General features: G+C 45.3%; 103 protein-coding genes, 3 tRNA genes and 1 other annotated feature (1 of these 107 running past the window's edge). Of the genes, 48 read left to right on the top strand and 58 right to left on the bottom strand.

What is annotated here, in order from left to right:
• Both E7L17_RS00530 and E7L17_RS00525 read right to left on the bottom strand, forming a co-directional pair.
• A protein-coding gene (locus E7L17_RS00530) for an ABC-F family ATP-binding cassette domain-containing protein (RefSeq protein WP_316321317.1) crosses the window boundary here: on the bottom strand, window positions 1-268 show its beginning. The gene continues 1,511 nt to the left of window position 1, outside the view; 268 of the gene's 1,779 nt are visible here — the first part of the coding sequence; it begins with the start codon at window positions 266-268; its stop codon lies off the left edge, out of view.
• 196 nt (window positions 269-464) lie between these two features.
• Window positions 465-905, bottom strand: coding sequence for a hypothetical protein (locus E7L17_RS00525; protein ID WP_316321316.1), 441 nt, complete (start codon window positions 903-905; stop codon window positions 465-467).
• Between the two features lie 293 nt (window positions 906-1,198).
• On the opposite strand from E7L17_RS00525, the gene E7L17_RS00520 reads away from it, so the two are divergent.
• Window positions 1,199-1,825 carry a superoxide dismutase gene (locus E7L17_RS00520; RefSeq protein WP_316321315.1) on the top strand — a complete coding sequence of 209 codons (627 nt, stop codon included), beginning with the start codon at window positions 1,199-1,201 and terminating at the stop codon, window positions 1,823-1,825.
• Window positions 1,826-2,004: 179 nt separating this feature from the next.
• Complete coding sequence (locus E7L17_RS00515; RefSeq protein ID WP_316321314.1) at window positions 2,005-2,472, top strand: DUF4429 domain-containing protein; 468 nt, start codon at window positions 2,005-2,007, stop codon at window positions 2,470-2,472.
• A 71-nt stretch (window positions 2,473-2,543) separates the two neighbouring features.
• On the opposite strand, the gene E7L17_RS00510 is transcribed toward E7L17_RS00515, so the two are convergent.
• Window positions 2,544-2,699, bottom strand: coding sequence for a hypothetical protein (locus E7L17_RS00510; protein WP_316321313.1), 156 nt, complete (start codon window positions 2,697-2,699; stop codon window positions 2,544-2,546).
• 46 nt (window positions 2,700-2,745) lie between these two features.
• Window positions 2,746-3,606, bottom strand: coding sequence for a radical SAM/SPASM domain-containing protein (locus tag E7L17_RS00505; RefSeq protein ID WP_316321312.1), 861 nt, complete (start codon window positions 3,604-3,606; stop codon window positions 2,746-2,748).
• Between the two features lie 492 nt (window positions 3,607-4,098).
• Between E7L17_RS00505 and E7L17_RS00500 the strand changes: the two genes are divergently transcribed.
• Window positions 4,099-5,724, top strand: a complete 1,626-nt coding sequence (locus E7L17_RS00500) for a SulP family inorganic anion transporter (protein WP_316321311.1) — start codon at window positions 4,099-4,101, stop codon at window positions 5,722-5,724.
• A gap of 129 nt (window positions 5,725-5,853) precedes the next feature.
• Here E7L17_RS00500 and E7L17_RS00495 read toward each other — a convergent pair whose 3' ends face one another.
• On the bottom strand, window positions 5,854-6,459 hold the full coding sequence (locus E7L17_RS00495; protein ID WP_316321592.1) for an EFR1 family ferrodoxin: 606 nt from the start codon (window positions 6,457-6,459) through the stop codon (window positions 5,854-5,856).
• Between the two features lie 310 nt (window positions 6,460-6,769).
• Between E7L17_RS00495 and E7L17_RS00490 the strand changes: the two genes are divergently transcribed.
• The 3 genes from E7L17_RS00490 (at window position 6,770) to E7L17_RS00480 (ending at window position 9,123) form a co-directional block, all read left to right on the top strand.
• On the top strand, window positions 6,770-7,102 hold the full coding sequence (locus tag E7L17_RS00490) for a PadR family transcriptional regulator (protein ID WP_316321591.1): 333 nt from the start codon (window positions 6,770-6,772) through the stop codon (window positions 7,100-7,102).
• Window positions 7,099-7,728, top strand: coding sequence for a DUF2812 domain-containing protein (locus tag E7L17_RS00485; protein WP_316321310.1), 630 nt, complete (start codon window positions 7,099-7,101; stop codon window positions 7,726-7,728). Before E7L17_RS00490 ends, E7L17_RS00485 begins: the two co-directional genes overlap by 4 nt.
• A 363-nt stretch (window positions 7,729-8,091) precedes the next feature.
• A complete protein-coding gene (locus E7L17_RS00480) occupies window positions 8,092-9,123 on the top strand; it encodes a helix-turn-helix domain-containing protein (RefSeq protein ID WP_316321309.1) in 1,032 nt (343 codons plus the stop codon).
• A gap of 184 nt (window positions 9,124-9,307) precedes the next feature.
• On the opposite strand, the gene E7L17_RS00475 is transcribed toward E7L17_RS00480, so the two are convergent.
• Window positions 9,308-9,394, bottom strand: a tRNA-Leu gene (locus tag E7L17_RS00475).
• 109 nt (window positions 9,395-9,503) lie between these two features.
• A complete protein-coding gene (pyk, locus tag E7L17_RS00470) occupies window positions 9,504-11,270 on the bottom strand; it encodes a pyruvate kinase (RefSeq protein WP_316321308.1) in 1,767 nt (588 codons plus the stop codon).
• A 249-nt stretch (window positions 11,271-11,519) separates the two neighbouring features.
• On the opposite strand from pyk, the gene E7L17_RS00465 reads away from it, so the two are divergent.
• The 9 genes from E7L17_RS00465 (at window position 11,520) to E7L17_RS00425 (ending at window position 20,061) form a co-directional block, all read left to right on the top strand.
• Window positions 11,520-12,323, top strand: coding sequence for a M15 family metallopeptidase (locus E7L17_RS00465; RefSeq protein WP_316321307.1), 804 nt, complete (start codon window positions 11,520-11,522; stop codon window positions 12,321-12,323).
• A 170-nt stretch (window positions 12,324-12,493) separates the two neighbouring features.
• Window positions 12,494-12,700, top strand: a complete 207-nt coding sequence (gene rpmE / locus E7L17_RS00460) for a 50S ribosomal protein L31 (protein WP_085832247.1) — start codon at window positions 12,494-12,496, stop codon at window positions 12,698-12,700.
• Between the two features lie 102 nt (window positions 12,701-12,802).
• The gene (locus tag E7L17_RS00455) at window positions 12,803-13,435 is read left to right on the top strand and encodes a YigZ family protein (protein WP_316321306.1); all 633 of its coding nucleotides are present in this window, start codon (window positions 12,803-12,805) and stop codon (window positions 13,433-13,435) included.
• A 45-nt stretch (window positions 13,436-13,480) separates the two neighbouring features.
• Window positions 13,481-14,476: a deoxyguanosinetriphosphate triphosphohydrolase gene (locus E7L17_RS00450; RefSeq protein WP_316321590.1), complete on the top strand. Its 996-nt coding sequence runs from the start codon at window positions 13,481-13,483 to the stop codon at window positions 14,474-14,476.
• A 25-nt stretch (window positions 14,477-14,501) separates the two neighbouring features.
• Window positions 14,502-16,259 carry a DNA primase gene (dnaG, locus tag E7L17_RS00445; RefSeq protein ID WP_316321305.1) on the top strand — a complete coding sequence of 586 codons (1,758 nt, stop codon included), beginning with the start codon at window positions 14,502-14,504 and terminating at the stop codon, window positions 16,257-16,259.
• Between the two features lie 19 nt (window positions 16,260-16,278).
• On the top strand, window positions 16,279-17,361 hold the full coding sequence (gene rpoD / locus E7L17_RS00440; protein ID WP_316321589.1) for an RNA polymerase sigma factor RpoD: 1,083 nt from the start codon (window positions 16,279-16,281) through the stop codon (window positions 17,359-17,361).
• A 22-nt stretch (window positions 17,362-17,383) separates the two neighbouring features.
• Window positions 17,384-17,842, top strand: coding sequence for an Rrf2 family transcriptional regulator (locus E7L17_RS00435; protein WP_316321304.1), 459 nt, complete (start codon window positions 17,384-17,386; stop codon window positions 17,840-17,842).
• A gap of 391 nt (window positions 17,843-18,233) precedes the next feature.
• A complete protein-coding gene (locus E7L17_RS00430) occupies window positions 18,234-19,034 on the top strand; it encodes an electron transfer flavoprotein subunit beta/FixA family protein (protein ID WP_316321303.1) in 801 nt (266 codons plus the stop codon).
• A 13-nt stretch (window positions 19,035-19,047) separates the two neighbouring features.
• A complete protein-coding gene (locus E7L17_RS00425; protein ID WP_316321302.1) occupies window positions 19,048-20,061 on the top strand; it encodes an electron transfer flavoprotein subunit alpha/FixB family protein in 1,014 nt (337 codons plus the stop codon).
• Between the two features lie 8 nt (window positions 20,062-20,069).
• Here E7L17_RS00425 and E7L17_RS00420 read toward each other — a convergent pair whose 3' ends face one another.
• From E7L17_RS00420 to E7L17_RS00400, 5 genes are all read right to left on the bottom strand, one after another.
• Window positions 20,070-20,504, bottom strand: coding sequence for a hypothetical protein (locus E7L17_RS00420; protein WP_316321301.1), 435 nt, complete (start codon window positions 20,502-20,504; stop codon window positions 20,070-20,072).
• Window positions 20,505-20,653: 149 nt separating this feature from the next.
• Window positions 20,654-22,039, bottom strand: coding sequence for a [FeFe] hydrogenase H-cluster radical SAM maturase HydG (hydG, locus tag E7L17_RS00415; RefSeq protein ID WP_316321588.1), 1,386 nt, complete (start codon window positions 22,037-22,039; stop codon window positions 20,654-20,656).
• Window positions 22,023-23,069: a [FeFe] hydrogenase H-cluster radical SAM maturase HydE gene (hydE, locus tag E7L17_RS00410; RefSeq protein WP_316321300.1), complete on the bottom strand. Its 1,047-nt coding sequence runs from the start codon at window positions 23,067-23,069 to the stop codon at window positions 22,023-22,025. Before hydE ends, hydG begins: the two co-directional genes overlap by 17 nt.
• Entirely contained in the window at window positions 23,062-24,264 is a 1,203-nt protein-coding gene (gene hydF / locus E7L17_RS00405; protein ID WP_316321299.1) for a [FeFe] hydrogenase H-cluster maturation GTPase HydF, read from the bottom strand. The genes hydE and hydF overlap by 8 nt, the downstream gene beginning before the upstream one ends.
• The gene (locus E7L17_RS00400) at window positions 24,265-24,519 is read right to left on the bottom strand and encodes a TM1266 family iron-only hydrogenase system putative regulator (protein ID WP_085832236.1); all 255 of its coding nucleotides are present in this window, start codon (window positions 24,517-24,519) and stop codon (window positions 24,265-24,267) included.
• Between the two features lie 420 nt (window positions 24,520-24,939).
• On the opposite strand from E7L17_RS00400, the gene E7L17_RS00395 reads away from it, so the two are divergent.
• From E7L17_RS00395 to E7L17_RS00385, 3 genes are all read left to right on the top strand, one after another.
• The gene (locus E7L17_RS00395; protein ID WP_316321298.1) at window positions 24,940-25,836 is read left to right on the top strand and encodes a diaminopimelate dehydrogenase; all 897 of its coding nucleotides are present in this window, start codon (window positions 24,940-24,942) and stop codon (window positions 25,834-25,836) included.
• A gap of 125 nt (window positions 25,837-25,961) precedes the next feature.
• Complete coding sequence (locus E7L17_RS00390) at window positions 25,962-27,089, top strand: glycosyltransferase (RefSeq protein ID WP_316321297.1); 1,128 nt, start codon at window positions 25,962-25,964, stop codon at window positions 27,087-27,089.
• An 85-nt stretch (window positions 27,090-27,174) separates the two neighbouring features.
• Window positions 27,175-27,669 carry an HD domain-containing protein gene (locus E7L17_RS00385; RefSeq protein WP_316321296.1) on the top strand — a complete coding sequence of 165 codons (495 nt, stop codon included), beginning with the start codon at window positions 27,175-27,177 and terminating at the stop codon, window positions 27,667-27,669.
• A 62-nt stretch (window positions 27,670-27,731) separates the two neighbouring features.
• Here E7L17_RS00385 and E7L17_RS00380 read toward each other — a convergent pair whose 3' ends face one another.
• On the bottom strand, window positions 27,732-27,920 hold the full coding sequence (locus E7L17_RS00380) for a ferredoxin (protein WP_085832232.1): 189 nt from the start codon (window positions 27,918-27,920) through the stop codon (window positions 27,732-27,734).
• A 241-nt stretch (window positions 27,921-28,161) separates the two neighbouring features.
• On the opposite strand from E7L17_RS00380, the gene corA reads away from it, so the two are divergent.
• The gene (gene corA / locus E7L17_RS00375) at window positions 28,162-29,181 is read left to right on the top strand and encodes a magnesium/cobalt transporter CorA (RefSeq protein WP_316321295.1); all 1,020 of its coding nucleotides are present in this window, start codon (window positions 28,162-28,164) and stop codon (window positions 29,179-29,181) included.
• Window positions 29,182-29,482: 301 nt separating this feature from the next.
• On the opposite strand, the gene E7L17_RS00370 is transcribed toward corA, so the two are convergent.
• From E7L17_RS00370 to E7L17_RS00350, 5 genes are all read right to left on the bottom strand, one after another.
• On the bottom strand, window positions 29,483-31,396 hold the full coding sequence (locus tag E7L17_RS00370; protein ID WP_316321294.1) for a hypothetical protein: 1,914 nt from the start codon (window positions 31,394-31,396) through the stop codon (window positions 29,483-29,485).
• A 329-nt stretch (window positions 31,397-31,725) separates the two neighbouring features.
• Window positions 31,726-31,815: transfer RNA gene (locus tag E7L17_RS00365), tRNA-Ser, on the bottom strand.
• A gap of 38 nt (window positions 31,816-31,853) precedes the next feature.
• Window positions 31,854-31,942, bottom strand: a tRNA-Ser gene (locus E7L17_RS00360).
• Between the two features lie 110 nt (window positions 31,943-32,052).
• Window positions 32,053-32,622 carry a SprT family zinc-dependent metalloprotease gene (locus E7L17_RS00355; protein ID WP_316321293.1) on the bottom strand — a complete coding sequence of 190 codons (570 nt, stop codon included), beginning with the start codon at window positions 32,620-32,622 and terminating at the stop codon, window positions 32,053-32,055.
• Complete coding sequence (locus tag E7L17_RS00350) at window positions 32,595-34,004, bottom strand: MATE family efflux transporter (RefSeq protein WP_316321292.1); 1,410 nt, start codon at window positions 34,002-34,004, stop codon at window positions 32,595-32,597. Before E7L17_RS00350 ends, E7L17_RS00355 begins: the two co-directional genes overlap by 28 nt.
• 465 nt (window positions 34,005-34,469) lie before the next feature.
• Here E7L17_RS00350 and E7L17_RS00345 point away from each other — a divergent pair, with 465 nt between their 5' ends.
• The 3 genes from E7L17_RS00345 to E7L17_RS00335 all read left to right on the top strand — a co-directional run bounded on the left by E7L17_RS00345 (window position 34,470) and on the right by E7L17_RS00335 (window position 36,238).
• On the top strand, window positions 34,470-34,679 hold the full coding sequence (locus tag E7L17_RS00345) for a YwbE family protein (protein WP_316321291.1): 210 nt from the start codon (window positions 34,470-34,472) through the stop codon (window positions 34,677-34,679).
• Window positions 34,679-35,038: an arsenate reductase family protein gene (locus E7L17_RS00340; protein ID WP_316321290.1), complete on the top strand. Its 360-nt coding sequence runs from the start codon at window positions 34,679-34,681 to the stop codon at window positions 35,036-35,038. Before E7L17_RS00345 ends, E7L17_RS00340 begins: the two co-directional genes overlap by 1 nt.
• Before the next feature lie 363 nt (window positions 35,039-35,401).
• The gene (locus E7L17_RS00335; RefSeq protein ID WP_316321289.1) at window positions 35,402-36,238 is read left to right on the top strand and encodes a pirin family protein; all 837 of its coding nucleotides are present in this window, start codon (window positions 35,402-35,404) and stop codon (window positions 36,236-36,238) included.
• Window positions 36,239-36,329: 91 nt separating this feature from the next.
• On the opposite strand, the gene E7L17_RS00330 is transcribed toward E7L17_RS00335, so the two are convergent.
• From E7L17_RS00330 to E7L17_RS00285, 10 genes are all read right to left on the bottom strand, one after another.
• On the bottom strand, window positions 36,330-37,082 hold the full coding sequence (locus E7L17_RS00330; RefSeq protein WP_316321288.1) for a MerR family transcriptional regulator: 753 nt from the start codon (window positions 37,080-37,082) through the stop codon (window positions 36,330-36,332).
• Window positions 37,083-37,247: 165 nt separating this feature from the next.
• The gene (locus E7L17_RS00325; protein ID WP_316321287.1) at window positions 37,248-37,940 is read right to left on the bottom strand and encodes a hypothetical protein; all 693 of its coding nucleotides are present in this window, start codon (window positions 37,938-37,940) and stop codon (window positions 37,248-37,250) included.
• A 163-nt stretch (window positions 37,941-38,103) separates the two neighbouring features.
• A complete protein-coding gene (locus E7L17_RS00320) occupies window positions 38,104-38,952 on the bottom strand; it encodes a MetQ/NlpA family ABC transporter substrate-binding protein (protein WP_316321286.1) in 849 nt (282 codons plus the stop codon).
• A gap of 33 nt (window positions 38,953-38,985) precedes the next feature.
• On the bottom strand, window positions 38,986-39,648 hold the full coding sequence (locus E7L17_RS00315; RefSeq protein ID WP_316321285.1) for a methionine ABC transporter permease: 663 nt from the start codon (window positions 39,646-39,648) through the stop codon (window positions 38,986-38,988).
• Window positions 39,638-40,666, bottom strand: coding sequence for a methionine ABC transporter ATP-binding protein (locus E7L17_RS00310; protein WP_316321284.1), 1,029 nt, complete (start codon window positions 40,664-40,666; stop codon window positions 39,638-39,640). Before E7L17_RS00310 ends, E7L17_RS00315 begins: the two co-directional genes overlap by 11 nt.
• Window positions 40,667-40,742: 76 nt before the next feature.
• Entirely contained in the window at window positions 40,743-40,979 is a 237-nt protein-coding gene (locus tag E7L17_RS00305; protein ID WP_316321283.1) for a hypothetical protein, read from the bottom strand.
• Between the two features lie 45 nt (window positions 40,980-41,024).
• Window positions 41,025-42,452: a sodium:alanine symporter family protein gene (locus tag E7L17_RS00300; RefSeq protein ID WP_316321282.1), complete on the bottom strand. Its 1,428-nt coding sequence runs from the start codon at window positions 42,450-42,452 to the stop codon at window positions 41,025-41,027.
• An 84-nt stretch (window positions 42,453-42,536) separates the two neighbouring features.
• Window positions 42,537-44,435 (bottom strand): NAD(+) synthase, encoded by a 1,899-nt coding sequence (locus E7L17_RS00295; protein ID WP_316321281.1) that lies wholly within the window; start codon window positions 44,433-44,435, stop codon window positions 42,537-42,539.
• Between the two features lie 120 nt (window positions 44,436-44,555).
• Window positions 44,556-45,548, bottom strand: coding sequence for a glycosyltransferase (locus E7L17_RS00290; protein WP_316321280.1), 993 nt, complete (start codon window positions 45,546-45,548; stop codon window positions 44,556-44,558).
• 99 nt (window positions 45,549-45,647) lie between these two features.
• Window positions 45,648-47,363: a VanW family protein gene (locus tag E7L17_RS00285; protein WP_316321279.1), complete on the bottom strand. Its 1,716-nt coding sequence runs from the start codon at window positions 47,361-47,363 to the stop codon at window positions 45,648-45,650.
• A gap of 408 nt (window positions 47,364-47,771) precedes the next feature.
• On the opposite strand from E7L17_RS00285, the gene E7L17_RS00280 reads away from it, so the two are divergent.
• Window positions 47,772-48,929 (top strand): MGDG synthase family glycosyltransferase, encoded by a 1,158-nt coding sequence (locus E7L17_RS00280; protein WP_316321278.1) that lies wholly within the window; start codon window positions 47,772-47,774, stop codon window positions 48,927-48,929.
• Window positions 48,930-49,107: 178 nt separating this feature from the next.
• Here the strand turns inward: E7L17_RS00280 and E7L17_RS00275 are convergent, their stop codons facing one another.
• The 6 genes from E7L17_RS00275 to E7L17_RS00250 all read right to left on the bottom strand — a co-directional run bounded on the left by E7L17_RS00275 (window position 49,108) and on the right by E7L17_RS00250 (window position 56,178).
• On the bottom strand, window positions 49,108-49,776 hold the full coding sequence (locus E7L17_RS00275) for a potassium channel family protein (protein ID WP_316321277.1): 669 nt from the start codon (window positions 49,774-49,776) through the stop codon (window positions 49,108-49,110).
• 13 nt (window positions 49,777-49,789) lie between these two features.
• Window positions 49,790-50,443, bottom strand: coding sequence for a potassium channel family protein (locus E7L17_RS00270; RefSeq protein ID WP_316321276.1), 654 nt, complete (start codon window positions 50,441-50,443; stop codon window positions 49,790-49,792).
• Entirely contained in the window at window positions 50,440-53,334 is a 2,895-nt protein-coding gene (locus tag E7L17_RS00265) for a cation-transporting P-type ATPase (RefSeq protein WP_316321275.1), read from the bottom strand. Before E7L17_RS00265 ends, E7L17_RS00270 begins: the two co-directional genes overlap by 4 nt.
• Window positions 53,331-53,729 (bottom strand): hypothetical protein, encoded by a 399-nt coding sequence (locus E7L17_RS00260; RefSeq protein ID WP_316321274.1) that lies wholly within the window; start codon window positions 53,727-53,729, stop codon window positions 53,331-53,333. Before E7L17_RS00260 ends, E7L17_RS00265 begins: the two co-directional genes overlap by 4 nt.
• A 237-nt stretch (window positions 53,730-53,966) precedes the next feature.
• Window positions 53,967-54,665 (bottom strand): response regulator transcription factor, encoded by a 699-nt coding sequence (locus tag E7L17_RS00255; protein ID WP_316321273.1) that lies wholly within the window; start codon window positions 54,663-54,665, stop codon window positions 53,967-53,969.
• A complete protein-coding gene (locus E7L17_RS00250) occupies window positions 54,658-56,178 on the bottom strand; it encodes an ATP-binding protein (protein ID WP_316321272.1) in 1,521 nt (506 codons plus the stop codon). The genes E7L17_RS00255 and E7L17_RS00250 overlap by 8 nt, the downstream gene beginning before the upstream one ends.
• 402 nt (window positions 56,179-56,580) lie before the next feature.
• Between E7L17_RS00250 and E7L17_RS00245 the strand changes: the two genes are divergently transcribed.
• The 6 genes from E7L17_RS00245 (at window position 56,581) to E7L17_RS00220 (ending at window position 65,762) form a co-directional block, all read left to right on the top strand.
• A complete protein-coding gene (locus E7L17_RS00245; RefSeq protein ID WP_316321271.1) occupies window positions 56,581-61,854 on the top strand; it encodes a SpaA isopeptide-forming pilin-related protein in 5,274 nt (1,757 codons plus the stop codon).
• The gene (locus E7L17_RS00240; protein WP_316321270.1) at window positions 61,841-62,644 is read left to right on the top strand and encodes a class B sortase; all 804 of its coding nucleotides are present in this window, start codon (window positions 61,841-61,843) and stop codon (window positions 62,642-62,644) included. The genes E7L17_RS00245 and E7L17_RS00240 overlap by 14 nt, the downstream gene beginning before the upstream one ends.
• Before the next feature lie 125 nt (window positions 62,645-62,769).
• Entirely contained in the window at window positions 62,770-63,150 is a 381-nt protein-coding gene (locus E7L17_RS00235) for a desulfoferrodoxin family protein (protein ID WP_316321269.1), read from the top strand.
• Between the two features lie 238 nt (window positions 63,151-63,388).
• The gene (locus tag E7L17_RS00230) at window positions 63,389-64,195 is read left to right on the top strand and encodes an MBL fold metallo-hydrolase (protein ID WP_316321268.1); all 807 of its coding nucleotides are present in this window, start codon (window positions 63,389-63,391) and stop codon (window positions 64,193-64,195) included.
• An 89-nt stretch (window positions 64,196-64,284) separates the two neighbouring features.
• Window positions 64,285-64,347: a sequence feature (sodium ion sensor (DUF1646 type); this cis-regulatory element may regulate processes involved in with the transportation of sodium ions), on the top strand.
• 120 nt (window positions 64,348-64,467) lie between these two features.
• Window positions 64,468-64,617, top strand: a complete 150-nt coding sequence (locus E7L17_RS00225) for an OadG family protein (protein ID WP_316321267.1) — start codon at window positions 64,468-64,470, stop codon at window positions 64,615-64,617.
• Between the two features lie 11 nt (window positions 64,618-64,628).
• Window positions 64,629-65,762 carry a sodium ion-translocating decarboxylase subunit beta gene (locus E7L17_RS00220; protein WP_316321266.1) on the top strand — a complete coding sequence of 378 codons (1,134 nt, stop codon included), beginning with the start codon at window positions 64,629-64,631 and terminating at the stop codon, window positions 65,760-65,762.
• Between the two features lie 512 nt (window positions 65,763-66,274).
• Here E7L17_RS00220 and E7L17_RS00215 read toward each other — a convergent pair.
• Entirely contained in the window at window positions 66,275-66,787 is a 513-nt protein-coding gene (locus E7L17_RS00215) for a peptidylprolyl isomerase (RefSeq protein WP_316321265.1), read from the bottom strand.
• A 217-nt stretch (window positions 66,788-67,004) separates the two neighbouring features.
• Between E7L17_RS00215 and E7L17_RS00210 the strand changes: the two genes are divergently transcribed.
• The 4 genes from E7L17_RS00210 to E7L17_RS00195 all read left to right on the top strand — a co-directional run bounded on the left by E7L17_RS00210 (window position 67,005) and on the right by E7L17_RS00195 (window position 72,353).
• A complete protein-coding gene (locus E7L17_RS00210) occupies window positions 67,005-67,760 on the top strand; it encodes an exodeoxyribonuclease III (RefSeq protein ID WP_316321264.1) in 756 nt (251 codons plus the stop codon).
• Window positions 67,761-67,848: 88 nt separating this feature from the next.
• A complete protein-coding gene (locus tag E7L17_RS00205; protein ID WP_316321263.1) occupies window positions 67,849-69,783 on the top strand; it encodes a fructose-1,6-bisphosphatase in 1,935 nt (644 codons plus the stop codon).
• Between the two features lie 227 nt (window positions 69,784-70,010).
• Window positions 70,011-71,621, top strand: a complete 1,611-nt coding sequence (locus E7L17_RS00200; protein WP_316321262.1) for an MBL fold metallo-hydrolase — start codon at window positions 70,011-70,013, stop codon at window positions 71,619-71,621.
• Between the two features lie 150 nt (window positions 71,622-71,771).
• The gene (locus E7L17_RS00195) at window positions 71,772-72,353 is read left to right on the top strand and encodes a LysE family transporter (RefSeq protein WP_316321261.1); all 582 of its coding nucleotides are present in this window, start codon (window positions 71,772-71,774) and stop codon (window positions 72,351-72,353) included.
• A 75-nt stretch (window positions 72,354-72,428) separates the two neighbouring features.
• On the opposite strand, the gene mscL is transcribed toward E7L17_RS00195, so the two are convergent.
• The 3 genes from mscL to E7L17_RS00180 all read right to left on the bottom strand — a co-directional run bounded on the left by mscL (window position 72,429) and on the right by E7L17_RS00180 (window position 77,245).
• Window positions 72,429-72,872 carry a large-conductance mechanosensitive channel protein MscL gene (mscL, locus tag E7L17_RS00190; RefSeq protein ID WP_316321260.1) on the bottom strand — a complete coding sequence of 148 codons (444 nt, stop codon included), beginning with the start codon at window positions 72,870-72,872 and terminating at the stop codon, window positions 72,429-72,431.
• 162 nt (window positions 72,873-73,034) lie between these two features.
• Window positions 73,035-74,339: a 2-hydroxyacyl-CoA dehydratase gene (locus E7L17_RS00185; RefSeq protein ID WP_316321259.1), complete on the bottom strand. Its 1,305-nt coding sequence runs from the start codon at window positions 74,337-74,339 to the stop codon at window positions 73,035-73,037.
• A gap of 11 nt (window positions 74,340-74,350) precedes the next feature.
• The gene (locus E7L17_RS00180) at window positions 74,351-77,245 is read right to left on the bottom strand and encodes an acyl-CoA dehydratase activase-related protein (protein WP_316321258.1); all 2,895 of its coding nucleotides are present in this window, start codon (window positions 77,243-77,245) and stop codon (window positions 74,351-74,353) included.
• A gap of 747 nt (window positions 77,246-77,992) precedes the next feature.
• Between E7L17_RS00180 and E7L17_RS00175 the strand changes: the two genes are divergently transcribed.
• The 3 genes from E7L17_RS00175 (at window position 77,993) to E7L17_RS00165 (ending at window position 80,871) form a co-directional block, all read left to right on the top strand.
• Complete coding sequence (locus E7L17_RS00175; protein ID WP_316321257.1) at window positions 77,993-79,108, top strand: ABC transporter substrate-binding protein; 1,116 nt, start codon at window positions 77,993-77,995, stop codon at window positions 79,106-79,108.
• A 64-nt stretch (window positions 79,109-79,172) separates the two neighbouring features.
• Window positions 79,173-80,093 (top strand): ABC transporter permease subunit, encoded by a 921-nt coding sequence (locus E7L17_RS00170; RefSeq protein ID WP_316321256.1) that lies wholly within the window; start codon window positions 79,173-79,175, stop codon window positions 80,091-80,093.
• Window positions 80,094-80,097: 4 nt separating this feature from the next.
• Entirely contained in the window at window positions 80,098-80,871 is a 774-nt protein-coding gene (locus E7L17_RS00165) for an ABC transporter ATP-binding protein (RefSeq protein ID WP_410470639.1), read from the top strand.
• Window positions 80,872-80,979: 108 nt separating this feature from the next.
• On the opposite strand, the gene E7L17_RS00160 is transcribed toward E7L17_RS00165, so the two are convergent.
• Window positions 80,980-81,348, bottom strand: a complete 369-nt coding sequence (locus tag E7L17_RS00160) for a helix-turn-helix transcriptional regulator (protein WP_316321254.1) — start codon at window positions 81,346-81,348, stop codon at window positions 80,980-80,982.
• A 308-nt stretch (window positions 81,349-81,656) separates the two neighbouring features.
• Between E7L17_RS00160 and E7L17_RS00155 the strand changes: the two genes are divergently transcribed.
• From E7L17_RS00155 to E7L17_RS00135, 5 genes are all read left to right on the top strand, one after another.
• Window positions 81,657-82,493: a GGDEF domain-containing protein gene (locus tag E7L17_RS00155; protein WP_316321253.1), complete on the top strand. Its 837-nt coding sequence runs from the start codon at window positions 81,657-81,659 to the stop codon at window positions 82,491-82,493.
• Window positions 82,494-82,703: 210 nt separating this feature from the next.
• Window positions 82,704-83,630, top strand: a complete 927-nt coding sequence (locus tag E7L17_RS00150; RefSeq protein ID WP_316321252.1) for an acyl-CoA dehydratase activase-related protein — start codon at window positions 82,704-82,706, stop codon at window positions 83,628-83,630.
• Window positions 83,608-84,702 (top strand): hypothetical protein, encoded by a 1,095-nt coding sequence (locus E7L17_RS00145; protein WP_316321251.1) that lies wholly within the window; start codon window positions 83,608-83,610, stop codon window positions 84,700-84,702. Before E7L17_RS00150 ends, E7L17_RS00145 begins: the two co-directional genes overlap by 23 nt.
• Entirely contained in the window at window positions 84,674-85,651 is a 978-nt protein-coding gene (locus E7L17_RS00140) for an acyl-CoA dehydratase activase (protein WP_316321250.1), read from the top strand. Before E7L17_RS00145 ends, E7L17_RS00140 begins: the two co-directional genes overlap by 29 nt.
• Window positions 85,652-85,920: 269 nt before the next feature.
• On the top strand, window positions 85,921-86,658 hold the full coding sequence (locus tag E7L17_RS00135) for a FadR/GntR family transcriptional regulator (protein WP_316321249.1): 738 nt from the start codon (window positions 85,921-85,923) through the stop codon (window positions 86,656-86,658).
• Window positions 86,659-86,870: 212 nt separating this feature from the next.
• Here the strand turns inward: E7L17_RS00135 and E7L17_RS00130 are convergent, their stop codons facing one another.
• The 9 genes from E7L17_RS00130 to E7L17_RS00090 form a co-directional block, all read right to left on the bottom strand.
• Window positions 86,871-87,872 (bottom strand): electron transfer flavoprotein subunit alpha/FixB family protein, encoded by a 1,002-nt coding sequence (locus E7L17_RS00130; protein ID WP_316321248.1) that lies wholly within the window; start codon window positions 87,870-87,872, stop codon window positions 86,871-86,873.
• A 14-nt stretch (window positions 87,873-87,886) separates the two neighbouring features.
• A complete protein-coding gene (locus tag E7L17_RS00125) occupies window positions 87,887-88,687 on the bottom strand; it encodes an electron transfer flavoprotein subunit beta/FixA family protein (protein ID WP_316321247.1) in 801 nt (266 codons plus the stop codon).
• A 216-nt stretch (window positions 88,688-88,903) separates the two neighbouring features.
• Window positions 88,904-90,043 (bottom strand): acyl-CoA dehydrogenase family protein, encoded by a 1,140-nt coding sequence (locus tag E7L17_RS00120; RefSeq protein ID WP_316321246.1) that lies wholly within the window; start codon window positions 90,041-90,043, stop codon window positions 88,904-88,906.
• Between the two features lie 99 nt (window positions 90,044-90,142).
• Window positions 90,143-91,564, bottom strand: coding sequence for an FAD-binding oxidoreductase (locus tag E7L17_RS00115; protein ID WP_316321245.1), 1,422 nt, complete (start codon window positions 91,562-91,564; stop codon window positions 90,143-90,145).
• A gap of 145 nt (window positions 91,565-91,709) precedes the next feature.
• Window positions 91,710-93,266 carry an L-lactate permease gene (locus tag E7L17_RS00110; protein ID WP_316321244.1) on the bottom strand — a complete coding sequence of 519 codons (1,557 nt, stop codon included), beginning with the start codon at window positions 93,264-93,266 and terminating at the stop codon, window positions 91,710-91,712.
• A gap of 645 nt (window positions 93,267-93,911) precedes the next feature.
• Window positions 93,912-94,535: a DUF47 domain-containing protein gene (locus tag E7L17_RS00105; RefSeq protein ID WP_316321243.1), complete on the bottom strand. Its 624-nt coding sequence runs from the start codon at window positions 94,533-94,535 to the stop codon at window positions 93,912-93,914.
• 45 nt (window positions 94,536-94,580) lie between these two features.
• Window positions 94,581-95,633, bottom strand: a complete 1,053-nt coding sequence (locus E7L17_RS00100) for an inorganic phosphate transporter (RefSeq protein ID WP_316321242.1) — start codon at window positions 95,631-95,633, stop codon at window positions 94,581-94,583.
• A gap of 528 nt (window positions 95,634-96,161) precedes the next feature.
• On the bottom strand, window positions 96,162-96,425 hold the full coding sequence (locus tag E7L17_RS00095; protein WP_316321241.1) for a helix-turn-helix domain-containing protein: 264 nt from the start codon (window positions 96,423-96,425) through the stop codon (window positions 96,162-96,164).
• A 15-nt stretch (window positions 96,426-96,440) separates the two neighbouring features.
• On the bottom strand, window positions 96,441-97,088 hold the full coding sequence (locus E7L17_RS00090) for a GOLPH3/VPS74 family protein (protein ID WP_316321240.1): 648 nt from the start codon (window positions 97,086-97,088) through the stop codon (window positions 96,441-96,443).
• A gap of 212 nt (window positions 97,089-97,300) precedes the next feature.
• Here E7L17_RS00090 and E7L17_RS00085 point away from each other — a divergent pair, with 212 nt between their 5' ends.
• Window positions 97,301-98,200, top strand: a complete 900-nt coding sequence (locus E7L17_RS00085) for a sigma-E processing peptidase SpoIIGA (protein WP_316321239.1) — start codon at window positions 97,301-97,303, stop codon at window positions 98,198-98,200.
• The gene (sigE, locus tag E7L17_RS00080) at window positions 98,197-98,925 is read left to right on the top strand and encodes an RNA polymerase sporulation sigma factor SigE (protein ID WP_316321238.1); all 729 of its coding nucleotides are present in this window, start codon (window positions 98,197-98,199) and stop codon (window positions 98,923-98,925) included. The genes E7L17_RS00085 and sigE overlap by 4 nt, the downstream gene beginning before the upstream one ends.
• 127 nt (window positions 98,926-99,052) lie before the next feature.
• Here sigE and E7L17_RS00075 read toward each other — a convergent pair whose 3' ends face one another.
• The 6 genes from E7L17_RS00075 to E7L17_RS00050 all read right to left on the bottom strand — a co-directional run bounded on the left by E7L17_RS00075 (window position 99,053) and on the right by E7L17_RS00050 (window position 105,355).
• A complete protein-coding gene (locus tag E7L17_RS00075; RefSeq protein ID WP_316321237.1) occupies window positions 99,053-99,556 on the bottom strand; it encodes a DNA-deoxyinosine glycosylase in 504 nt (167 codons plus the stop codon).
• The gene (locus E7L17_RS00070) at window positions 99,540-100,883 is read right to left on the bottom strand and encodes a CCA tRNA nucleotidyltransferase (RefSeq protein ID WP_316321236.1); all 1,344 of its coding nucleotides are present in this window, start codon (window positions 100,881-100,883) and stop codon (window positions 99,540-99,542) included. Before E7L17_RS00070 ends, E7L17_RS00075 begins: the two co-directional genes overlap by 17 nt.
• 149 nt (window positions 100,884-101,032) lie before the next feature.
• Window positions 101,033-101,242, bottom strand: a complete 210-nt coding sequence (locus E7L17_RS00065) for a hypothetical protein (protein WP_316321235.1) — start codon at window positions 101,240-101,242, stop codon at window positions 101,033-101,035.
• Window positions 101,243-101,262: 20 nt separating this feature from the next.
• Window positions 101,263-102,591: an endospore germination permease gene (locus tag E7L17_RS00060; protein WP_316321234.1), complete on the bottom strand. Its 1,329-nt coding sequence runs from the start codon at window positions 102,589-102,591 to the stop codon at window positions 101,263-101,265.
• A complete protein-coding gene (locus tag E7L17_RS00055) occupies window positions 102,588-103,757 on the bottom strand; it encodes a Ger(x)C family spore germination protein (protein ID WP_316321233.1) in 1,170 nt (389 codons plus the stop codon). Before E7L17_RS00055 ends, E7L17_RS00060 begins: the two co-directional genes overlap by 4 nt.
• Window positions 103,754-105,355, bottom strand: a complete 1,602-nt coding sequence (locus E7L17_RS00050) for a spore germination protein (RefSeq protein WP_316321232.1) — start codon at window positions 105,353-105,355, stop codon at window positions 103,754-103,756. Before E7L17_RS00050 ends, E7L17_RS00055 begins: the two co-directional genes overlap by 4 nt.
• A 251-nt stretch (window positions 105,356-105,606) precedes the next feature.
• Between E7L17_RS00050 and nrdD the strand changes: the two genes are divergently transcribed.
• Entirely contained in the window at window positions 105,607-105,891 is a 285-nt protein-coding gene (gene nrdD / locus E7L17_RS00045; RefSeq protein ID WP_316321231.1) for an anaerobic ribonucleoside-triphosphate reductase, read from the top strand.
• 276 nt (window positions 105,892-106,167) lie between these two features.
• On the opposite strand, the gene E7L17_RS00040 is transcribed toward nrdD, so the two are convergent.
• The gene (locus E7L17_RS00040) at window positions 106,168-106,710 is read right to left on the bottom strand and encodes a type II toxin-antitoxin system PemK/MazF family toxin (RefSeq protein ID WP_316321230.1); all 543 of its coding nucleotides are present in this window, start codon (window positions 106,708-106,710) and stop codon (window positions 106,168-106,170) included.
• A gap of 481 nt (window positions 106,711-107,191) precedes the next feature.
• Between E7L17_RS00040 and E7L17_RS00035 the strand changes: the two genes are divergently transcribed.
• From E7L17_RS00035 to E7L17_RS00025, 3 genes are all read left to right on the top strand, one after another.
• A complete protein-coding gene (locus E7L17_RS00035) occupies window positions 107,192-108,097 on the top strand; it encodes a patatin-like phospholipase family protein (RefSeq protein ID WP_316321229.1) in 906 nt (301 codons plus the stop codon).
• Between the two features lie 213 nt (window positions 108,098-108,310).
• Window positions 108,311-108,541 carry a helix-turn-helix transcriptional regulator gene (locus E7L17_RS00030; RefSeq protein WP_316321228.1) on the top strand — a complete coding sequence of 77 codons (231 nt, stop codon included), beginning with the start codon at window positions 108,311-108,313 and terminating at the stop codon, window positions 108,539-108,541.
• Window positions 108,528-108,959 (top strand): hypothetical protein, encoded by a 432-nt coding sequence (locus E7L17_RS00025; protein WP_316321227.1) that lies wholly within the window; start codon window positions 108,528-108,530, stop codon window positions 108,957-108,959. Before E7L17_RS00030 ends, E7L17_RS00025 begins: the two co-directional genes overlap by 14 nt.
• Window positions 108,960-109,064: 105 nt before the next feature.
• Here the strand turns inward: E7L17_RS00025 and trpS are convergent, their stop codons facing one another.
• Together trpS and E7L17_RS00015 are read right to left on the bottom strand one after the other, a co-directional pair.
• Complete coding sequence (gene trpS / locus E7L17_RS00020) at window positions 109,065-110,078, bottom strand: tryptophan--tRNA ligase (RefSeq protein WP_316321226.1); 1,014 nt, start codon at window positions 110,076-110,078, stop codon at window positions 109,065-109,067.
• Window positions 110,079-110,092: 14 nt separating this feature from the next.
• Complete coding sequence (locus tag E7L17_RS00015; RefSeq protein ID WP_316321225.1) at window positions 110,093-111,292, bottom strand: PLP-dependent aminotransferase family protein; 1,200 nt, start codon at window positions 111,290-111,292, stop codon at window positions 110,093-110,095.
• Window positions 111,293-111,485: 193 nt separating this feature from the next.
• On the opposite strand from E7L17_RS00015, the gene E7L17_RS00010 reads away from it, so the two are divergent.
• Window positions 111,486-113,828, top strand: a complete 2,343-nt coding sequence (locus tag E7L17_RS00010; RefSeq protein WP_316321224.1) for a SpoIIE family protein phosphatase — start codon at window positions 111,486-111,488, stop codon at window positions 113,826-113,828.
• 173 nt (window positions 113,829-114,001) lie between these two features.
• On the opposite strand, the gene metA is transcribed toward E7L17_RS00010, so the two are convergent.
• A complete protein-coding gene (gene metA / locus E7L17_RS00005; protein WP_316321223.1) occupies window positions 114,002-114,922 on the bottom strand; it encodes a homoserine O-acetyltransferase/O-succinyltransferase family protein in 921 nt (306 codons plus the stop codon).
• Window positions 114,923-115,343 lie beyond the last annotated feature (421 nt).

Raw genomic sequence — 115,343 nt, 5'->3', positions numbered from 1 at the left:
ATTCAGCAAAAACCTGTTCCAGTACCGTGAAGTGATCTTGAAACGGCGGATTTTGCGGCAGATACGAAAGCTGTATGTTTGGGTTGGTCGAAATAGTGCCTTCGTCGGGCGGTTCCACTCCAGCCAAAATTTTTAGTAGAGTGCTTTTCCCGGTTCCATTAATACCAATAATACCAACGCGGTTTCCTTCATTTAAATAAAGTGAAACATCCTTTAGCAGTTGTTTCATCCCATAATTTTTAGATATTTTCTCAGCGGATAGTAGCATGTAAGGCTCCTTTTCGTAAGCATTTATAAAAAGAGTGTTACCCTTCAATCGTACCGTTTTTTATATGAATAGTATAACACAGTTTTCCTCTTGTAGCTACCGTGTGATTGTGAGCAAAGCTACACTGCTATAATAAAATGCAATGAGAAAAAGGGGATAAAAAAAGAGAGCATAAGCGCTCTCTTCTGTGGTCATTTTAGTCCACCGGAGTGTAGAAAAAGGTGGTGTTATCGACAATACGACACCAATTTTGGTGCTCTAGCACATGAATAATATCACTTCGTGTAGCACCTTTCCCGAGCGCCTTGGTAATATCAGTTATACGAATCAATTTATTCGCATTTTGCTGGAAGATAACAAGAAGCTTATCCTTTAAATCCTCCATGGAAGAGGCGGATTTCACTTTGGGTGTTTTCGCAGTGGCGAGGCATTCCGGGTGCTTCTTGATATAAAGAACATACACGGCTTTGATGCGGCTTAAAAGCGAGGGGGAGATTTGAATTAGCCCCGGCAGCTCCTCAAACCGGCAGTTTATCAGGTCGCGCATGAGTTTTAGGCTATGAAGATCGCAATAACGGAGAAAGTCCGAATAGCTGTCTCCTATGTATATTTGCTTAATTTCGTCCACTCTGTTCATCCTTCCTTTTTATAGACACAAATAATAATTATACTCGGATTTTACTTCACATACAAGGCTTGACTTTTGGACTTAGCCTTAGAAATAAATAAAAGAGCCTAGTAATACAACTCTTGCGCCATAAATGAATGGATCGTTTGCGCGTCTCAAACGTTTTTATCTTAAAGCCTTTGAGTTTCAGCGAGCGGTGCGGATCGTGTATCGGTTAATAAAATGATTCTGTTGTAGCATATGAAAATTAGAATTCATACAATGATATTATTTATAACTTCTTGCTTATTAGGAGGGCGTTTATGTCTGAAAACTGTTATGAGTTCGAGCTCAAGCCGTTGCCATACGGGTATGATGCTTTGGAGCCGTATATCAATGCACAAACCATGCAGGTTCACCACGATAGGCTGGTAAAGGCTTATGTTGAAAAGCTAAATGCAGTATTAAAGGATTGCCCTAAGCTGCAAGGCTTAACGCTGGATTGTATGCTGAGAAATAAGAGCGCATTACCTCCCAGTGTACGAACGAAAATAATTGATTTTGGCGGAGGCGTATCGAACCACAATTTCTTTTTTGCGTCATTACGGCCGGGTAGAAAAGGGAATGCTCCCATAGGCGAGCTTGAAAAAGCAATCAATAAACAGTTTGGCTCGTTTGACGCATTTCAGCAAAAATTTAAAGAAAAGGCAATGGCTGTTTTTGGCTCCGGTTGGCTATGGCTTGTGAAAGATTGCAATGGGAATCTAAGCCTTTATGAAACAGCGAATCAAGATTCTCCCTTATCCGCGGGGTATTGCCCTCTGATTGTAATTGATGTGTGGGAACATGCGTATTTTTTACAGTACATTAATTTAAGGAACGAATATATCGATAACTGGTTCCATGTAATTAATTGGGATAGGGCTGAGTGCCTATATACAGGAAGCTAATCTGATAGATAGTTTAAAATGTGAATGTGCGTAACCAAATAAATATGGTCTTTCGAACGGCCGTTTCACGGTCGTTCTTTTTTATACTTATTTCTAAATATAGCTTTATTTTAGTTAACTATTGACTAAAGTTTATTGTTATTATACTATATTAATGATATGTTAAGGGGGTAATAATTGTGGAAAATGCAATATTGGTGTTGAATGGGTTCAATGGACAGCTGGAGGTATATTCCAATAAAGTAGTAATTAGGCGCAATGGTTTTTGGGCCAGGATGTCTCAAGGCTATGATAAGGGAGATAAAGATATATATATCGATCAAATTAGTGGTATTCAAGTTAAAAATGCCGGTAGCATAACAAAAGGATACATACAGTTTACATTAGTTGGTGGTGTCGAAAAAACAGGGGGGCTAGAGGAAGCGGTAAATGATGAAAACTCAGTTCTCTTTAAAAAGATAGATAATGATACAGTTGCACAAATTAAAGATAAAATAGAAGCACTTCGGAATCAACTAACCGCTCCTGTTATGGCGAATAGTATAAGTTCGGCTGATGAGATAAAAAAGTTTAAAGAGTTATTCGATGCTGGAGTTATTACAGAAGTTGAGTTTAATCTAAAGAAAAAAGAGCTGTTGGGTCTCTAATATTTTTAAGTAATTAATCAAAAAAGCCTGCTATGAATGAAAGATTTTTTCTATCATCATAGTAGGCTTTTTTATTTTATGTGTACAAGCCAATCCTTAAATTCAAGAAGCCGGGATGGCGGAATGCGAAGTGCGGTTGCAATGTTGAATAAAACTTCAAGCGATAAGGTTGTAATCATGTTAGGTGCTTCAATTTCACCAAGATACGAGCCATACCAATCACTCATAAAAGTGTATCTTGATTGCTACAGTATAGTAGACAGCCCATTTTTATTAAAAGCGTGTTGCATACCCACATCGTCTGCAAAGCTCCTCACTAGGCTCGCGTGCTGAAAAACCATTGTAAAGTGCTTGTGCGCGTTCCCCAGACAAAATTTGAGCAAGCGGCGTTTGAAAAAGGTTCCCCAGTGCAATATCCCCCTTACTGTCAAGACAGCAGGGAACCACAGTACCGTCGCTTAGTACTCCCGCTTGGTTGCGCAATCCGTAGCAGAATATGGGCTGTTCCGTGCGTGGTTCGGTCATGCTTGGCCATGTGAAGCGCGCCGCTTTCCCAAGAAAAAGGCGTGGTGCCAGTGTGGTGCTTCCGCTGTTACAAATCTCGATTTGAGCCGCTTTTTGAGCCGCATTATCCAATCCTAAAAGATGGCACAAAGGTGTGAGAATAGCCTCGTTATCAACGTTGTTCGCGCCTAGGTTCCACATTCTTAGCTCGCAAAGAATTCCTTTGGCCGTTGCCGCCGTAACAAACGATGCCACATCTCTTAAATAATCCTCCTTGCGATAAGTGCTATCTGGCTCTAAGCTGTGTAAGGATACGCTTACTTTTCGCAATGCGGGTGCATTCAGTAGTACTTTCTGTGCTTTTGCAAGCAACGTACCGTTTGTAGTAATGTTAACTTTCATGCCAAAGTGGTGTGCCAGAGCTAAAAATTCTTCCAACTGAGGATGCGCCAAAGGCTCGCCTAAAATGTGCAGATAAAGATAGTCTGTATAGGGCTTTACCTGCTGGATGATATGTGTGAACTCATCCGTACTCATAAACCGTGGTGTACGAACATTGCCAACGCAAAAACTGCACGATAAATTACAAACATTTGTAATTTCAACATAGAAACGGGATAGCTTTTTCATAGATGAACTCAACTTTTCTAAATATAATGAGGCTATTATAGCATACAAAGCTTCTTAATAGTAAATTAGAAAAAGTTGTTAATCCCTTTTATCGACTTAGTATCTGGCTCAATTTTTCTTTTCGCCAAAGAGATATAAGACAGTGAAATAAAAATGAGAATAGCGAAGTTTACTCTGCTTTCGCAATTGATTTCGTTGTTTAATTTTATATAGTAATATTATGGGAAAATTTGCTTTTCGCTGCAAAATCATGGATGTACCCAAAGAATCGATTTTTGGTAATAATTCTTTAGGCATCTTTCTTTTATTGTGTCTAATGCTTGGATGTAGTCATCATAAATATAAAACAAATATTATAACTTATAGGAAGAATTTCGTGATGCATGCAGTTTATCATACAAAATCGCAACAGCTTATTTGACACCCCCCTGGCAATTTGTTATCATTCTAGAGGTCTGGATTGATACGATTAGCGAAGAAAGAGGGAGTCAATTGTTTCACTTGGTTACGGATTACGCGGCAGATTTAAAAAGAGAATTTCATGGGTATGGACCCACAGCACTGCGCAAGGATTTTCTTTCGGGAATTACCGTTGCGGCTGTTGCATTACCACTGGCATTGGCCTTTGGTGTAGGCAGTGGAGCAGATGCCGCCGCTGGTCTGATTACAGCGATTATTTCTGCTTTTGTTATAGGCGCACTTTCTGGCGCATCCTTTCAAATCTCTGGCCCAACCGGTGCCATGACTGCTATTTTGGTTCCTTTGGCGGCACGTTATGGATTAGACACTTTATTCGCTGCGTCTTTATTGGCAGGCCTTATGCTAATACTGGCGGGGCTTTTTCATTTAGGGAACTTGGTGTATTTTCTGCCAACCCCAGTTATTTCAGGTTTTACCTCCGGTATTGCTATCATAATTGCGCTAGGGCAGGTTGGCAATTTATTGGGGGTAACTCTTACAGGGAACAATGCGCTGGAGCGTGTGGTAACTATGGTGCAAAGGGGAGTGACCCCCAATTGGTACTCACTGGCAATTGGTCTGTTTGTGATTGCGCTGATGATGCTTTGGCCTGCAAAATTGGGTGCCAAAGTACCAGGTTCTTTGGCTGCGGTAATAATTGCTACGGTGCTTTCTGTGGTGTTTCAGTTGCCTGTTCAGAACGTAGGCACAATTCCTCAAACTTTAATACATACCAACCGTTTAAGCATTGCCTCTTTGTCGCAGATGCAGCTTGAGGTTATTCTGCTTCCCGCAGTCAGTATTGCGGTGCTTTGTATGATTGAAAGCCTGCTATGCGGTGCGGCGGCAGGACGCATGAAGGGAGAACGAATGAATGCCGATCGTGAGCTGGTGGCTCAGGGTGTGGGCAACGTGTTACTTCCCTTTTTTGGCGGAGTTCCCGCCACAGCAGCGATCGCCCGAACCAGTGTTGCGATTAAATCGGGTTGTCAAACGAGATTAACCAGCGTGATTCAGGGTGCGGTTCTTCTGTTATCTATGTTTTTACTAAGCCCTCTTATGTCGCAAATTCCGATGGCGGCGCTTGCAGGTGTGTTGATGGTTACCGCATGGCGCATGAATGAATGGGAAAGCATACGGTATTTATGCGTTCATAAGTTCAAAGGCGGTATCTCAAAGTTTGTAATTACCATGCTGACCACCGTTCTGTTTGACCTTACCATTGCCATTGCCGTAGGGGTACTATTCTCCATTGCCATCTTTGTCATTCATATTTCAAATCTTCAAATTTCCGTCAGTGAGTTGGATTCAAAACGTCTAGAACTGCCCACGGAGGCTAGCCGTCATATTCAGGTAGCTTATATTACGGGAGCGGTCTTTTTCGGCTCATTGGAGCAGTTTGAAACCGGGCTGGCTCAGGCAGATGCAGATGTATTGATTTTGTCTATGCGTGGCGTACCCTTTGTAGATACCTCTGCTGTTGCATTTTTACTGGACTATTGCCGTGAACAGCAGGAAAAGGGAGTCACCATACTGTTTTCCAGCATTCAGCCAAGCGTAAAAGAAATGCTGGACCGTGCCGGAATTACCGATGTGGTAGGCTCTGATTCGTATTACTTCAATGCCAAAGATGCTATTTTAGCTCACTTGCAAGAATAAAAGAGTATTGAGAGTATTGCATTAAAAAGCTTTTTATATAGAAACCGGACAGAGCATTTGCTCTGTCCGGTTTCTTTTTACGTATTAAAAAAACAGGCTATTTGAAAATCACAGGCTGTCAGGTAAGAACTATTGTGGCGGATATTGCTTTCTATTTGAAGCAACATCAACAGCTGTGACATGTGGATTGTGGTATTTTTTTCGTTTCCTTGTGAATCTTGGGAAATTGATTGCCTGTTTGGGGCAAAAGGAGATACATGCCATGCACTGGCTGCATTGGTGGAGAAAGATTGGTTTGCCATTTTCAAAGCGAATGTTATGGCAGGGGCAAACTTTCGCGCACAAACCACAAGAAATGTAGTCATCCCAAACGGAAAAGTATTTGTCGTTTGAGGGGCAATGCTCAATAAACTTCTGCATCTTCCGTGGCGCTAGCCATCGTGTAATCGCATTGGCGTGCGGATGATACCATAGCTTCTTTTCCGCAACTTCTTGTGCAATGGATTTAAGCTGTTTTTCAGTTTTGGGAACATGCTTGTCGGGATTCGGAAACGGTGGATACATAGTCACATAATTGGCAACACTGTACACTTTTTCTCCATAGGAAAGCGTGCAGCGCTTTTCCTTTAGCAGTTCCGCTAGTTTATCTTGACAGCCACCGTTGATTAGCCCGGGCGTAGAAACCGCAAAAATGTATGCCTTTGGGTTTAACTTTACTTTCTCTACAAAATGGATTGCTTAACATAACTATGTAGCGAAACTTGTCAGCACCATAATTATCTGTCGCGAAATTAGTAATAGCGGCATATTTTCCGAACTTTATAGACAGCGTCTAAGCCATAGTCGTAACCAAAAGACTCACAAAGCAATGAAGCTTCGTGAGTCTTTTGGGATGATATACATTAGAATCCATAGTTTTAACTGCAGAGAATGATACACAATTATATTTTTGATGATATTATATAATTTTAAAACAGTTGACATCTATTACGTATAGTGATATATTTATATTACAGTAAACGTACTAATGTGGGTGGTGGTTTAAATAAGAGATAATATAAAAGGCGGCGCTTTGACAGAAACAACATTCCTTGTCCTGTTGGCTGCGTATAGACCTAATCATGGGTATGGGATTATGCAATTTATAGAAAAGAAAACGAATGGGCGGGTTGTTTTAGGGGCTGGTACTTTGTATGGTGCAATCAATGCTTTGATAAAGAAAAAATGGATTGTCCCCTTTGGCAATGAAGCCGATAGCAGAAAAAAAGAGTTTGTTATAACCGATATTGGAAGACAGAAAGCGCTAGAAGAGTTGAAGCGTATGGGCGAAGTTTGTGAACTGGCCTCAACAATTATTAAGGAGGGAGAGAATCAATGACCAAAACTGTTTTTCGATACTTTTTTGATTTTTTGGATGGTCAGGAAAAATGGTTAAACAACATGGCTGAGCAAGGTTACCGTTTAAAGAAGTGCGGAAGGATGACCTATACTTTTGACACGTGTAATCCACACGAATATGAATATGCCGTAGAGTTTATCGGGGATCAATCATATTCCAAAGGGGAAGATTACCGCAGGTACCTTGAAGACTTAGGATTCCGCACTTTTACCAAAAACATGAACTTGAATATTTCTTATGGAAAAATGAGATGGCGTCCCTACACAAAAGGTATGGGGCAGATTGCGACCTCTCCCGGTGGGTTCAACGAAGAGCTTTTGATTTTAGAAAAAAAGCGTGACGGAAAACCTTTTGAATTGCACACAGATGTGCTGGATAAGTTGGACACTTACAAGACGGCAAGACGTGCCTATGTATGGGCTACTATTTTGATGTTTGGCTTAACCGCTATAACATTTGTTCCCGGTAGTTCTTTGGTGTCCATTCCCATGACATGGGTTATTAGAGCGGTTATACTATTTTTTGGTATTCTGTTCGCTATCCCAATGGTGAAATATTCATCATTAGTTAACCAGTTAAAAGAAGAAAGTAAAACCTTTGAATGAATAAGACAGCAAATGAAAATTCAACAAGAAATCCTCTAAGATTTAATTCTCACGCGAGTGGTTTTAGAGCATCTATGACCTGTGAACTTGTATAAATACGCACCAAGGAAAGACCGGCGATTTTAAAAATCGCCGGTCTTTCCTTGGTGCCGGTAGCCTCTTAAATGTCCTTTGGCAATGGGCAAGCGAAGGAATGCAGAAATCACCAGATAAAGTTGCCAACCTGTTGGCGGTCGCAATTTAATTGCCAGATAAAACCCATATGAATATTGGTTAAAATAAATTACCAGAAATTAAATCATGTTCAATTGATAAGCCCTCTATTTCGTGTTATTCTAAGAGTACGAAACGGAGGGCCTTGCTATGCAAATTGGAACTATAATTCGCAAATATCGTTTACAAAAGAATTTGACGCAGGAGGAAGTAGCAAGGCGCTTAGGCGTGACCGCTCCTGCCGTAAATAAGTGGGAGAAGGGCAATTCCATGCCTGATATCACGCTACTCTCGCCCATTGCGCGACTACTGGATATCACTCTAGACACGTTGCTATCACATACGGATTCACTGTCTGATGAGCAGGCAAATCGAATCATTGTGACAGCTCATAAAAAACTGAAAAACGAACCATTCGATATGGTCTTTTCATGGGCAAAGGAACAGCTTTATATCTATCCCAATAGCGACTTTCTCACACTTCACATGGCACTTGTATTGCATAGCCACCTTCAAATGCAGGAAATCGATGGAGAGGCGGAGTTTGTCTCTTATTTCGTAAGCTGTTATCAGCGTGCGCTAGAAAGTGAGGATGAGCACGTCAAAAGCTCTGCCGCCAATGCACTCTATCACTACTACATGGGTTGTGAACAGTTTGACAAAGCGGAGAAATACCTTGATTATTTCTCCGCAGAGAATCCCGAACACAAGCGTAAGCTCGCCGCAGTCTACCGCGAGACAGGGCGCGAGGATGAGGCATTGCAGATGTTCGAGGAACTGCTCTATTCAGGCTACCAAAATGTTCAATCAACCTTCCATGACATTTATAATATTGCGCTAAAGGGCCAGGATTTCAAGAAAGCGCATCAGATATTGGAAAAGTTGAGACTTTTGGCGCAACTCTTTGAGATGGGGGAATATCACGAAATATTACCAGGCCTTGAACTGGCGATATTGGAGAAAGATTCTGAACGCCTCTTTGAGATTGGGCAGAGATTGCTAGGAAATATTGAAAGCATATCCGGCTTCACCAAATCTTCATTATATTCCCACATGAAGTTAAAACAGCCAAGTAAAGAATATTACGATGAAGTGTGTCAGTCCCTTCTTGGCTGCTTAAACGAGGAGCAGTGTGCATTTGTGCAGGGAGACGCAAGGTTTGATGCTTTGCTAGTAAAGTAATAATAGGCGGCGGTATCATGATGATATCGCCGCCACTTTTTTGTTTATTTAGCTTTCTTTTTTCGCGGCCTCTCGGCTTAGATTCCGAGCGTTGCGTCACGCCGTTCGAAAAGAAATTATAGTCGAAATAAAGCAATAATCCGAACCCGTCCCCAATGGGGACAAGGTTCGGATTATCATGATTTGGTGCCGGTGATCGGACTTGAACCGATACCCTGTCGCCAGGACTGGATTTTGAGTCCAGCGCGTCTGCCAATTTCACCACACCGGCAAGAACAACGTGCTTTATTATAATCTATTTTAAAATGAAAATCAAGTACTTAAATTAAAAAAATAATAAAAAGCTGCCGTTTTTTATCGGCAGCTTTCTTTTTAAGGATTTAAATCTCCTCTTTTTCGTGCTTGTGAATCCCGCTGTAAACAATACCACGCATGGCGTCTACCGTTACCGTAGTGCCGCTCTTCAAAAGATGAGTGGCGTTTTCTGCATTCACAATAACTGGCTTGTTTAGAGCCATCCCGGCGATTGCCGCGTGGGAATTGAGGCCGTCCTGCTCCGTAATAATCGCAGAGCTCAGGCGAATCAGTTCCATCAGCTTATTGGTTGTGTGCGGCAGAACCAATACATCTCCGGGCTTAAAGCGCTGCCAGGCTTCTTCTTCGGTTTGGCAAACGCACAGATTTCCGCAGGCATAGGTTTGATTCACACCGCGCCCGGAAACGAGAATATCTCCAACCATCTGTACCTTTAACAGGTTGGTTGTGCCAGAGAATCCTACCGGTACACCTGCAGTGATGACCACAACGTCACCGTCTTTTACAAGCCCGCGGTCTTTGGATACCTTTACTACATGGTCGAACAACTTATCGGTGTTAACCTGTTCGTCTACCATAATAGGAATAACACCCCAAGAAAGGTTCATTTGTCGGCGCACTGTTTCGCTGGTTGTGCCCGAGATAATGGGGCAGGCAGGGCGGTATTTCGATACCATCCGTGCGGTTCTGCCAGATTTGGAAACCGTAATGATTGCCACGGCGCCCAAATCGTGTGCGGTAGTGCAGGTAGCATGAGAAATAGCAGAGGTAACATTGGGAGATTCTTTACCTACAAGCTGCATAAAGCGAGATTTGTAGTTAATATCGCGCTCGGTACGCTCCGCAATGGTAGACATTGTTTTGAGAGACTCGATGGGATATTTACCGGCAGCGGTTTCCCCAGAGAGCATAATAGCGCTGGTGCCATCGTAAATGGCGTTTGCAACGTCAGTTGCTTCTGCACGGGTGGGGCGGGGGTTCTTCATCATGGAGTCGAGCATCTGGGTAGCGGTGATAACCTGCATGCCGCCGTTATAGCCCTTTTTAATCAGGCGCTTTTGCACTACGGGGATTTCTTCGAGCGGAATTTCTACACCCAAATCGCCACGTGCAATCATGATTCCGTCCGCTACGCGGATAATTTCATCAATGTTATCGACACCCTCGCGGTTTTCAATTTTGGCGATGATGCGCATGCTGTGGCAGTTGAGTTTTTCCAGCTCACTGCGCAGCTCTAAAATATCGCGTGCACTGCGTGTAAACGATGCCGCAATAAAATCAAATTCTTCCTGCACAGCAAAAGCAATGTCCTTTTGATCCTGCTCGCTGATAAAAGGAAGAGAGAGCTGAACTCCGGGTACGTTTACACCCTTATTTGAGGAAAGAGTTCCGCCGTTGAGCACGGTGCATAGCACATCTGTATCTGTGCAGGATTCGACTCTCAGCTCAATTAAGCCGTCATCTATTAAAATGTGGGAACCGTGGGTTACGTCCTTTGGCAAATTCGCAAAGGTTACGCTTACAATTTGGTCGGTACCTTCCACCTGCTGCGTGGTAAGGGTAAATTGCTGCCCCTGCTTTAAAGTGATTTGGGGCACCGAAAAGGTTTTAATACGAACCTCCGGGCCTTTTGTGTCCAGCAGCAATGCTACAGGAACATCCAGCTCTTGGCGCAACTTTTTCACTTTATCTGAACGAACTTTTTGTTCAGCATGGGTTTGGTGGGAAAAGTTCAGTCGGGCAACATCCATGCCAGATAGCATCAATTGGCGCAGAACACTTTCTTTGTCAGTTGAGGGGCCAAGGGTACAGATGATTTTGGTTTTTCTCACGGTAATTCCTCCATTCAAACGGACGCTTTTCGTTAGCGCGACGGTGCACAAATCCTGATTTCTTCCCCCCTATACTACATCATTTATTGTGAAAAATCAAACATAACATTATTGCTGCAAAAGAAAATAGGTTACTTAACTGTAATCATAAGAGATATTGAAAAAATTTACGATAACATATACAATAAAGAAGGTATAAAAGGTTTTTACTGCAATGGAGCGGTAATACATAAGGGAGGAATGCGAAGCGTGGGGCTCTGGAATAGAAATGGTCGTTCCGGCCACAAAAATAAAGTGCTGAAAAGCCAGCCGGGGTGGCGTGGAGTCAATCAGGTTCGGCGCCTGCGTATTTTAATGACTGTGGTTGCCGTAGTTATTTTAATTTCGCTTATTGCGGGGTTGCTGCTTGTGTGGTACCAGCTGCACCCATCTTTGGAAAAAGAGCTGTTTGAGTCCTCCTCTGCTACGGAGTATTCTGAGCCGGTGCAGTCTGCTGCGGCAAGTAACGCACCAGACCTTTTGTTGCTGGTCACCAGTGAACGAGGTTTGATGCAGAACACGGTGCCTGATTTAACCGAGGCGGATGGCGTCTCGGTAGATAAACGGCTTGCCGCTGCTTTTCAGCCCATGAAGGAAGCAGCAGCCGGGGATGGTGTTACTCTAAAAATAACCAAAGGCTATGTTGCCCCTGAAAAGCAGGAAGAGCTGTATAAAAAGAAAGTGCAGGAGTTAGTCGCCTCCGGCTACACACAGGTGCGCGCAGAAGACTCAGCGCAGACTCTGGTAGAGCGTGGAAATTTTAGCGAATACCAAACCGGCCTTGCGGTGGATTTTGATTTCACCGGCGGGGAGCAGTCCAAATGGCTGCTGGTTCATGGCACGCAGTATGGTTTTATTTTACGCTATCCCGAGAATAAAAGCAGTGTAACGCAAAAAAGCGGTGAACCACAGCATTTTCGTTACGTGGGGCAAGAAAATGCGCAGCGTATGCGCCAAATGGGCTTTTGTTTAGAAGAGTATGTGTCTTATCTTGCCAAACAATCGAAGAAATAGACGGTGTTTTCTGCTGTTCTTTTCGTTTATAATGATTAAATAGAGTTGTTTTTTAGAAAAAATAAGATTTTACTGGAAATACTACTTGATTTTTAAATCGCTTTGTGCTAAAATTCCTTTGTTATACTTATGTTGATTAAGTTGTACTTTCGTTGAAAGAGGTGACAGGAATGAAGGAAGCAATCCATCCGAAGTACCAGAAGACGACCATTAAATGCGCTTGCGGAAATGAGATCGACACACGGTCTACCAAAGACAATATCCGCGTTGAAATATGCTCCAAGTGCCATCCGTTCTTCACCGGCAAACAAAAGCTGATTGATACGAGCGGTCGCGTAGACACATTTAAAAAGCGTTACGGTATTCAGGAGAAATAATCATCCTGAATCATCCTACGGAAGTTTTAGCTGGAATTATGGGGGGCGGCGCGATGCGCCGCCCGTCTTTTTATCATTCTGTGAAAAGGGCGTGGCAGGCTTATGGCAGAATACAAAACCGTTCGTGAAAATGCCTGTGCAGAATTTGTGGAGCGTCGTTCCCGGTTTATCGGCTATGTTAGGCCGGTTACAACCGAGGAGGACGCGATTTCTTTCCTTAACGAAATTCGCCAAAAGCACTGGGACGCGACCCATAATGTGTATGCCTATTCCTTGCGGGGTGGCCAGCTACGCCGGTATTCAGACGACGGTGAGCCGCAGGGCACAGCCGGAATGCCGGTACTAGAGGTTTTACAAAAGTCCGGAATTGTGGACACCGCCGTTGTTGTTACCCGCTACTTTGGCGGCGTAATGCTGGGAGCAGGCGGTTTGGTACGAGCTTACTCGCATGCGGCTTCCATTGGTGTTCAGGCGGCAAAGCCGATTGTAATGCGTCTTTGCTCTCTGCTGTACTTACAATGTGATTATTCACAATATGGAATTTTAGCGGCACTCATTCCGGAATGCGGCGGTGTAGTAGATGATTCAGAATTTACTGAAATTGTGACACTGCGCTTCCACATGGCAAAGGAAGAGGTACCGTTATTTAGCAAACGACTGGCAGATGCAACTGGGGGAACGGTAGAGGCAGAACAAGCCGGAGAAAAATATTTTGAATGCAAGCAGGAGTTTTAGTCCTTCTTTGCGTATATCCTTATGAGAGGATTGCGGGTGATAACTATGACCGTAAGAGAGAGAACAGAACTGCTTGAAGAGCAAATTTTGTCGCCTTATGCTACATTAGCAAAGAATTCGGAAGGCCGGGAGCGGCCGGAAGAAGAATGCGAAATGCGCACACCCTTTCAGCGTGACCGCGACCGTATTATTCATTGTAAGGCGTTTCGCCGATTAAAGCACAAAACGCAGGTGTTTTTGTCGCCTGAGGGCGACCATTACCGCACGCGTTTAACGCACACGCTGGAGGTTTCACAAATTGCACGTACCATTGCACGTGGGCTGCAGCTCAATGAAGATTTAACCGAGGCAATCTCACTGGGGCACGATTTGGGGCATACCCCGTTTGGCCATGCGGGAGAGCGGGTGTTAAACGATTTGTGTGAGCACGGCTTTCGCCATAACGAGCAAAGCGTGCGTGTGGTAGAAAAGCTCGAAAATGAAGGTCTTGGCTTAAACCTGACCAAAGAAGTTCGTGACGGTATTTTGTGCCACACCAGCGGCACACAGGCAAAAACACCGGAAGGCCGTATTGTTCGCCTGGCGGATAAGATTGCCTATATTAATCACGACATTGACGATGCGGTGCGAGCAGGTGTTTTAGATGAAAACGACATTCCCCAGCAGATAACCAGTGTGCTCGGCACCAAAAAATCGGTGCGAATTGATACGCTTGTAAAGTCGGTCATTCGCGCGAGTAATGGGGACGACATCCGCATGGAAGACCCTGTTTTCCCTCTCTTTTTAGAATTGCGCCAGTTTATGTTTCAAAAGGTCTATTTTAATCCTTATGCTAAAAAGGAGGAACAAAAGGTTCCGTTTTTACTTCGCACCCTGTTTGAATATGCAAAAGATTCTGCGCACTTACCGCCAGATTTACAAGAAACAGCGCAGTGCGAGGGTACGGAACGAGCCGCCGCCGATTTTATTGCCGGTATGACCGACCGGTACGCCGTTGAGCTGTTTCAAGAAATCAGCGTTCCAAAATCTTGGGACCATTGAGCACCTGAGTTAGGAGGGAAATCTGTTGGCACTGTCGGATGATTTTTTACAGGAGCTGAAAAGCCGCAGTGATATTACAGATGTGGTTTCTTCCTACATTGACCTGCGGCATAGCGGCAGAACGTATTCTGGGCTTTGCCCATTTCACAGTGAAAAGTCGCCGTCGTTTCATGTGTACCCAGAGAACGGCTCTTTTTATTGCTTTGGCTGCGGTGCGGGCGGAGATGTAATCACCTTTGTGCGCCGGATTGAAAATCTGGATTACATGGAATCGATTCGACTGCTGGCACAAAGGGCTGGAATGACAGTTCCGGAAAATGAAGCGGACCAAGGCTTAGCCAAGGCTAAAGGGCGTATTTTAGAAATTAACCGGGAAACCGCACGTTTTTACCACACCCAGCTTTTGGGCACACCGGGTACACCAGGAAGAGAGTACCTGTTAGGCCGCGGCCTAACGCCGCAAACCATTCGCCATTTTGGCTTGGGGTATGCGCCAGACTCTCGCTTTGCACTCGTGAACACCCTAAGTGCAAAGGGCTATACACCGGAAGAGCTGTTGCAGGCGAACGTAGCAGTAAGGGCATCTACCGGAAGGGTAATCGACCGTTTTTTTGCCCGAGTGATGTATCCGATTATTGACCTGCGAGGGAATGTAATTGCGTTTGGCGGGCGAACGTTAGGGGATTATAAGCCTAAATACCTCAATACGTCCGACACGCTTGTGTTCCATAAAAGCACCGGATTGTTTGCAATGAATTTTGCGAAGAATAACGCGAAGGATGGCCTCATACTCGCAGAGGGGTACATGGATGTTATCGCGTTGCATCAGGCTGGGTTTGAAAACGCCATTGCAACACTGGGTACGGCACTCACCACAGAGCAGGCAAGACTTTTGGCACGCTATACCGGTGAGGTTTACCTTTGTTACGATTCAGACGAGGCAGGGCAAAAGGCAAGCTCTCGCGCCATTCCCATTTTACGAAATGTTGGGCTTACGGTTCGCGTACTGAATTTAAGCGCGGGGAAAGATCCCGACGAATTCATTCGTTCCTATGGGGAACAGGGGCCGGCGCGGTTTCGGCAACTGATAGAGAGCAGCGGGAACGATGTGGAATACCGCCTCCAAAAGCTGCGGGCAAAGCATAATGTGCAAACAACAGACGGTAAGGTCGCGTACCTAACAAGTGCGGCAGAGCTTCTTTCGACGCTCGACAGCCGCATGGAGCAGGAGATATACGCAGGCCGCCTTGCAGAGGAGATTGGCATTGAACGTGCCTCTATACTTCAGCAAGTTGAAAAAAATTCAAAAAAACGACGTAAGGACAAAGAACGGCAAGAGTTTCGTGCATTTCAGCAGCAAACAGCAGGAATTCGCGACACGGTAAATCCAGAAAAAAGCCAGAATTTGCGTGCCGCCAATGCGGAAGAAGCACTAATTGTTTACTTAATGCAGCATCCAGACGCTGCAAGCGCGCTGGAAGCGGCTCTGCCGCCCGAAAATTTTGTCACATCGTTCAATCGTCGATTATATACGGTCATTCTGGGGAAGATTAAGGATGGCAAGGCATGCGGCCTTACAGACCTTGCGGGGGAATTCTCGGTGGAAGAGATTTCTTCTGTTGCGAAAATGCTGGCAGATTATCATCAGGTTCATGTAACTGCTCAGGACGCAAAAGAGTACCGGAATGTGATTTTACAGGAAAAGCAGAAGCTGGACCCGCAAAAAGCGGCTCCACAAGACATTCGGGACTATCTGCAAAGACTTAGGGAGCAGAAAAAATAGGGGGAACTAAGCAATGGAAATGCCTGATAAGAAAACAGTCATCAGAGACCTGATTGAACTGGGAAAAAGCAAAGGACAGCTTTCAACGAAAGAAATTCTGGACGCCCTCGGCGAACTGGATTTTGACCCGGAACAGATTGAAAAATTTTACGACACACTCGAAAGCCAGGGCGTTGAAATCATAGAGGATTTTGCTAATATTCCGCTCGAGGGGCTCGAAGTTCCTTCCACTGACAGTGAGGACGTGGAGGCATCTTTAGTTACCGAAGGAATCGCGATTGATGACCCTGTTAAAGTATACCTCAAAGAGATTGGCCGCGTTCCGCTGCTTACCCCCGAAGAGGAAATTGATTTGGCGATTCGCATTTCAAATGGAGATGAAGCCGCGAAGAAGCGTCTTTCGGAAGCCAACCTTCGATTGGTTGTTAGTATTGCCAAGCGTTACCTTGGGCGCGGCATGCAGTTCCTCGATTTGATTCAGGAGGGAAACCTCGGCCTGATTAAAGCAGTTGAAAAGTTTGACTACACCAAGGGCTTTAAATTTTCAACCTATGCAACATGGTGGATTCGCCAAGCGATTACCCGTGCCATTGCAGACCAGGCAAGAACCATCCGCATTCCAGTGCATATGGTAGAAACCATCAATAAGGTTAAGAAGGTTTCTAGCCAACTTCTCCATTCCAACGGCCATGAGCCTACGGCAGATGAGGTTTCTTTAGAACTGGATATGCCGGTGGATAAGGTGCGCGAGATTATGCGTGTTGCACAGGAGCCAGTTTCACTTGAAACCCCCATCGGTGAAGAGGAAGACAGCCACCTTGGCGACTTTATTCCCGATGATGAAGCCCCCGCCCCTGCGGATGCGGCGTCTCACACATTACTGCGTGAGCAGCTTGGCGAGGTGCTCGACACCCTCACCCCCAGAGAAGAAAAAGTGCTTCGCCTACGGTTTGGTTTGGAAGATGGCCGTTCCCGCACGCTTGAGGAAGTGGGCAAGGAGTTTAACGTAACGCGAGAGCGTATTCGCCAGATTGAGGCAAAGGCATTGCGTAAGCTTCGTCACCCCAGCCGCAGCAAAAAGCTGAAGGACTTCCTGGATTAATGGAAGGAGCCTTGTCATGCACATGACATTAGAAACGGACTATGCCGTCAGAATTGTTGATTTTCTGGCAGCGTCCAGTGAAAGGGCAGATGCGCGCAGTATTTCGGAAGGCACTTGCGTTCCGCCACGGTTCGCGCTAAAAATACTTCGTAAATTGGTTTCAGACGGTATTGTGCAGTCCTTTAAAGGAGCGCATGGAGGGTATATGCTGGCTCGCGCTGGCAGTCAAATTACCTTACGAGAAGTCATTGAATCCGTAGAAGGCCCATACATGATTAGCCGGTGCCAGCAGGATGAATATGCCTGTACACACCAGGCTTGCCGGTACCACCGCATTTACGCCGAGATTTCGGAGTCGGTGCGTAAACAGCTCGATTCGTATACCTTTTCTCAGGTTGAGCCGTGTGGAGCGGCTTGCCGTACTGCAAAAGAGCAAGAAAAGGGCAATGAGCAGGGCTGTTGTTCCGGAGTAGATAAATAATTGTACTACGTAAAAAAAGAAGAGGCTAGTAGCCTCTTCTTTTTTTTATAGAAAGCGATAAAAGAGAGACCTTTCCTTGCCACTGGTGTAGGAAAGAGCCCCATTTTTTGTATATAAGCGTTCGGTTACATGGTTCTAGAAGGTAACAGAATAAGAATAGTTGTGAATTGTTATAAAAGATTGACAGCGAAGAAACTATTATTGACTTTCCTTTTTAACAGAGCTAATATTAAATTGGTAGCACCAATTGCTTGCGTTTTCGGTTCTTATTTGCTGGATTGCTCAACGGCCTAGTTAATTCAGGTAAATAGGATTCCGTAAAATCACCGCGCTGAAAAGCGCAGCTTTGACCCTTGGATGGGGGTACAACATAGGAAAGAGATGATCAAAAATGAATCTACTCGTATGTGTGAAGCAGGTGCCGGATACAGCGGAAATTCGTATTGACCCCAAAACGAATACGCTAATTCGGTCGGGCGTACCCAGCATTGTAAATCCCTTCGACTCTTATGCACTGGAAATGGCTGCCAGGTTAAAGGACGCAAATCCAGGTAGTAAAATTGTAGTGTTGTCTATGGGGCCGGAACAAGCCAAGGAAGCATTAAGGCAATGCCTTATGGTGGGAGCAGATAAAGCGTATTTAGTGAGTGACCGCGCTTTTGGCGGTTCCGATACGCTGGCTACCAGCTACATACTTTCTTGTTCCATTAAAAAGGTGGAAGAACTGGAAGGTAAATTCGATTTGATTTTCTGCGGCAAACAGGCGATAGACGGCGACACCGCACAGGTAGGGCCTGAAATTGCAGAGCATTTGGATTACCCACAGGTGACCTGCGCCGTAGGAATTACAACGGATAAAGACACCGCTAAAATCAAACGTGAGGCGGAGGATGATTTTGAATCGCTGGGTGTAACCATGCCCTGCTTAATTACGGTGACGAAACTGCCTTATGAGCCGCGCTACCCAACAATTAAAAGTAAGCTGGCGGCGAAGAAAATAGAAATACCCACACTTACCTCTGTGGATTTACCAATAGACCTGAGTCGTGCAGGCTTAAAAGGTTCGCCAACAAAAGTAAAGAAAACGTATACAGCCGTTCAAAAGACAGGCGGAATTCGAATTCAGGAAGAAAACGACAGTGATTCGGGCAAAAAGCTGTTTGCATCGCTTTGCGATACCTGCGTGATATAAAGGAGGGGAAACCATGGAAGCGAAAACAAAAGATTTGTGGGTATTTATTGAAACAGATTCCAGTGGTAGTGCCAAAAACGTGGGGCTCGAACTGCTGAATCCCGGTCGCCGCCTTGCGGATGGTCAAAAGGGTAAGCTGATAGCAGTTGTGATTGGCTCACAATTAGATTCCGCAATAAAAGCCGCGCAAGAATACGGAGCAGACGAAGTGCTCGTGGTAGATGGTCCCGAATTTGGCCGCTATACCACAGATGCGTATACCGACGCATTGTACCAGCTCATTGAGAAGTATGGCCCTACCACACTGTTGATTGGAGCGACTGGGAATGGACGCGATATGGCTCCCCGTCTTTCTTGTCGCCTGAAAACAGGGCTTACCGCCGATTGCACAGCGCTGGATATTGACGAGCAAAGCGGCAATGTAGCTTGGACCCGCCCTGCCTTTGGCGGGAACCTGATGGCAACCATTGTGTGCCCTGACCACCGCCCGCAGATTGGCACAGTGCGCCCCGGCGTTTTTAAAAAGCCAGAGCCAGCGCAAAACCATACTGCTAGGGTTCTTCGAGAAGAAATTCATATACCAGAGGAACGCCTGCGCACGAAGGTTCTGGATGTCATTAGCGAACTGAGCCAGGAACTGGTAGATTTGGAAGGGGCAGAGATTATTGTATCCGGTGGCCGCGGAGTAGGCGGAGCGGATGGCTTCCGCTATCTTCAGGAATTGGCAGATTCCCTTGGGGCAACGGTAGGGGCTTCGCGTGCAGCGGTGGATTCCGGTTGGATATCCCGTTCGCATCAGGTTGGGCAAAGTGGTAAAACCGTAGGGCCAAAGCTGTATATTGCAGCTGGAATTTCAGGAGCAATTCAGCATTTGGTAGGAATCAACAGTTCGGATGTCATTGTGGCAATTAATAAAGACCCGGATGCCCCTATATTTGGTGTAGCAGATTATGGGGTAGTCGGCGATTTGTTTCAGGTTTTGCCGGTACTAACGGAGTCCGTTAAGAAGAAAAAAGGTCTAGCATAAACACCGTTTTATTCTTCCAATCGGTAGCTCATATCTCCCCAATGATATAGCTCTATGATACATTCTTTGAGAGAATCCTGTTTGGAAAAGTAACCCATGAATTTAGACAGATTGTAGCCATAGGTTTCATCAATTATTTCAAAGCTTGCATTGTGGAACTCGTTGATAAATTCCCGAAGCTCCATTTTTTTACCGGTAAAAGAGCCGGGATTCCCGCACAGTACCTCTTGATATTCAAGCAGGTACACGTAGCAAAAATCCCAATCAATATTTTCAAACTCAACCCATCCCTCCACTTGTTCAAATGGCGCAACCGTACAAACAAATCCACTTTGAAACTTCATTTGGAGGATATTTTCGGTTAACTCAAAATCAATTACTCTAGCATCGTGCAGACTATAAGGTAAATCGGTCATGTTCCTGCGAATGATCCGCTTCATCATAACACCTCATCCGTTTATAATTCTATCGATTCAACTGCATTTTACCAGAGACAATGGCGTTATTCAATCTAATATTCTAGAAAAGCTGAAATAAAAAAGCGGCAGTATCTGTTTTAGATACTGCCGCTTTTTTAATCATAAAGGAAGAGTTATAAAAATAAGTCACGCTCTCCGGCACGCATGCGCTCAATGTTTCGCGTTACAATGCGTTTTACATTGGGATTTTCAATTTTATTCAGCTCGTTCTCCAACAGAGTTTCTCCCATGGAAGAAAGCTCTGGGTCTCCGTAATCGAGCATGTATTCGAGTAGGGTCATGAGAGCGTTTGGTGTGCAGGTGTTTTGAATCGTTCCGCTTTTTGCAAGCTGCATAAAACGGTCACCCGTGCGTCCCTGCCGGTAGCAAGCGGTACAGTAGCTGGGAATGTACCCGTTTTCAATCAGCGATTTAATTACCTCAAGCGGGCGGCGCTCATCGGAAAGCTGGAACTGCCCCGAAACAGGCTGTTGAGGACAGTCTTCCTCCTGCTTATAGCCGCCAATTTCGGTGTTGGAGCCTGCACTGATTTGTGATACGCCATAGCGCAGGACTTCATCCCGCATTTCAGCCGTTTCACGGGTAGACATAATAATGCCAGTGTATGGTACGGCAATGCGAAGAATCGCGACCAAGTGCTTAAAGGTTTCGTCGTCGAGCAGATAGGGGAAATCGGCTAGGCTCATGCCCTCCGCTTGCTTTAAACGTGGCATAGAGATGGTATGGAAGCCTACGCCAAACTCTTTCTCCAAATGAGCATTGTGCATCATCAGCCCCAATACTTCAAATTTGGGGTCGTGCAGGCCAAAAAGAACACCTGCGCCTACATCCTCAATGCCAGCCTGCATTGCGCGGTCAAATGCAGTGAGGTGGTAGTCGTAGTTGCTTTTGCGGCAATGGGGGTGCATGGCTTCATAGGTAGGCTTGTGGTAGGTTTCTTGGAAGAGAATGTAGGTGCCGATTCCCTTTTCCTGAAGCATTTTATATTCTTCTACGGTGGTTGCGGCTATGTTAACGTTTACTCGGCGAATGCTGCCATTGTCGAGCTTTGTATCATAGATGGCGTCGAGCGCATCTAAAATGTAATGAATGTCGCAATTTTTGGGGTCTTCTCCCGCCTCCAGGGCAAGGCGCTTGTGACCCATACGTTCAAGAACGCGAACTTCCTGTTGAATTTCTTCCCGAGTCAAACGGCGGCGCGGCATTTCGTTACAGTGCTGAAAACCGCAGTAAACGCAGTTGTTTACACAGTAATTTGAAACATACAGCGGTGCAAACAGCACAATTCGGTTGCCGTAAATCTTACGTTTAATTTCTCCAGCGGTTTGGTAAATACGTTCTAACAGTTCTTTTTCTGTGATTTCGAGGAGTAAAGCAATATCAAAGTAATCGAGCGTTTCGCCCTTTTCGGCACGCTTTACTGCCGCTTCGCGCTGCTCGTAGGTGCTTTGCTTTGCTTTCTCTAATAATTCATAAATCGCATTATGGTCTAACTGCATCATGTTGTATTCTCCAATCTACATGGTCGCCCCGGCCCACCGTCAGGCGGAATCCAGCCCGCTCAACGCGGCCTTGAATACAGAAACGACACTCCGCCGCTTCATCTCCGGTACAGATTTTATTATCGTATAACAGGTATTTCTTACGTACGTCCGTCGGTGACAAATTTGGCATCACTACGTTCGCGCCGGCTTTCAATACTTTTTCACGCCCAAGGGGATCGAGTGTTCCAACCGCGGTAGTTGCCGGCAAAAGTGCGCCAGGCAAGAGTACCCGAAGCATCGCAATCATTAAAATAGTTTGTTCTAATGTGCCGGACGAAAAAGTACCAAACGGCGTATCCTTTTGCGGAATAAACGGCCCGATTCCTACCATGTGCGGCTGAAGCTCCTGTAAAAAGAGCAAGTCGTCCGCTAGATACTCCGCTGTTTGGTACGGAGAGCCTACCATAAAGCCAGCCCCAATTTGGTAGCCAATTTCACGCAAATCCCAAAGACATCGCTTGCGGTTTTCGGGGGACATTGCCTCTGGGTGAAGCTTGCGGTAATGTTCGTCATTCGCCGTTTCGTGGCGAAGTAAATAACGCTGTGCACCTGCCTGAAAAAGCCGTTGGTAAGACTCACGGCTGCGCTCGCCAACGGAAAGGGTCACGGCGCAATCTGGATAGGCACTTCGTATGGCATACACAATGCGTTCCAAGCGCTCATCGGTAAAGTACGGGTCTTCACCACCTTGCAATACAAAGGTGCGGTAGCCTAGCTCACGGCCCAAAGAACAGCATTCTAATATTTGGCTTTCCGTTAAGCGGTAACGCTCTGCGTTTGGGTTACTGCGGCGAATACCACAGTACAGGCAGTCGTTTTTACAGTGGTTGGTAAATTCAATTAGTCCACGCGTATATACGTCGCGATCATAATTGATGCGGCGAAGGCGGTTTGCCTCCTCCATTAGCTCCTCGTAGTCGCTTCCACCGCCACTGCGGATAAACTCCGCAAGCTCTTCACGGTTCATACGGCTCAGGTTACGCATGAATGGCCTCCTTTTGTTGGGTTTCGGGGATTGGCTCGAGCACACGGTCAAGAATACCCGTTACATAAGCAATGAGTACACCGTAGTTTACGATTGGTACATTTGCCACACGGGCTTGTTCTATGCGGCTTAGCATTTCTGTTCGGTTAATCATGCACGCACCGCAGTGAACCACGAGGGCGTAATCCGGCAATTGCTTTGTGTAGCCAAGTCCGGAAGAAAAATCAAAGTGCAGTTCTTTTCCAGTCTTCTGGAGCAACCAGCGTGGAATTTTCACTTTGCCGATGTCATCCTCCTGTCGGTGGTGGGTACAAGCCTCAGCGATTAAGATACGGTCGCCATCTTTTAGGGAGGCAATGGCTCTTGCCCCTGCCGCAAGCTCCGACAAATCCCCTTTTGCGCGGGCAAATAGAATGCTAAAGGAGGTTAAGGGCATGTTCGTCGGTAATAGCTCCGCTACCCGGGCAAATGCCTGCGAATCGGTAATCACCAGAGCAGGAGGTGCGGCAAGGGCGGCTAGTGCTGCGGGAATCTCCTCCGGTTGAACGACCAATGCAGGTGCACCTAACTCCAAGAGTGCCCGCAGAACCTGCTGCTGTGGCAAAATCAGCCGCCCTTTGGGGGCGGAGGAATCAATGGGGGTTACCAGCAGGACAATATCGCCGGGGGATACAAGGCCATCCAGCAAGCTGGGTGCTTTCTGCTGTGGTTTGGTATTGGATAATACGGAAATCAATTGCTCCAACCCCTGCCCGGTTTGTGCAGAAACAGCAATAGCCCTCTCGGGAGCGGGAAGACACTTTAGGTCGCTTTTGTTCCAAACAAGAACCACAGGAAGCCCCCGCTGCCGAAGCTGGTGTATAAATTTTGTTTCGTTTTCATCAAGGCCGGTCTGGGCATCCGCTACATACACCGCTATATCCGTTCTACCTAGAACCTCTAACGATTTTTCGCGCCGCAACTCACCCAGTGTTCCGGTATCGTCAAGCCCTGCGGTATCAATTAACACACATGGCCCTAGCGGGAATAGCTCAATGCTTTTATAAACAGGATCTGTCGTAGTACCTCGTTGATCAGATACAATGGCAAGGTTCTGGCCGGTCAGCGCATTTATCAGGCTGGATTTTCCTGCGTTCCGCCTGCCAAAGAGAGCAATATGGGTACTTACCGAGCGTGGTGCCTGGTTTTGCTCCATTTAGTCGACCTCCTTTTTTGAGATGGATGTCTTAACGGTTACATGCTCCAGCCTGCCCAGCCGCCCGGTGAGGCTGTTAATTTCATCGGTACTGCTCACTACCACTAAAGAGATAACGGCCATGTTTTCCTCTGGCATCGGGATTCCCATACGTCCCTTTACAATGCCTTGAAAAGAAGAAATCACTTGGTTGAATTCGTGCTGGCACAAATTTGGCTGTTCTAAAATAGCGCTGATAACGGCAACTCGGTTCACGATACATTCCTCCTGAAAATAAAGAAGCCTTTCCGATTTTACTCGGAAAGGCAATAAGGTCTGATCAAAGCGCAGTAAAACAGACGGGTCGCTCCCAAAAGGGCGTTCCATCCATTTCTTTCAGATCAGCAAAGCTTTTCCGTCAGATACAATCGTTTTTGTCCCGGCAAATCCGCAAGAGAATACTTGGCGGAAATGGCGGCTGTTTTAAACATGTTTTATGAATCCGGTGCAAAACTCTCTCTCTGCAAGGGAATCATCAATAGTATAAATTGAATTACCGGGCTTGTCAACTAATTCACAGCTAAATAACCTTTTGGAAGGATTATAATACAAGCTTTATCACTTGTTTATAAAAAAGAGTTGCATTCTCTCTAATTTGTTTTTAAAATAGAATTCAATAGTAAAGGAGGTTCATTTATGAACAAGACAAGAATTGCTATCGTAGGATATGGCAATATAGGGAAATACGCACTGGAGGCTGTACTAGCCGCACCAGATATGGAACTGGCCGGAATTGTACGGAGAAGCACTTCAGAGCTTCCCAAAGAGCTGGATGGAATTCCGGTTGTGCAAGAGATGAGCGAACTGGGGAAGGTTGACGTTGCACTGCTTTGTGTACCTACCCGCAGTGTGCAGGAATATGCAACAAAGTATTTAGCGATGGGCATTCACACGGTAGACAGCTTCGATATTCACACCTCTATTCCCAGCCTACACAAGGCATTAAATGAGGCAGCGAAAGAGGGCGGCCGTGTAGCGGTTATTTCTGCCGGGTGGGACCCGGGCAGTGACTCAATAGTGCGTGCGTTAATGCAGGCCTGCGCTCCCAAGGGAATTACCTACACCAATTTTGGCCCCGGTATGAGCATGGGGCATACGGTCGCGGCAAAGGCGATAAAGGGGGTGCAGGGCGCACTTTCAATGACAATACCGCTGGGAACGGGTGTTCACAGACGTATGGTATACGTTCAGCTGGAGGATGGTGCAGAGCTTGCAACGGTTTCTGCCGCAATTAAGAGCGACGATTATTTTGCTCATGATGAAACCCACGTGATTCAAGTACCGGACATCAATGCAGTAATTGATAAAGGGCATGGAGTGAGCATGGAGCGAAAGGGTGTTTCTGGCAAAACGGACAACCAGCGCTTTGAATTCCATATGTCGATTAATAACCCAGCGCTTACCTCCCAGGTTATGGTTGCGTGTGCAAGAGCCGCTATGCGCCAACAGCCCGGTGCATATACCATGATTGAAATTCCGGTAATCGATTTGCTTGCCGGTAGCCGTGAGAGTGCAATTGCCTCTTTGGTTTAAATTGCGATAATTGAATCAAATTATTACAGGGCAGCCGATAAATCGGCTGCCCTGTTCAGCACTATCCCCCCGTTTTACTCATATACTGTTTGTAGAAGTTGATTCATAAAAGGGGGAGAATGTGCTTGGCCGACTATAAAATTTGTGTGTACGCCATCTGTAAAAATGAAGAAAAGTTTGTAGACCGTTGGATGGATTCGGTGAAAGAGGCCGATTTGGTAGTTGTGCTGGATACTGGTTCCACAGACAATACGGTTGAAAAGCTCAAAGAGCGCGGTGCAGTCGTTTACGAAGAAGTGATTCACCCATGGCGCTTTGATGAAGCGCGCAATCGCGCATTGAGCCATGTTCCAGACGATATGGAAATATGCGTCTCCATTGATTTGGATGAAATTCACGAACCGGGGTGGAGAGACATTCTGGAATCGGAATGGAAACCGGAGTATACTCGAGTAACGTACCCATACATTTGGAGTCACCATGACGACGGGAGGCCCGACCAAAAGTATATAAGAGAAAAAATTCACCGCCGGCACGACTTTCACTGGGTAAGACCCGTACATGAGGTCTTACAGTATACCGGAGAGGGTGCGGAAAAAGAATTGTGGATTGAAAAATTGGTTCTTCATCACTACCCGGATGTATCAAAACCCAGAAGCCAATATCTTCCTTTGCTGGAGCTGTCTGTAAAAGAGAATCCGCTGGATGACCGGGCGACGTTCTGGCTAGGGCGAGAATATATGTACTATCAAAAATTTGAATCAGCAATAGAAACACTCAAACAGTATTTAAATATTCCCACCGCAATGTGGAAGGAAGAACGAAGCGCTGCCATGCGCTTTATTGCACAAAGCTATGACTGGCTGCATAATAGCAGTGAAGCAATGGCGTGGCACCTTCGATCGATTGATGAGTGCCCCACGGAACGGGAGCCGTACCTGGCTTTAGCCAAGTTGGCGTACCGGCAGAATAACTGGGCACAGGTTTTTTCAACCGTACAGCTTGCGCTGGCGATTCCAACCAAAAGCACAAGCTATTTAATGGAGCCAGACTGCTGGGGTGCTGATTTTTACGATTTAGGCTCTATTTCTGCCTATTACCTTGGGCTTTATGAAAAAGCGCTGGAATACGGGCAGGAGGCAATCGCCAAGCGTCCGGGGGATGAGCGGTTACAGCTCAATCTGGAATTGTTCCAAAAAAAGGTTCAAGAGCAGGCGCAGAAAGACAGTGAACCGGAACAAGAACAGGTCTAGCGAATGCAGAATTCGGTTGCAGGAATGCCCTTCGTGTGCTATAAAAGAAGAAAAGAATATGGCAGGGCAATAGGAGTGGTATAAAATGAGAGAAATACAGAACGTTACAATTCGTATGATTGATTATTACTCTGGTGACCCAAAACGAATTCAGCATTTTTTAAAGGTGCATCAGTTCGCCAAATTAATCGGGGAATTGGAGCAGCTTGATTCGCAAACACAAGAAATACTTGAGATTGCTGCCTTAGTTCACGACATTGGAATTAAGCGAAGCGAAGAAAAATACAACAGCAGCGCCGGCAAGTACCAAGAGTTGGAAGGCCCGCCGGAAGCCGAAGCGCTTTTACTTCCGCTCGGCTATCCGCAGGCATTTGTCAGCCGGGTTTGCTGGCTTGTGGGCCACCACCATACTTACGATTCCATTGAGCAGTTGGATCATCAAATACTCGTAGAAGCAGATTTTTTGGTAAATGCGTATGAAGATCATTTGAGTGAGGACGCAATACGTAAAGTGCTTACGAAGCTGTTTCGAACAAAGTCTGGCAGCCAATTGCTACGCACGATGTATTTGTGTGGATAAGCACTTGAAAAGAAAAAAGCTGAGGCAGCCATTGGTAAGGCTGCCTCAGCTTTTTAAACACATTATTCTACGGTAATAACAGAAACAGGACACCCTTCCTGCGCTTCAACGGCAGATGCCTCTGCACTCTCAGGAACATCCTCTACATAAACCTCTGCTACGCCATCGTCTCCCATGCGGAATACTTCGGGGCAGGTTTCTGGACATAGACCACAAGAAATACAACCAGATCTATCGAGCATCGCTTTCATAAACAACATCCTTTCTTTTTGTAATCATAAGGAATTATTTCCATTTATGCTGGGTTTCATACCAACTGCCTTCATTTTACAGCTAAGTAATAGAATTTACCAGATGCAACCAATATATTTTATAAATTTGAAAGAATTTATAAAGATTACAAAGAAAAGCTGTCATTTCGCTCAAGAGTGATATAATAAGCATATGGAATAACGAGTCTTAGCAAACATTGATTGGTGGGAGGTTTTGCCGGTGGTAGAAAGAAACAGTGCCGTTCCAGAAAAAGAGAATCCTTCGATTGAAATCTTTGATTATAACGCAGAGGCCTGCAACATTACCTTTTGGGATTTTCGAATAGCACCAATCCTCGATCCTTTAGCAAATATTGAAAAGAACCATGTGCGCTGGGTTAATGTGGATGGCCCATGCGGTGAAGAACTTCTAAAGGAGCTGGGAAGAGTTTTTCACATTCACCCATTGGTGATTCATAATCTTCGTAATCAATTTCAGCGCGCCAAAGTAGAAGAATACGATGGCTTTCTCTCTATTGTAACAAAGATGATTTATTTTTCAGGTGAAGCTTTCATTATAGAGCACACCAATATTTTACTCGGGCATAATTATGTGCTTACCTTTGGAGATACCAAGGGAGATGTGTTCGAGAGCATTCGCAGGCGCATTCAGGTGGATACCCGTGTGCGCTCCATGGGAGCGGATCATTTAGCCTATTTACTGCTCGATGCGATTGTGGATGGCTATTTTGATGTTCTCGAAACCATTGGCAACCAAATTGATGATTTGGAAGACAGCATTATGGAGCGGACAAGTAAACAGCATTTGCTGCAAATCCGCTCCATAAAGAAACACCTTCTGCTGGTTAATCGGCATATCTGGCCTCTTCGCAACGTTGCCTCACTCATGGATAAGGAATCGAGTGAGCTGATTTCCCAAGAATCAGAGCCGTACCTGCGCGATGTATACAATCATATTATTCAGGCCATTGATTCCACTGAAACCTACCGAGACCTGCTCTCTGGCCTAGCTGACCTGCATTACTCCAATATCAGCTTTCGCATGAACGAAATTATGAAGGTTCTCACCATTATCTCTACCATTTTTATTCCGCTTACCTTTATTGTTGGGGTGTATGGAATGAATTTTAAATACATGCCGGAGCTGAGTCAGCCGTGGGGGTACCCCATGGTGTGGGGATTGATGATAGGCATTGTGATTGGTATGCTTCTCTTTTTCAAAAAGAAGAAGTGGTTATAACTGCTGAAGTGCTGCCTATTCATTTTTTAATATTTATTTCTTTATATTTGTAGCAGGTAGCCTTGAAAATTCAAGGCTACCTGCTTTTTAAAACTAGACGATAAGCAAGTTAATCGAATTTCTATAGCCTGAGGATATTATAGTGATGTTGGTTGCATCGTAAGCATAGGCTCGTATTTCATAAGTGGAGGTCGTGGTGGCCGGAGCTACGTCCACATAAGTTTCTGATATTTTATAGAATATAGCTGTCCCATTGGAATTGTTATCAACAGTTCGATCCGATTCATGCCAAGGGGTAAGCTTACTCAATCTTTAAGATTTGAACAGAAGTACCTTCTGGCTGATCACCATATACGTCTAAAGCAGTACCTGTTAGATTCACTTCAAATTGAGAATTCACTGTAGTAACTTGAATAATTCTGTAAGCGGTACACCACACATTATCATTACTAGGGGATCGGCTTCGTACACCACCGCCTCCATGTTTTACTACGGCGCCGTTTAAGGTAAAGTACAAAGAGATGAACTCGTTTGGGATAACAAAACATTCCAGGGTAGCCATAACTTGATAGACTCCAGGTTGAAGAGTGATAACTCCGGTTGTAGTGTTTAGCTGAATATCCGGTGTTGGGCTAGGAACCACAACAGTATCAAAGGGGATAATTGCACCGCCACCTAGGGCGCCGATATTATTAGAAAGGCCAGCCACAAAGTAGTCCGCTGCCGACGTTACACCCGTGGGGCCAGTTGGCCCAGTCGGCCCGGTAGCACCAGTCTCGCCAACACCCGTGGGTCCGGTTGGGCCAGTAGGCCCGGTCGGGCCAGTCTCGCCAACACCTGTAGGTCCGGTCGGCCCAGTAGGCCCGGTAGCGCCAGTCTCGCCAACACCCGTGGGGCCAGTTGGCCCAGTCGGCCCGGTCGGTCCAGTCTCGCCAACACCCGTGGGTCCAGTCGGTCCAGTAGGCCCGGTCGGTCCAGTCTCGCCAACACCTGTGGGACCAGTCGGCCCAGTAGGCCCGGTTGCGCCAGTCTCACCTACACCTGTGGGTCCAGTCGGCCCAGTAGGCCCGGTAGCGCCGGTATCGCCAGTCTCGCCAACACCTGTAGGTCCAGTCGGGCCAGTCGGCCCGGTAGCACCAGTCTCGCCAACGCCCGTGGGACCAGTAGGCCCAGTAGGCCCGGTTGCGCCAGTCTCGCCTACACCTGTGGGTCCAGTTGGTCCAGTAGGCCCGGTCGCGCCAGTCTCGCCTACACCTGTGGGTCCAGTTGGTCCAGTTGGTCCGGTTGCGCCAGTCTCGCCAACACCTGTGGGACCAGTCGGCCCAGTAGGCCCGGTTGCGCCAGTCTCACCTACACCTGTGGGCCCAGTAGGTCCGGTTGCGCCAGTCTCACCTACACCTGTGGGTCCAGTCGGCCCAGTAGGCCCGGTAGCGCCAGTCTCGCCAACACCTGTAGGTCCGGTTGGCCCAGTAGGCCCGGTAGCACCGGTCTCGCCAACACCCGTGGGGCCAGTCGGCCCAGTAGGCCCGGTAGCGCCAGTCTCGCCAACACCTGTGGGTCCAGTCGGCCCAGTAGGCCCGGTAGCGCCAGTCTCGCCAACACCTGTAGGTCCGGTTGGCCCAGTAGGCCCGGTTACGCCAGTCTCGCCTACACCCGTGGGACCAGTCGGCCCAGTAGGCCCGGTAGCGCCAGTCTCGCCAACACCCGTGGGACCAGTCGGTCCAGTAGGCCCAGTTGCGCCAGTCTCGCCTACACCTGTGGGTCCAGTTGGTCCAGTTGGACCCGTTGCGCCAGTGGGACCTGTTGAAGAGTCATCTTCCTTTATTACCACAAGAGTAGCCGACAAAGGGGTGGACGATGAATAGAAAACGGCTGCGTCACTTGCATTTAATAACGATACTGTAGCTGGTGCTACAGTGACTTCTATAATTCCCATTCCGACTACTTCGCTTGTTTTGGCAGGAGAGTTTCCTTCCAAAAAATCTCCCTGAGAAGAGGAAAGTGCGAATACCACTCCGTTTGTGGATCTTGAGGATTGTGTCGCTACCCACCATTCAATCATATATCTTCCGGTTTCAAGAAAGGTAATTATTCCGGCGACAGTGTTGTAGCTGATATTTCCGGCAGAATAGACGATTGATTCGAAGATAACGTTTTCCTGAGCTGCAACGGAACCAGCACTGCTACGTTCAATTTGTAGTGCAATATTACTCATAAACATTCTCCCACATTAAATTTTTATTTAATTTACTATTTGGCTTAATAAAGCAGCGTTTTCCATAATATGTTAAGCTTTTTGTCTTGTCCCATGCGTGTGAGTAAATTTGTTTCTTCAATAATTGTGAGAGTTGCTGAATTGAGGGTTGTATTCGGCAAGCTTATAAATCGCTATTATAGCAAAAAATCCTCTTGCTGATATAGACAGCAGAGAGGATTTTATTTAATAATATGAGAAATAAAATATAATAAACAATAAATCTTGTTGAAACGAATTGGTTTTAACTATAACTAAAATACCGCAATAACATAATGTTATTGCGGTATTGGCGGAGAAAAAGGGATTTGAACCCTTGCGCCGGTTACCCGACCTACTCCCTTAGCAGGGGAGCCCCTTCACCACTTGGGTATTTCTCCAAATTATTTTATTTTAAGGTTTGTCCATAAAAAATGAATGGCGGAGGGGAAGAGATTCGAACTCTTGGTCCCTTGCGGGATCACTAGTTTTCAAGACTAGCTCCTTAAACCACTCGGACACCCCTCCAACACAAGGTGCGAGAGTTATGATACCATAACTTGTATGCTATGTCAATGGATTTTGCACAATTTCTATGCAAAAAGTGCCTGTTTGTGCTCTTTTTGTGATTTTTGGATTCATTCTTTTAATAATTGCCAACGTTCCTTATAATCTGGCAGTATCGATGCCACCAGTGCGTAAAATTCTTTCCCGTGATTTTTATGGCGAATGTGTGCCAGCTCATGAACGACGACATAATCCACTGCTGGCATAGGGTAACGCATCAATCGCCAAGAAAAGCATAGCTTGTTTTTGGGGCTGCAGCTGCCAAAGCGGGTTGTGGCACCTGTAATTTGAATGCCGGTAGGGGTAAGATCCATTTGTTTGGAGTAATATGCGACTCTCTCCGGCAGAATTTCTTTTGCACGCTGCAATAGCTTCTTTTTCTCTTCTGCAGTTGGTTCAGGGTGTTGGAGCGCCCGTTTGCGCTGGCGCTCCATTGCATCTTTTATCCAGTTTTCACGCTGGGCCACAAATTCTTCAATTGCAGCCTTTTTGCAGCGTATTGGAACACGTACAATCACCTGCGCATCACGGGTAACCTCCAGCGAAAGGGTTTTGCGCTTGGAGCGGATTAAGGTATATTCCGGTAGCATGATGCCTTCCTTTCCAGTACGGGTTAGTCGATTAGGTGGTGTGCATACCATTTGTTACCCCTTACACGATGATAGAAGATGATTGCACGAACACCCCACTCAATGATCATGGCAAGGTAAATGCCAATAAGACCAAAGCCAAGCGGAATTGCCAGCAGCCAACCGCTCGCTACGCGCAGAGACCACATACAGATGAGCGCAACAATGGAGCTGAACTTGGCGTCTCCTGCCGCACGGATCGATGCCGGTATAATAAAGCTGGGGGACCATACAAAGGGCATTGCGATTGCCGTTACAATTACAATACGGCGTATCTCTGGTATAATCTGCTCCGGCGGGTTAAAAACCCCAATGAGGCCGGGGAGTAGTGGCTGCACAAGTACCAGCATAAACACATAGCAAAGGCTGGAGAGTAGTAAAAAGGAACGAATGAATTTTTTGGAATCGTCAATCTGCCGCCGCCCCATACACTGGCCAATGATGGTTACGGCTACCTGACTAATGGTATTGCTGGGAATTTGCAAAACCATAATAATCGACCAACAAATCGCATTAGAAGTAATCGCCAAGGTTCCTAGTGCAACAATAAAGGTTTGCGTGAGCAGTTTGCCGCCGTTAAAGAATACCTGTTCTGCGGCAAAGGGGAGGCCGATAAACATAATTTTACGAAGTATATCACGGTTTGGGCGCAAAGCGCCTTTGTAATTAAAATGAAGAGTATCGTCTAAGCGAATCAGGAAGATAAGGGAACAAAGAGCACCGAGTCCACGCGCAATGTTGATAGCAACTGCCATTCCCATGACGCCCCAATGGAAGACGGAAATAAACAGCAGGTTCAGTAGCACGTAAGATACGTTCGTAATCAGAGTGAGTGCCAAGGCGGGGCGGGTACGCCCTACACCACGCAGGCAGCATACACTGCCCTGGTAAATTCCAAACGCAGGGTAAGAAAGAACACTGCCCAGTAGGTAAAGCCGGGCATTCGAAAATACCTCTGCATCGGCACTGCCAAACAACAGCCATAAAACAGGATCACGAAATACAATTAAAATAAGAGCCATGGCGAGCGCCAAAAAAGGTACTGCGGATACCGTTTGTTCCGTAGAGCGTGAAACCATCTCTTTGTTATGGCTCCCCTGATACTGCGCTACAACAACCGTTCCGCCAGTTGCCACTGCAACCAGAACAGTAGTCATGAGCAGGTTAAGGGAGTCCACCATATTTACCGCACTGATGGCGTTTACACCCGCAGTACTAATGAGTGCGGTATTAAAGAAGTTGATACCAAGAATAAATGCTTGCTCTAGAAACACAGGGAGAGCAAGGGCAAGAATCTGCTGGTAGTGAATGCTCTTACCAGAAAGGTATTTTTCTAATAAGTAGATCGTTTTTTGTTTTATTATATAAAGCGTTTTGCTGTGCAACAAAATCACACCAATTCCTTAAAAGCTGTAATGGGTAAAGGTACAATAATATGTACCGGCGAATCAAGGGCTGTTCACCATTGGATTGAGACGCAAAGCGCAAGAAAGTGAAAATAAACGTAGTAATGTGTTATACTATACAACGAAACTTGCGGTTTGTCACGGGATAACAACCCAAAAGAAATAAAAAAATCATTCTATTTTCAGGCACTTTTGCTTTGCATACTAAAGAAAAGGCAATAAAGGTGGGTTTGTTACAGGCTTTGTGTTGGTAGTTACGATAAGGTAGTTTTCGCTTACTTGGTTTTATGCTATAATTAAGCAAAGCTTTCGAAGCCTAAGAGAACATGAAAGCTGTTGATTGGATAACCATCTTGGCGTATGAGATTGCTTAAAGCAAAGCATTTTTGACTATATATAAAATGAAGAGTAAGAATTGCATATTCTTTCTTTTGCAGAAAGGAGTACATCACCATGGATGGAACTCAAAGAAAAAACATAACAGTTGGCGCATGTGTGGATGTGGTTCAAAAGCAAGACCAGCGAACGGGCAAATTAACCCGAGGGCGTGTTTCTCGCTTACTCACCAAAAGCCCAAGCCACCCGCATGGAATAAAAGTAATGCTGGATTCCGGCATTGTAGGCCGAGTACAGCGTGTGTTAGAGGAACAGGAGGAAGCGTAATGGAGGTTTTGTTTGTTTGCTACCCCAAATGCACTACCTGCCAAAAAGCGAAGCGTTGGCTACAGGGGCATGGCATTGTGATACAGGAGCGAAATATAAAAGAGCAAAATCCATCGAAAGAAGAGCTTGCCCAATGGCATCTTGCATCCGGCTTGCCACTGCGTAAATTTTTTAATACCAGCGGGTTGCTTTACCGGGAACAGGAGCTTTCAAAAAAGCTGCCGGAAATGAGTGAAGAAGAGCAGCTAGAGCTGCTTGCAACGGACGGAATGCTCGTTAAGCGGCCAATATTAACGGATGGCAAAACAGTTTTGATTGGTTTTCGTGAGAAAGAATGGGAAACCGTGCTACTAAAATAATAGATAAAGAAAAAGACTCAAAACAGCGGAAATCATCCTCCACTCCTTTTTGAGTCTTTTTACGGTTATATGCTTTTCCATTCGGTGTTTTGCGTGTTACGGGGTTTATGCCGCCCCAGTTGGCGCGCTTTTGCAGGTCAAGCGTTCTTCGCTGTGATTTACTCATTTTCTCCCGTGGTATCATCTTATCCACTTGGCTACACATCCTTTCTGTATACCTTTAGTATAGCACAAAAACAGAGAAAAGTCGCATTCGCATAGTGGTTTTTAGAGTCTGGTAAAATTTGCAGAGATATGTTATACTTTAAGCGAATATAAGAATTATTATTATTTAATTTTTAATAACTGAAAGGGGAACATAGCATGAGAAGAGCAATTCGTAAAACAGTAACTGGCAGCACACAGTACGACGGCGCAGGGGTGCGCTTGGTGCGTGTGATTAGCCGACCGGATGTAGAAGAATTTGATCCTTTTTTGATGTTAGATGCCTTTGATTCAACAGATCCGGCAGATTATGTGAAAGGTTTCCCGTGGCATCCTCATCGTGGAATTGAAACCGTCACTTACCTCATTGAGGGTATCATAGAGCACCAAGACAGTCTCGGCAACCGTGGCAGTATTGATAACGGTTGCTGCCAATGGATGACGGCAGGCAGGGGGATTTTGCACCAGGAGATGCCAAAGGAAAGCCCCCGTATGCTGGGAGTACAGCTTTGGCTCAACCTGCCGGCAAAGGATAAGATGACCGCACCCAAATACCACGACATTCGTGCGGAGCAAGTGCCGGCGATTGAAAGCGAAGAGGGTACAACGCGCGTAATAGCGGGCAGCTACAAGGGAACCAATGGCCCTGGGCAAGGAGAATATGTACCCATGACGATGCTCGACGTTGAGCTAAAGCCCGGCCGCGAGTGGACTTGCACTACACCTGCCAATCATACGGTGTTTTTGTATGTGGTGCGTGGAGCGGGCACGTTTGCGGAAGAAAATGGTGCGGTACTGGAAAAGCATGCGGTGCTTTATGGTAAGGGAGATGAGTTCTCTGTAACGGCGAGTGAACAGGGCGTGCGTTTTCTGGTGTTCAGTGGCCCTGAACTAAAAGAACCCATTGCATGGGGCGGGCCTATCGTTATGAATACGCGCCAAGAATTACAGCAAGCATTTTTGGAGCTGGAGCAAGGCACTTTTGTAAAAGCTTAATAAGTAAAGTTTAGAAACGACGAACCAATTTTGGTTCGTCGTTTCCTTTTAACACTTGGTGCATTTTAATCATTCGCTGCGGAACGGTAAATTAAATAACGTCTTTCAGTTTTGCCGAATAATGTTCCATCGCCTGCGATAAAAATACGGACAGCCCTTCGCCGAAGCGGTCAATGCTTTCTGTAAATCGGGTATCATTCACATAAAGTTGGCTAAGCCCTGCAAAAGCCTCCGGTGAGTAGTGATAGCCAAAATTATCGTTTAGAAAACGATAATACACTTCCATCTGTTCCGCTACTTCGGGTGAGTCTGCCGGTAAATGGCGAACCTCAGCAAGAGTGCGGAAAATATCGTTCATTTGCTCCGAAAGTGCATTTTGTCCTTCTTTGCCTAAGGCGGCAATCGTTTGGCTGCTTTTTTCAACAGCCTCTTCGCCCCATCGGCGTTTGGCTTCCTCTTTATAGGGGTTCTTTGAAAGGTCAAAGCCCTCAAATTTTTCTTTTGGTGTCATGGTGAGTTCTCCTTTCCATGTTTGCTGTGTTTTGAGTAGGGTATTGAGCATGGTGTCAATCCGTTGGCGCTCGTGCATTAAATACTCTTTTTGAATTTGAAATGCCTGATCTTGGTCAAATTCTGGGTTTTTGAGCATTTCTTGGATGACAGAGAGGGGAAATCCGCATTCCTTGAAGAATAAAATTTGCTGCAGTCGGTTTAAATCTTCTTCGGAATACTCTCGGTACCCGTTTTCGCTATTTCTATTTGGGATTAATAGGCCGATTTTATCATAGTGGTGCAGCGTGCGCACGCTCAGGCCAGTTAGGCTAGCAACCTCGTTGATATTCATTTTAAATTTCTCCCCTCAAAAAGTATCTTAAGCTATGACGCCGCGTCAGGGTCAATACCTAAATTAAAATTATTTCAAACACTGAAAAAAATAAAAACGGAGTAACTCTTAATAAATAGAGTACCCCGTTTTGTTATTAATTTAAAGTAAATAAGAGAGCGAATATTAGGCTCTGGTATCCAATCGGTTGCCGGTGCGTTCTATGCCGGTTGGCAAGGATGGCGAAAAACGAATGCCTGAGATCTCTCGGTAATATTTATCTTCTGCGGAGTTCAGTCGGTTTAGAAAACTGCTGCTCATCATTTGTTCCTGCGGTGTAGCTGTCCAAGTCCATCCATTCGGATTATGGCTCATCACCGTTTGACCGAGTGGACTGCATTTTAAATCAAAGGTATCCGGCTGTAAATCAGACCCGGTTACTACCATTGTGCCGGAACTGAGAGAAACGCTGTAATGGCCATCTTTGGTCAGGTCTTCCATATGCTCCTTTTGATTCAGAAAATCAATGATATTTTGCGGCTCGTTGCCGTTTTCATTGGATTCTGTGCCCAGTTTGCTAAAGTATTGCTGCGCTTGAGTTGCCAAAGCAGCTCGATCTGGCGATACGGCAGAGATATACTGTGCTCTTGCATTTTCAGCAACAGACCATAGCTGGTTATATTTACTGTTGTCTTGTTGATAATGTGCTTCTGCTAGTAATTTTGCCAGATTGTCAATAATAGAATCAAACTCAGTGTCGGATGGCCGTTCCATTTCTTTATGAGGGGTCGTATTCCAATTGGGAACAACTAGTTTAATTCCCGTATTGGAATTCCTCTTTTGTAGTTGAGGGGACTCACTCACTCCTAACGTATACATTACGTAACCTCCAGCTTGTTTGATTCTTACATACTCATGTCTTATATCGACTGAGTTGAAGAATACTTAATATACAAATGCTTTTTCTTTCAAGATACTTCAAGATACAAAAAAGGATGCTGTATATAACAGCATCCTTTTATATTTTAGAATATTACGAAGATTATTTGGAAGGAACCACGGCACCTGCGTAGGTGTCTTCAATATACTTTTTAATGTCATCGCTCTTCAGCACTTCAATAAGAGCCTTAATTTCGGGCTTGCTTTGGTCGCCGTCACGCACTGCAATTACATTTACATAAGCAGTAGCGGCCAAAGAGGCATCAGATTCAGTTGCAAGCGCGTCAGCAACCTTCAGGCCGCCTGCAATGGCGTAGTTACCATTAATAACGGCAAGGTCAACATCAGGCAGAGAACGGGCGGTTTGTGCCGCTTCAATTTCCTGAATTTTCAGGTTCTTTTTATTTTCAACAATATCGTTTTTAGTCGCGGTAATTCCAATATCCTTCTTCAGCTTAATCAGACCCTGATCTTGCAGAAGTAGGAGTGCACGAGCTTCATTTGTGGTATCGTTAGGAACGGCAATGGTTGCGCCGTCTTTCAAGTCGGCCAAGGCTTTGGTTTTGCCTGCATAAATGCCGAATGGCTCGTAGTGAATGTCACCAGCAGAAACAAGGTGTGTGCCCTTTTCCTTGTTAAAATCATTGAGGTAGGTAATATGCTGGAAGTAGTTTGCATCCAACTCCTTGTTTTCAAGTGCAAGGTTGGGCTGTACATAATCGTTGAATTCTTGAATGTTCAGTTGGTAGCCCTTTGCTTTGAGAAGCTCGTTTGCTTTCTTCAAAATATCTGCATGAGGCGTGGGGGAGGCACCAATTTTAATGGTTTTCAGCTCTGCTGCTGAACTAGAGCCGGGTGCTGCCGCACTGCTGTTAGAAGAACCATTGGAGCAGCCTGCCAAAGCAGAAACAGAAAGGGCTGCCACTAATAGTACTGAAAGAATTTTTTTCATAATCAATATACCTCCATACGTTTCGTATCTGTTTTAGAATTTGCGCTTGTCACTTCTACTGGCGAAGCGCATGCCAATTTCTTGAAAAATTTGTACAAGTACAACCAGCAGAGCAACGGTAATTAGCATAATGTCTGTTTGATAGCGGTAGTAGCCGTAATTCACCGCAATGGCTCCGAGACCGCCGCCGCCTACAAAGCCTGCGATTGCCGAATACCCCAAAATGGTAGCGAATGCAATGGTTGCACCGTTAATTAAAGAGGGGAAAGCCTCTGGTATAAGCACCTTCTTAATAATTTGCCAGTTTGAGGCACCCATGGAGTGAGCCGCCTCAATGACTCCTTTATCAACCTCCATTAAAGAGGATTCCACCATTCGAGCGATAAAGGGAGCCGCCGAAAAGGTTAATGGAACAATAGCCGCTGTGGAACCAAGCGAGGTACCCACAATAGCACGTGTTACCGGAATAATCATAACCATTAAAATCAGGAACGGAATGGAACGTGTAATGTTTACAATAATGTCTAAGATCTTATAAACCGGTGCATTGGGGCGAATGCCATCTTTTGCGCTTATTACAAGCAGTATGCCAAGCGGCAAACCAATGATGTAACTGAATATGGCAGAGAAAAGCGTCATATACAGCGATTCACCAACGCCAACCAACAGCATTTGAACAGTTGCATTATCCAACATGGCCGGTCACCTCCTCAACAGTTAGCCCACGTCGTTGCAGGTAACGCAGCATATTCTCCCGCAGGGATTCTTGCTGGGGTACCTGAATTACAATCTGACCAAACGCTTTCCCATCAATATTTTTCGTATCTGCATAAATGATATTCACGGGAATTTTAAATTCCAGCACCATGTCTGCGATTACGGGCTCAAAAGAGGAGTTGCCGTCAAATACAATGCGGTAGCTGGTGGAAGAGGCGTCTTGTGCCGAAAAGGGTTCGCTCTTGCGGCCATCCGGATAAACAAGCTTTTGTGCTGCCGCTGTTTTGGGGTGGAAGAAGATTTCTTCTACGCTGCCAACCTCGGCAATATGGCTTTTGTCAATAATTGCAACGCGGTTGCAAATTTGTTCAATAACGCTCATTTCATGCGTGATGATGATAATGGTAATCCCCAGCCGCTGGTTAATGTCTTTCAGCAAAGCCAAAATGGATGCGGTAGTAGTGGGGTCGAGAGCGCTGGTGGCTTCATCGCAAAGTAAAACCTTAGGGTTTGATGCCAAAGCCCGGGCAATGGCGACTCTTTGCTTTTGTCCGCCAGAAAGCTGAGAGGGGTACGATTTTGCACGGTCTGAAAGCCCTACCAGCTCCAGAAGCTCTGTTGCTCGTTTTTTTGCCGTTGCTTTGTCTACTCCTGAAATTTCAAGCGGGAAGCAGATGTTATCTTCTGCATTGCGCTGCATCAGAAGGTTAAATTGCTGAAAAATCATCCCCATAGACCGGCGTACCGTTCGAAGCTGCGTATCGTTTAACATGGCAATGTTGTTACCTTCAAACAAAACGCGGCCGGCTGTTGGGCGCTCCAATAGGTTTATGCACCGTACCAAAGTGCTTTTTCCGGCGCCGCTCATACCAATAATACCGAAAATATCCCCTTGCTGAATTTCTAAATTAATATCTTTTAAGGCGTGAACAGTGCCGCTTTTTGTTTGGAATGTCTTTTCCAAATCTTGAATCTCAATCAAGTTTTGAGATGCCACAAGATTCCCTCCTTTTCTACAATAACCCTAATAGTATATACCAAAATGCGCAGTTAGTAAATGGGGAGCATCGCGGTTAAAACAGGGTTTTGGAAAAAGAATTCTCTTTGCAGCTCAAATGTAAGTTTTGCGCTTGCAAGCGTTCTAAAATGCTCATCATCACAGCAAAAGTGCGCGTATTTTCCTGTGTGGCCGCCAAGCATTTTACAAACCTTGCAGGCAGTGCTTTTTGTTTTACTTTTGTTTTGTTGGGGATTATATTTATTATAGGAACCGTTTCTTTAAATGTCAATGAAAAAGTCATATAAGACATATAGGGTTTATCTATTTAATGCTATAGCTTTAATGTATGACCCCGCTATTTTTCATTACGCAACCTATAATTCGGTTGTTTTTTGGCAGTTTTGCGCTGTTTTCCTTCGGCCTTTTTACGCTGGCGGCATTTTGAAAGGTAATTTGTGGTTTCGTCTATGACTTCACCACTAAGTAGGAACAGTGCAATGAGGTTTGGGAAAGCCATCAGACTATTAAAAATATCGCTAATTTCCCAAACAAGGTGTAAATCCATCGTGCAGCCCGCAATGGCGGAAAAGGCAAATAGAATGCGAAACGCAGGTACGGCTCGGTTACCCACCAAGTAACGTACACCACATTCACCGTAATAAGACCACCCCAACAGGGTAGCAAACGCAAATAGAGTGATACAAATCGAAATGAGCACCCCACCATAGCTGCCAAATACAGACGAAAAAGCCGCTGCTGAGAGGGCGACTCCGTCTTTACCGGTAGCAAGGCTGCCGCTGCATAATATAACAAGTGCCGTTATCGTACACATTACAATCGTATCCAGAAAGACCTGAAAAATTCCCCACATAGCTTGTTCCACCGGCTCTTTTAGCGTACTGCCGGAGTGCGCCATAACGGAGCTTCCAAGCCCAGCCTCGTTGGTGAATACCCCACGGGAAACACCAGTTTTTAAAGCGTTTGCCATGGCGGCACCGCCGATTCCGCCAGCAGCTTGGCGCAGGCCAAAGGCCTCTTCTACGATCTGCCGGAAGACCTCCGGCAGTACCTGACGGTGATAAAACAGAACAATGCCAGCCGCTACGAGGTAACCAATTGCCATAAAGGGAACCAGGTACTCTGCTACCCGCGCAATGCGGCGAATACCCCCAAAGGTCATAACTACTAATAGCACGGCAAGTACCACACCGGTAATGGGCAGAGCAATACCAAAGCTGTCTTGCAGCGCACCGGCAATGGAGTTAGACTGCGCCATGTTGCCCATCCCAAAGGAGGCTAACACACAGCCAATGGAGAACATAACGGCAAGCCCTCGGCTGTGAATACCGCGCTCCAAATAATACATAGCGCCGCCTAGCCAGGTGCCGTCTGAATTTTTAATCCGGTATTTCATGCCCAGAACGTTTTCGGAGAAAATGGTCATCATTCCAAGCAAGGACGAAATCCACATCCAAAAAATAGAGCCTGCTCCACCAATGGTAATGGCAGTGGCGACCCCTACAATGTTACCGGTTCCGATAGAGCCAGCCAGTGCAGTAGAGACGGCCTGAAAGGGTGAAATCCCCTCTTTACTGCGAGAATTTTGGCTTAAAAGTTTACCAAATGTATTTTTAACCCATAAATTACAATGAGTAAGCTGAAAAAAGCCAGAACGGAAGGTAAAGTTGGCTCCTGCCAGCAAAATGGCACCAAGAACCGGCCATCCCCAGAGCAGGGGATGGAGAATATCGTTTAGTTGTTCAATTACCGCAGAGATGTTCAAAAAAAGCGCCTCCTCCTACAACCTGTACTAACAGGTGTATTCAAAGACGCATTTTTTCATTCGTTTAAAAGTAGAAGAATCCGATTATAGTGTTTCGATTTCATCCAGCCACAGTCGCGAACTTGCATCACTTGGCATGCGGAAGTCTCCGCGAGGGGAAAGCGTGACCGTTCCTACTTTGGGGCCATCCGGCAAGCAGGAGCGTTTAAACTGCTGAGCAAAGAAGCGGCGGTAGAAAATCAGCATCCATTTCTTGATGGTCTGGTCATCGTAGCTTCCCGCAAATGCCATACATGCCATACGGTAAATTTTCGTAGGACGAAAGCCAAAACGCAGCATATAAAACAGGAAGAAATCGTGCAGCTCATAGGGGCCAACTAAATCTTCTGTCTTTTGAGAGATTTCACCATTTACCGGAGGAAGAAGCTCAGGACTTACGGGGGTATCCAGAATATCGAGCAACAGCTCTCGTACCGTAGGTTCGCTATATTCTGCGGCATGGCGAACCAAGTGACGTACCAATGTTTTGGGAATAGAGGCGTTAACTCCGTACATAGACATATGGTCGCCGTTATAAGTCGCCCAGCCAAGTGCAAGCTCCGAAAGGTCACCGGTACCAATCACGATACCGCCGGTTTGGTTCGCGATATCCATTAAAACCTGTGTGCGTTCTCTTGCCTGCGAGTTTTCATAGGTCACATCGTGTACCTTAGGGTCGTGACCAATGTCTTTAAAGTGTTGTTCTACCGCGGCGGCAATCGAGATTTCGCGGAAGGCAACGCCAAGGCTTTCTGCGAGCCCAGAAGCATTGTTTTTAGTGCGGCTGGTTGTACCAAAGCCCGGCATAGAGACTGCGGTAATGCCATCACGGGGAATATGAAGCGAATCAAACGCGCGTACCACAACCAACAGGGCGAGTGTGGAATCCAGCCCACCGGAAAGACCGATTACGGCAGATTTGCCACCAGTATGGCGTAGGCGAGTTTTTAGACCCTCTGCCTGCATGTTTAAAATCAGTTCGCAGCGCTCGTATAAATCTGCAGAGTCGGAAGGAACAAACGGCAGGCAGGGGAAACTGCGGTGCAGCTCAAGCGGAGTGGTAGATTGATCAAACAGAATCGTCGTACAGCCGCTGCCGCTCTGCCAAGTGGTCATGCGGCGGCGTTCTTGCACTAAGCGCTGCAAATCAATGTCGGCACACAGCAGTCCGGTGGTAAACAACGGTGCTTCAGCCAATAGGTTGCCATTTTCCGCAATTAAGTTATGCCCAGAGAATACCATGTCGGTTGAGGATTCTCCCTCGCCCGCATCTGCGTATGCGTAGGCGGCTACTAGCCGTGCAGATTGCCCGGCAACAAGGGAACGGCGGTAAGAGGCTTTGCCAATCACCTCGTCGCTGGCAGAGGGATTTACAATAATTGTAGCCCCGCAGGAGGCCAATTTTGCGGAAGGCGGCTCGGGCATCCACAAATCCTCACAAATTTCTACCCCAAGCATCAGATCCGGAATTGAGCGGCAGCAAAACAGTAGATCGCCGCCAAGGAGTGTGCGTTGCCCACAAAAAGTAATTTCACGTGTAGTGGGCGCGGGGGAAAAATGGCGCGCCTCATAAAATTCAGAATAGTTTGGAATGTTCCGCTTGGTGGCTAGTCCCAGAATTTTACCTTGCTGAATGACCGCAGCAGTGTTATATAGCTCTGCATTGAGTGCAACGGGCACACCAATAACAGCGATAACTTGCATATTGCGCGTTTCTTTCAGGATGCGGGTCAGCGCTTCCTGTGCGCCTTCGATTAAGGTGCTGTCGCGAAACAAATCGCCGCAGGTGTAGCCAGTAATGCACAGTTCCGGGAAAACGACAACGCCCACCTTTTGCTGTTCCGCTTGGCGTATCAGTTCAATAATGGCCGTGCTGTTGTGCTGGCAGTCCGCAATGCGAATCACTGGGGTAGCAGCAGCTGTTCTGAAAAAACCGTCTTTCATTTCAAATATTCCTCCAACTTGGAATGGCCGATGCTCAAACTGGCAAGCCTTTTCCGTAATCTAAATGAATAAGTAAAGTAAGTACAACGGAGAAAAGGGCGCGCATTCGGCGCGCCCTCATTAACGGGTAGAATAATTTTCTTTTAATGCAGGGGGACACACCGCAACATCCGGCATATAGCGGCGCATTCCTTGCAGTGTAAACTGCTTACTGCTGCAATAGAAAATGCCGCGGCGCACACGGTTCAAGTTACTTAAACAATTCGCGCCCTTACGCTCTCGCAGGTGCATCTTCAAAACGTAATACACACAGCAAAAACCGGTTTTACGGCAAAGCGCACGGTAGGCTTTTTCGTAATCAGAGTAAACACCAACGCTTTCGAGTGTGGTGCGAACCATAGCAGTAGCGCGAATAAAATCGTTTATCTTGTCCGCGTTAATGGTAGCCAAGGTGCTTGTGCTCTGCTGGCTATAATAATATAACGCTTTGTCTATAACTGCAACCTTGTTTGCATGGGAAAATAATTTATTTGCCGTAGCTAAATCTTCAAAAGCCATGGTAGGAAAGGTAATATCGTAATCGGTAAACAAAGTTCTTTTGTAAATTTTATTCCAAACCAAGCTTTGAATCTGGGTGTCATGCAAAAGTTTATTCATTGCTACATCACGGCTAAAAACGCCGTGGCAGCGGAAGGGGTACTTGTACAATACATCGGAACGGACAAAATGGTAATAATAATAGCAACAGGCAATGTCCGCATCGTTGTCAGTAGCGGCGTGGTATAGCTCCTCCAAAAAATAGGGAGAGACGTAGTCGTCGCTGTCTACAAAACAGAGGTATTCTCCTCTGGCCTGTTCCATCCCGCGGTTGCGGGCCATCGACATTCCGGCGTTCGGCTGGTCTATTACAACAATGTTCGCATAGTTCCTCTCAAATTCGCGAAGAATGGCAAGAGAGCCATCCTTAGAGCCGTCATTAACGGCTATAATTTCAAAATCTTGAAATGTTTGGTGAACCAGAGTGGAAAGACACTTGCCGATAAAAGGCTCCACATTGTAGACGGGAATTACCACGCTGATTTTGGGGTCTTTCAGATTGTTTTGATTCGGCAAAGCTCATTTCTCCTTTCATTCAAGTCTTAGTATCCCGCTTTTCATGTAAATTGATACATGACGGCTGCGGGAACAGGCAATTGGCCCACTCAAAGGCAGTTATTGGCCTGCTTCCACTTGTTCGGAAGCATTTGGGAGCTCCGCATTTTGCTGAGAGGAAACCGGCTGAGAGGAAGACACATGCGATGATGCGGGAGCCTGTGAGGACGGTACCTGGGATGCCAGCGCAGAAGAAGCTGGTTTGCTCGGCGCGGAAGAAGCTGGCTTGCTCGGCGCGGAAGAAGCTGGCTTGCTCGCCGCCGAAGAGGTTGGCGACGCAGAGGAAGCGGGAGCGGAAGATGCCGTACCTTCCGTTCCGGGACCTACTTTATAAATATTTGCAATCGCACGGTAATAGCTGTTTGGCAGAGCTTCTGTTTTTACCACCTTGCCATCGCGGTAAAAAATGCGTTTGGCAGAAGCTTTGATGCCGGCGTTCCCCTTGCGGTCAAGAACCTTCTGGCCTTTTTTCAGGCTTTGGTCTACCACAAATTGGTCTGCGGGCTGGGCAACGGTACCGGTATTGTTCGAAACCACTTCAATGGAGTCATAGTCCGGAGATTTGTAACCATATAAAGTAACCGTTACTTTTGTACCGGTCATACCCGCTACAATATATACCGGGAATTCGGTGGGGTTTTTAAATTGAAAATCTAAATAAGGGTAGCTGACGGTCGCGTCAAGACCCACTGGCACATATGACGATTGCCACATGTGATTGGAGCGGTTTGTAATAGCCATATTTGAGCGAATGGCAGCTCCATATAAAGTGGAGGATACTTGGCAAACACCGCCGCCGTATTCCATTACTTTTTTTCCGCCTGAAATAGCCACAGCTTTGCGGTAGCCGTTTTGCGGCAGGTTGGTATCTCCCGTAGCGGTGTTAAACGAAAAAACGGCGCCCGGCTTAATTACTTCTCCATTGATAGCGGAAGCTGCCAGCTTCATGTTATGGTTGCCATCTGCCGAGTTGGTTGAAGTAGTGGTATAAGTGCCAAGCTTTTGCATATGGCTCTGCAGGTGAGCCTGTGTTACGTCAAAAGAAACCGTTTTTACAGGAACTGCAATGCTCCCGGATTCATTGTTTTTAACGAGTGCGTTCACCTGCGAAAAAAGAGAATCGCTTTCTACCGCAAGACCATCTTTTCCATCCGCATAACGGAACGTAGCGGTAGTTGTGTCAAATGATGCTACCGTAGCGTTAACGGGAGCAATATTAACGGCTTTCTCAATCTCTGCCAGCTTTTGCTTTAAAACAGCTTCGTCGTGTGTGGGGGTAAGGCTATATGTTTTGGGGGATGCCTTAAGCTCCTTGATTTGCTTCAGGCGCTCTTCATCACTACCGGTTCTGGCATAGGCATACGCTTCATCCAAAACCTCCTGCGTATTAAAGCGGTACCCTAAATCCTGAGCGGTTAGAGTCCAATTTTTATCCTCGTAAGAAAGCTCTATATTGATTTTGGGCAAAGATTGAGTTTCCACATCGGTTACGGCTTTTAGGGCTTCATCCTTGGTTTTGCCGCCTAAGTCAATCCCTTCCACAACCGTACCGGTGTAATAATGGTCCGTTTGTAAAAGATCGTTTTCGTTGCGCTGCTGCTCCTGCTGCTGGTAATAGGAATAACCCGCAAATGCAGCCCCGCCTAAAATAAGAATGCCCGCTGCAGCAACCAGTAATTTTTTCCAGCGGCCAGAGGCATTTTTACTGTGTTTCGGGGAAGAAGAATATAAGTCAGTTAAAGAATCTTCTTGGTGGGAACGAGCCGTTTGGTTCATGCGATAAATCCTTCCTTCCTTGAAACCAAAGTAATATTAAGCGAATCGGAATGTAACCAGAATGTATGCTAAAAAAATAATAACAATAAGGCTTTTCGCGACTCTATTTTATCGCCTTTTTAGAAGAATGTAAAGTTACAGCTTTTACATAAGTTTCAAAAGCCTCTTTTTTCCGTAAATAATTTACAAATGGAGGCTTGAAACTTAGTGGGAAATACTATATTGTATAGATACGCGGCTCTGCGGCAAGAAATGCGGCAGATTAGCGAAATAGTGCAGGCATAAGAGAAATCTGCTTTGACTGTGCTGTTTTGCTGAAAGCAAGCATTTTCACATTCTGCACGGCCGAAAATGTATTTTAAAATACGCAGAACGGAATTGTTCCGCTCTGACAGGAGGAACCTTCAGGTGAAAATTCTCATTTTATCTGCGGCGACCGGAGGCGGCCATTTACGAGCATCCCACGCAATTGAGTCGTACCTTTTGGAAAACGCTACAGATGTTGAAGTGAAAGTGGTGGACGCACTAAAAACCATCCACCCAATATTAGATAAAACGATTTGCGAGGGATACCATTTTTTAGCTACCAAAACGCCAAAGATGTTCGGTTTGCTGTACCAAAAATCGAACGAAGAAAACCCGCTGGCACAAATGGTGCCCAAATTCAATAGCTTATTTGGCATACGCCTCATACCGTTATTGGAGGAATACCAGCCAGATGTTATTATAGCGACCCATCCTTTTGTTACAGAAATGGTTTCTCATCTAAAGGAAAAGGGGCATGTGAAAGTGCCGCTTATTTGTGTTATGACAGACTATGGTCCCCACAAGGCATGGATTTCAGACAAAGTAGATGCTTACATTGTCTCAAATGAGGACATGGTTCCCGACATGGAGGCGATGGGTGTCCGCCGCGAGATTGTGTACCCGTTCGGCATTCCGGTATACGATGTGTTTTTTGATAAAGCAGATAAGGCCGCTCTGCTGGAAGAACTTGGAATGCAACGCGATGAGCTTACTATTTTAATTATGGCGGGCAGCTTCGGTGTTTCGAATATTCTGCAAATTTATGAGGATATTGTTTGTCTTGATTTTCCGTTCCAAATTATTGTTATCACCGGGCGCAACGAAAAATTATTCCAGGCATTTGAAGATAAAATTGAAGAGTGCCGCCTGAGCCCGCAAATGGGCTGTAAGCACACTCGCCTTGTTTTCTTTACGAATGAAGTGGAAAAGTATATGCACGCGTCCGATTTAATCATCACAAAGCCCGGTGGCCTTACCGTTTCAGAAGCATTGGCCTGCAATGTTCCGCTCGCAGTGTTTGATGCGATTCCTGGCCAGGAGGAGGATAACGCTAACTTCCTCATGAGCCACGACATGGCCGTTCGTATTCGCAAGGGAGACGATTGTGCCGGTACTATTTCCGAATTGCTGCAAAATCGTGAAAAGCTTGAAAAAATGCGGCAGTCGTGCCAAAGCTTTGATAAATCACAGTCTTCCAAAAACATCCTCTCACTCATTTATGAGTTGGTAGGCAGGGAAGAAGCAAATAGAGGAATTTAATTAAATATGGTTCTTTTCGCTGCTGCAAAGGAACCAATAGTCATCCCATAAGAGAAGCCCCAACCGTAGTAAAATAAAACTACGGTTGGGGCTTCTTATTGCATAAAAGAGAAATTTACACGAGTACCACGAGTACAAAGAAAAAGAAAATCTGGTAAATGTCTCTTTTATTTCTGAACTATTGAACCGGGCCTAAAATCTTTTCCATATTTTCCAGTTGGTCAATATGAACGATGGTAACGACCTTATCGCCACCTTGCAGCATTGTCTCGCCACGCGGAATCAGTAGGTCTGAATTGCGGATGATGGCAACGAGCACACATTCGGTAGGAAGCTGAATGTCGCGCACAAGCTTTCCCTGTACAGGAGAGTCGGGGTTTACCATGCGTTCAACAAGCGAATACTTACCGCCGTGGAGTTTTAAAAGCGTCATCATGTCGCCCATCGACATTTCTTCGGCAACTAAACGAGCCATTAAATCCGCCTGATTTACGGCAGCGTCAACACCCATCATAGGGGTGAACAGCCATGCGTTTTTGGGGTTGTTTACACGGCCAATCACACGGCGAACACCATACTCCAAACGGGCTAATGTGCCAATTACCAGATTGTTTTCATCGGAGCCGGTAACGGCGGCCACAACGTCTGCCTCGTGGATTCCAGCCGCCTCCAAGAGCATGGGTTCTGCGCCGTTGCCCTGAATAATGGTATCGTGCGGCAAAACCTTTTTGAGTACCTCAATTCGATTATCTTTTGCTTCAATAATCTTAATTGTATGGCCTCGCTCAATTAACAGCGTTGCAAGGTAGCAGCCTACCTGCCCGCCGCCAACAATTATAACCTTCATGTTTATATCCCCCTCACATCGTTTTGCCAAGCATCTTACGGAGCTGGGCACCGGAAGCAGACGTTTCTGCGATATACACTACGTCGCCTTTTTGAAAAACTGTACCGGTAGTGGGCAGCAGCGTTTTGTTCTGGCGTTCAATCGCAACTACATGAATGTCGCCTACTACGGTTAATTCGGTTACCCGGTGACCAACCAGCAGGGAGGGCAGCTCTACACGCAGCAGCTCTGCCTCACCACTGCCAAAGCTGTAAACCTGATTGAGTGTGGAGTAAGAAAGCAGGTCTGACGCACGCTTGATGCCCCATGTGGTGGAGGAGAGGGTCTGCACGCCGAGGCGCTTGTAAATTTCGGCCTTTTCACGGTCATAAAGGCGTGCAACCACTTTGGGAACATGGTAAATTTCTTTTGCAATACGAGCAATTACGGCATTTGATTCGTCGCTGGAGGTAAAAGCCGCCAGCGCATCGGTACGCTCAATTTGTGCCTTTTGTAATACGTCTTTGTCAAAGCCGATGCCTTCTACGGTTTTTCCTTGGAATTGTTTCCCAAGCTTTTCAAACGCTGCTGGGTCAGAGTCGATAACGGTAACAGAGTGACCGGCTTTACTCATGGCCTGCGCAAGTCCGGAGCCGTTGCGCCCACACCCTACAATAATAACTTTCATCGAATAGCCTCCCTTTTTGCGTCTTTTGGCATTGTGTGATTGGGTTTGTTGTGGTGGTCTGCCTTTTTGCGGTCAGACCAACGAAGGTATGCTTTACGTGCTTCATCCAAGAGCAGCATGGCAAATGGAATGAAAAGTAAGATGCCTAGGTGGCTTAACGGCAAAGGTGCTGTATTAAACAGGTTTTGCAGGAAAGGCAACGGCAGCACTACAAGACATGCAAGCAGTGTAAACTCTACCGCAATGCCGATTAAGATTAAGTGGTTTGTGAATATACCGATTTTGAAAACAGACATACGGTCGGTACGGCAGGCAAATACAGCGCCAACCTGTGAAAGAACGATAGCAGCAAAGGTAATAGAGGTTGTCATCCGGTATGCAAGTCCGTCCGCAGCGAGCGGTACGCCGGGCCAGCCCATCAGGAAGTTGAGGAAGAAGTATGCGGCAATGCCGAATAATGCTTCCAGCATACCGTACCAGAGGAATGCGCGAATAATTAAGGGGCGATTCAGCAGCACATCGTCTCTAGAACGTGGAGGCGCTTCCATGACGCCTTCCTCCGGCGCTTCTGAACCAAGGCCCATAGCGGGTACCATGTCGGTTCCAAGGTCAATGGCGAGCACCTGCATAATGGTTAGGGGCAGAGGAATCAGGCCGCCGGAAAACAAGTACAATACCATGGGTACTGCACAGGACATATTACTGGTAAAGATATACAGCACAAAACGGCGGATATTACTGTAAACAGCGCGTCCTTCTTCAATTGCGTTTACGATCGAAGCGAAGTTATCATCCGTTAAAATCATGTCGGCGGCTTCCTTCGCTACGTCTGTTCCGGAGCGGCCCATCGCTACGCCAATGTCTGCCTTTTTCAGAGCAGGGGAGTCGTTAACGCCATCACCGGTTACGGCAACAATGTGTTTCATATCCTGCAAGGCACTAACTACCTGAAGCTTTTGTTCCGGTGCAACACGGGCAAATATGACTTCGTCCTTAAGAGCTTCTTCCAGTTGGGGTTGGCTCATTGTCTCAAGCTCTAGCCCGGTAATAATGCGGGGGTGGCTGCCAGAGACAATACCAATGCGGCGTGCGATGCTCTCAGCGGTGAGACCATAGTCACCGGTAATCATAATGATTCGAATTCCAGCTTTATGACATTTTTTCACAGCTGCGGCAACCTCAGGGCGGGGCGGGTCAACCATGGCAATCAGACCAAGAAAGGTTAAATCCTGCTCAATGATTTCAGGTGTATATTCGCTTAGGCTGGTTGGCAGGGCAATGTCTCCGGTTAATTCGCGAATTGCCACTGCCAGCACACGCAGACCCTTTTTGGCGTATTCGTCGTTCACCGCCATTATTTGGCTGCGTTCGTCGTCGCTCATGGTAGATACAGCACCGTTTCTACGCTGGCGGTTGCACAAGTCGAGCACTTCCTTCGGCGCACCCTTTACAAAGGCAATGCGGCTGCCACTCATTGGCTGGTGAATGGTGCTCATGCGCTTACGGCTGGAATCGAACGGCAGCTCACGCAGGCGAGGAATCGAGGTTGCGAGTTCATCTAAGTTAAGACCATTCTTCTGTGCAACGACCAGCAGTGCGGCTTCGGTGGGGTCACCTAGAACCGTGTAGTGATTGTTTTCTTCATTGGGAGGAAGCAGTCTTGCGTCACAGCATAAACCGGCTCCGGTTAATAGCTGGCTTAAATGACTGTTGCTCTTGTCGGCAGGGCTTCCGTTTTCTTCTAGAATTTGGCCGCCCTCGGCGTTATAGCCTACTCCGGTTACTTCTAGGTTGCGGCCGTCCATCCAAATGTTACTTACCGTCATTTCATTCTGCGTTAGGGTACCGGTTTTGTCGGTGCAGATTACGGTGGTGCAGCCGAGTGTTTCTACGGCAGAGAGGCGTTTAATCAATGCGTTGCGTTTTGCCATGCGCTGTACGCCCATAGCGAGCGATAGAGTAACGGTAGGTAATAGACCCTCCGGGATAAATGCAACCATCATACCCAGTGCGAAAATAAATGCTGCTACTACTTGAGATTTTGCAAGGAATATCGCCAAAATAAAGAAGAGAATGCCGATGGAAACCGCAATGGCAGAAACCTTTTTTGTCAGATTTCCCATCTCTTTTTGCAGCGGGCTTGATTCATCCTTCAGGCTTTGGGTTAAACCGGCAATGCGGCCAAACTCCGTGTCCATTCCGGTGGTGCAAACAACGGCTTTGCCGGTACCGGAGGAAACAGTGGTGCCTGCAAAAACCAGGTTCGGGGATTCTGAGGTGGAAATATCGGTCCGAAGCACCTGGTCGCGCCCCTTATGCACCGGGTTTGATTCACCGGTTAGCGTAGATTGATTCACACGCAGGTCGTTATCTTCGACAAGGCGCGCGTCGGCTGAAATCATATCGCCTTCGGAGAGCAGCATAATATCTCCGGGAACAAGATCCTCTGCTAATAGGCGAACTTCTTCACCGCCACGCAGGACACGAACGTAATCTGGCAAAAGCTTTTTGAGTGCTTCGGTTGCTTTACCGGCTCTGAACTCCTGCCAAAAGCTGAATAAACCGTTAATGATGTTGACCATCCACACGGCAATTGCCAGCTCAGGCATACCGGCAATAAAAGCAACAATACCGGCAAACCAAAGCAAAACTGCCATAAGATGAGTAAAATTGGAAAGAAATTTAAAAATAATCGGCTGACCCTTTTTTTCTTGAATGGTGTTCTTTCCGTATTTTTTCAGGCGCTCCTGCGCCTCTTCCGGAGTAATGCCCTGCTGGGTGGTCTCCAGTGCACCAAAAACCTCCGCTACGGGCAGCTGCCGTATTTTACGGGGAAGGTCATTTACCGGGGGTGCAGCCGGTTGAGTTACATTTTGTTCTTTTTGTTTCATCGTTCTGCTCTCCGTTCCATAACATGTATAATTCCGTTGGGATCCCGCCGGGTACTAAAAGCGAGATGAAGCGGTTCGTTACAGTCTGATTCATCAAACGCGCAGTTGCCGTCAGGAGTGAGACTGCCTAACCGGTTTAAATTGTATCGGGCTGGCAAATACGTTGGATCAAGTGCCCAGGCGGAGCGATAATGCCGCATCGCTCCAAGAATGTCGTTTTCCCGTTCCAACAGTATCCCCATTAAATTATGGGGGTGCGGTGCATGAGGGTAGGTGCCCATAGCGTTCGAAATCAGCTGTTCGCATTCGGTGTAATTTTGTTCTTCCAACAACAGCCTCGTCTTTTTGCAAAGCAGGCTCAGTTCTTTTTGTTGAATGGTTGTTGCGGATTTCATACTGTATCACCTCGTTTGTCTGCCTTTCTCAATTTCCGTTCTTATTGTAGCGAAGAGTGTGTGAGTTGGGTGTGAAAAGACAGACATAGGTGTGAGAAAGCTGTGAGAACCGGTAAAAAATTGAAAAAACCACTAAAAAACAAATAAAAAAGACCGTATAACGGATATTGTTCCGCATACGGTCTTTTTCATGAGCCAAATTATGAATCGTTTTAAAAAATCTTATTTATCACCCATTTATTCATCCACTAGGCGATAACCGACGCCAATTTCGGTTACAACATACCGTGGCTTTGCGGGGTTTTTCTCAATTTTTCGGCGTAAAGCAGCCATTAAAGCGCGCAGAGCCTGTGTGTCGTTGCCATAACCCACGCCCCAAACTTCACGAATGATGTATTGGGTAGTTAAAACCTTGCCGCAGTTTTTAAATAGCAATTGTAACAATGTGTACTCCATGGGGGTTAAGTGAAGCTCTGCACCGTTTAAATAAGTTAGCCTTTTTTCCATATCTATTTTTAATTCACCAACCTGATAAACGGCCTGCGGTTTATCGCCGCCTTGCCTGCGCAGGTGGCGTATGGCAACGCGTATGCGTGCCAAAAGCTCCGTAGCGGAAAATGGTTTTGTTAGGTAATCATCCGCTCCGGCGTCGAGCGCCGCCGCTTTTTCTTTATCTTGGTCGCGGGCAGATACAACAATAATGGGCATGTCGGACCATTGTCGTACACGCTTAATAATATCCATACCGTCGCAGTCCGGCAGTCCTAAGTCCAGCAGTAGAAGCTCAATTGGCTCTGAAATTAAAAGGCTCATGGCACTGTGCCCGTTATTTGCACACAGGTGAGAAAAGCCATCTTGCTCCAGCGCATAGCTGATAAAGCTTTGAATTTGCTTGTCGTCTTCTACCACTAGTATTTTATGTGTGTGTTCACTCATTGTCTTCTACCTCCAATGGCAGGCTGAATACAAACTCCGCGCCGGGGGCATCCGTGCGGTTGCGTGCAAAAATACTTCCGCCGTGTGCTTTTACAATGGTTTCGCAAATGGCCAATCCTAAGCCAACACCTTTGCGGGAGTCGGCTTCTTTTGCGTGAGAGGTATAAAAAAGCTCGAAAATATGGGGCAGGTCTGCTCCACCAATTCCGCTACCGTGGTCACGAACTGAAAAAACAGCGGTTTGGTTTATCTTATCTTCCTCCACGCTTACACAAATGTCGCCAGGTGGGTCGGTGTGCTTTACGGCGTTTTCCAGTAGATTTATGAGTGCTTGACTAATGAGTTTTGCGTCCATCGGAACTAGAAAAAGCTCTTCGGGTGCGTGTACCTCAATGTCGTAGCCGGGGTGGTGGCGCATCACATAGCGAGCAGCCCCACCTAGGATTTCTTCGGCGGCTTCCCGTTCTTTTTGGATGGTAAGTCTGCCGTCTTGCAAGCGTGTGAGGCTGAGAATGTTTTCTACTAGAGAGTGAAGCCAACCCGCATCTTTCGAAATTCCCTCCATCAGTGGTCGCCGCGGGTCAGCGGCGTCGGTCATGCCAAGCAGCATTTCAGAGGTTCCAATCATTCCGGCAAGAGGGGTACGAAGATCGTGTGAGATTGCTCGCAGCAAATTCACGCGGTAGCGTTCCTGTACGGTTTCTTCATGCAGGCGAATTTGCTGTGCAGAGGCGGAAAAGCGGTCCATCGCCAGTGCAGTGCTTTCAATCATAGAGCGTAATATGCGAATTTGCGCCGCAGACAAACGTTGTGCCTTTTCTTTTGGCAGCCGAATCAGTCCTAATATAGAATCCTTTGCATAAATTGGCCAGTCACAGAATTCAGGGCCTACCACGTAGCCCTTATCTAGCTCGAAAAGGCGCTCTAGTAGGCTCTTAGTATCTTCCGTTTCACGGTGTACCAATTGACCCGACATGTACTGAACGTAAGTAGAATCAGGATTGCCGTCTTCATCAAAGCAGAGACAAGCAGCACCGCCACAAACGGATTTGCTGATGGTATCTGCCGCCATTTCTGCAATTTCCGCATAGGTTTTGGCATCCGTAAGTAGATTGGTTAGGGCATAAAGGGCACGCGACTCCAGTTCGCGTTCTTTTGCGTTGCGTTCGTTCTGTTTTGCATGGAAGGTTACCATGCTGGTTAACAGGGCGGCAATGCTCATAATGAACAAGGTCACCATATAACTGGGGGCATTTACTGCAAAGCTAAAATATGGCTCGGTAAATAGATAATTAAATAAAAAAGCAGCCAGTACAGAAGCCAGTATGGCGAAAACATAGCTGGAGATTAAAAGTGTAGTGAGTAGAACGGCTAAAAAGAATACGATAACGATATTGGCCTCCGGCAGACCAAAGTTACGAAGTAAAAAGCCAATTCCTGCAGCGGTGAAGAGTAGGGCTAGTACCAGAATTAAGTGTAGTAATACTGTTTTAAGTTGGTTTTTTTGAATCATAGTGAGTTTCATTCCTTCTCTGCGAACCTGCAAAACAAAGAGCGGGTTGCTTTCTATTCTTACAGTGTATTTCCAACCATAACGGAAAGCAAGAAGATTTGCAAATATTCTTACTTATTTACAGAAAACGGTGCATATATTTCTTTTAACTTATTATATTTCTGGCTTATACCGAAAAAAGCGTTTGATACAAGAGTATTGCTTGAGTGGTGCAATTGTAAATAGGAAAAACAAGACAATAAAAACGGTAATTTACCAGTTTGTGACCATGGAAATTGGCACAACAACAAAAATGAAAATTGTTATTGTATTTCATGTGCTCATCCTGATAAAATGTATAAAAAGATATTAGAAACCCTTATTTTAAAGATAAGGTGGAGCATATTTTGAGGAGGTATTAGCATGAAAAAATGGATTGGTAAAAAAGTGACTGCGGTAATTATGTGCGTTATAGTTTCACTTCAGATGCTCCCCTTTGTTGCTATGGCAGATAGCGGATCGGGGACAACAGCGACGGCGGTTAATTTACTGGAGAAAAGCTACCCCAAGGATTTATTTAGATCATCGAACCTTTCTGCCAGTATTCCAGATGATAAAGATTTATTTAAGTTGTCCTTTGATTTTTCATTGGTCAATGACCAGCTTCAGGCTAAGATGAGAGAGGCTGTAAAAGCAGTGCACCCGGAGTTTGGAGATGAAGAAATTGATGGAGTGATTGCAGAGTGGAAAGACACAGACCCCATCCCTGAGGAGTACGCGTCTAAACTGCCAGAAACCGGCTTTACCTTTCAATTGTCTCTAGCAGACAATACCTTTCGGTTGCCAGATGGCCTGCTTGGAACGCAAAAGGCTTTAAAAGTTCAGAATGACGAGTTAAAGGATGAACAAGTTGGTACGTATTCCATTACGCAGGCAGATGCAAGCAAACCGAACTTGCTGACTGTTACTGCGATACTCGACCCACGCATTTATAAGTGGAAAGATGTCTCTGCCTCGGCATCCATTGGGTTCGAGATTACGAAAACCGGTGAGGGCACCAAAAATCCTGTAATTAAGGAAAATGGGGATAAGATTAACGTTGACGTTGATTTTTCCGGCGGTGGACCAAAGCCTGATGATGGCGATAAAAACTATACAATTAAAAAGGCAGCGTCAGACATTACCACAGCAGACTCTAGCCATTTTTTGACCTATACGATTACTGCGAAGGCTCCGGCAGACAAAACACTGAATGATATGACTATAGTGGATTCAATCCCGAAGGGGTTGGTGGTAACAAAAGTAGAAGTGGAGAGCAGTACGCCTGCCACAATCGATGCAAATGTGTTGCCCGCAGAGCAGGCAGAAGCAGGAAAGTATTTTGTTGATGAAAACGGTAAGCTTACTTATACCATTCCGGATTCTCCGGATGTAACCGAACTCGCACTTACGATTACAACCATGCTGACTTCTGAAAAATATCAGGAGTATATGAAAATAGTAAATGGTACTCCCACACTTACTTTTACCAATAAGGCGCAGCTATTTGGTAAGGATCCCTCCAAACCAGAGGCGGTCAGTGAACAAGTGACTTCAACCCTTAGTGGTAGCTTTATGAATAAAAAGGGCGAGCGAGTCGGCCTGAACAGTCCGGAGTGGAAATGGACGATCACTGCAAACACGTATTTTACAGGTAAAAATGGTACGGTGTACCTAATCGACTCCATTCAAGGAATCAATCAGACCCATAAATACCTGTTAAATAGCAAGAATGAACTAGAATTCACCGTTAATGAGAATGAGCAGGTGGCAGGAGCGAGTTCGCCCTCTTCTCCCATGACGTATGCAGCGATTTTAAAAGCGGCAGAGAATCAAACAACACTAAAAAATACACTGGATTTTTTAAGTGATTTAACAGACTCTGGTTCGAAAGCAGTTTATTATACCAATTCGAGCAAAAATGAAGCAATTCTCATCATTCCTTTGGCGGAAAGTGAGCTGAACAAACCGCTGGAGGTCACTTATTCTACGGTGGCAATTGCTTCCGCTGATGGTACTTATACAGATAAGAACTTACAAAATGAAGCGACCATGCTATGGAAAGGTGTTGAATATGACCCCGGAACAGGCGGCACTGGTGGATCAGGCACAGAGCTACCCTCTTTTTCTTTTAACATAAAAAAAGAATATGCGATGGATTATTCCGTGCTGAAAAAAGAGGCGGGCAACTACCAAAAGAGCAACAGAGAAATGATATGGTCATTTAAAGTCAATTACAGCCACTTAGAAATTAAAAATGCTACCATTACAGATGTACTGCATGATGATGCGCAGGTTTTTAAAAGTCTTTCCGCAGTACTGAAGGAAAAGGGTGAATCGAATAAAACGATTACATTCACAAAGGATGGCACAGATTCACCGTCCTATACTTTAACGCCTGATGAAGAATCGCATACAACGCTCTTGACTATTTCCTTAGGAGATATTGAAGAGGATCAGGTCTACGAGATTACACTGAAAACTACCGTGGTGGACCCGTTGATTCTAAACCAAAACAGCGATAATGCAGGTAAGCTGACAAACAAAGCAACAATCACAGGGGAGGGTTTGCCCTCGGATAAAGACTATTCTAGCTCAGCCGAAAAGAGTGTTGGCAACACCATTCTCATAAAAGACAATATCGGCGTAGCGACGGATGGTAAGTATACCGATAAAGAAACAAACTACTATGACTATACAAACCACCAGCTTTACTGGCGTGTTACGGTTAACCCAAACCATTCGAGTATTGCGGCAGGAGCCATTTTAACAGATACCGTACCAACCAATACGGAGTTCGGTCAATTGTTAGAGGTTAAGCAAATTGCAAAGAATCCGGACGGTTCAAATGGAACGGTAACAACACAAACTGTGAATAAGGTAGTTCCGAGCGATGGCTCCGAAGAGACCATAACAATCGGTAGTCAGACCATAAAAATGAAGAGTGATGAATTTAGTACGGATACAACACCACGTCAGAAAGTACAATTCAAATTCGAGAATACGTTTGATGATACCTACGTAATGGTATTTTCCACAGTAGTAAAAGAAGATTACCGCAAGGAAATTGCAAAGGAGCTAAAAGAATATTCCTTTACAAATGATTGCTCATTGACTGGTGAAATTGTGAATCCCACAGGTGAAACAAACGGAACGATTGATGCCATCGAGAATGCGACGCATAAGGTTCGGGTTCCTTCTATTGGGAAACAAGGGCAATATGTTTACGGCAAATACAAAGACGATGATTCGATTTACCGTGTAGATTGGCAGATTTTATTGAACGCCGACGGAGTGGATATGGAGGGTGCCACCCTAACAGATCACCTAAAAGAATGGTTCCAGTTAGATCAAGAGTCTCTGTCAATTAAGCAAGTGAATCCAAATAGTATTTCGAGCACGGGTCCTATTACAGGCCCCACTTCCTCACTAAAAAAATATGTAACGGGAAATGAGCTGAAAGACCAATTTAAGGATTTAAAGGTATCTAATTCCGGGTTCACCTTTAAGGTTCCAAAATCATATGCACACACCCCTTTGCTGATTACGTTTACCACTTTGGTGGTTGGCGAAGTCACATCGAAAGATAAAATGTCTAACAGTGCCTCGCTTGCCTGGAGCGGAGGAGATTCAACGGAAACAGGAGAACAGCAGGCCAACGGTGCCCAAACATTGACTATGGATCAGATTGCCAATGCCAGCACCAGCGCGCAGCTGCGTATATTAAAAACAAGCACAAATACCACTGGATCAGAAGAGTCACCCGATTTCCGTTTATCCGGTGCGCAGTTTACCTTAACTCAAATGAAACAAGAGGGCGGTAAATGGGTGGCAGATAAGGATGCGGAGATAACGAAAACAACCCCATCTACCGGAAAGATTTTCTTCCTGTACTTGAACAAGAATGTACTCTATCAGCTAGAAGAAACACAGGCACCAAATGGGTACCAGCGAGATACTGCAGTTCGATACTATGTGTTTACTGAAAACACTTCTCCGGAAGGAACTTATCCCGAGGGTACCATAACGAAGAAAGCTGGTACGTATACCACCCCAATTGTGATTAAAAACAAACCCAAAAATAATCAAGGGGAAGGCACATACTCTTTCTCTTTCACAAAACAGAGTGATGACGGGAATCCTGTGCAGGGAGCAAAATTTACCCTTACTGGAGCAAACTTGCAAGTTAAGGAAGCAACCAGTGATCAAGCTGGCTCGGTAAAGTTTGAGAATGTAGACCCCGGTACCTACGAGCTCAAAGAGAGCACCGTTCCGAATGGGTTTGAAAAAATCAACGGAACAGTTGCCATTACAATTTCTACGAGTGGTCAACTTACCATGACCGGCGGCGATTTCTTAACCCATTCCGATGAAATGGGTTATACCGTAACCAATGTTCGTACCCGTGGAACTGTAACGCTACAGAAACAGGATTCCGCCGATTCCGTTCCTGTGTCTGGCGCGAAATTTACTGTGTATAGTAAAATTGGCGACGTTGCGGTGGCGTATCTTACGGAGAGCGATATTACTAGTGGATTGTATCAGCTTTCTGCTTTGGAGACTCCAGCTAAAAACGCTGTGGGCGATTGGTATCTCTCGGCAGATAATCAGTTGATTGTGGGCGATTATTATGTGAAAGAAACCACGACACCTACGGGTTACCTACCCGATGTCGATGAGAAAAACAAACTCCATTCGTATGATTTTTCCATTGCCACACAAGGGCAAGCAGTTACAGTTAGTAATAATGGCTCCGTTTCAGACTTTTTCAATACCCCCATTGGCTCTATTACTGGTCAAAAAGTAATTGCCGATTCTGGTCTACCATTGGCCGGTGCAACCATTGGCCTGTTTAACGCAGCAGAAACGAATCTGGTGAAAGACAAGGCAATCGCTACGGTATTAAGCGAAAATGATGGTTCCTTCACCTTTTCTAACTTGCTCTACGGAACCTACAAGATTGCTGAAGTGGCTGCACCCGGCAGGTATTTGGTGAATACCAGTGCGGTGTTTACAGTGACAGTGAATCAGAATAAACAGGCGGTCACAATGGATGACAGCGGCACCCCGATTCTAATTGCCAATACCCGTCGTTCCGGCGGCGGTGGAGGTGGCGGCGGAGGCGGTGGTAACCCCGGAGGCGGCAGTGGTGAGGGGTATATCGTGATTCAAAAAACCTCGGAAGATGGTGTGCTCTCCGGCTTTACCTTTGAGATTACGGATGGGAATTCCTATACTCAACGCTTTGTAACCGATGCAGATGGCCGTATTATGACGGGTGAACTGCCCAAGGGAACGTATACCATCCGTGAAATTGCAGAAGAGGGAGTAACGGACAAATACGAACTCCCCAAAGCGCAGACGGTGCGTATCTCAGGAGTGGGTACAAAAATAAACTTTGTGAATAAGCTTCGCGATGAATTCATTCCGCCTGAAGAGGTGCCTTTGGGCGGCGGCGGAACAAAACCGACCGAGCCGGTTGAAACGATTCCAGATGATGATGTACCCAAGGGCGGCGGAACTTTTGGACCGAAAACAGGCTTTACCGGGGCATCCCCCTTATGGGCGCTGCTGCTGGGGCTTTCTCTGGCTGGTTTGGGTTATTCTGTAATTTCATTACTGGTTGAAAGAAGAAAGGGACGTTATGTCGGCAAATAAATGGCCGATAAAGCGTCGTTTGGCCGCTGCCGGGTGCATCCTGTTCGGTATAATGGCTTTGGCTTCCGGGAGCGTTTTGTTCTTGGATTACCAAAGCCAGAGAGCGGCTGACGAAGAATTTGAGAATATTCGTGGAAGCATATCCGCAGTTGTAACATCGGCCGCCGGGGAGTCTATTGCTCCGGCGGCGATTCCTCAATCTCCGATCGAAAAGTATGGTACGCTTGCAAAGCAAAACTCCGATTTTGCCGGTTGGGTTCAAATCGAGGGTACCTCCATTAGCTACCCGGTTATGTACACCCCAAAAGAGCCGGATTTTTACCTGAATCACGATTTTCAGCGTAAAAACAGCTCTTATGGGGTTCCATATGCGGATTCTAGAAGCGATTTAACCGGTGGTAACGTACTCATTTACGGGCACCATACAAAAAACAAAGGAATGTTTGGTGCATTGGTCGCGTACGAGGACAAAGCCTTTTATCAATCACACCCGCTGATTCAGTTTGATACGCTTAAGCAGTACGGGGAATATCAAATAGTTATGGTAGTGAAAACCACAGCTTTGCTGAATAACCCCGATGCGTTTGACTATACAAAGGCGGCTTTTCCCAGTAATCAAGCGGAGTTTGATCAATTGCTTTCTGCGTGTGAAACGCATGAGATATATAAAACCGGTGAGATAATTGCCTTTGGCGATTCCCTTTTACTGCTTTCAACCTGTGAGTATTCCAAGGAAGATGGGCGTTTGTTAATCGTTGCAAAGCAGGTAAAAACGAGCGTTTTAAAATAATTTGGGAATCAATCTTATTTTTTAGGACAATTTTGTCAATATAGGTAGATTTTACTGATTAATTCGTATATAATCAGAGTAACGGCAAACGCCGCTTTACGAAAATTAGAAAGGAGCACTTAAACATGGAACAAAAATTCTTTATCTGTAAGCATTGCGGGAACTTGGTTGGTATGATTCAAAACTCAGGAGCACCGATGACCTGCTGTGGAGAGAAAATGACGGAGTTGGTTGCGAATACAACCGATGCCGCAACAGAGAAGCACGTTCCCGTTGTAACCGTTGATGGAAATACCGTTACTGCGGTTGTTGGCAGCGTAGAGCACCCCATGCAGCCGGAGCATTTTATTCAGTGGATTTATCTGTTGACCTCTACCGGAGGCCACCGCACTGCACTGCAGCCCGGCGAGGCTCCAAAGGCTGTATTTACATTGCAGGACGGCGAGAAGCCGGTTTCGGTTTACGAATATTGCAACCTGCATGGCCTGTGGAAAACAGAGCTGTAATTACACATAATACGTTGTTTTACCGGCAGTGAAAGTCTTTGTTTGGGGCATCACCGCTTCATTAAACTTTCAGCTGCGACAAAAGGCATCTTACTCTGTAAGGTGCCTTTTATCTTAACTGTATTTTGTGGCTAGCAGGTTTGTAAAAGATAAGTTTATTCTTCTTTATTTCCATAAGCGTTAAAAACACGACAGTAAGCTGTTGTAAAAAAGAACGGTTCGGGAAGGGGGCACATAATTGAAGCTTACGGTTCTGGTGGATAATAACACCTATATTAATCAGTACTACTTAGGGGAGCCCGGTGCCTGCTATTATATAGAGGATGGCAGTGAGAAGATTTTGCTCGATACCGGCTATTCCGATATAGCGGGTAAAAACGCACGCAAAATGGGGATTGACCTCAGCGCTCTGACAAAAATTGTATTCTCTCACGGCCACAACGACCATACCGGCGGGTTGGAGTTTTTACAAAACGAATACGATTTGTCAAACGTTGAGATTATTTCGCACCCGGATACTTGGAAAGCAAAACGATATGAAGCGGATAGTATTGGCGCGACGTATTCAGAGCAAGAGATTGGCAAACTAGGCCGCCTTTGCTTAACAAAGGAGCCAATGCGCCTGAGTGAGCATCTCTTTTTCCTTGGTGAGATTCCAACGGTTTGCGATTTTGAACCCCGTGTGGCCTTGGGGGAACAAAGAGAGGGAGAAGACTACAGTGAAGATTACGTAATGGATGATTCTGCTTTGGCTTACTGTGGAGAAGAAGGCGCCTTCATCATTACAGGTTGCTCTCATAGCGGAATTTGCAATATTATTGAGCAGGCAAAGCGGGTGTGCGGTACGCAAACCGTTACTGGTGTGATTGGCGGTTTTCACCTGTTTCAGGTTAACGAAAGGGTAGAAAAGACAATCGGATATTTTGAAAAATCCGGCATTCGCAGGCTTTACCCTTGCCATTGCACCTCGTTTGCCGTGCGTTCGGCGATTCATCAAAAAGTACCTGTGAAAGAGGTAGGAGTAGGCTTTACGCTCTCTTTGTGATGAATGAATAAAATCTATTTTACAGAAAGGCTTGACTTCTTGCATTAGGCTAGGTATAATGAACACAAATTGAAAGAATACAAAATACCGGTTGGGCAGAAATGTTATTTTATTTCTGTTTTCAAGATTTTGAGCTTTAAGGGTGGGAAGCTTCTGTAAAGAAGCAATACCATCCTTTTTTTGTCGTCTTCTTCCATTGCTTCTTACAGAGCAGCCTTCTCTTTGGCATCAATTTTGCCGGTTATGGCGTTGAGAGAAAGGGAGGATTTAAAATGACTGTGTCGGAAGCCGTATTGGTTGGTGTTTTCTGTATGTCCCTTGTTTTTGGAATTTTAGCGGTGCTATTTGTCTTAATTAGCATTTTTACCGTTGGCATCCGTAAGATAGAGGGCAAAAAAACAGAAAAAACAGATCATAGATAGGGGGAAGGACATTGTTTATTGAGGCGATACAAACGCTGCTCCAGAGTTCGGGTTTTGCGGCTCTTACCTGGCAAAGCGTTGTTATGATTGCGTTATCTTTAGTACTTATTTATTTTGCGATTGTGAAGAAATTTGAGCCGCTGCTGCTTTTGCCTATTGCATTTGGTATGCTGCTTATTAATTTGCCTATAACGGGGCTTATGGATGGGCCGACAAACGGACAAGCCGGCGGCTTGCTTTATTACTTATACCAGGGCGTTAAGCTTGGCATTTACCCGTCACTTATTTTCTTAGGGATTGGTACCATGACCGACTTTGGTCCCCTGATTGCACGCCCCAGCAGCCTCTTTTTGGGTGCGGGAGCACAGTTTGGTATTGTGATTGCTTTTGTTGTGGCAATTGCCTTGGGCTTTACGCCACAAGAGGCGGCCTCCATTGGTATTATTGGTGGAGCAGACGGCCCCACTGCCATTTACTTAACCTCAAAGCTTGCTCCGGATCTGTTGCCATCCATCGCGATTGCAGCGTATTCCTATATGGCGCTTATCCCGTTGATTCAGCCTCCGATTATGCGTGCGCTGACCACCAAGAAAGAGCGCGAAATCAAGATGACACAGCTACGCGAAGTAAGCAAATTAGAGAAGGTATGCTTCCCGATTATGGTTACCATCCTCTGCATTTTGCTGCTGCCCTCTGTGGCTCCGCTCATCGGTTTGTTAATGCTCGGTAATCTGTTCAAGGAATCCGGCGTAACAGAGAGACTTTCCAGTACCGCACAAAATGCGTTGATTAATATTATTACCATTTTCCTCGGTGTTACGGTTGGTGCAACTGCAACAGCAGAGCAGTTCCTTAGCCCGTCTACACTAAAGATTATTTTCCTCGGTCTGATGGCGTTCTGCTTTAGTACCGTTGGCGGCCTCTTGCTGGGCAAGCTGATGTGTTTCCTTTCCGGAGGAAAAATCAACCCGCTTATTGGTTCCGCTGGTGTTTCTGCGGTTCCTATGGCTGCCAGAGTTTCTCAGGTTGAGGGACAAAAGGCAAACCCGGGTAACTATTTGCTCATGCACGCAATGGGCCCGAACGTTGCCGGAGTAATTGGCTCCGCAGTTGCTGCCGGTATTCTGCTGTCACTATTCCAATAAGAGTTCAAGAAACGATTTTTACTTATTTTCCATGCGGGAGAGAGGGAGAACATTAGGTTCCCCCTCCTTCCCATGTTGAAAATAAATCGAGTATGCGGGATTTAAAAACAGTATAGTATTTTTCTAAAACAATTCGAATTTTGCCGTTTTATTTTATAGTGGCAGGTTCGAATTGTTTTTATTTAAGCATGTAAAATAGATAAAAATAACCTTATACTGCTTACTTTATTAAAAAAATAAGGCGGTTTTTCAGTGCTTAAAAAGCGCAAGTGTAAAAATGAAAAACAGAGTTTAAATTCCCTTTAAACAATAAAAGACCTTTGAGTAATTGTTTGATAGAAATATAATCAGGATAGATAAAAAAGACCGTTGTTTTTTTATCTATCCTTTACTTTTTAGGGATTATGTTATACTATTTAATGGGAAATCTGTTGGTTTTTACAATTTGCTTTCTAATAAAAAAAGCGCCTTTGCCCATAGGAGCAAAGACGCTTTTGAATCGAATAAATAGCTTAAAGAATTTCGGGCTCTTCGTATTCTTCGCCGAAGGTATCTACGGTTACCTTCTTCATTACCTGGTCTTCTTTCGGGCGGTCCTGCGCGTTACGGGGAGAGGCAACAATGCGATCAACCTCTTCCAAACCCTCAATCACTTTACCGAAGGCTGCATAGTTTCCGTCGAGGTAAGGAACATCGCCGGCCATGATAAAGAACTGAGAACCAGCACTGTTCGGGCTGGAGGCACGAGCCATCGAAATAACACCCTTGGAGTGCTTTAAATCGTTTTTAAAGCCATTTTTCGTAAACTCACCATGAATGTGGTGGCCGGGGCCTCCCATACCAGTGCCTTCCGGGTCGCCGCCTTGAATAACAAAATCAGGGATGACGCGGTGAAAAATGGTACCATCGTAAAAGCCTTTCTTTACAAGGGAAATGAAATTGCGCACGGTGTTCGGTGCGATTTCAGGGTATAATTCAACTTTAATTACACCATTATTGGTTTCAATTGTTACAACAGGATTCATCTAAAATTCCTCCATTTATTTTTTGCAATTCGCTTCCCGCTTAAGAGAGCGAGACAACACGGGTAGACAGGGATTTTTTCTATGCCTAGGGCAGAAAAAATCAGTAGTACTATTATAAACGTTATATGCAGATTCAGCAAGGAAATACAGAATAATAAGAGAAAAATATCATTATGTTACGGCAAAGGTTACTGCCGTGTGCAAAAGGAGCAGCAGTATGAAATTGGTTTCTTGGAATGTAAACGGTCTTCGTGCCTGCCTGTCGAAGGGCTTCCTCGATTTTTTTAATGAAGTAGACACGGATGTTTTCTGCCTGCAAGAAACAAAAATGCAGGAGGGGCAGGCAGAGCTGAATTTGCCGGGGTATTTGCAATACTGGAACTCCGCAGAGAAAAAAGGCTATTCCGGAACAGCGGTATTTACCAAGACAAAGCCGCTTTCCGTTAACTACGATATACAAAACCCGGCGCACACCGGAGAAGGCCGTGCCATTACATTGGAGTTTGAGTCTTATTACCTTGTGAATGTATACACGCCCAATTCACAACGTGAGCTGGTGCGCCTTTCTTACCGCATGGAATGGGAAAATGCCTTTCGTGAGTATGTGATGATGCTGGATGAAAAGAAACCCGTTATTATATGCGGCGATTTAAACGTAGCCCACCAAGAAATTGATTTAAAGAATGCCAAAAGCAATATTGGCAATTCTGGCTTTTCTTATGAGGAAAGAGGAAAATTAACCGAGCTTTTGGCCTGCGGATTTTTGGACAGCTACCGTGAGCTTTATCCCGACAAAACCGGCGCATACACATGGTGGTCTTACATGTTTAAGGCTCGCCAGAATAATGCAGGGTGGCGCATCGATTACTTCCTCATATCGGAGCGGCTACGCGAAAAGCTGCGTGACAGCGTGATTTATTCAGACATTCAGGGCAGTGACCACTGTCCCGTAGGGCTGGAGTTGAATTTGTAAGAAAGTTAAAATAGAAAATCAGCCAACAAATACAAAAAGAATCTTTTGGGGCAATTCAGAATTAACGGATGAAAAGGAGATGTGAGTCATGCGCGGTACAGAATGCCATCTGTCAGAACATGAACTGAAATATCTAAAGCTTCTGGCGGTGGAGTATCCGACCATTCAGGCGGTTTGCACTGAGATTATCAACCTTCAGGCAATTTTGAATTTGCCAAAGGGCACCGAGCACTTTATGAGTGACCTTCACGGTGAGTACGACGCCTTTTACCATATTGTAAATAATTGCTCTGGTGTTATTCGCGAAAAGGTAGATTTGGTATTCGGAAAGACGCTCAACGAGCAAGAACGCTCCAAGATTTGCACTCTCATTTATTACCCGGAGCAAAAGCTTCGTTACATTAAGCAATCGGAAGAGAACATGGATGCCTGGTACCAGAAAACACTGCACCAGTTAATTGGCGTTTGCCGCATAACGGCTTCAAAGTATACACGTTCTAAGGTTAGAAAGGCTTTGCCGCCGGAGTTTAGCTACATCATCGACGAACTTTTGCATGCCCAGCCCGGGGAAGACAGCAACCAGCAAGTATACCACGCCAAAATCATCGATACTATCATTGGCATTAACAATGCTGATGAATTCATAACCGCTCTTTGCTCGCTCATTAAGCGCCTTGCTGTTGACCACCTTCATATTGTAGGGGATATTTTTGACAGAGGTCCCGGTGCAGACCGAATTATGGATTTACTGATGCAGCATCACGCAGTAGATGTAGAGTGGGGTAACCACGATATTCTATGGATGGGAGCAGCCTCCGGCAGTGAGGCATGCGCTGCCGCCGTAGTTCGCAATACCGTAGCAGGAGGGAATCTTGCAACCTTAGAGAGCGGCTACGGAATTAGCATGCGCGAGCTAGCGATGTTCGCTAAAGAGCAATACCCCGAATGTGACGACTTAAACCATGCAATCCGCAAGGCGATTTCCATTATCCTGTTTAAGCTGGAGGGGCAATTGATTCTCCGGCACCCAGAGTTCCAAATGGAGCACCGTATGCTGCTACATAAAATTAATTATGAAGCTGGAACCGTTGAAATTGAGGGGAAGACCTATACACTAAATACCACGCAGTTCCCAACAATTCACAAAGAATCCCCTTATGAGCTGACGGAAGAAGAAAAGAGCATTATGCACGGGCTTATGGAGGATTTTAAAGAGAGTGACCGTTTGCACCGCCATATGCGTTTCTTATATGCGAAAGGCGGCATGTACAAGTGCTTTAACCAGAACCTGTTGTTCCATGGTTGTATTCCCATGACAAATGACGGCGAGTTGACCAATGTGAACGTAGGCGGCCGCATTGTAAAGGGAAGAGAGCTGATGGATCTTTCGGATAAAATTGTGCGCCGTGCGTATTTTGCACCGCACACCGCGGCAGATAAGCCGTTCTGCCTTGATTACATGTGGTACTTGTGGAGCGGTAAAGATTCGCCGCTCTTTGGGCGTGAAAAAATGACAACCTTTGAGCGAATGTTTATTGACGATAAAAGCTCTTGGACGGAGCAGAAAAATCCGTATTACAAGTGGTACAACGAGGAAGAATCTTGTGTGATGCTGCTAAAAGAATTTGGGCTTAACACCCCATTTTGCCATATCATCAACGGGCATGTACCGGTGCGTGCCGGTGATGGAGAAAGCCCGATTAAGGGCAATGGCAAGCTGATTGTAATTGATGGTGGTTTCTGTGAAGCATACCACCCTACAACGGGCATTGCAGGTTACACCCTTATTTATAATTCACATGGAATGCGCATTAAGTCTCACCAGCCATTTGATGGTGTGCGTAGCGCGCTTGAGGAAAATAAAGACATACAGTCTCGTTCCGATATATTCGAAACACATTTTGCCCGCATGATGGTTATGGATACGGATAACGGTAACGATATTAGCAATCAGATTTACGATTTAACATTGCTACTGAATGCGTACCGCCAGGGCTTCCTTGCTCCAAAGGTAACAAAATAATTTTTGCCGGGGTCTTGCAGTTTTTGCCTGACCCCGGTATTCTTATATCAACCCCAAATCCTGTTTAACTTACTGATTAAGTTTCGAAATGAAATTGGAAATAAGTATGAAAAGCAGATGTTGAAATGGTTTGGTGGGGTACGCTGGCTATTATAATATCCTTGGCATGAAGAACTGGCAGTTTTATTTTATGTTTAAAAGGATAACAGGTTAAGGGAGGCATTTTTATGTATTTAACTTTTTTTGGCGCAGATAAAGAAGTAACCGGAAGCTGCCATTGTGTAGACGCAAACGGCGTTCGTTTTTTGGTGGACTGCGGTTTACAGCAGGGGCGTGATGAAAAGGATAATCGCTCACTGCCGTTTTTGCCTATTTCGGTTGATTTTGTTATTTGCACCCATGCACATATTGACCATAGTGGCAGGCTTCCTTTATTAGCAAAGCAGGGGTTTAAAGGCAAAATTTATGCGACGGGTAAAACCTGTGAGCTGCTTTCCATTATGCTGCGAGACAGCGCTCACATTCAAGATATGGATGCGACAAACGAAAATCGTAAGGGCAAGCGTGCCGGGCTTGAGCTGGTGGAGCCTCTCTATACCATGGAAGACGTTGAAACCACTCTATCCTTTTTAGAGCCGCATGAATATGGCGAGATTTTTGAGCCTGCACCGGGCATTAAAATCCGCTTTTCAGATGCAGGGCATCTGCTAGGATCCGCTTTTACAGAGGCGTGGCTCACCGAAGGCGATGTCACGAAAAAGGTAGTTTTCTCCGGCGATATTGGAAATAAAAATCAACCGTTGATTCGCAACCCGCAATATGTTACAGAAGCAGATTTTGCCATAATGGAATCTACCTATGGGTTAAAGCAGCACGAGCATGTGGATGACTATACGCCCCAATTGGCAGAGCTGATTGATAAAACGCTTGCAAACGGCGGCAATGTGGTAATTCCTGCGTTTGCGGTGGGAAGAACACAGGAGGTTCTCTATTTTATCCGTGAGATTAAAGAGCGGCATCTGGTGAAAAGCTTTCCCGATTTCCCAGTATATGTGGACAGCCCCCTCGCCGCAGAAGCAACACGTATTTTCAGCGGTGACCTTACTGGCTACGCGGATGAAGAAACACTGGATATTCTTCGTTCGGGTTTTAAACCGATTTCCTTTCCAAACCTAAAAATCAGCCAGAGTGTGGAGGATTCCCGTGCACTCAACTTTGATAAAACCCCAAAGGTGATTATTTCTTCCAGCGGAATGTGTGAAGCGGGACGCATTCGCCACCATTTAAAGCATAACCTTTGGCGGCCGGAGTGCGCGGTTCTGTTTGTTGGCTATCAGGCAAATGGTACACTGGGACGCTTGCTGGTAGACGGTATGAAAGAAGTAAAGCTGTTTGGGGAAGAGATTGCCGTTCAGGCACAAATCTATAACTTTCGTGCCCTCAGCGGCCATGCCGACCACGATGGTCTCCTCGAATGGTTGCGCGCGTTCCAGGCAAAGCCGCAGCGAGTGTTTATTGTGCATGGGGAACGTGAAACCTGCTTGGCTTTTTCAGAAGAGCTCGATGATTTGGGCTATGAAGTGTATGTTCCTAACTTTGAAGCCCGCTTTGATCTGCTGGCAGACAAAGAATTGGATTTTGGTGTCGATGTATCTTTGCAGCGTGAAGAGCAGTCCCAAAAGGCAAAAGCGCGCAGGCTTGTATCGGCCTTCCAACGCCTGCTTTCTGCGGAACGTCAGCTTTACCAAACCATTCTACGCAACGAGGGCGGCACCAACAAAGATTTGGCGCGTTTTACCGACCAGATTTTGGCCCTAGCGAAAAAGTGGGAGCGGTAAGCCGCTTTTTGATAAAAGAAGTTTGATGAGTGTAAGCTTTTATCATCAGTATTTCTTTCGTTCAAATTTTTTAGTGTAAGCCTTTCTTTAAGACCGGAGAGTTATATTTCTCTCCGGTTATTCTATCGATTCTATCAGGAGTATTATTAAATGTTTTCTATATCGGGATTTTTATCGTATTGCTTTATTAACGCATTCACTCCGGGACCAGGGAATCTTCTTGCACTGAATACAATGGTTCGGTATGGTTTTAAAAGAAGCCGAGCGTTGCTGTCTGGTGTTTTTTTAGGCTATTATGTCGTACAGCTAAGCTGTGCACTCATGGTCTATTTTTTAGAATCGTATTTAGGGTCTGCTTTGGTTTACATTCGATATGTAGGAGCAATTTACATTGTTTGGCTGGCGATCCATATATTAAAAAGCAAACCGAGTAACGACCGTGCGGAGCAAGCCTCCAGTCTATTAGCAGGCTTTCTTCTCCAGCTAATCAATGTGAAAATTTATATGTTTGGTATAACTGCTTTAATTGGATTTGTAATTCCTTTTCGTAATAGTATTGCCATCATAATGATTTCCTCCTTATTTATTGCTACATCAGGAGTGATTGCTACTACGGTTTGGGCTTTTTTCGGCACCATGATTCAAGGAATATATGGTCGATATTATCTGCCGATGAATATCGTAATGGCTATTATATTACTGTACAATGCTTTTGCCATGATTGTTCATTAAGAGAAATACAGAAACGCGCCTAGGAGCGGCTGATAAAAGCCATACCTAAGCGCATTTTTTTGTTATGAAACAAGATTACTCTTGCTTGTTTTCTTTGAGTAAATCACGAATTTCTGTTAGTAGCTCTTCTTCCTTGCTCAGTACAGGAACCTCCGGCTCAGCAGCAGTATCTTCGTCCTTTTTAGTGCGCAGTCGATTCATTAACTTAATCATAACAAAAATAACGAGAGCGGTAATCAGAAAATCCAGTATGTTTTGTACAAACAATCCGAAGGCAATTTTAATGTCTTTGCCACCAAAAGCAGCGGGGATAATAAGTGATAATTCGCTTAAATTAATTTTTCCCGTAATGGCAGACAAAACAGGGGTGATGATGTCGGTTACCAAAGAGGTTGTAATTTTACCGAAAGCGCCGCCGATAATCACACCGACTGCCAAATCAATTACATTGCCCCGCATTGCAAATTCTTTAAATTCCTGGACGAACTTTTTCACGTGTTGTTCCTCCTGCTTTAACATAAGTATCACTCCAAAATTGCTGAGGCTAAAAACAGATGTAAATAAGGCATAACTGCTTTTGCAAGGATATTTGATAATCATTATCCTATCAGAAAACAGGAAAAAAATCAACTTTGTAACGGTAGGGAAACCGAAGAACAAAGTTGATTTTTTTAGTTATCTTTATGAATGTGCCATTGTAGTCTCTACTTCTTGCGTGCGTTGCTTTAACGCTTCGCGTGCGACTGCAAGCATTAGCTTAATGCGGTTTTCTTGGTTGACTCGTGTTGCACTGGGGTCGTAATCAATGGGTACGATATTGGCACGGTCATCAATCTCTTTAATACGGCGTATCATACCTTTACCGCAAATGTGGTTGGGCAGGCAGCCAAAGGGCTGTGTGCAAACAATATTTTCAAAACCAGTTTCCACAAGCTCCAGCATTTCAGCGGTTAAAAGCCAACCTTCACCCATTTTATTGCCGTAGCCAATGACATCTTTCACGAGTGCTTTGGTGTGAGCATAGTTCATGGGTGCTTCAAAGCAAGGCTGGGTTTTCACGGCGGCAATCAGAATTTCCTGCATTTTCCGCAAGTAGTCCATCAATGTCATTACCACACGGTATTTAATCGGGTTACCGCCATACAGATTAATGTCTTCCAGGCGGTTATCCACTTTAAAGAGTGCAAAGTTTAGAATGCCGGGAACATTCACTTCACAATCCTGTTCAGCTAGGAACTGCTCTAATTGGTTGTTGCCAAGCGGAGAATACTTAACAAAGATTTCGCCAACGATTCCCACGCGTACCTTTGGCACACGCTCAACGGGAATGGCGGCAAATTCCGCCGCAATCTTTTCCAAATTCGCCTTTTGCTGCTTGAGGGAATACCCCTCGCTGCGGTTAAACTGGTCCGAGAGCCGTTCAATCCATGTCTGAACGAGAGCGGAGCTTTCGCCCTTCTTAATCTCGTAAGGTTTTACCTGATTATCGAGCAGCATTAAGAGGTCGCCATACACAAGGCCTGCTACAATACGGCGCAGCATCGGCAGTGTTACCGAAAAGCCCGGGTTATGCTCCAGACCAGAAAGGTTCAGCGAAACAACTGGCACGTTTTCCATACCGGCACGGCGCAGTGCTTTGCGCAGCAGGTGAATGTAATTAGAGGCACGGCACCCGCCGCCGGTTTGTGTAATGATGAGAGCGGTACGGTCTAAATCGTACTTGCCGCTTTTGAGTGCATCCATAAACTGACCAATGACAAGCAAAGCCGGGTAACAGGTGTCGTTATGCACATATTTTAAACCCTCGTGCACAACGTTAGGTCCATCGTTTTTTAATAAAACCATGTTATAACCGCAGTTGCGGAAAATGTTTACTACCAGCGAAAAATGGATTTCAGCCATTTGCGGGCAAAGAATGGTATATTCCTGCTTCATTTCTTTTGTAAACAGGATACGCCCCGTATTATCTCTTTTGAGTTCCGCCAAGATTGCTCACCTCACTGTTCCAATGCGGCAAACAGGCTACGCAGCCGGATTTTCACCGCTCCCAAATTGGTTATCTCATCAATCTTAATCTGTGTGTAGATTTTTCCTTCGGCTTCCAGTATTTCTCGTACCTCATCGGTAGTAATGGCGTCAACGCCGCAACCGAACGAGACGAGCTGCACTAGATTCATATCTGGCCGGGTGCCAATGTATTTTGCCGCCGCATATAAGCGGGAGTGATATGTCCATTGATTAAGCACACCGGTTCGGAACTTTTGAACTCGGTCACTAATCACATCTTCCGATATAACCGCTGCACCAAGGCTGGTAATCAGCTTATTGATACCATGGTTTATCTCTGGGTCAAGGTGATAAGGACGGCCGCTGAGTACGATAATAGGCTTGTGCTGGCGCTCCGCTTCTTCAATGATGCGGTTGCCCTCAATGTGTATCTTTGCAAAGAAGCTGTCGTATTCTTCATAAGCGGCTTTTGCTGCTTTTTGAACCTCGCGAAGAGGTATTCCGGAGAAATACTGGCTTAGTATCTGGTTCATCTTCACCGGGAAATCTTTCTTACGGTGGATTCCCACATAATCGTGAATGAAGGTTGTTTTCTTTAAATCCTCCACGTTAGCCGAAAGCACCTCTGGGTAATACGCAACCACAGGGCAATTGTAGTGATTATCTCCTAATCCTTCATCCATGTTATACGACATGCAAGGGTAGAAGATGGTATCGATTCCCTGCCGAAGCAGTGCTTCGATATGCCCGTGCATCAGCTTTGCGGGGAAGCACACGGTGTCAGACGGGATGGTGTGCTGTCCATCCAAATACAAAGTGCGGGTAGACAGGGGGGAGGGAATGACCTCAAAGCCAAGTGTCGTCCAAAACGCGTGCCAGAACGGCAGCAGTTCGTAAAAATTAAGCCCCAGAGGAATGCCTATTTTGCCGCGTGGGCCGGGAACCGGCTGGTAGCTTTGCAGCAGCTCAAGCTTATAGGTGTACATGTCGAGAGCCGGTTCTTTATTTTGGCGGGTAACGGGCTTCTCGCAGCGGTTACCACCAATAAAGCGGCGATTCTCTCCAAAGTTATTAATGGTAAGTCGGCAGTGGTTACTGCACAGACCGCAGGTCGCTACCTTTACCTCATGGGTAAAATCTTTCAGCTCTTGAAGCGGCAATAGCGAACTAGTCTCATTTGCGTGGCCTTTTGCGTACAAAGCCGCACCAAACGCACCCATGAGTCCCGAAATATCGGGGCGAATTACGTTGACGCCAAGCTCTTTTTCAAACACGCGAAGCACAGCGTCGTTTAAGAAAGTACCGCCCTGTACCACAATGTTTTTGCCCAGTTCATCTGCCGAAGCAGCTCGGATGACTTTATAAATCGCATTTTTTACAACGGAGACAGAAAGCCCTGCGGAAATATCCTCCGTAGTGGCGCCGTCTTTTTGTGCCTGTTTTACGGAAGAGTTCATAAATACCGTACAGCGTGAGCCCAAGTCGACCGGGTGCTTTGCGAATAATCCTTTTTGAGCGAAATCGGCTATTTCGTACCCGAGTGTATTCGCAAAGGTTTGCAAAAAGGAGCCGCAGCCGGAGGAACAGGCTTCATTGAGGAAGATATTATCCACTGCACCGTTGCGAATTTTAAAGCACTTCATGTCCTGCCCGCCAATGTCGATTACAAAGTCCACATAGGGCATAAAGTATTTTGCGGCAGTAAAGTGTGCCATGGTTTCTACAATACCATTATCCAGATTGAATGCGTTTTTCAGCAGTTCCTCGCCATAACCGGTTACAGCGGAGGAGCAAATACTTAAGTTCGGGTATTGTTCGTACAAGTTTATCAGGTATTCCCTGATAATAGGTACCGGGTTGCCGGAATTGCTTTGGTAAATGGAGTCTAATAGCTCACCGTCTTCTCCAAGTACCACGGCTTTTACCGTAGTGGAGCCGGCATCGATGCCGAGGTAAGCCTTTCCATTATATTGAGCAATGTCTCCGCGCTTTGCACGGCAGCTTTGGTGGCGTTCCTGAAACTCGCGGTACTCCTGTTCGTCACGGAACAGGGAGGGAATGGACAAAAAGTCACTTTTGCCGCTGTAAGCGTCTATGTTCGTCAACGCGGTGTTTAAATCCACTTCTTCTTCACTACTGAATGCAGCACCCATTGCCACATAGTAAAGTGAGTTCTCCGGGCAAACTCCGGTTACCTTTAGCGCAGTATCGAAGCTTTGCCGCAGCTCGGAAAGGAAGGTTAGCGGGCCGCCAAGGTAAATCACCTTGCCGCGAATCGGGCGGCCTTGTGCAAGTCCCGCAATGGTCTGGTTCGCCACCGCTGCAAAAATACTTGCAGAAATATCGCTTTTGCGTGCACCCTGATTCAGCAGCGGCTGAACGTCGGACTTTGCAAATACACCGCAACGCGAAGCGATGGTGTAAATTTTTTCATGCTGTGCGGCCATCTCGTTCATTTCATCCAAAGAAATGTGGAGAAGAGTTGCCATTTGGTCAATAAAAGCTCCGGTACCGCCGGCACAAGAACCATTCATGCGAACCTCGGTTCCGCCGGTTAAAAACAAAATTTTTGCGTCTTCGCCGCCCAGCTCAATAATCACGTCTGCATCTGGTATGAGCTTGCCCATCGCAACGCGGGTGGCATATACCTCCTGAATAAAGGGCAAATTGCAGGTTTGTGCAATTCCCATTCCAGCAGAACCGGATACCGATAAATAAGCAGGCGCCCCTTTTAATACCTCTGCCTGAATTTTGCGCAGAAGCTCCGCCATTTTTTCTGTTATTTGTGAAAAATGCCGTTCATAAGATTGATATACAATTTGATTGTCATCGTTCAGCACGACGCATTTAATAGTCGTGGAACCTACGTCAAGACCGATTCTCATCCTATCGTCTCATTTCCTCCGCAATATATGGCTGTTTTGCAATTTGTATTTCCCGTACATAGCCACTTTATGGTACGGTTAAACACTTTATTTGACGCCTAATTTAATTAGTTAGGTTGCTTAACTACTTTTTCTTTTCCTATTGTAATGCAGATTTCTGTTTTTGGCAAGCGGTACGCCGTCCCTTACCATAAATTGAGTGATTTACACAATATAACACCTATATATAGTGTGAGTTTCTTCTAATTTACACTTGATTTAGTAAAGCACTTTGGCACTTTAAACGCTATTTTACTGAAAAATTACAGAGAGCATTCTATAATACTTTACCGTTTTTCACTCTTATTGTCAATTTTTGGACTGCATTTTGGTTTGCACAAATGAATTGTTTTTTATTTTGTGGTGTTGACAAATGAAATGCTGCATCATATAATAAATGCAATAACAAAACCTTTGATTAAGAGTAGTAGCCGGGCAAGATGTCTTTTCAGAGAGCCGCTTATGGTGGGATTGCGGTAAGAGATCGCACGGGGAATGGACTTATGAGGGCGGGGCGAACGGGAAACACTCCTAAGTAGTCTGCGACGGGGGCTCTACCCGTTATCAGCGGAGCACGTATCATTCGGGTATGTGGATTAAGAGGGCGCGCAAGCGTCAATTTGGGTGGTACCACAGGAGTGAATGCTCTTGTCCCTGAGCGATCAGGGGCAAGGGCTTTTTTTATTGCCGAATAGGAGGTGTGGCGTAATGCCGGATGGCTGGTGGAAAAACGAACCCGACCAAAATAAAAATAAAACATTGCAAAGAGAAAGGTTTGGTATTTCAATGAAAAAGTTCATTCGTAAAATTGCAGCAGTTTCCCTGGCAGCGGTTATGGCCGCAGGCTTTGCCGGTTGCACGAATGGTTCCTCCGCTTCTTCCAATACAAAAGGAGAGGCGAAATCCATGAAAATTGGTGTAATTCAATACGCAACACACCCTTCGCTCGACAATTGCTATAAGGGCTTTGTACAGGGGCTTAAGGCTGCCGGATTTGAGGAAGGCAAAAACCTAACCATCGATTTTCAAAATGCACAAGCAGATGCCTCTAACAGTGACCTGATTGCAAAGAACATGGTTTCTTCAAAATACGATATGCTGGTCGGTATTGCAACCCCAGCGGCAATGTCTGCTTATAGTGCGGCGAAAAACACAAATATTCCAGTTGTGTTCACCGCAATTTCAGACCCCGTATCTGCCGGTTTGGTTAAGAGCCTTGAAAAACCCGGCAATAATATCACTGGCAGCTCCGATGTTCTTCCCTTGGAAGAGCAGGTGAAAATGATTCGTTCGTTCCTGCCCGAGGCAAAGAAAATTGGTGTGCTCTACACCACCAGCGAGCCGAACTCGGTCAGCCAGCTCAACACACTCAAAGAGGTAGCGAAGAAATACAATTTTGAAGTGGTAGAATCCGGCATTGTGAATGCGTCAGAGGTTGCGTCTGCTGCCGCTTCCCTTGTGAGCAAGGGTGTAGATTGTATCAATAACTTTACTGACAATAACGTGGTAAATAACTTGCAGGTTGTATTGCAGGCAGCAAATAAGGGCAATATTCCGGTATTTGGTTCTGAAATTGAGCAGGTGAAGAATGGATGCCTGGCTTCTCAGGGAATCGATTATGTTGCGCTCGGTGATCAAACCGGTAAAATGGCTGCAGATATTTTAAAAGGCGAAAAGAAAGCTTCTGAAACACCAGTATTTGTAGTAAAGGATTTTGCACCGGTATATAACGCAGATGTTTTAAATATCTTTGGTATGACTCTACCGAAGGATTACCAGAATGCAGAAGCGATTAAAGAAGCTGCTGCGTCTTCAAGCAAATAATAGTGTAAGCGCAGCAAGAGTGCTGTTTTGAAATATGATTTGTACGGAAAGCAGGTAACGGCGAATGGATGTTTTTGTTGGTCTAATCTTCAATGTGTTGGAGGAGGGCCTGATTTACGGAATAATGGCAATGGGCGTGTATATTACGTACCGGATTCTGGGGTTCCCAGACCTTTCGGTTGACGGTACATTCCCAATGGGAGCCTGTGTAACAGGGGCTTTGATTGCTGGCGGTGTAAACCCTTGGGTAGCCTGCATTGCTGCATTTGTTGCTGGTGCGGCCGCTGGCTGTGTTACCGGGCTATTACATGTAAAGCTGCATATTACCGACCTGCTTTCCGGTATACTGGTGATGACGGGTCTGTGGAGTGTAAACCTTGTTATTACAAAGGGTTCTGCGGTACTCCCTTTCTACAATAAGCCTACGGTGTTTTCATCAGGGCCAATTGCGAGCCTTTTACCCCAAAGCTTACAGAATTACCGGGTGGCACTCATCGCGCTGCTGGTGGTTATTTTGGTCAAGGTATTGCTGGATACGTACCTAAATACAAAATCGGGTTTGCTTCTGCGTGCTTCCGGCAATAACCCGCAGTATGTGATATCGCTTGGCAAAGACCCCGGTCGCATGAAAATTGCTGGGCTTGCCATAGGCAATGGCTGCACCGCTTTGTCGGGTTCCATTTTGGCACAGCAAACAGAGACCGCAAATATTTACGGTGGCACCGGTATGGTGGTTATGGCGCTTGCCTCCGTTATTATTGGTACCAGCCTGTTAGGTAGAATAAAATTCATTCGCCCAACCGCTATGGTGGTAATCGGCGCTATACTTTATAAAACCTGCCTGGTGGCTGCAATGCAGCTCGGCTTGCCTACCAATTACCTTAAGCTGCTGATGGCAGCACTATTTACTTTTGCTTTGGTAGGGAACCGAGTATTTTCGGGAAGGAGGAAGCATCCTCATGTCGTTAACCCAACACAAATCTGACAGCATGGTCAGTCTGCAAAACATTTGTAAGGTGTTTTCTCCGGACTCAGTAAGTGAAGTGGTTCTATTTTCTGATTTTAATCTGGAAATTCTGCCCGGGCAGTTTGTTTCGGTAGTAGGCAGCAATGGTTCCGGTAAAACCACAATGCTCAACCTGATTTGCGGAAGTATTCAGCCTGACAGCGGCAGCATATTGCTTAAAGGGGAAGACATTAGTCGCCAAAAGGAATTTCAGCGTTCCAAATCCATTGGAAGAGTGTTTCAGGATCCCTCAAAGGGAACCTGCCCGGAGCTCTCTATTTTAGAGAATATGGCTCTCGCAGACAATAAGGGCTCTTTTTATGGCCTTTCTCGTGGTGTGAGCCGCCGCCGTACCGATGAGTACCGCACTTTACTCCAGCGGCTGGACTTAGGGCTGGAAGATAAGCTGGACGTCCAAGTGGGGAGTCTCTCTGGTGGGCAACGGCAGGCGCTGGCACTTTTGATTTCTACTATGACACCAATCGATTTGCTCATATTGGATGAGCACACGGCGGCACTTGACCCTCGTTCTTCTGAAAATGTAATGCGGCTGACACAGGAGCTGGTAGAAGAAAAAAAGCTGACGACTCTCATGGTAACGCATAATTTAAAATACTCGATTCAGTTTGGTAACCGCCTGCTGATGATGCACCAGGGGCAGGCCGTGATTGATGCAGCAGACGAGAAGAAAGTAGCCATGTCTACGGATGATATTCTCAATCAATTTAATCAGATTAGTCTAGAAGTTGGCAACTGATTCGAATGAATAAAGAAAAGGAAGCAGCGCACTTGCGCTGCTTCCTTTTCTTTATTCGCTTGACTTTTTTGCTGAAGTGGTAAATACTATTTAATTACAGAAAAAGCTTTATAAAAGTTTTTTCTGCTCCACCTCCTCTTTGAGAAGATGAAGCTTTAAGTAATCCACTACAGCATAGCGCCCTACAATACTCAGGGAAAGTAAATCAGTTAAAAAACGGCCTGTTGAAAAATTCCCTGTGATCTGCTGGTTCAGAACATCCACACCTTGTTTACAGTCAGTTCGGCCCAACAGGTAATCTGTAGAAACTTGGTAAAAATCGGCTAGTGCAATAATGGAGCGAGTTGAAAGCTGTGATTCGCCTTTTTCGCATCGAGAATAGTGTTGCTGTGTTGTTCCTAAGACGGCTGCTATGTCTGATTGTCTTAAATCTTTATCTTCGCGTAAATCACGTATAATTTCATTTATTGCTTTCATTTCAACCCTTCCTTCAACATATAATTATACGAAAACGATATTATCACACGGTCTATTTATGTATTGACTTGCACAAATATTATATGTATAATTTAAATAAAAACACGTATTAGATGTATTGTTGGTTTGCGGAAAATTATATATTCCCTTCTTCTCTTCCCTTAAAAGCGTCTAAATTCCGCAACTGCCTGGCTGCTGTTGAGGAGAAATGCGGTCTGAGTAGCTAACAATTATTTTGTTGCTCTTGAGTCGGAAGCAGGTTGCTAAAATAAAAAACTTAGCGAGCCGATTCAGTAGAAAGGGAAAAAATGGTATTAGAATCATTAACAGATGTGAAGAATCTGCTTTGTGTTTTGAGGGCTTTTTCGTCTTCTATTTACCTTGTTGACTCCCATTGCGGATTAATACTATATGATAATTTATGGGGCGAAAACCCGGAAAATCTTTTTTCCGGCAGGTTGGAAGAAACTTTTGATTACCAGCTTATGTTTGGGCCGGGTGTTTCATTGAGCTTTACGGCAGATGAATCCTCTATTTGCAGTGTAACCCGCATTCCCCTTGCTATTGGTGAGAGAAGCTGTACGCTGGTTTCGGTTCGGCGAACCGTGCGGCCGTATGATAGAAGTGGTTATGACAATGTGAATCCGGAAACGCTTTATACCGATTTTTTAACACACTTATATAATCGTCGGTACATTGATCTTCGTTTGCCGATCGATTTGAATTATTGTATGGAGCAAAAACAGCCGCTTAGCATCTTGTTTATGGATATTGATTATTTTAAAAAGATTAACGACCATAATGGTCATGTGGCCGGCGACTGTGTTTTACAGGGCATTGCAGTACTGCTTAAAAAGCTGGTGCCAACGCAAAATGGTTGGGTTGCTCGTTATGGTGGGGATGAGTTTTTAGTTTGTCTTCCCGGTTGGGAGAAGGACTCTGCCATGCAAATTGCTTGCCGGATTCGCGATTCCATTCGTGGCCATGTTTTTCGTACTACTTACGGAGAAATTGATATTACGTGCAGCATTGGGGTAGAAACCATAACCTTACATAAAACACCAACTGATGTGGCAGAGTTGATTCATTTGGCAGATAAAAAGCTGTATCAGGCTAAAAATGCGGGTAGAGACAAAGTTGTTTAAAACAAGTTTATGTAGTTAGTATGATTCATTTTAACTTTTTTATTGGAATATTAAAATATATAAAAAACCATTCATGACTCAGTTGAGAAATGAATGGTTTTTTACATTACAAAAGACATTACAATCATTCTGAGCAGAATACAGAGGGAATGCCAAATAAAATGAATACTTACAGGGAAAAAATCCATAATAGCTTTTGGGTGATTAATATTGAAAATTGGAATTCCAAAAGCTTTTTTATATTTTCGTTATGGTTCTTTATGGGAAACGTTCTTTCTAGAGTTAGGCTGTGAGGTGGTTGTAAGCAGTAATACCAGCAGAAGTATTCTGGAGAATGGCACGCGCCGTTCTGAAACAGAAAACTGCCTGCCAATGAAGCTGTTTTTAGGCCACGTTGAATCTTTGCTTACGAAGTGCGAGTACATTATGGTGCCGCGTTTTGAAGGAACCCGAGGCAGCGAAGAATTTTGTGTTCGCTTTTTAGGGTTGTATGATATTGTTCGCCATACATTCCCCGATGCCAAGCTGATTACTTATAATCTAAAGGGCAGCAAACCGGGAACGGAATTTTTGGGGTTTTGTAGTATGGGTCGCCAGCTCGGCAAAAGCCCCGACCAGTGCTTTCGCGCATATCAGCGTGCAAAGCAACGTCAGCTTGAGCAGGATTTGTCCTGTATGGAGCTGCAAGAGCAGGTCTCTAATAGCGATGGCCTCAAAATCTTAATTGCAGGGCAGCCGTATATCAGCCATGACTCGTATATTGGTGAGCCCGTCTGCCGTATGATTCGGGAACAAAATGGTACCGTATTATTTTCAGATTATTGTGATCGCCATACCTGCTGCCAAAAATCCAAAGCGATTTCGAAACAGCTTTACTGGACGATGAATAAAGAGATGATTGGCGCGATTGAGCTGTACAAGCACCGTGTGGATGGTGTCATTTTGCTAACGGCCTTTCCCTGCGGAACCGATTCTTTGGTAAACGAACTGGTGATACGCCGCGTTCACGAGATTCCGGTGATTCAGCTTCTCATGGATGAGCACCAGTCCGATGCAGGGCTTCAAACCCGCATTGAAAGCTTTTTAGATATATTAGGGGAGAGGAAAAGAGAATATGAAAAAAGAATTCGTGTTTAGCTTTCCGCATATGGGAGATTACCATGTGGTGATACGCACCATGCTCCAAGAACTTTTCCCGGGACAAAAGGTAATGTCTGCTCCTCCAACGACTCAACGCACGTTAGAACTTGGCAGTAAATACAGCCCGGATTTTGTCTGCTCTCCATTTAAGTTTAATATGGGCAATTATATTGAGGCGTTAGATAAGGGAGCCAATGTACTGCTACAAACAGGGCTCGGCTGCCGCTACGGGTATTATGGTGAAGTACAGGAGCAAATCTTGCGTGATTTGGGGTATGATTTTGAATTTCTTTGCTTTTCGCGGGCCCTTGTTCGGCCCGAGGCAATCTATCGGGTACTCCGAAAATTGGAGTGCCCGCTTTCCTTGCGTGAAATTGTAAGCGTAATGATGCGTACTGCCGAAAGCCTGCGTATTATGGATGCTTTGGATTACTATATTCGCGAAAATGTTGGGTTTGAAGTCGTTCCGGGCTCCTTTGAAAAGCTTCAAAGACAGTTGCTTCAAGAGTTAAGTGAACCGAAAACCATGCTGCAGCTTGAGCGAATAAAGACAAAGTATGCGCGCGCCGCAGAAGAAATTCCAATAAAAAAAATAGGTATGCCGCTGCGCGTGGGAGTTATTGGCGAGCTATACACCCTTATGGAACCGTTTAGTAACTTCTATATTGAAAAGCAGCTTGCCCGCAGAAATATTAGCGTGAGCAGACGCATGAGCGTATCCTTTTTGCTGTTCGGAAAAAAAGACCGTATTTCGTTGCGCGAAAGCGGAGGGTATTTAAAATATACGGTAGGAGCAAATGGAGTAGATAGTGTGTGCCAAGCAAAACAGTATGCGGAATTGGGGTACGATGGACTCATACACATGAAATCATTCGGTTGTATTCCAGAGTTAAATGCAACGCCTGCCTTAACCAGCGTAGAGCAGGATTACGGCATGCCGATACTCCACCTTAGCTTTGATGCCAACACAAGCGAAGTAGGTGTAGAAACAAGGCTGGAGGCGTTTGCTGACATGATTGAAATGAGGAGGAATAAAGCATATGGAACAGCCCGTGTCTCTGGGGGTTGACATCGGCTCTATCTCAACCAAGGGAGTACTCTTGAGCGAGGATGGACAGGTGCTCTCAGAAGAGTACCTTTGGACAGAGGGCGACCCCGTAGGCGCCGTAAAACGCCTAGTTAGCATTTTGTTTGAGAAGTCACCTTGCCCGGTAAGTGTGCGTTCCGTGGGAACCACCGGTTCAGCAAGGCGTTTAATTGGCAGTATGCTGGGTGCAGATGTGGTAAAGAATGAAATTACGGCTCATGCGGTGGGTACGCTTTCACGCCACCCGGGTGTACGTACCATTCTGGAAATCGGTGGACAGGATTCGAAAATCATTTTGATTCGCGGTGGAGTAGTCTCAGATTATGCAATGAATTCGCTTTGCGCGGCAGGAACGGGTGCGTTTTTATCATCACAGGCGAAACGTTTGGGTTTAGAGATTGAAAAGCTGGGGGATATTGCCCTGCGTTCGCAATCGCCATCTAAAATAGCAGCAAGGTGTACTGTGTTTGCGGAATCCGATATGATACACAAGGCGCAGACCGGACACAGCAAGGAAGATATTGTGGCAGGACTGTGCCGTGCAATTGTTTTGAATTATTTAAATAACGTAGGGAAAGGGAAGCACATTGAAGAACCTATTGTGTTTCAGGGTGGGGTAAGCAAAAACAAAGGGGTAGTAAAGGCCTTTGAAGATGAACTACATGCCGATGTTACTGTAGATACCGATTCTCACCTGATGGGCGCAATTGGCGCTGCGATTTTGTCTCGTTCTGCCCAGCGGGAGCATCCTTTTGACCCAGTTCTTTTAGAGATGACCTTCACTACACGCGCGGGAGAGTGCTCTTGCTGCCCCAACCGCTGTGAAATCGTACGTTTTTATCGAGGGGATGAACTGCTGGATGCTTGGGGAAACCGCTGCGAGAGGGGCCTTAAGGCGGTGAAGGAAAAAGCACAAGGCGTTCGGGTTTAAAAAGTTTACTTTATCCATTGTGCTTTTAAACAGAATTACTGAGAGCTACGAAAATTCTGGAAAATGTGTTATAATAACGTCACGCTACTAGCAAAAGCAAGATTTTGCTAGCTGGGAGAGCATGGAATCTTTGGCTTAGTATATAAGAAACGGAGTACATGTTTTTTAAAGCTCGTTTCACAATATACGATTTGGACAACCTAACTCAATCAGTAAAACCAAAGCGAAACTTAACACATATCGGAATATCTACAATGGAGGCCCCTCACATGGAAAAAGAAAAGAGCGTTAAGGCTTACGAAAAAGTTTTGGATTATTTACAGCAAAAGCTAAAAGATGGTAGCCTTTCGCTAGGGGAGCCACTTCCGCCGGAGCGAAAGCTGGCGGAAGAGTTGGGCGTAGGACGTAATTCTGTGCGAGAGGCAATGCGCCTGCTGGAGCACATGGGTTTTATTCGCAGTGAACACGGAGCGGGTAATTTTATTTGCTGCGACATTAGCCAGAGCCTGAAAGACACCTTTGGGCTTTTATCTTTATTACAGCGAATTAGTTACCGGCAGCTGGCGGAACTACGCAGAGGGCTTGAGATGGAGGCCGCTATGCTGGCGGTAGACCGTATTTCAGAGGAGCAATTAGAAAGACTCAAAGAAATTGTAAAGGAGCTTCATGCCCGTGATGGAGTGGAAGCTGACCTTTTGGATAAGGAGCTGCACGAGCTGATCGCAATTGCTTCAGGCAATGAATTGATTATACAAATTCTGCGTGCGCTTTCCGACTCTATCGACCGTTTTATACACGACCTGCGTTGCAACATATTGCTGCATGATGATACAGGCCACAAGCTGCAATATGCGCATGAACAAATCGTAAATGCCCTTTGCCGCAGAAATAAAGTACATTTGTCACTGGCGGTGCAAGACCATTTTGAGCTCATTGATGAATATATGCTCGAGCAGGGCTTTATGGCAGACTTTAAACAGGTTCAAGAAGAACTGGAAAAAGAATGACCTTACAGGTATTTGAATTTAATATAGATTTATAAATGAAATAAGAAAGCAGGGCAGATGGTAAATCTGCCCTGCTTTCTTATTTTAGCAACGGAAAAAAGAGTGTATAAACCGTTTGCACTGCTGATATAGGAAAGACGCGAAAGAAGAACAAAGCTTTTGCTCTAACAGTGTGGAGAGAGCAGGCAAACGGGTAGGGGGAACAAGATAAGTTAAGCCTCTGCTTTTGTCTTGCGGATTTCTTCCATCATTGCAGGAATGACTTTGCCTACATCGCCAACAATGCCAACGTTTGCAACGTCGAAGATAGCGGCATCTTCGTCTTTATTGATTGCAACAACAAAGCCGGAGGATGACATACCAGAGACATGCTGTGTTGCACCGGAAATACCACAGGCAATATATAGCTTCGGAGCAACAATTTTACCGGACTGCCCAACTTGGTGTGCTCTGGAGACCCAGCCCTCTTCAATTGCAGGGCGAGTTGCACCAACTACACCGCCTAAAAGGGCTGCAAGCTCTTCTACAAGCTTAAAGTTTTCGGCATTGCCCATGCCGCGGCCGCCCGAAACGATGACTTCGGCGTCCTCTAGGTTAACGCTTTCGGTCAATTCCTTAACTGCCTCACGAATCTGAGTCCGGATGGAATCCGGGGCAACAGCAACTTCTTTGCTAACGATTTCACTAAGGCTTGCGCTCGTCTCTGGCTTAGAGAAAGCACCGGTACGAACGGTTGCAAACTGTACCGCAGAGCTTTCTATTACTTCTTCTGCCAGTACGGTTCCGCCAAAGCGAGGAGTTACCCAGTGCAGCTTACCGTCTTGTGCTGTAATAGCGGTCACATCGGCAACACAGCCACTCTCAAAACGAGCGGCAAGGCGGGGAGCAATGCTCTTCCCCTGCAAGGTGTTACCCATCAGGAACACAGCGGGCTTTTCTTCTTTTATAAGCTGTTCCAGAACACCGGTGTACTCATCTACTGAAAACGCAGTGTAAGCAGGAGCATCCACTACAATCACCCGGTCTGTGCCAAGTGCGGCAACGCGCTGAGCGGCTTCCTGAAGCTCACTGCCAACAAGAACAGCAGTTACTTTTTGCCCGGCAGCATCCGCAATGGTTCTGGCAAGCGAAAGTAGTTCTATGCCAACATTGACGGGCTTACCGCCATTTGTTTCTACATATGCAAATATGGTTTGGTTTAGATTTAATTCCATGTTTCAGTACTCCCTTACAGCGCTTTTGCTTCGACCATCATCGCTACGGCCCGGCAGGCGGATTCCTCGCAGGTCTCTTCTTTAATTTTTACTCCGGCCACCTTCTGGGCAGGCTCGGCATACCGTACCGTACGGGTAAGGGAGGCTTTTTCGCCAACCTTTTCCGCTTGCTCACCCAAATCTGCCAAAGAAATGGGGTCTATGGGCATTTTTTTGGCGGCAAGCTTGCTTTTAATGGTAGGGTAACGGGGAGCGTAGGCGGGGGTATTTACGGTAACCACACACGGGGCTTTGGCATCAATTAGATTGTAGCCAAAATCGGTCTCCTGCTTTGCGGTTACGGTATCATTCTCATAAGAAATGTCAATCAGGTTGGTGATAAGGGGCAAATTGAGAACCTCGGCAAGCTGAACACCAGTTTGTCCAGTTGCTTTGTCGGTAGCTTCCAGCCCGCAGAAAATCAGGTCAAAGGGTTTGCCAGACTTTTCTTCCAGCTTTGTTATGGCAGCAGCGAGAATGCGCGCTTTCCCAAGGCTATCGGAGCCTTCAAAGGCGGGGTCGGTGAGCAGAAAAGCGTGTTGCGCACCTACGGCGAGGCAATTTTTCAAAGCATCGCGTGCGCTTTCACCACCAACGCTAACCACAGTGATTTCACCGCCAACGGCTTCTTTCAGTCGGGTTGCCATTTCGAGTGCGTACGTGTCAAACGCATTGACAACCTGAGGCACACTGTCAAGGTTGGGAGTTCCATCTGCCTTTAGGCGGATTTCAGCCGTATCATCCGGTACTTGCTTAATACATACGAGTATTTCCATGTGTTTGTTCTCCTTGCAGAATAGTAAAAGCGGTTGAATCCGTCTCCACAAAAAGCGGAGACGGATTTCCTGTTTTTAAACGGTTTAGCAGCAGAATGAAATGTAAAGTGGGTATTTATCTCCACAAGGGAGCTGGGGATAATATGGTACCAATTAGCGATTTATCCTTTAATGATTACATTACTTCCATTCGTTTTACCCAAAGTTGGGCTCTAATTAAAAGCGACCAATGGTATTGTTGGCAACAACAATACGCTGAATCTCATTGGTGCCTTCAAAGATTTGGAAGATCTTCGCATCGCGCAGAAGCTTTTCAACCGGGTACTCACGGCTAAAGCCATAGCCGCCAAATACCTGAATTGCCTCAGATGCAACTTCCATTGCAATGTCGGACGCATAGCACTTTGCAATGGCAGATTCCTTGCTGTAAGGCAGGCCGAGATCCATAAGAGTAAGAGCATGGGCCACCATCTGGCGGGCGGTTTCAATTTTAATGGCCATGTCGGCAATTTTAAACTGCAATGCTTGATTTTTCAATACTGGCTTGCCGAACTGAATTCTCTCTTTGCCGTACGCGATTGCTTCGTCCATGCCGCGCTGTGCAATACCAGTTGCAATACAGCCCATCCAAGCGCGCGCTTGATCCAATGTTTTCATCGCGATGGAGAAGCCTTGACCCTCTGCACCAATCAGATTAGATGCAGGAATGCGGCAATCTTCCAATACAACATCGCAGGTGTTGGAGGTACGAATACCCATTTTGTCTTCTTCATGTCCGGTGGAAAGACCGGGCGTGCCTTTCTCAATGAAGAACATAGAGATTCCCTTGGTACCGGCAGACTTATCTGTCATAGCGGTTACACAGTAGAAGGAAGAAACAGCACCGTTGGTAATGAAGCACTTGCGACCATTCAGAATGTAGCTGTCGCCATCTCGAACAGCAGTGGTTTTACCAGCGGAGGCATCCGACCCTGCACCGGGTTCGGTAAGGCAGAAAGCAGCGAATCCGCCATCAATAATCAAATCGCAGGCATGCTGCTTTTGCTCTTCGGTTCCACCAATTAAAACGGGCTTCATTCCAAGGCCGCTGGCGGAGATGGTTGTGGCAAAGCCGGAATCTGCAATTGCCATTTGCTCAATCAAAGCAGCGATAGATACACGGTCAAGGCCCATCCCGCCGTACTCCTCGGGAACCTCTAGCATGTGCAGCTGCATTTCAATTGCTTTATCGTACATCTCTTTTGGCCACTCGCCGGTTTTGTCAAATTCTTTACATTGTTCCTTCACTTCTTTTTCACAGAATTTCTTTACTGCACCCAACAGCTCTTGGCCCTCTTCTGAAATGATGTATGCCATCGCTTTTTCCTCCGCTCATAATATAGGTTTATTTATTGTTGGATAGTAATTTTTTTTAAACTTAATCAAAAAACTACCGTTATAAATTACGTTATCTGCTTACAGCTTTAAGCAAACCTTACCGGGGTTTAGAATTTCCTTCGGGTCAAATACGGTTTTAATTTCTTTCATCAGGCGCATGTTTACGGGGCCAGCCATTTCAGATAGATAGGCTTGCTTACCATGACCGATGCCGTGTTCGCCGGAGATAAGGCCGCCAAACTCCGTTGCCTTGGCATATGCTTTCTTCATAAAGTCGTGTACCTGTGCTTTAAACTCATCGAGCTCCATGTCGTTGGAGCAGGTGTAAATATGCAGGTTACCATCTCCAGCATGACCAAAGCTCTTCACTTCGAAGCCGTAATCTGCTTCAATGGATTTAATGTAGTTGAGGTATTTAGCAATTTTGCTGGTAGGTACAACAACGTCGCATTCGTCAAGTAATTTTGTCTGTGCTTCAATCGCCTCGAGGAACGAACTGCGAGCTGCCCATGCGTCTTTTTTCAGCGCAGGAGTATCTGCAACCAAAACATCCAGAGCACCGGCTTCCAAAACGACCTCAGATGCTTTCTCAATGATTTCATCGAGCTGATCTGCGTTTTCACCGTCAAAGGTAATCAGCAGGTAAGCGTTCACTTGGCTGCCCTCAAATTCTTGCGGGAATACACTCTTGCCAAGGTATGCTTCAGAGGAAATAACAATTTCACGCTCCATGAATTCCAGTGCCTGCGGCTGCAAGTGAGCCAGCATAATTTGAGGTACTGCTGCAATACACTCATCCAAATTTTCGAACAGGACAATCAGGCTGACAACCTCTTTCGGCTGGGGGATTAGCTTGAGTGTTAATTCGGTGATAATGCCGAGTGTTCCCTCAGAGCCAATCATGAGGTGCAGCAGGCTGTAGCCGCTGCTGCTCTTGGATACACTTGCACCGAGGTTTACAATTTCTCCGGTCGGGAGAACTACGGTCATCGCACGAACATAATCTCGGGTTGTGCCGTATTTAACGGCGCGCATACCACCGGCATTGGTGGCTACGTTACCGCCAATTGTTGCAAACTTCTCGCCCGGATCAGGGGGATACAAAAGACCTTGCTTCGTTGCATCTTCCGCTAATTCATTGAGCAGAACACCGGATTGAACGCGAACATTCAGATTTTCTTTGTCATAGCCCAAAATTTGATTCATTTTAGTGGTAGAGAGAATCACTCCTCCGCAAAGGGCAACAGCGCCGCCGGCTAAACCGGTTCCTGCACCACGAGGGGTAACTGCGATACTGTTCTCGTGGCAAAGTTTCATAACTGCCGCTACTTCTTCGGTAGAGGTAACTTCAATAACGACCTCTGGGGATGCTTTGCCGTAGATAGGCATTTCATCGTGTGTGAAATCGTCGTTGATGTCTCCGCTGACAGACACACGGTTTGGTGCGATTTTCCGGAACTGTTCAATCAGTTCTGGTGTAACCTTATTGTACTGACTCATACTGCATGTTCCTTTCCTAAATACAAGTAATGAAATTTTTTCAAGATAGAGGCGGCTGCTTTAAAAGCATACGGTTGAAATCAATGGATACCCAAAGGGGAGTTTGGGCATAGAATCGATTTAAAAAGCAGACACCGACTTATACTTAAACAAAAGCGAGTAAGCCATAACCTAAGTAAGAGATAAGACCAAACACCACAATATAAAGCAGATAGTACTTTAAAGTGATGCGCAGAATATTGCTTTCCTCTCCGCTGGTGCCGGTGGACGCCACCGCAATTGTGATGCTTTGAGGCGAGATAATTTTACCAGCCGTTGCACCCATGGTATTGGCGGCAACCAGCCAAATCTCCTGCATACCAATTGCGCGGGCTGTTTCAGCCTGTAGCGAACTGAACAGAACACTGGAGGACGTAGCACTGCCGGTAACAAAGGTTCCAATGGAACCAATTAAGGGAGCTACGAGCGGGTAAGCAGAACCAGTGGTAACTACGAGGAAAGCCGCGATGTCACGAGTCATACCGCTGTAGCCCATGATTTTTGCAGCTGCGAGAATGGTAACTAGGGTAATCATTGTTTTAATCATTTGCTTAAATGTTTGAACCAATACCTGTGCCATGTCTGATAGACTTGCTTTTTGCAGTAATCCTCCTAAGAACGCAGCAAGGAAGATTAAAACTCCGGGTGTGGTAAGCCAAGCAAATGTATAGGGGGAGGCACCTGCGCCCGAGTAGATTACAACACTGGTTTTTACAGAAGAAAGTACTTGGTAAACAGGTGGAACAAGCTTAGAAACGGTGAGAAGAAATACAAAAATCAAAAGGAAGGGTGACCACGATATTAAAGCTTCGTGCAAGCTGGGGAGAGGCTGCTTTTGTAAATCGTCTTTGGTTTCAGGGGATAGTTGGTATTCCTCGGGAGTGTTTTTGCAGAAGACTTTTGCTGCGCCAATGGTAAGCAACATGCTGGCTACCGAACCGGTTACCGCAGGCAGCTCCGCACCAATAAATCGAGCGGCCAAAAACTGAACGATTGCAAACCCAAGACCAGCAATTAGGGCAATATGCCAGCTGCTTTTGAGGCTTTTGAGACCACCGCCGGTAATAACAACCAGCAGTAAGGGGGTAAGTACTACCATCAAAAATAACTGCATTGAGACTACAATCGCTGTTGCCTGTGTATCAAGACCAGTAACCGAAGCGGCTGTAACAGTAGGAATACCAATGGAGCCGAATGCGGTAGGAGTGGCGTTTGCCACAAGACAGATAACAGCTGCGAAAATAGGGTTAAATCCAAGGCCACACAAAATACTAGCGGGAATAGCAACGGCGGTTCCAAAACCGGCCATGCCCTCCATAAATCCGCCAAAGCCCCAAGCAATGATAAGAACCAGTACCCGCTTATCGTTTGAAACGGATGTTAGCATTTTTTGAATACGAGCCATAGCCCCGGTCTTAACGGTGAGGTTGTATGTAAAAATAGCGGCTATAATTACAAGAGAGATAGGCCAAAGCGCCATCGTTGCGCCTTCCAGCCCGCCGGTAAAAACCTCAAACCCCGGGGTTTTCCAATACAAGAGTGCTAGCAGAATAGTGATGACGAGCGCTACTGGACAGGCTTTGTAGGCAGGCATTTTTATGTAACATAGGGACACTACAAGCCATAAAATCGGCAGAAGCGCTAGAATAAATTGCAGAAACACAATTGCTCCTCCTTATCGGCGATTTTTGATAATTGATACTACCAAAATACGCATGGGATGACAAGACACTCCCCTTGCCTAGTCACTTTTACTTATTATCCTCTGGAAAAAGTGCTTTGTCAATATCAAAAATTGTGCATTTCGATTATAATTGAATAATAATTACCGTCATGCAGAAATTATGAAATAATATTGGCTCTACCAATATCGAAAGAAAATCCGATAATTGTGAGGAAAATGATAAATAAAGAAAAGATCTTCAAAAAACGACAAGCAAATTCAGGCAAACTATCTGAATTTCGACAAAATAGAACTTGTAGAGAAGAATTAACAATCTGAAAGAATATGTATTGGTAAATACAGCCATATGAATAAAGAAAGGAAGCCTACTATTCCTTAGCAGGCTTCCTTTCTTTATTCATATAGGGGAAAGCAATTGGATTTGGATGAGATATAACAAATTCACATTGAAAAGCGTAAAAAGAGAGGAATTATAAAAAAGCAGAAATGGTTAAGAATACGAAAAAAAGAAGTGCTTGAAAGGGTTATACCAAACAAAACAATTAGGAAGTACATGCGTATAAAATACAAAAAACGGACAGTTTTTCACTGCCCGCCGCAAATTTATATTTTGTTTTATGAAAATTAGGTATTTTTCATAATAACGCTTTCCACTACATTTGCAACATCTTCGCATGTATCGCAGCAGCGCTCAAAGTGGTTGAAAATCTCTGTCCAAGTAAAGATTTCAATCGGATCAGTTGGATTCTCATACAAGGCATGGATTGCCTGTGTATAAAGCTTGTCCCCTTCTTCTTCCATGCGGTTAATATCAACAATAATCTGGTGAATGGTGCTCGACTTGTTAAAGTTGTGGAACTCCTCCATCATTGCCTTCATCGCCTTGCAGCAAGAAACGATAATAGCACCAAACTCCAGCGCCTCAGGGCGAATGGTTTTGGTGTGGAACATGTACAGGCGAAGCACAACGTCTTCAATACCGTCTGTTACGTCATCAATGGTTTGTGCGAGTTCAATAATGTCTTCACGCTCAATAGGAGTTATAAATTCCTTTACCAAACGGCTCATCATTACATGTTTCGATAAATCTGCGGCATGCTCAATCGCGTGCATGTCTCGAATACAAGTATCCATTTTCTCGGGATGGTAATTCTTTAATGTATCCAGCAAAAGGTCGGCTGCCTGTGTGCAGTAATCGATGCCCTCAGACAATACATTGTAGTAATATTGATCGCTTTTTCTTGCCATAGTTTCGATTCTCCTGTTTCGTCAAGGTGTCGGCATTTGCCGGATTTAAAAGATCGTTATAAACAGCTTCGCCATCAAGTAACCAATAATACCGCAGCCGGGGAAGGTGAGAATCCAAGTGTAAACCATCTCTTTTACAATGCCCCAGTTTACGGAAGATACACGTTTTGCAGCGCCAACACCCATAATAGAAGTTGTTTTGGTATGAGTGGTGGAAACCGGGATGCTGGTTAAAGAAGAAATGAGAAGACAGCCTGCTGCGGCAAGGTCTGCCGTAAAGCCTTGGTGCTTTTCGAGCTTGACCATATCCATTCCTACGGCTTTAATAATACGGTAGCCGCCAATGGAGGTGCCAAGACCCATGATCATAGAACAGAAGAGCATCAGCCAAATTGGGATTTGAAAGTTCCCCACATTTGATTCACCCTTTGCAAGGAACATACCCAGCATAAAAACACCCATGAATTTTTGGCCGTCCTGCGCGCCATGCATAAATGCCATTGCAGCGCCGCCGCCAATTTGTGCCTTTTGAAAAAACGAGGTTGTACGCCGGCGGTCCATATTGCGGCAAATTTTATGAGTTAGCTTTGCAGTACCCCAACCCATTATAAAACCCAGAATGGTGGAAAGAACAAGGCCATAAACAACCTTAATCCATTCAGAACCGTTAATACCAGAGAAACCACCGTGCAAAGCAATTGCTGCACCGGAGAGACCAGCAATCAGTGCATGGCTTTCACTCGTGGGAATGCCAAACCACCAGGCCGCGGTGGCCCAAATCACAATTGCAAGCAGTGCCGCACATAATGCAACCAAAGCTTCGTGCGGATTCCCGCTAAAATCAACCATATTATAAATGGTTGCGGCAACACTTGCATTAATTGAGGTCATTACAAAAACGCCTAGAAAGTTGAACACCGCTGCCATTAAAATGGCGGGTCTTGGTGCCATTGCGCGGGTAGATACGCAGGTGGCAATCGCGTTTGGGGCATCCGTCCAGCCGTTAACAAGAATTACTCCGGTAGTGAGCAGCGCAGTAATTCCCAGCATGGGGTAAGCCGACATCCACGAGATAAAATCTGCTAGTGAAACAGTCATTTACACTCCCCTTACATGAAATCATAATCATTTCTTTACATATTCTTAATTTATTTATTTTCATTATATCACATCTTACAAAAATCAAAAGAACTTTTAGTTGGAAAATTGAAATTCTAAAACTATATCAATGAACTGGCATCTTTCTGCGGAAAAAAACACAATTGTTCACAATTATTTTTGTTCAAAATAAAAAATAGAGGAGAGTGAAAAGTAAAAAATGTATAGATTCACAATAGAAAAACAAATTTTTAATATAAAATACTTAGTTAATATGTTTTAATTTAATATGAAATTTAAGGAAATATTTACTTGATTCATCACAATTCTCGAATAAAAAGAAGGTAAAAGTCTATTAATATATATTTATTATTTAACATAAATAATTGATTTAATAATAAAACTAAATTTAATAATATTACTATTTTAATGGATATATTGACTCAAAATAACAATCTAATTAAAAGTAAAAAAGCCCATGATTGCCGAACTAAAATCAGTTTGGCAATCATGGGCTTTTTTGTATCATTACGTTTCTTCACAAAGCACTTTTTTAATTTGTGTAATGGAGTACCCGTTTTGCTTCATTTGTTTAATAAGCTCAATTCTCTCTATGGCCGCTACTCGCTTGTAGCGGCGTGTCAGGTTTTCTTCCTCTTGCTCAAAGGGCAGAATACCTTCCTCTGTGTAGTATTTCAGGGTACTGTATCTTGCCCCGGTTAGTCTGACCAATTCGCCGATGGTTACATATTCGGCAGTTTCAATTACATCCTGTTGCCTTTGTCTAGACATAAGCGGTCCCCTCCATTATCCAAGGGATGCGATTACTGCAACCATTGTATCAACGTATTCGACTATTTTCTTAATCAGAGAGTTGGCTTCTGCTTCTTTCATTTCTTCTATGCGGCTTTTTAACATATCTGATTCAAATTTTGAAAAGTAATTCTTTATGAGGTTGCTTTTATACAAGAGCAAGCCAAGTACAAGGGTTTCTTCATCAATTGGCCCGCCTTCGAGAAACTCTGCGCGTATCTTTTCAACAATATTTTCCACGACTCTTTGATTGGGTAAATAAAGTGTTTTGTTATGAAATACCCCTCCGGTTTCTAACTGAACGACCTGTTGTTCCACCATGGGGAAAGAGAGCGAATTTAGAAATTTATTGAAAAGAGTATTGGTAGAGAACGTGTATTTTGCTACCGCATCTTCAATCTTCAAAGGCTTCTTACTTTGTAAGGAGGCATAAAGTGGTTCTAAATAAGCTTGGTTGGCTGGTAGTTCCGTATCAACTAGAATTTTGTCTTTGTGAATGGAGATGGTATTGGAATAAAGCAGCTCTAATAGACCACCAGCAACAAGGCAGGAGGTTACTTCGGTATTCCGTAGTGCGGGGAATGTACCTTTTGGAGTAAGAGCGCATAACAGGAATTCTTGAGTAAACGATAATTTTGTCATAAGAAGCACCTCATGTTTTATATTTACTTATTACATATTACTTACTACTTACGATTTAAGTTTACTCCTACTCCAATAGAATGTCAAGGGGCTTTCTTGCAAAAAGAAGAAAAGCTTGCAAGTAGAAATCAAGTTATTAGAAACAAGTTTTGACAGAAACAGCCGTTTTGAGCGGCTATAATAATTTTGCAGCGCACAAGGAGGGGGATGGTATGAAACAAATAATCTATGTGGATGTTTTGGTTGCCGTCAACCTTTTTGTAAATTACTTTTTGCTTTTGACCGTTGCAAAGTTCTTTCATATTTCTGCTTCACGGCTGCGCATGGTATTGGGTGCTGCCGTTGGGGCTTTTGGTTCACTCATTATTTTGCTTCCTGCACTACCGGTTTTTGTGTCTTTTTTGATTAAGCTGGTTCTTTCTGCTTTGATTGTACTTACGGCTTTTGGTGCATCCTCTTGGTTCTTTTTCTTTCGAACCGTAGGTGGTTTTTTTCTTACCAGCTTTGGGTTTGCAGGTGCAATGCTCGCACTTTGGTATTTGGCGTCACCGAGCGGAATGATTATGAAAAACTCGGTTCTTTATTTTAATATTTCTCCGTTAATGCTGCTGGCGTTAACGGTTGTATGCTATGCAGGAGTTACTTTGCTCAACCGCTTAACCGGCCAAAGGCAGCCCACAGCGCTTTTTTGCTATGTTACGGTTTATGTAAAGGGCAAAAGTGTGAAGCTTACGACTAAAATAGATACGGGAAACAGCCTAAAAGAGCCGTTTTCCGGGTATCCGGTAATGGTGGCAGAGTACCACTGCGTAGAAGAATTGGTTCCCGATGCGGTGCGGTCATATCTTATGGTAATGGCAGGCAAAAAGAGAGAAGAGGTGCAGCCGGGGCTTCGTTTGGTACCGTTTCGTTCGGTAGGGGGAGACGGCGTACTCCCTGCCTTTCGGCCGGATTGTATTGAGATTCAGACGGCAAAAGAAAGGATTACAGTCAGAGAGGTATACTTGGCTGTTTCCGCCCAGAAACTGGGCACAACAGGGTTTAGCGCATTGCTGAATCCGGAGTTGATGACACAAGGCAAGAGAATTGCCAGAAAGGAGATATCGTTGTGAAAAAGGGAATGGAAAAACGGATTTCCGGTATCAGGGGGTGGCTACTGCGCCTGATTTGGCGTTTTTGGCCTACAGCGGAGCTGCACTACATAAACGGTCCTGAAACGCTTCCCCCGCCCCTAACGCCGGAACAGGAATCCATTGTAATGGACAATGTTCGGAAAGGCAGAGAAAATGCAAGAGAACCCCTTATAACACATAACCTTCGCTTAGTGGTTTACATAGCGAAGAAGTTTGAATCCAGCGCTGCCGGTGTGGAGGACCTCATCTCAATTGGAACAATCGGCCTCATTAAAGCGGTAAATACATTTTGCCCGGAAAGGAATATAAAACTGGCAACCTATGCGTCACGCTGCATCGAGAATGAAATATTAATGTTCCTACGAAAAAGCTCTCAACTGAAAAATGAAGTTTCCATAGATGACCCACTAAATGTAGATTGGGACGGCAATGAACTGTTACTGTCTGACGTTTTGGGCAGTGAGCAGGATACCGTAAATAAAGGAATTGAAAAGGAGGTGGAAAAGGATTTACTGTTGGATGCAGTGGGTCACCTTTCTTCCCGAGAGCAGCAAATTATGCAGCTGCGGTTTGGCCTGAATAATTGCCGCGAGCATACACAAAAGGAGGTAGCTGATTCGCTTGGAATTTCGCAATCCTATATTTCTCGGTTAGAAAAACGAATTATTGAACGACTAAAAAAAGATTTGGAACGAGTGGGGTGATGCCTTCGCCGCTATTCTATTTGAAAACAGTACATGAAAAAAGCTCTTCGCAGTATGCGAAGAGCTTTTTTATATCATAAAGGAGTATAAATCATTAAATTAACGATTCTTAAAAGAGTCCCGTTATTTAACTATTATGCAGAAAAGGGAGAATGACTCTGTATTCCTCCATCAGCCTTTCTAACGGGTATCTACCTTGGTTTGCGGGGCTGGTGGAAGGAAGAGGGATAAACGGAAGTGCGATTTGTTTAAGCCATGCTTTCCGGTAAAAACCAGCCGCTGTACCCCCGGTGGTGAAAATCGCTTGTAGGTTGGCGGTTTTTAGAATGGGGGTAAGGTCGTTTAATTGCGGTTCCGTAATACTGGAGTCAGCTGCCCCCTCAATGGAGCAGCTTTTTAAAACATCCCATAAAGCGATTTTATTGTGTAGCAGAAGCTCCGTTTTTTCTATATTGCTCTTTGGCAATTCCGATGTGAGCAAAGCGGAGAGCACTGTCCAAAACCGGTTTTGCGGATGAGCGTAATAAAATGCCTGTTCTCTCGATTTTGGGGATGGAATAGAACCCAAAATTAGAATTCTGGAATGCTCATTATAAACAGGAGGGATGGTATGTTCAACGATGCTCTTCATTCAATAACTGCTTTGCTAAAGTAAGCAAAGCCTCCTTTTCGTTCACAGTTTTCCCTTGAATGACGGCATCCAAAAGCTGTTTGAGCAGCTCGCCGACCATAGGCCCGGGCCTTAGCCCAAGAGTGATAAGGTCTGTTCCATCAACACATAAATCTTTTAAGGAGAAACACTGCTGTTCTGCTAAGATTTGCTCTAATAGGGGGAGCAGGGCATCGAGCTGGGTAAGCCTGTCCCGGTAGGCAGGGTTCTGGGCAAGACTATCTGCTCGGCGTATTTCGAGCAATGCACGAAAATCCTCTTCTCCCATTCGGCTCAAACGACGGCGAATCCAAGCAGGATCAGGCTGGAGGGGCATATCGTGAATGCGAATGAGAGAACACACACGGCGAGTTGTTTTTCCATCAAATCGAAGCCGCATGAGTGCTTGCTGGGCTAGTTCCACACTTACAGAGCCATGCCCGTGAAAATGCCCCACCCCCTTTTTGTCTTGGGTATAGGTATAAGGCTTGCCGCTGTCGTGCAGTAAGATGGCAAGGCGAAGAACCGGGTCAGCAGGTATTACGTCCAGAGCGTGGAGTGTATGCTCCCAAACATCATAAATATGGTGGGGATTATGTTGTTCAAAGCCAATCATGGGGAGTATTTCCGGTACAATCTGGCCGAGGATAAGTGGGTATTTTCGCAATACCTGTGGTGCATATTTACCACAAAGGAGCTTTATAAATTCGCTGCCGATTCGCTCTTTCGCAATGTGATCCAGTAGCCCGTAATGTGTTTGCATACTTTTTGCAGTTGCCTTTTCTGGTGTTAGGCCAAGAACAGCGCAAAAACGCAGCCCGCGCAGAATTCGCAGGGCATCTTCTTCAAAGCGCCGGTCGGGTTCTCCAACACAACGCAGTATCTTATTCTGCAAATCCTCCTGCCCTCCGAAGCAATCGGTTAATCCGTTTTGCTCAGAGTATGCCATCGCATTTATCGTAAAATCTCTACGAGACAAATCGTCTGCTAAGCGGTTGGTAAAGCAGACGCTGTCGGGTCGGCGGTTGTCAGAATACGTTCCGTCGATTCGGTAGGTGGTAATCTCCACCGGCATACCATCGCTAAGGGCAGTTACGGTACCGTGTTTTAGCCCGGTTTCAAAAAGCTTATAATCAGCCAATACACGCTGAACCTGTTCGGGTCTTGCGGAGGTAGTGATATCCCAGTCTTTCGGGGTTACCCCTAGAAGACTGTCTCGAACACAGCCTCCAACGACCGAGGCCTCAAACCCAGCGGAATAGAAACGGCGCAGAATCGTTTGCACTGGTAACGGTATATCGAGTTTCATAAGTAAGCCTACTTTCTGTAAGCAAGTTGGTATTTTATAAGCCATTGATTCGGGGGAGCGTTTGCTTCGCTCCCCGAAAGCAACTGCATTATTCCTACAACAGGCGTTAAGTGCCGTTGCGGATATTATACCATAAAACAACTTCTGCGTTAATACGTGAGGCCAGCTTTTGTCATGACTTCACCTAGTATCATCATAATGCTGGGGATGGGAATCCCAATGGAGCGGAGTAGGGCAATCGATAAAACAAATACAAACAAAATGCAATAGATAATCAGGTCATGCCGATTCTTACTCCGAATGAGCGGAGGGAGATCCTTGGCGAGAAATATTAAAAAAAGAATAATAACAAAAAACATAGCCCGTCTCCTTTCTATGATTAAACAGACTGCGACTGGTAGGAACCAGAGCCGGAGGAGTTGGGTTTGGATTGCGATTTGCCGCTTCTATTTGACCCGGAAGAAGCACCAGGGGAAGAAGAATCGGATTTTTGCTTTTCTTGTCCTTGGGAACCGTTATTTGTGTTAGGTTGTGAATTGCTGTTGGATGCTGACTGTGAAGAGGATGAGGAGCTTGCATTTGATTTTGTTGTGCTGTTTTCCTTACTTTTCACTGGCTTTGTAGTAATCCCGCGGAATTTGGCAATCGCGAGTGTGACAATAGGCAATATAATTTCAAAAATAGGCCAAAGCAAAGGAGCGATTTTTTGCCCGGATTCATTGTGAGCAAGCGGGTTTGGAAACAGTATGAAACCCGAAGTTACTACCAATGCACCGGTTAATAAAATCAGCCTGCGGTGATCTTGAAAGCGAAATACATGTGCCGCACTGAGCACGGATACATAATAAAGCCATGTGACTTTGAAAAACAAGAGAGAAATTAGAATAAAAGCAAATACAATCTCCATGCGGCTAAGGGTTTGAGTAACACTTACCATACGCAGAGTTTCAAACGATGGAAGCGAAAATAGTGAAATGGTGTTGCCTAGCACTGCAATATCGCGCATAATCACCAGCAATATGGTAAAGCAGCCAATGGCTACACCACCAAAAATATATGGGAAATAGCCGTGTTTCCCTGTTCGAACTTGATTTGTGGTCATTAAGAAAATAACAATTTCGCATATTGGGATTGTTACTACAATATTGGTAGCCTGAATATATTTCTTTGGATTCAGGTCAAGAATGGGGAGAAAGTTATCGAATTCCATCACGTTTAGTGTAAGAAGAATGGAAGCAATTACAACAAACAAGCAAATCATCGTCATGAGAAAACCGTACTTTACCATTTGGCGCATCCCACCGCCATAAATCCCCCACGCACTGGTGAGCAGGAAAGTAAATGAAACAACAATGAGTGGTGTTTTCGGCATAATGGTTGCTTTCACAAATTCACTTAAATCACTCAAGTTTAAGGAGGTTAAAATAATAAAAAAGATGAGGTACAAAGCGCAAATGAATTTCCCCAGATATTTTCCATATATTTTTTGCATGATGCTAAAGAAGTTTTTATCTGGGAACCGTTCAATGAGCTTGCTATAAAACCAGATGATGGGGCAGCACACAACAAGGGCAAATAGAACAATAAGCCAAGAGTCTTGCCGTGTAATTGAGGCAAAGAAAGAGGATAGTAGGGAGGAAGACTGAATATAGCTAGCCACGGCAAACATAAAATCAAGACCATGAACCTTTTTTGTTTCCGTCATCATTCGTGACCCTCTCTCATATTCAAAGATTCCGATATTTTACCGCTGTAACTTACGTTGGTTTCTACCTCCAGTTCCAACTTAATGGTGGGGTAAACAGCTGACCAAGCGCCCTCCAGGTTTTTCCACTGCTTGGGGTAGTATTTGTGGATATGCGCGCCAATCCCGTAAATATCGGACTGCAATCGTTGTGACTCTGCAAAGCTGGCCTTTATTTTAGTCGTTAAGTCCTTTTTTGCTTCTGCATTTAATAAGTCAATCACACGATTTATACTCATGCTGCGAAAATTTTGCAGCTCACCGACTGCTAAATTTGTTTTAATTTTTAATTGATACGTAATGCTGTTGTTCTCTCCGAGAATAATTTTCTTTTCGCAGTCAGAGCTCGTTATACTTAAATTTGCATTTCCGTATTTTGTAATAAGCTCCACACTGCCGCCATTTACTTTACCCATGCTGAGAATATAGCCCTGCATTTGGTACATGTCCATAATCCCAACAAGAATATCATCTTTAAACACTGCCATTCCGCTAAAATTGAGAGTTTGCAGCCCGTTTTCTTCCTTGCGTTCCACTACTAAGGTAACCGGAGCGGTTGAGCGGTCTACCAGGCGAGAGGTAAACTGGAGCATGTTGGTGCTTGAATGGGTAGAGATTTGTCTTTCGTTCTGAATCATACGGGACAGCGCGACGGAAGTCACCTTATCTTGCTGGGTTTCCGTCGCCAAAATCGACCGGGCATCATTTTTTGCGACGACGACCCAAACCTCCATACGCGTTTGCGTATTCCTCATAAACGTATCCAAATAATTTTTGAGCCCCGTTTTTGCAATGTCGCTACCAAAGATGATAATCTGATTGTGGTGTAAAAACAGCTCTCGGCTGTTCCCGTAACGCAGTGAATCCATTCCGCCCAAAATAAAGCGGTTTTTTGCTTCTCGAATAATATAAGGCGCTTCGCCTCCGCCTCCACCATCCTTTTTTGAGCCATTTTCTACGGTGGCAATCTCAAAGCTGAGGTCTAAATCGCCGGGGTCCTTACTTGCATCAATTCCCACTCCCGTTACAATTGAAAGGCCGTCAAGCTCCTTATTGTCCCAACATCCGGTCGTACAGAGCAGAACAAAACAAAACAGCATGCATAATATGCGTTTCAGTTTGAATCTCATGAGCCATTCCCTCCCGTACCGGAGTGAGACGTACCGCTGCTAGGGCGGTTATGAGGCCTTGGGTTCGGAGGGATAAAAAACTTTCTTCGGGTAACATCGTTGCTAACAAGACGGGTGGGACGTTTGGTCATGGCCCACAAAGGCATACGCACGATGCTGTCTTGCCAATCCCTTGAAATGGAGAGACCATTAAAGTAAGTGACTCCAAAGGAGGAGAGAGCACCCAAATGAACCAAGATGCCCAAAAAGCACAGGCAAATGCCGTAGCCGCCCAGAGCTGCGGCAAATATCATCGCGATGATTCGCAATAGCGACATAGAATCGTTCTGTTCCGGCACGACGAAACCGGCAACGGTGGTTAACGCAATGGTAATTACCATAGGTGCTCCCACCAAGCCGGCCGAAACTGCCGCATCGCCCATGATTAGGGCGCCAACGATGCTGACTGCCTGGCCTACTGGCCTTGGCAGGCGCAAGCCAGCTTCGCGAAGTATCTCAAAGGAGAATATCATGATCAGTGCTTCAAAAAAAGCGGGGAAAGGTGTGCCTTCACGAGCGCTTGCAATTGTAAGCAGAAGCGTTGTTGGAATCAACTCTTGATGGAACGTGGTAAGAGCAATATAGATAGCAGGAAAAAACACAGAGATAAAGTAAGCGACATAGCGTAAAAGGCGCATGGTACTGGCAAACAAAGGGCGAATATAATAATCCTCCGCACTTTGAAATGCTTCCACAAATAACATGGGAGCGGTTAAAACAAATGGGCTGCCATCTGTTATAATCGCTACTCTTCCTTCCAGTATTTTTGCCGCTGCCACGTCTGGCTTTTCGGTGTAACCAACGGTAGGGAAAAGAGAGAACGGTGCATCTTCAATATACTCTTCTAAATATCCGGCATCCAGCACAGAGTCAATGTCTAATCGATTTAGCCGATCACGAACCTCGTTGACAACCTCATCTTGAGCAACTCCGTCCAAATAACAAATACATACATTGGTGAGCGTTTTTCTGCCAATCGTCAATTGTTCCATGCGCAGGCTGGGGCTTTTAATTTTTCTGCGCAGCAAAGAGGTGTTTGTACGAAAATTTTCGGTGAACCCTTCTCTTGGCCCGCGTACGACCGATTCGGTTTCTGGCTCGGAAACACCTCTTTTTTCCCACCCCTTTGCGCTCACACTCAGGCCAACACAACAGTCTTCTACAAGCAGAACGGCATCTCCCGATAAAATACCTGCCACAACCTGCGAAAGTTTCAGCAAAACCTGTGTATCACCCGAGCATAGAATTTTTTGCTGGAGCTGATTCATACGGTCTTTTCCTTCTTGCCGGGAAGAGGGAATGGTGTATTCCATTGACAAAAGCGGATACATAATTTCGTCTGATATAACCTTTTGGTTAATCAGTCCATCTACAAACAGTAGAGCCGCGGAGCACTCCCGGCTTTTACCGATACGAAAACGGTGAATTTTGATATCTCCGCTGCTCCCCAACGTGTTTTGCACATATGACAAATTATCTTCCAGATAATCGGTAATTTCCGGGTCTTGCGAATCCTTTTTTCTACTGGATTCTTCTTTGTTCTGTTTTTCTTGCTGCATATTTCCGCCACTTTGTTTATGGCTATAAAACCCTATTTTATGCTGTAAAAAATCCCATACCATGCGTATTCCTTCCTTTCCCAAGGATATTTTTCTAGTATTGCTGAAAAGAATAGAAACATACAGAAACACGGGTATAGGGGTTGATTTTTCTTATTCTAAGTCTTTTTGCTCTATATATATGTTGTGTGTTGACTTTTAACACAAGATAAGGTATATTATAAACAAGAATCCGATTAGGAGGGATCTACATGTACGAAAATGTGATTGTTACCGGCGGGGAGCTCGATCGGGAAGAGTTGAATCAATACATTGACCATGTACAAGAGAATCATCCGGGCCGGCACATTAAATCGATGGAAGTGGAACTCGATGGTGAGTTTGTGAATTTAAAATACGAGCTTGAACCAGTGCCTTTTGACCGCATTCGGCGTATCACAGGCTATTTGGTTGGCGGTACAGACCGCTGGAACGACGCAAAGCTGGCAGAGCTCAATGATCGTGTCATACACGGCACCGGCCGTTCTTTTTCTTAACATGCCCCAATAACCAAAAAGAACCCACCGTTTTATACGGCGGGTTCTTTTTATAACAATTTATACTACTTAGTAAAGGAAAAAGCACGTGAAAAGGGAGTCAACACGTGGTTGACTCCCTTTTCTAAAACATCCATGCAATAAAATTCCAAGAGCATCGCCCGAATACCTTAGAATACATGGAATATTTTTATCAGACCCCCGCCAGAACGGGTCACTCCTGTAACACAGAAGTTTATGTATATGCCACAATAATAGCACGATTCAGGCACGCTGTCAAATCTTTTTACACAAATCTAACTCAACCTTAATTGCATCCATTACCTGTTCCCAAGAAGCAGATTTTGTATCAATAACATCAATACGGTTGCTCAGGCGGTTCTTTGAAATACAGCGCATTTGCTCAATTAAAATAACGCCGCGAACAGGGCAGTCCGGCTTTAGGCGGCGAATATAGATGTGCGTAGGCAGTTTTGCCTTTGTTTCATCGGTAATCGGTGCAACTATAGTAGTAGGGCTGTGCAGGTTTCCCTTGTCATTTTGCAGCACAATTGCAGGGCGAAATTTATCTTGCTCAGAGCCAATGTTACGGCCAAAATTGCAATGATAAATCTCTCCCTTCTTCACAACAAGGGAATTTTGCGGGTTGCGAAATTTATATTTGTACTTCTCTTCAAACCACAGTGCGTAATCCGTTACTTCAGCCAACCAGCGGGCACTGTAATCCTTAAGTTTGCCGTCTTCCGAGATCATAGTGAACAGACGCGATAACGTATCCTTAATCTCCTGTATCTTCGCTTTTTCTGTGTCAGCCGGCACCAAAGGCCCCCCTTTATCTAATATTTTATTTTACTTATGATGTTATCTTAAATAAGCTTACCACCTTACATACTCCAGTTTTCATAAAACTTCGTTTATCAGCAGAGTTTTATAAAGTAAGTGATTAAAAATGAATAAGAATAATTACTTATTTGCAGAATTCTTCTTTTATCTATATTACGACAACTTTTCATTCTAGTAAATACGTTTACGGGATTAAATTGGGATATATTGCATATAGTCTGTACTTTTATTGTTCTTTATGCAATAACATTTTGGCCCATTTGAAAAAGCTACCTAAAATTTTAATATGTAGGAAAAATCTTCGACTGCTGCTCATATCAATGACTAAGGATTCATAACTGAAACAGTACAACAACTGAAAACAGAGGCTGCTTCTCTGGTGCAAAGAGAGAAACAGTCCGGTTCTTTTAGCGGTAGGGCTGTATCAGAAATTCAGCAGCAAACGGAGGGGTTGGACATGTCTTTTGGATTGGCACTTTCAGGTGGGGGGATTCGCGGCGCGGCACATGTTGGGGTGCTGCTGGCACTGGAAGAAGCGGGAATGGTACCCGATTCTATTTCAGGGGCAAGTGCAGGCGGTATTGTAGCAGGGCTTTACGCAGCCGGTTACTCGGCTCATGAACTGCGCGGGATTATACAGGAGCTGGCAAAAGGAGGTCGCTCTTTGCTGGACCCAGATTATTGGGGACTGATTCGTGCCGTACCGCAGCTCATTAGTGGGAGAGAGGTACGCTTCTCTGGCTTTTTAAAGGGAAACCGTTTGGAAGATTATTTTTGCGGGCTTACCGGTGGGAAAATGATGCGAGATTTAAATATGCTCACGGTTATCCCCTGTGCGGACCTTACGTCTGGGCTTACGCTGGCGTGCACCAGTCACTTACGGGGAGTTCAGCAAATGGAGCGTGTTCGCTGGAGCTCAGGGCTTCGCATTTGTGAGGTGCTGCGTGCAACCTCGGCGGTGCCTGCGGTCTTCCGGCCAAAGCAAATTGGTGATTTGTGCTTGGTGGATGGAGGAGTAACCGATGTGCTGCCGGTCAATCTGTTAATCGCCGCAGGTGAGCCTAGTGTGCTTGCTGTGGATGTAGGAAAAGCGTACCGGATGCCGGAACAAATAAACATTTGGGAGGTTGCGACCCATTCGTTATCCGTAATGCAGGAGCGTTTGCAGGAATACGTGGCACATGGTGAGCGAATGCAAATCACACCCCGCTTGCCGGACCATACTCGCTTGCTTGATTTTAATATGATGGAAACGTGTATGGAGGCAGGCTACGAAGAAACAAAGAAGCAAATGCCGGAGATTAAGCGCCTGTTTTCTCCATCGTACCCCGGTTCTCGGCGAGTTTTCCGTACACGCACTTAGTTTAGGAATAGTAACTCTCCAAAACAATACTTATTTTTTGGTCAATAGAAGCTTTATTTAAAACAATCCTCCGGTATTTCATGCTGAGCATTGCTCTAAATGAAATACCGGAGGATTTTCTCTAAGAAATTATGGTTGACATTTTTTCCTTTTTATTATAACATGAAGTAAACTTCATAGGAAGCTTACTTCACATATAGGGAAAAGGACAATATGAAAACAAGGGTAAAAGAATTTCGTACGGCAGCTCAATTGACGCAACAACAGCTGGCCGATTTGGTACACGTTTCTTCAAGGACGATTATTTCGATTGAGAAAGAGCAATACAGCCCTTCACTCATGCTGGCATATCGAATGGCCGAGGTGTTTGGAACAAACGTGGAACATCTGTGCTGCTTGAAAGAAAACAAAGAGGCGGAGGACATACAGTATGAAGATTTATAATCGAAAGGGTCTTATTTGGGGAGTTTTTTGGACAATGATTGCAGCTTTTAATCTATATCATGCAATCCTTTCGCCAGATGATTTCCTCATGGGGCAAATCAAAGACATTTTAATTTCAGTTGTTGTTCTTATGTTAGGAGTTTCCGGTTTTGTGCGGGCTTTTTCAAAAAAGGCAACGCTCCAAGACAAAATAGAACAAGAGGATGAAAGAAATAGACTAATCGAGTTAAAGAGTGGCGCAAAAGCATTTCAGATTCTGCAAATATTCTTGCTGCTCGCTACGGGCGTATTTGCCATTGCTTATAAGCTTACTAGCAACGTAGGGTGGATTCCTTTTCTGATTGCGACTGCGGTCATATGGAATGTTGGCTTCTTGGTAAATATCATTGCTGGTATTTATTATGAAAAGCATAGTTAACGAGAAATTATTGCAGGCACAATACAAAAAAATAATAAAATGAAGAAGGGTACCTCCGATGTGACGGAGGTACCCTTCTTGCTTATAAATAAAACAGCTAACATATTAGAATTTTTTCGGAAGGAAACCAACCTTCTTCATCACTTTGTTGAGTGTACGAAGAGAAATTGTCAGTGCCTGTTGCGCGCCTTCAGTATAGCACTGCTCCAAATACGCCTTATCTTCAATCAGCTTTGTGTAGCGCTCTTGTACTGGACGAAGTTCTTCAATAACAGCTTCCGCTACCCGCACTTTAAAGTCGCCATAGCCCTTGCCTTCAAATTCGGCTTCAATTTGCTCATTTGTAAGGCCTGTAACGCTCGAATAAATACCCATAAGGTTGTTCACGCCATCTTTTTCGGGCGCAAAGTGAACCCTTGCCTCACTGTCTGTAATGGCACGCTTAAATTTACGCAGGATGTCATCCGGCTTATCGAGTATTGCAACATAAGAATTTGCATTCTCGTCGGATTTGGACATTTTACGGGTGGGATCTTGAAGAGACATAATGCGAGCGCCAACCTTTGGAATGTATGGCTCTGGCACGGTGAAGGTGGGGCTGTATACACCGTTAAAACGCTCGGCAATGTTTCTGGCCAGCTCTAAGTGCTGTTTTTGATCGGCACCAACCGGAACAAGGTTCGACTGGTACAGCAAAATATCTGCCGCCATCAAGCTGGGGTAAGTGAACAGACCAGCGTTGATGTTGTCGGCATGTTTTGCCGATTTGTCTTTAAATTGTGTCATGCGAGAAAGCTCGCCAAACTGAGTGTAGCAATTCAAAATCCAAGCAAGCTCCGCATGGGTGTGAACTTGGCTCTGCAAAAAGAATAGACTCTTTTTGGGGTCGATTCCACAGGCAAGAAAAAGTGCGTACGCCTCGAGTGTATGCCGGCGAAAGGTAGCCGGGTCTTGGCGAACAGTGATGGTATGAAGGTCTGCCAATGCAAATACGCAGCGGTAATCCTCCTGCATTTTCACCCAGTTTTGAATGGCACCCAAATAATTGCCCAGCGTAATGGTGCCGCTAGGCTGCACGGCGCTAAAAATTATTTGTTTCGGTTGCGTTTCTAGTTCCATAATAAGCGGGACTCCTATCTTTCTTTTGTGCACAGCTCTTTGGCAAGCTGGCCCAATATTTCAATACCTTGTGTAAGCTGCTCGTTGGTGGGAGCAGTGTAATTAATGCGGAACGACTGGCATGGTTGGGTTTCGTCTACCAAAAAGGCATTGCCTGGTACCACACAAACCTTGCGCTCCATCGCCTTGCGGCAAAAATCAATCATATCAATCTCGTCCGGCAGGCGGCACCATAAAAACAAGCCACCCTCAATTGGCTCCCACGTAATATGGGGAGCAAGGCAGCGCTCTGCAAGCTCTAGCAGAAGCTTTGCTTTATTACGGTATACGCCGCGAATGCGCTGAAGATGCGCTTCGTAATCATATTTGGTTAAGAATTCTTCACAGATGAGCTGTGACCAGATATTCGTGTGAACATCCTCACCCTGCTTGCAGACCACCATTTTTTGAATGATGGGTGCGGGTGCAAGTGCATAACCAACACGCATACCAGGGGAAATCACCTTCGAGAAAGAGCCGGCGTAAATCACCAGGCCGTCTTCATCCAGTGCTTTGATGGGTGCGATCTCCTCGCCTGTAAAGCGCAGGTCTCCATATGGATTATCCTCCAAAATCAGTACGCCATATTTCTTCGCCAGCTCATAAATGCCGCGGCGCTTTTCGGCGCTCATGGTAATGCCGGAGGGATTCTGAAAATTGGGGATAGTATAAATAATTTTAGCCTTTGGCTCTTCCTTTAATGCACGCTCGAGCTCAAAAAGATTCATTCCGTCTGATTCCATCGGCACACCGCGCAGGCGAACTTGATAAGAACGGAACGAATTGAGTGAACCAATAAAGCTTGGTGCTTCGCAAATAATAACATCCCCTGCGTTGCAAAGGGATTTTGTTGTTAAGTCCATTACCTGCTGTGCGCCAGAGGTAATTAGCAGGTCGTCAAATTCACGCCCCGCACCGTGCTTCTCCTTTAAATAAGAAGAAAGCGTTTTGCGCAGAGGAGGGTAACCCTCGGTCACATTATATTGTAATGCGTCGATGGGGCGTTGCTGAAAAATCTGCGAAGAGATTTCACCTATTTCCTTTGAGGGGAAAGCATCCGATGCAGGGTTCCCTACGGATAAGGAAATCATACCTGGTGCAGTCGCTGATTTTAGAATCTCACGAATGGCGGAAGGCTTCAGGGATTGTACTCGGTCCGAAAATGAATATTCCATAGCTAAAACGACCTTTCCAGCTAAAATCTTTGCAAATAGTCTAACACAATTTGGAAAAAGAATCAATTCTGCACACTTTAACAAATCTACGGCAATTTTTGCCAAAATAAAACAGCGTGTTGTGACAATTATGTAACTATACGCTATGTATAATGAAAGGACAAGTCTGATAGAAATTGGTGGTGCGGATAAGATGAAAGAAAAAGCTGTTGTTCGGCAGAGACTTTCGGTTGGGGAATTACTAGAGACACCGGTCGCAAAAAAGATAATGGTACAAGCTGTTTGCTTCGCCATTGGCTTTGCCTGCTCACGCGCAATTGTGTTTGGGCGGTATGCGCCATTTGGCGTTGCGGCAATTGCAGCGGTTCCGTTTGGCGGCATGTTGGGAATGGTGATGGGCGTTCTTCTCGGCTATTTACTCCCCTCCAGTACATTGTTCCCCGTGCGGTACGTTGCTGCATTGCTTGCGGCTGCGGCTATTCGCTGGACACTTAACGATTTAGTAAAACTGCGGATGCACCCATTCTTTGCTCCGTTGATTTCGGCCTCGCCCATATTAATGACGGGAATGGCCATGGCAATTGTGAATGGAACGGATGCCGCAGGCATTGCAATGTATGTTGCAGAATCCATGCTGGCAGCCGGCGCTTCGTATTTCTTGGTTCGTGCAGGCAATCTGCTACTAAAAGGGACAGGCCTTACCGCCATGAAAAGCCAAGATTTAGCGTGCGTCACACTCTCTGCAGGCATTTTGATACTGGCATTTTCCAGCATTACCGTTGGTGGGCTTTCTTTGGGGCATGTGCTGGCAGTGCTCGGCATTTTGCTTGCCGCACGCTATGGCGGTGTGACTGGTGGCAGTGTAACCGGAATTGGAGCGGGCGTTATTTTAAGTCTGTCTACTGCCGGGGTGAGCTACCTGTCGGGTGCATATGCACTTGGTGGACTAATGGCGGGTGTGTTTTCGCCTTTGGGGAGACTTGTAGCTGCTTGTGCCTTTGTTATTTCAAATGCAGTGGCCTCATTACAGGTAGGCAACCGTGAATCGGTTCTGATTGGTCTGTATGAGGTAATGGCTGCAAGCGTTATTTATATGATTTGGCCTAGAGATGTTGGCAGTCGGCTAACTACGGTATTCTCTCGCCCAGCGGATTTGTTACATAGTGAGGGCTTACGCCGCTCCGTTATTATGAAACTGGACTATGCCTCGCAGGCACTGGAGAGTATTTCTGATTCTGTAGAAGAGGTATCTCGCAGGCTCGATAAATTCAGCGCGCCAGACATCAATGCTGTTTATAATCGTGTGATTGACAATACCTGTGTACGGTGCGGTCTTAGGGTGTACTGCTGGGAGCGCAATTACGATGAAACCATGCGGGCGTTTGGTACTTTGACCCAGCTTCTGCGTAAAAATGGAAAAGTGACAAAAGATGATTTCCCCAAGCAGTTTACTGACCATTGCAGCCACATGAGCGAAATAGTTGAAAACCTGAATAGCCAGTACACGGAGTTTTTGACCCGTGAAGCGGCAGAGAGGCGAGTAGCGCAGATACGCGGTGTTGTAGCAGACCAATTCGATACTACTTCACAAATGCTGAAAAATATGGCGGAGGAGCTCGAGCTGTTTGAGCGATTTGATTTCACGGCTGCTCAGCGTGTCAGCGAGGTAATGACAGAGAGTGGGATTATCCCCATAGATGTAAGCTGCCGGGTTGACCGCTACGACCGCATGACAATTGAAGCAGAGGCAGCACAGGTGGACAAGGCTCGCCTGAACAAAGCCGAACTGACAAGGCATATTTCACAAGCATGCGGGCGAACCTTTGAAATGCCCTGCATTAGTACCGCACAGGGTAAATGCAGAATGCAGATGAGCGAACGCCCCGTGTATCGTGTGCAGAGTGGCTTCTTCCAACATGTAAGTGGAAATGGTCAGCTTTGCGGAGACAGCCAAGAGTTATTTCCGGACGGAAACGGACGCCAGGTTGCCATTATTAGTGATGGAATGGGAACCGGTGGTCGTGCGGCGGTAGATGGCGCAATGGCAGCAGGAATTATGGCAAAGCTTGTGAAGGCCGGCATTGGTTTTGACTGCGCCCTTAAAATTGTGAATTCGGCGCTATTAGCCAAATCAGGAGACGAATCTCTTGCAACATTGGATGTTGCCGCCATCGATTTGTTTAATGGAAAAGTAGAATTGATGAAAGCGGGAGCGGCTGTTAGTATTTTACGTAGAGATGGCAGAGCGATTATTATTGATACACCTTCCTTACCGGTTGGTATTTTAACCGAAGCGAAGTTTGCAAAAGAGACCGTTCGTCTTTCGGCAGGTGATCTTCTGGTGTTGTTCTCAGATGGCGTTGTGGCATCTGGTGATGACTGGGTGCGCGAGATGGTTACCGAATGGAAAGGAACTGTGCCGCAAGAGTTGGCAGAACAAATTGTTTCTCAAGCAATGAAACGCAGAAACGATGGGCACGATGATGACATTACTGTCATGGTACTCTCTTTAAATGAATTAAAGAAAGAAATCTGATTTTCCCTCTTTCGCTTGGAAGTGTGCGTATACATGGTAGTTGATCCTCCAAATATGGCAAGTGGAGCTCTGTCTGATGATTCTACATCAGGCAGAGCTCCACTGCTTTATCTTAATAGATAGAATGAACGATTTTAAAACAAAATGTATGGTAATAATTGATTGGAGAAGTTTTATTCCGAAAGGTCTTTCAAATCGTAAGGTGTCTGCTGATATACATAATAGTTCAACCAGTTCGAAATCAAGAGGCTTGCACCACTTCTCCACGTGAGGGGAGGAACCTGTGTTGGGTCATCATTTGGAAAGTAGTGTTCGGGTACCTCAGGGTCAATCCCTTTGTTTACATCGCGAAAGTATTCGTTGGACAATGTCTCACGGTCATATTCCGCGTGGCCGGTTACAAAAAACTGTCTGCCGTTTTTGTTTGCGATAATGTGGGCGCCCGCTTCATCTGATTCCGAGAGAATCACTAACTCGTCATGCTTGCTTATATCTGCACTCTTAATTTCGGTATTACGAGAATGCGGTGCAAAGTATACATCATCGAATCCACGAATGAGCGGATGTAGCGGTGTGAGCACTCGATGTTTAAAAATTCCAGAAAGTTTTTTAGATAAGGTATATTTTGGGATTTGATAAAAATAATATAACGAAGCCTGAGCTCCCCAGCAGATTGTCAGGAGCGAATACACGTGTTTTCGGCTCCAGGCAAAAATCTCGCAAAGCTCATTCCAATAATCCACATCTTCAAAGTCCATCAGTTCCACTGGTGCACCAGTTATAATCATTCCGTCGAATTTGTCATTCTTCAGTTCGTCGAATGTTTTGTAAAAGGTATCAATGTGCGTGTAAGAGGTGTTTTTGGAAAAGTGGCTTGCCATATGCATTAGTTCAACATCTACCTGCAAAGGGGAGTTACCCAACAAGCGAAGCAGCTGAGTTTCGGTTTCAATCTTAGTTGGCATCAGGTTCAAAATCACAATCTTTAGAGGGCGAATATCTTGAGCCATGGCTCGCTCTTGCGTCATTACAAAGATATTCTCCGATTCTAAGACATTGATAGCAGGCAGAGATGTTTGAACTTTAATTGGCATCGCAAAGGCCTCCTTTTGTTAGAGTGCTTTCCATTATAGCAAAAGAGCTTGTATAGTTCAAGAATCGACGCCAAAGGGGGAATTGAAAAAAGAATTGAAAAAAAGTGAAAAAAAGAGTTGACATTGTAATCTGGTCATGGTATTATAGCTAAGCCGTCGAGAGACGGGGGCGAAAATTCGATAAGATGAACGAAAGTTTTCAAAATCGAAAAAGCCGCTCCGTCAGTAATGACGAAAAAATGTCGAAAAAAAGAAAAGAAAAGCTTGACAAGCGGAAAACGCTGTGATACAATGTGAAGCATCTCTTCTAAAAAACGACAGAGACAGGACCTTGAAAATTAAACAACGAGAAAGACAAAAGAACCCGTAATTTTTTGAGAGAAAGCTTCTCAGCAATGAGGAGTGAGTACTTCCGGATAAG

The organism is Clostridium sp., from assembly GCF_032576335.1.
GTDB lineage: Bacteria > Bacillota > Clostridia > Oscillospirales > Acutalibacteraceae > Faecalispora.
The sequence above is the reverse complement of the archived record's forward strand: the minus strand, read 5'-3'. Positions and strand labels throughout refer to the sequence as shown.

What these genes read in the sequence shown, in the direction of transcription:
- hydF (WP_316321299.1), bottom strand. Translation starts at nt 24,264, where the DNA reads ATGGAGCAAAACCAGGCACCACGCTCGGTAAGTACCCATATTGCTCTC.
- E7L17_RS00135 (WP_316321249.1), top strand. Translation starts at nt 85,921, where the DNA reads ATGGAAAAAGAAAAGAGCGTTAAGGCTTACGAAAAAGTTTTGGATTAT.
- metA (WP_316321223.1), bottom strand. Translation starts at nt 114,922, where the DNA reads ATGCCAATTAAAGTTCAAACATCTCTGCCTGCTATCAATGTCTTAGAA.
- E7L17_RS00065 (WP_316321235.1), bottom strand. Translation starts at nt 101,242, where the DNA reads ATGTTTTTTGTTATTATTCTTTTTTTAATATTTCTCGCCAAGGATCTC.
- E7L17_RS00125 (WP_316321247.1), bottom strand. Translation starts at nt 88,687, where the DNA reads ATGGAAATACTCGTATGTATTAAGCAAGTACCGGATGATACGGCTGAA.
- trpS (WP_316321226.1), bottom strand. Translation starts at nt 110,078, where the DNA reads ATGGAACTAGAAACGCAACCGAAACAAATAATTTTTAGCGCCGTGCAG.
- E7L17_RS00235 (WP_316321269.1), top strand. Translation starts at nt 62,770, where the DNA reads ATGGAACAAAAATTCTTTATCTGTAAGCATTGCGGGAACTTGGTTGGT.
- E7L17_RS00505 (WP_316321312.1), bottom strand. Translation starts at nt 3,606, where the DNA reads ATGAAAAAGCTATCCCGTTTCTATGTTGAAATTACAAATGTTTGTAAT.
- rpmE (WP_085832247.1), top strand. Translation starts at nt 12,494, where the DNA reads ATGAAGGAAGCAATCCATCCGAAGTACCAGAAGACGACCATTAAATGC.
- E7L17_RS00175 (WP_316321257.1), top strand. Translation starts at nt 77,993, where the DNA reads ATGCCGGATGGCTGGTGGAAAAACGAACCCGACCAAAATAAAAATAAA.
- E7L17_RS00330 (WP_316321288.1), bottom strand. Translation starts at nt 37,082, where the DNA reads ATGAATATCAACGAGGTTGCTAGCCTAACTGGCCTGAGCGTGCGCACG.
- mscL (WP_316321260.1), bottom strand. Translation starts at nt 72,872, where the DNA reads ATGTTAAAGCAGGAGGAACAACACGTGAAAAAGTTCGTCCAGGAATTT.
- E7L17_RS00075 (WP_316321237.1), bottom strand. Translation starts at nt 99,556, where the DNA reads ATGAAGAGCATCGTTGAACATACCATCCCTCCTGTTTATAATGAGCAT.
- E7L17_RS00325 (WP_316321287.1), bottom strand. Translation starts at nt 37,940, where the DNA reads ATGTATACGTTAGGAGTGAGTGAGTCCCCTCAACTACAAAAGAGGAAT.
- E7L17_RS00145 (WP_316321251.1), top strand. Translation starts at nt 83,608, where the DNA reads ATGAAAAAAGAATTCGTGTTTAGCTTTCCGCATATGGGAGATTACCAT.
- E7L17_RS00480 (WP_316321309.1), top strand. Translation starts at nt 8,092, where the DNA reads ATGCAAATTGGAACTATAATTCGCAAATATCGTTTACAAAAGAATTTG.
- nrdD (WP_316321231.1), top strand. Translation starts at nt 105,607, where the DNA reads ATGTACGAAAATGTGATTGTTACCGGCGGGGAGCTCGATCGGGAAGAG.
- hydE (WP_316321300.1), bottom strand. Translation starts at nt 23,069, where the DNA reads ATGCGTAACCTGAGCCGTATGAACCGTGAAGAGCTTGCGGAGTTTATC.
- E7L17_RS00205 (WP_316321263.1), top strand. Translation starts at nt 67,849, where the DNA reads ATGCGCGGTACAGAATGCCATCTGTCAGAACATGAACTGAAATATCTA.
- E7L17_RS00435 (WP_316321304.1), top strand. Translation starts at nt 17,384, where the DNA reads ATGACATTAGAAACGGACTATGCCGTCAGAATTGTTGATTTTCTGGCA.
- E7L17_RS00485 (WP_316321310.1), top strand. Translation starts at nt 7,099, where the DNA reads ATGACCAAAACTGTTTTTCGATACTTTTTTGATTTTTTGGATGGTCAG.
- E7L17_RS00025 (WP_316321227.1), top strand. Translation starts at nt 108,528, where the DNA reads ATGAAGATTTATAATCGAAAGGGTCTTATTTGGGGAGTTTTTTGGACA.
- E7L17_RS00335 (WP_316321289.1), top strand. Translation starts at nt 35,402, where the DNA reads ATGAGAAGAGCAATTCGTAAAACAGTAACTGGCAGCACACAGTACGAC.
- E7L17_RS00260 (WP_316321274.1), bottom strand. Translation starts at nt 53,729, where the DNA reads ATGAAATCCGCAACAACCATTCAACAAAAAGAACTGAGCCTGCTTTGC.
- E7L17_RS00030 (WP_316321228.1), top strand. Translation starts at nt 108,311, where the DNA reads ATGAAAACAAGGGTAAAAGAATTTCGTACGGCAGCTCAATTGACGCAA.
- E7L17_RS00420 (WP_316321301.1), bottom strand. Translation starts at nt 20,504, where the DNA reads ATGATGAAGCGGATCATTCGCAGGAACATGACCGATTTACCTTATAGT.
- E7L17_RS00240 (WP_316321270.1), top strand. Translation starts at nt 61,841, where the DNA reads ATGTCGGCAAATAAATGGCCGATAAAGCGTCGTTTGGCCGCTGCCGGG.
- E7L17_RS00155 (WP_316321253.1), top strand. Translation starts at nt 81,657, where the DNA reads ATGGTATTAGAATCATTAACAGATGTGAAGAATCTGCTTTGTGTTTTG.
- E7L17_RS00085 (WP_316321239.1), top strand. Translation starts at nt 97,301, where the DNA reads ATGAAACAAATAATCTATGTGGATGTTTTGGTTGCCGTCAACCTTTTT.
- E7L17_RS00395 (WP_316321298.1), top strand. Translation starts at nt 24,940, where the DNA reads ATGAACAAGACAAGAATTGCTATCGTAGGATATGGCAATATAGGGAAA.
- E7L17_RS00120 (WP_316321246.1), bottom strand. Translation starts at nt 90,043, where the DNA reads ATGGCATACATCATTTCAGAAGAGGGCCAAGAGCTGTTGGGTGCAGTA.
- E7L17_RS00265 (WP_316321275.1), bottom strand. Translation starts at nt 53,334, where the DNA reads ATGAAACAAAAAGAACAAAATGTAACTCAACCGGCTGCACCCCCGGTA.
- E7L17_RS00370 (WP_316321294.1), bottom strand. Translation starts at nt 31,396, where the DNA reads ATGAGTAATATTGCACTACAAATTGAACGTAGCAGTGCTGGTTCCGTT.
- E7L17_RS00255 (WP_316321273.1), bottom strand. Translation starts at nt 54,665, where the DNA reads ATGAGTGAACACACACATAAAATACTAGTGGTAGAAGACGACAAGCAA.
- E7L17_RS00510 (WP_316321313.1), bottom strand. Translation starts at nt 2,699, where the DNA reads ATGAGTGATTGGTATGGCTCGTATCTTGGTGAAATTGAAGCACCTAAC.
- E7L17_RS00340 (WP_316321290.1), top strand. Translation starts at nt 34,679, where the DNA reads ATGGAGGTTTTGTTTGTTTGCTACCCCAAATGCACTACCTGCCAAAAA.
- E7L17_RS00320 (WP_316321286.1), bottom strand. Translation starts at nt 38,952, where the DNA reads ATGAAAAAAATTCTTTCAGTACTATTAGTGGCAGCCCTTTCTGTTTCT.
- E7L17_RS00305 (WP_316321283.1), bottom strand. Translation starts at nt 40,979, where the DNA reads ATGTCTTATATGACTTTTTCATTGACATTTAAAGAAACGGTTCCTATA.
- E7L17_RS00195 (WP_316321261.1), top strand. Translation starts at nt 71,772, where the DNA reads ATGTTTTCTATATCGGGATTTTTATCGTATTGCTTTATTAACGCATTC.
- E7L17_RS00315 (WP_316321285.1), bottom strand. Translation starts at nt 39,648, where the DNA reads ATGTTGGATAATGCAACTGTTCAAATGCTGTTGGTTGGCGTTGGTGAA.
- E7L17_RS00520 (WP_316321315.1), top strand. Translation starts at nt 1,199, where the DNA reads ATGTCTGAAAACTGTTATGAGTTCGAGCTCAAGCCGTTGCCATACGGG.
- E7L17_RS00275 (WP_316321277.1), bottom strand. Translation starts at nt 49,776, where the DNA reads ATGAAGGTTATAATTGTTGGCGGCGGGCAGGTAGGCTGCTACCTTGCA.
- E7L17_RS00010 (WP_316321224.1), top strand. Translation starts at nt 111,486, where the DNA reads ATGAAAGAAAAAGCTGTTGTTCGGCAGAGACTTTCGGTTGGGGAATTA.
- E7L17_RS00050 (WP_316321232.1), bottom strand. Translation starts at nt 105,355, where the DNA reads ATGCAGCAAGAAAAACAGAACAAAGAAGAATCCAGTAGAAAAAAGGAT.
- E7L17_RS00455 (WP_316321306.1), top strand. Translation starts at nt 12,803, where the DNA reads ATGGCAGAATACAAAACCGTTCGTGAAAATGCCTGTGCAGAATTTGTG.
- E7L17_RS00070 (WP_316321236.1), bottom strand. Translation starts at nt 100,883, where the DNA reads ATGAAACTCGATATACCGTTACCAGTGCAAACGATTCTGCGCCGTTTC.
- E7L17_RS00385 (WP_316321296.1), top strand. Translation starts at nt 27,175, where the DNA reads ATGAGAGAAATACAGAACGTTACAATTCGTATGATTGATTATTACTCT.
- rpoD (WP_316321589.1), top strand. Translation starts at nt 16,279, where the DNA reads ATGCCTGATAAGAAAACAGTCATCAGAGACCTGATTGAACTGGGAAAA.
- E7L17_RS00055 (WP_316321233.1), bottom strand. Translation starts at nt 103,757, where the DNA reads ATGAGATTCAAACTGAAACGCATATTATGCATGCTGTTTTGTTTTGTT.
- E7L17_RS00095 (WP_316321241.1), bottom strand. Translation starts at nt 96,425, where the DNA reads ATGTCTAGACAAAGGCAACAGGATGTAATTGAAACTGCCGAATATGTA.
- E7L17_RS00200 (WP_316321262.1), top strand. Translation starts at nt 70,011, where the DNA reads ATGTATTTAACTTTTTTTGGCGCAGATAAAGAAGTAACCGGAAGCTGC.
- hydG (WP_316321588.1), bottom strand. Translation starts at nt 22,039, where the DNA reads ATGCAGTTAGACCATAATGCGATTTATGAATTATTAGAGAAAGCAAAG.
- E7L17_RS00245 (WP_316321271.1), top strand. Translation starts at nt 56,581, where the DNA reads ATGAAAAAATGGATTGGTAAAAAAGTGACTGCGGTAATTATGTGCGTT.
- E7L17_RS00090 (WP_316321240.1), bottom strand. Translation starts at nt 97,088, where the DNA reads ATGACAAAATTATCGTTTACTCAAGAATTCCTGTTATGCGCTCTTACT.
- E7L17_RS00215 (WP_316321265.1), bottom strand. Translation starts at nt 66,787, where the DNA reads ATGAATCCTGTTGTAACAATTGAAACCAATAATGGTGTAATTAAAGTT.
- E7L17_RS00165 (WP_410470639.1), top strand. Translation starts at nt 80,098, where the DNA reads ATGGTCAGTCTGCAAAACATTTGTAAGGTGTTTTCTCCGGACTCAGTA.
- E7L17_RS00450 (WP_316321590.1), top strand. Translation starts at nt 13,481, where the DNA reads ATGACCGTAAGAGAGAGAACAGAACTGCTTGAAGAGCAAATTTTGTCG.
- E7L17_RS00525 (WP_316321316.1), bottom strand. Translation starts at nt 905, where the DNA reads ATGAACAGAGTGGACGAAATTAAGCAAATATACATAGGAGACAGCTAT.
- E7L17_RS00115 (WP_316321245.1), bottom strand. Translation starts at nt 91,564, where the DNA reads ATGAGTCAGTACAATAAGGTTACACCAGAACTGATTGAACAGTTCCGG.
- E7L17_RS00285 (WP_316321279.1), bottom strand. Translation starts at nt 47,363, where the DNA reads ATGAACCAAACGGCTCGTTCCCACCAAGAAGATTCTTTAACTGACTTA.
- E7L17_RS00345 (WP_316321291.1), top strand. Translation starts at nt 34,470, where the DNA reads ATGGATGGAACTCAAAGAAAAAACATAACAGTTGGCGCATGTGTGGAT.
- E7L17_RS00105 (WP_316321243.1), bottom strand. Translation starts at nt 94,535, where the DNA reads ATGGCAAGAAAAAGCGATCAATATTACTACAATGTATTGTCTGAGGGC.
- E7L17_RS00140 (WP_316321250.1), top strand. Translation starts at nt 84,674, where the DNA reads ATGGAACAGCCCGTGTCTCTGGGGGTTGACATCGGCTCTATCTCAACC.
- E7L17_RS00295 (WP_316321281.1), bottom strand. Translation starts at nt 44,435, where the DNA reads ATGAAAGACGGTTTTTTCAGAACAGCTGCTGCTACCCCAGTGATTCGC.
- E7L17_RS00130 (WP_316321248.1), bottom strand. Translation starts at nt 87,872, where the DNA reads ATGGAATTAAATCTAAACCAAACCATATTTGCATATGTAGAAACAAAT.
- E7L17_RS00425 (WP_316321302.1), top strand. Translation starts at nt 19,048, where the DNA reads ATGGAAGCGAAAACAAAAGATTTGTGGGTATTTATTGAAACAGATTCC.
- E7L17_RS00035 (WP_316321229.1), top strand. Translation starts at nt 107,192, where the DNA reads ATGTCTTTTGGATTGGCACTTTCAGGTGGGGGGATTCGCGGCGCGGCA.
- E7L17_RS00430 (WP_316321303.1), top strand. Translation starts at nt 18,234, where the DNA reads ATGAATCTACTCGTATGTGTGAAGCAGGTGCCGGATACAGCGGAAATT.
- E7L17_RS00100 (WP_316321242.1), bottom strand. Translation starts at nt 95,633, where the DNA reads ATGACTGTTTCACTAGCAGATTTTATCTCGTGGATGTCGGCTTACCCC.
- E7L17_RS00170 (WP_316321256.1), top strand. Translation starts at nt 79,173, where the DNA reads ATGGATGTTTTTGTTGGTCTAATCTTCAATGTGTTGGAGGAGGGCCTG.
- E7L17_RS00160 (WP_316321254.1), bottom strand. Translation starts at nt 81,348, where the DNA reads ATGAAAGCAATAAATGAAATTATACGTGATTTACGCGAAGATAAAGAT.
- E7L17_RS00210 (WP_316321264.1), top strand. Translation starts at nt 67,005, where the DNA reads ATGAAATTGGTTTCTTGGAATGTAAACGGTCTTCGTGCCTGCCTGTCG.
- E7L17_RS00060 (WP_316321234.1), bottom strand. Translation starts at nt 102,591, where the DNA reads ATGATGACGGAAACAAAAAAGGTTCATGGTCTTGATTTTATGTTTGCC.
- E7L17_RS00015 (WP_316321225.1), bottom strand. Translation starts at nt 111,292, where the DNA reads ATGGAATATTCATTTTCGGACCGAGTACAATCCCTGAAGCCTTCCGCC.
- E7L17_RS00250 (WP_316321272.1), bottom strand. Translation starts at nt 56,178, where the DNA reads ATGATTCAAAAAAACCAACTTAAAACAGTATTACTACACTTAATTCTG.
- E7L17_RS00355 (WP_316321293.1), bottom strand. Translation starts at nt 32,622, where the DNA reads ATGGTATGCACACCACCTAATCGACTAACCCGTACTGGAAAGGAAGGC.
- E7L17_RS00180 (WP_316321258.1), bottom strand. Translation starts at nt 77,245, where the DNA reads ATGAGAATCGGTCTTGACGTAGGTTCCACGACTATTAAATGCGTCGTG.
- E7L17_RS00225 (WP_316321267.1), top strand. Translation starts at nt 64,468, where the DNA reads ATGACTGTGTCGGAAGCCGTATTGGTTGGTGTTTTCTGTATGTCCCTT.
- E7L17_RS00380 (WP_085832232.1), bottom strand. Translation starts at nt 27,920, where the DNA reads ATGAAAGCGATGCTCGATAGATCTGGTTGTATTTCTTGTGGTCTATGT.
- E7L17_RS00270 (WP_316321276.1), bottom strand. Translation starts at nt 50,443, where the DNA reads ATGAAAGTTATTATTGTAGGGTGTGGGCGCAACGGCTCCGGACTTGCG.